This window comes from Paenibacillus oceani (assembly GCF_014705615.1).
Classification (GTDB): Bacteria; Bacillota; Bacilli; order Paenibacillales; family NBRC-103111; genus Paenibacillus_AB; species Paenibacillus_AB oceani.
In genome coordinates, this window is the sequence record NZ_JACXJA010000007.1 from 115,343 (window position 1) to 230,685 (window position 115,343).

Consider the following 115,343-nt stretch of genomic DNA (forward strand, 5'->3'; position numbering starts at 1 on the left):
TGGATGACGTACGAGCCGGGATCGACATTCAAAATCATTACGCTGGCGGCCGCTTTGGAAGAGAAAAAAGTGGATTTGAAAAACGAGCATTTCTACGATCCGGGCTTTATCGAAGTGGGAGGCGCCAGACTCCGCTGCTGGAAGCGGGGCGGACACGGCAGCCAGTCGTTTCTGCAAGTGGTCGAGAATTCGTGCAACCCGGGCTTTGTGGTGATGGGACAGCGGCTCGGCAAAGAATCGCTGTTTGATTATATCCGCCGCTTCGGCTTCGGGCAGAAGACCGGCATCGATATCGGCGGAGAAGAAAACGGCATTTTGTTCAAGCTGTCCCGGGTCGGCCCCGTCGAGCTTGCGACGACTTCGTTCGGCCAAGGCGTCTCGGTTACCCCGATTCAGCAAATTACCGCCGTGTCGGCCGCGATTAACGGCGGCAAGCTGTTCAAGCCGCACGTGGCCAAAGCGTGGTACAATCCGGAAACCGGCGAGAAAGTGAATAGCGTAGAACCCGAACTGGTCCGTCAGGTGATCTCCGAGTCGACCTCGAAGCAGGTGCGCGAAGCGCTGGAAAGCGTAGTGGCCAAAGGAACGGGACGGCCGGCGTTTGTAGACGGCTACCGGGTCGGCGGCAAAACGGGTACGGCGCAAAAAGTCATTAACGGCCGCTATTCGCCGGATGAGCATATCGTCTCGTTTATCGGCTTTGCGCCGGCGGACGATCCGAAGATCGTGATCTATGTGGCGGTCGACGATCCGGCTGGCATTCAGTTCGGCGGTCTCGTCGCCGCTCCGATCGTCAAAAACGTAATGAGCGATGCGCTGCGTTACATGGGCGTTGAGCCCCGCAAAGACCAGATCGAGCGGGAATACCGGTACGGCGAGACGAAGCTGGTGGAAGTACCGAATCTGATCGGACATTCGGTCAGCGATTTGTATGAGAATATGAATATGAACTTCCGGCTGGAGAAGTTCGGCAGCGGCGACGAAGTGATCAGCCAGGCTCCTAAGGCGGGCGACCGTGTGGAACAGGGCACTACGATTCGGATTTATATGGGAAATCACCCGGAATCGTGATTGCAAGGGGGAGGTTTTGGTCTATAATAGTTATGGCGATTCGTAGACATACAGAGTAGGCTCTGTATGTCTACGAATCGCCACATCGAAAACATAATCTCAGCGTTCAAAGCAACGTTTCATAGAAGAGCCATTCCTTTTTACTATAACGGCTTCAAGGGGGGACATTTATGCAGCTTCGGCAGTTCGCTTCTCTATTTGCCGCTTCCCGGCTGACGGGAGATGCGGATACGTTCGTAACCGGCATTCAGACCGACTCCCGTAAAGTGCGGCCGGGCGATTTGTTTCTGTGCATACCGGGCCTCGTCAGCGATGGACACGATTTTGCCGCCAAAGCCGCTGAGGCTGGTGCGGCCGCTCTGATCGTTGAGCGGGACGTCCCGGTCCAGCTTCCCAAACTGTTCGTCAAGGATGCGCGGTTCGCGATGGCGGTAGCGGCCAGCTTTTATTATGGCTATCCGAGCCGGGAGATGAAGCTGATCGGCGTTACCGGTACTAACGGAAAAACGACGACGACGACGCTCATCGAATCCATTTTGCGGGATAACGGCTATCCGACCGGTCTGATGGGAACGATCAGCATGAAGATCGGCGATGAATGGTTCGAGGCGGAGCGAACGACGCAGGAGGCGCTCGAGCTGCAGATGAATTTGCGGAAGATGCGGGACGCCGGAGCGCAATACGCGGTTATGGAAGTTTCGAGCCACGCGCTCGAGCTCGGACGCGTGAAGGGCTGCAAGTTCCGGACCGCCCTGTTTACGAACCTGACTCAGGACCATCTTGATTTTCATCAAACGATGGAGCAGTACCGGGCCGCCAAAGGACTGTTTTTCTCGCGGCTCGGCAACGAGTTCACCGCGAATCCGGACGACGCCGTGTATGCGGTGCTGAATGCCGACGACGATGCCTCCGATTATTTGGCATCGCAAACAAGCGCGCAGGTGATCCGTTACGGGTTCGGCAAAGATGCCGACGTCCGGGCGACCGACATTAAGATGTCGCCGAAAGGCACGCGATTTACCGTATCGGCGTTCGGGGAAACGGCGGAAATTCAGATGAGACTGGTAGGCAAATTCAACGTATACAATGCGCTTGGGGCCATTTCATCAACTTTGCTGGAGCAGATTCCACTTTCAAGCATAGCGAATAGTCTGGATAGGGTGAGCGTCGTCCCCGGGCGGATGGAGACGGTGGAAGGGGATCACGAGTTTCTCGTTATCGTCGATTACGCGCATACGCCGGACGGCCTGGAAAATGCGCTTGCAACGATCCGCGAGTTTTGCGAAGGCCGGATTCTTACCGTATTCGGCTGCGGAGGAGACCGCGACAAGACGAAGCGCCCTGCGATGGGCCGTGTAGCAGCCCGCTACAGCGACTATGTGTTCGTCACTTCCGACAATCCGCGTTCCGAGCCGCCGGAGTCGATATTGGCCGATATTGAACCGGGCATAACGGCGGCGGGGCTCAGCCAGGACCGTTACGAACTTCTGGCCGACCGACGCGAAGCGATATATAAAGCAGTTGAAATGGCAAGCCCGAACGATGTAGTATTAATTGCGGGAAAAGGGCATGAATCATACCAGATCGTGGGCGGCGTCCAGCATCATTTCGACGACCGGCTTGTCGCCCAGGAAGCGATAAGGGGTAGATCGAAGTGATCATTCGTACGTTCGGCGAAATCGCCCGTATGGTAGCCGGGAAGGCGGTACACGGCGAAGGGTCGGCCGTCATCCGAGGCGTATCCAAAGATACGAGGACGATTCAGGCCGGCAATTTGTATGTTCCGATAATCGGAGAGAGGTTCGACGGGCATGAATACGCAAAAGAAGCTTACGCCAAAGGGGCTGCTGCCACATTGTGGCAGCGGGACCGCGGCGAGCCTCCCGAAGGCGTTCCGGCGATTCTCGTCGACGATGCGCTGGCGGCGCTGCAGCAGCTTGCTTCGCAGTACCGCGAGCAGTTGCCTGTCCGGATCACGGGCATCACCGGCAGCAACGGCAAGACGACGACCAAAGATATGATTGCGGCCGTACTGGCCGTCAAATATAACGTTCATAAGACGGAAGGCAATTTGAACGGTGATATCGGATTGCCGCTGATGATTTTGCAGATGGATGAGCGAACGGAACTTGCCGTATTGGAGATGGGAATGCGCGGCTTTCACGAGATCGAGCTGCTGACGCACATCGCCAAGCCGGAAGCGGCGGTCATTACGATGATCGGCGAGGCGCATATGGAGTACCTCGGTTCGAGGGAAGGGATCGCGAAGGCGAAGCTGGAGATTTTAAGCGGCTTGAAGCAAGACGGGGTGTTCGCCTATTTGGGCGACGAGCCTCTGCTGGACCGGCTGCTGCCGCATGTCCGCAAGCCTGCGTCCATGAACGTCGTCCGGTTCGGCGCAAGCGCAGGGAATGACCTGAGACCCACCGGGATCGAGATCGACGGAGACGGAACGAGGTTTACCGTGAACGGCGCGGAGGAGCCTGTCTTTTCTATTCCTCTGCTCGGCAAACATAATGTGGTCAACGCCATGGCCGCCGTAGCGATCGGACGTTACTTCGGGCTGACCGACGCCGAGATCGCGGCCGGGCTGTCGTCCATGAAGCCGACCGGCATGCGGATCGAACGGCTGACGGGCGTATCGGGAGTGACGGTGCTGAATGACGCGTACAATTCGAGCCCGGCTTCGACGCTGGCCTCTCTCGAGCTGCTCCGCGACTTGACGGGCTTCGGCCGGAAACTGGTCGTGCTCGGCGATATGCTGGAGCTCGGGGAGCACGATGTGCGATACCACACGGAGATCGGAGCGACGCTGTCGTCCGAACATTTCGATTGCGTGTTGACGTACGGTCCGTTATCCAAACATATGGCGGATGCGGCGGCTCCCTTTTTCCCGGAAGGCAAGGTTCGCTGGTTCGGGGACAAGGACCAGCTTGCAACTGTACTTGCGGGTTATGCGAAGCCGGACGATATTGTGCTGGTGAAAGGATCGAGAGGAATGCGGCTGGAAGAAGTCGTCCATCGCCTCATAGAACAGCAGCTGTAGAAGGGAGGGGGAACCGACTGTCATGGATATACGTGTTATCTTGTTTACAATGGGCGCCGCATTTGTGCTCGCGCTTATTCTCGGGCCCATCTGCATCCCGATCCTGCGGCGGCTCAAGTTCGGCCAGCAGATTCGCACCGACGGTCCGCAAGGGCATCTGAAAAAAGCGGGAACCCCGACCATGGGCGGAACGATCATCTTGCTCGCATTATCGATTGCCTTTTTACGGTTTTCCGACAAAACAGCGGAAGCGGTTATCCTGATTGTCGCCACGTTAGGATATGGCTTGATCGGCTTTTTGGACGATTATATCAAAATCTTGTTTAAACGCTCGCTCGGACTTACCGCAAGGCAGAAATTGTTCGGACAGTTGTTTTTCTCCGGCGTCGTATGTTACCTTTTATATCGGAGCGGGCACAGCACCGAACTGACGGTACCGTTCACCAATTTCTCGTTCGAGCTCGGCTGGTGGCTGTATGTGCCTTTTGCCGTTATCATGATGCTGGGCATGTCGAATGCGGTGAATTTTACGGATGGGCTGGACGGTCTGCTGGCCGGGACGAGCGCGATCGCTTTCGGCGCTTATACGATTATCGCCATGGTCACCTCCGAGATGGAAACCGCCTTTTTCTCGGCCGCTATGGTTGGCGCAGTGCTTGGCTTTCTCGTCTTCAACGCGCATCCGGCCAAAGTGTTTATGGGCGACACCGGTTCTCTCGGAATCGGCGGCGGGCTCGCCGCCGCGGCGATGCTGACGAAGTCGGAGCTGCTGATCCTGATCATCGGCGCTGTATTCGTGATCGAGATGCTGTCCGTCGTCATCCAGGTCATTTCCTTTAAGACGCGCGGCAAACGCGTGTTCAAGATGAGTCCGATCCATCACCACTACGAGCTCGTAGGATGGTCGGAATGGCGCATTGTTCTTACGTTCTGGCTGGCCGGTCTCGCTTGTGCGGCACTTGCGCTGTTTACTTTATAAAGGTGGGTTGCAAACCTATGAATCATCCCGAGTTTTACCGGGGCCGGGAAGTCGTCATCCTCGGCCTCGCGCGCAGCGGAGTGACGGTGGCAAAGCTGTTTCACGAACACGGCGCCGCCGTGAAGGTTAACGATATGAAGGAACGCTCTTTATGCCCTGAGGCCGACGAACTGACGGCTCTGGGTATTTCTGTTCTATGCGGGGGTCATCCGGATACGCTGATTCATCCGGGCGTGGCGCTCGTCGTCAAAAATCCGGGCATTCCGTACTCCATTCCTCCTATTAAGGAAGCGGAGCGTCTCGGCATCGAAGTGGTCACCGAGGTCGAGGTGGCGAACTATACGTGCGAAGCGCCGATTATCGGGATTACCGGGTCGAACGGCAAGACGACCACGACGACCTGGATCGGACTTATGCTGGAAAATGCCGGCCTGAAGCCGATCATCGCCGGGAATATCGGGATCGCCTTATGCGAGGCGGCTCTGGAGGCAACTCCGGACAACCGGATGGTCGTGGAGCTGAGCAGCTTTCAATTAAAGGGGACGGTGTCGTTCCGTCCGCGCATCGCTTGTCTGCTCAACCTGTGCGAGACCCATCTCGATTATCATGGAACGATGGACGATTATATCGAATCGAAGGCGAAGCTGTTTGCGAACCAACTGCCGGAAGACGTAGCGGTAGTCAATTTTGACGACCCGGAATGCAGACGAATCGCGGGCACCGTCCGTGCTCAGCTTGTCCCGTTTTCTATGAAGGAGCGGCTCCATCGCGGTGTATTTGTCGATCCACCGCTCGCCTCGCCGGAGGAAGCGCTCACGGAACGTCATCGGATCGTATACCGCGATGCCGCCGGTCAGGAAACTGTCGTGCTGCCGGTTAAGGAACTTGGACTTCCCGGCAAACACAACGCCGAGAACGCTCTGGCCGCTGTCGCAGTAGCCATGTCGGCGGGAGCCGGACTCGAGCCGGTCGTGAAGGCGCTCCGGGAGTTTCGGGGCGTTGAGCACCGTCTGGAATTCGTAACCGAGCGCGAAGGGATCGGGTACTACAACAATTCGAAAGCGACCAACTCGCTGGCTACGATCAGGGCGCTGGAATCTTTCGAGCAGCCGATTGTGCTGATCGCCGGCGGACAGGACCGGAAGCTGGACTTCCGCGACCTGCTGCCGCTGCTGCGCGAGAAGGTGAAAGCGGTCGTTTCGCTGGGAGAGACTCGCGATATCTTCGCCAGGCTGGCGGAGGAGGCAGGGATTAGCGCCGTAAAATCGGTCGATACTGGGAACAGTGCAGCCGATACGCTCGACGAGGCGGTCCACACGGCGCGGTCAATGGCCGCACCGGGAGATATCGTGCTGCTCTCGCCGGCCTGCGCCAGTTGGGATATGTTCGAGTCTTACGAGATTCGGGGACGCATGTTTAAAGAGTCGGTGCATAAGTTGTAGAGAGGGCTTGTTTACATCGACCGTTCGCCGGGGGGGGCGTGCTGGTGCGGCTGCGATAGTGCAAACTTGTATGAGAGATGTGATTGAAAGTCCAGGCTTGAAGGATAGGCTTCGCCCGCTTGTTGAAATGGTGTCCTTTTGGAATGGATGGTAGGGAAGGACACCCTTTCAAAGGCGGGACGTAAACTCTTCGCTCTATCCTTGCAATCCTTCGGTATTCCAGTTTCGCATACAAGTTTGAATGTTACTTGCAGCCCGCAACGGCACCGCCTCCCGCAGTTCCGGCGGAGAGAGTCGCTGCAAACAAGCCCAAGAGTGGGGAAGGAAGTAGAGAGGGCGTGTGCTTAGGAGAGTTATAGAGCATAACTCCAATAAGCCGATTCATGGTTTGTGAAGCGCCGGTTTCTACGTATTCTCCCCCGTCTATGGAGGTATGCGGCGATGTCTAAAGTGCGTTCGTTTCCCGATCCGTGGATTCTCATATCCACACTGCTTATTTTGACGATCGGCGTTGTGATGGTGTACAGCGCCAGCGCGGTTTTGGCTTTTCACGACTATGGGGACTATTATTACTATTTGAAGCGCCAGCTGATTTTTGCCGTTCTGGGCATAGCCGCGATGTTTGTTACGATGAACCTCGACTACTGGGTATGGAAAAAGTATGCGAAAGTCGGCCTCATCGTCTGTTTCGCGCTGCTCGTTATCGTCCTTATTCCCGGAATCGGGGTTGTCCGTGGCGGGGCGCGCAGCTGGCTCGGCATCGGCTCTCTGGGGATTCAGCCGTCCGAGTTTATGAAGCTGGGCATGATCGTATTTCTGGCGAAATGGCTGTCCGAGGACCAGTCGAAAATAACCGAGTTTACGCGCGGGCTTGTGCCGCCTCTCGGCATTATGGGGCTTGCTTTCGGGATGATTATGCTGCAGCCCGATCTCGGAACGGGCGTCGTTCTTGTCGGTGCGTCGCTGCTTATCATTTTCACCGCAGGTGCCCGGATCTCGCACTTATCGTACCTCGCTCTGGTTGGGGTGGCCGGGTTTGTCGGGCTGATCGCTGCGGCGCCTTACCGGCTCAAGCGGATCACCGCTTTCCTCGATCCTTGGCAGGACCCGCTCGGAGCGGGGTATCAGTCGATTCAGTCTTTATACGCGATTGGCCCCGGAGGGCTGGCCGGACTCGGGCTCGGCATGAGCCGGCAAAAGTACAGCTATTTGCCCGAGCCGCAGACGGACTTTATTTTCTCGATCATCGCCGAAGAATTGGGCTTTATCGGCGGTGCCACGATCCTGCTGCTGTTCGCGCTGCTCGTCTGGAGAGGGATGCGGACGGCGATTACCGCTCCCGATTCGTACGGCAGCCTGCTGGCTGTCGGGATCGTCGGGATGATCGCAGTCCAGGTTATTATTAATATCGGCGTCGTTATCGGCATGTTTCCGGTAACCGGAATTACGCTGCCGCTCATCAGCGCAGGAGGCTCGTCACTGACGCTTATGCTGACCGCCATCGGCGTGCTGTTGAATATTTCCCGCTATGCGAGGTGACATCCATGAAATCGATCGTCTTCACCGGCGGAGGCTCGGCGGGCCATGTAACGCCTAATCTGGCGCTTATATCCAGACTGCGCGAGAGCGGCTGGAATGTGAATTACATCGGCTCGGCGGACGGCATCGAGAAAACCATTATCGAGGAAGCCCGCATTCCGTTCCATCCGATCTCGTCGGGAAAGCTTCGCCGTTACTTCGATCTGAAAAATTTCAAAGATCCATTTAAAGTGATCAAGGGCGTCTTCGACGCTTACCGGACTATACGCAAGCTGAAGCCGGACGCCGTCTTTTCCAAAGGCGGCTTCGTGTCCGTTCCGGTTGTCGTGGCGGGCTGGATGAACCGGATTCCCGTCATCATCCATGAGTCGGATATGACGCCGGGGCTGGCCAACAAGCTGTCCGTTCCATTCGCTTCGCACATCTGCGTCACGTTCCCCGAGACGCTGCGCCATATGCCCGGAGGCAAGGCGGAGTGCACGGGGCTGCCGATCCGCGACGAGGTGAAGCGCGGCAGCAAGGCGAAGGGACTCTCACTCTGTGATTTTCACAGCCGGAAGCCGGTATTGTTCATTATGGGCGGCTCTCTCGGGGCGAGAGCGATCAACGAGGCGGTCCGGAGCGGACTCAGCCGGCTGCTCGAGACGTTTCAGATCGTACATCTGTGCGGCAAAGGCCATGCGGACCCGCAGCTGAACGGCGTCCGCGGCTACCGGCAATTCGAATACGTGACGACCGAGCTGCCCGATCTGCTGGCCATGGCCGACGTTGTCGTATCCCGTTCGGGCTCGACGTCCATCTTCGAATTTTTGTCGCTGCGCAAACCGATGCTGCTTGTTCCGCTGTCCAAAAACGCTTCCCGGGGCGACCAGATCCTCAACGCGGAATCGTTCCGCAGCCAAGGCTTCTCCGATGTGCTGGAGGAGGAGCAGCTAACGTCCGATACGCTGCTGGACGGCTTGCTTCGTCTCTATGAGCAGCGGGAAACCTACATCAACCGGATGAACGCGTATTCCAATCAGGACAGCGTCATGCAAATCATCGCCCTGATCGAGCGGCTGTCCGAGGCCCGGAGCTGACCGCGATGCTTGCTCCGCAGCCGCGCCCCGCTTATCCGCGCCCGCACAGATGGGCGTTTGTCACACATCCGGCCCTCTTACATACTATACACTATAACCGTGACAGACACCGGGATACCGCTATATGCACGATGCGGAAACATAACCGTATTTTCTCGAAGTGTTCGGACCTTAGGGCGTACCCGCGTCTGCAGACGTTCGACGTTCGTTCAGGCAGGTCCCAAGGCGTTCCCGTGAAGGAGGTTCACCCATGCTGCAGGTAATCCAAGATTTGCAGGCTGCACAAGTAGGCGAAGTGATGCAAAACGAACCGCTCGCTGACTACACGACCTGGAAGATCGGCGGTCCCGCCGACGTTCTGGTCGTACCGAACGGCAAAGAGGAGCTGGCTGAGACGATGCGCATCCTGCATCGGCACGGCGAATCGTTTATGACGATCGGCCGCGGCTCCAATATGCTCGTATCCGACAAAGGCGTACGCGGCTTCGTGATCAAGCTCGGCAAAGGTCTCGACCAGATCCGGTTCGATGATCAGGTTGTTACGGCCGGCGGAGCTGTGTCACTCATCCCCTTGTGCGTTAAGGTCGGCAGAGAAGGACTTACCGGGCTGGAATTCGCAGGGGGCATTCCAGGCACTGTGGGCGGAGCCGTCTACATGAACGCCGGGGCTCACGGTTCGGATATGTCACGTATTCTCAAAGAAGCCGAAATTGTACTGGAAACCGGAGAGACGATACGCCTGCGTAACGATGAGATGGAGTTTGGATACCGGCATTCGCTGCTCCACAGGCGGCCCGGGATCGTGACGGAAGCCGTCCTGGAACTAAAGCACGGAGACCGGAAAGAAATTTCCGCCGCTATGGCATCCAACAAAGCCCGCCGCATTCATACCCAGCCGCTGACGCTTGCGACGGCCGGGAGCACGTTCCGCAATCCGGAGGGGACGTTTGCCGCGAAGCTGATTGAGGAGGCCGGGCTGAAAGGCTACCGTGTAGGCGGGGCGGAAGTGTCACCGCAACATGCCAACTTCATCATCAACACCGGAGGCGCGACGGCGAATGATGTATTGCAACTGATGGACCATATACGAAGCACTGTACTCGGAAAGTTCGGCGTCACCCTAGTGCCGGAAGTATGGATCGCAGGGGAAAAGTAACGCTGGTTATTCCGGTTCCCGGCTTGCAAGGCAGGCTTTCGGGAGGGTATAACATTGGAGAAGCTGGTTATCGAAGGCGGGAAGCCCTTGTCCGGCAATGTCCGGATTCACGGCGCCAAAAACGCTGCGCTGCCGATCCTCGCGGCATGTACGATGGCGGAAGGCGTTCACCGGATCGGAAACGTGCCGGATCTGCTCGATATTCATGTCATGCTGGACATTTTGCGCGCACTCGGCTGCAAGGCGGAGCTGAAGGACGATGTCGTTTCGCTGGAAACGTCTTCGGCCCAGTCGTCGCATATTCCCGAGGAATTAATGCGCCAGATGCGGTCATCGATCTTTTTGATGGGGCCGCTGCTCAGCAGGTTCGGCCATGTGCAAGTGTATCAGCCGGGAGGCTGCGCCATCGGGGAACGCAAGATCGACTTGCATCTGAAGGGCCTGCAGGCGCTTGGAGCGAAAATCGAAGAGTCGGGAAATACGATCAAGTGCAGCGTAGACCGGCTTAGAGGAACCGATATTACGCTCGATTTCCCAAGCGTCGGGGCGACGGAAAACATCATGATGGCTGCGGCTTTGGCGGAAGGCGTTACGACGATTTCCAATGCGGCGCGCGAGCCGGAGATTCAAGATCTGCAAAACTTTTTGAACGCCATGGGAGCCAAAATGATCGGTGCCGGCACGGACACGATAACGATCGAAGGAGTGGAGCGGCTTACGCCCCGGGCTTACCGGGTCATTCCGGACCGGATCGTAACGGGCACGCTGATGGTCGCAGCTGCGGCAACGCGGGGCAGTGTCACTTTGGAGAACGTGTGTCCGGCTCACCTGACTTCGGTCATTCACGTCCTTAAGCGCGCGGGTGTTCAAATCGTCGCTAGCGATGATATAATACACGTAAGCAATTCTTCCAGACCGCGAGCCGTCGAACGAATCGTAACTTCGCCTCACCCGTCGTTCCCTACTGATCTTCAGGCGCAGTTGATGGTGCTCCTGGCGCTTGCCGACGGAATCAGCGTCGTTAAGGAGACGGTGTTCGAAGGCCGCTTCAAGCACGTCGACGAGCTTTCCCGCATGGGCGCCGATGTGCGGGTCGATCTGAACAGCGCTTTTATTCGCGGGGTACCGCGATTGTATGGGGCGACGGTCGAAGCGACCGACTTGCGCGCCGGAGCCGCGCTCGTGATTGCCGGCCTGGCGGCGGCTGGCACGACCATCGTCGAGCAGATTCATCATATCGACCGCGGATACGACCAGATCGAGATCATGTTCAGCAGGCTCGGAGCGAAGATCGAACGTTTCAGCCCTGTACGTCATTTGAAAGTTCCATAAGCCGTTTGCGGCATCGCCAGAAGCTCCCCTTCTCCTACAGGAAGGGGATGAACGGCGTTTTAACGTTTTTGCGCGTTACGATCGGAGGTTTTCGATTTGCAGGAAAGAATGCCCGTACTGCGGGAAGAGAAGCGGAGGCCCCGCAGCAGCCGGAAGCTGATCGTTTTTTTGGTGCTGCTGTTTATCTCGCTGTTGGCCGTGCTGTTTTTCCGTTCGTCTCTCAGCAAGATCGCCCAGATCGAGATTACCGGCAATTTGGCCCTGACGACCGAAGAAATCGGACAAGTGCTCAGCATATCGGTCGGAGACAACTTTTTTCCGTTCCGTTCGGCTAGCGTCGAAGCTCGCGTGCGCCAGCTGCAGGCCGTCGAGAACGTGGCCGTGAGCAAAAAGTTTCCGGGGCTGGTGCGAGTGGCAGTCGAGGAATATCCTCGCGTCGCTTTCCAGATCAATTCGTCGGGCGGTAAAGACATGCTGCTGTCCAACGGCCTGGCCATTCCCGTGAACGACCCCGGTGTCGTGGTGGACAAGCCGATCTTGTCCGGTTGGAGCGACAGCGACCCGTGGAAGGCGAAGCTGACGGAGACGCTCCGGCGTTTATCGGACAAGACGCTCGCCGAAATATCCGAAATCAAGCCTTCCCCTACCAAAACCTACGAAGATAAAATTAAAATGTACACCCGCTCCCAATTCGAAGTTTATACGACGATCACCTACTTGCCGGACAAAATCCAATACCTCGACGAGATGATCGAGCAGGTGGCGGAGAAGGACGTATCTTCCGGCGTGTTCGAACTTTTGGAAGCCAATACCCATATTCCGTTCGACATGTACTACACCCAGCCGCAGGACCCCGCCAAAGAGGCGGACAAGAAAAGCGGTTCCGCGTCAAATACGACAAAAAACGATACCAAAGATCCCCAGAAAAAAGGAAACTGAACCGAATACTATGTCAGGGGGCGAACAGTCGCCTCCTCTTTTCCGTTTGGTTAAGGGTACGTTACATATTTACCTGTATCTGGATGGCGTTCCGGCGGCTTGATTGCATCTAAAAAAGAACTACTCTTTCCTATTAAAAAATGGTAGAATTGTAGTTATGGGATCTACCAGCCACTCGATTTTTCACTCTTAAATTGGAAATAATTGATACGCCCGAATCCTCATAAAAAATTGTTGAAAAAAGAGGGAAACTATAAACCGTGTGGAATATGTACAAAGGTGTTTTTTGCGACACCGACATTTATCTGAATTGCTGGGAGGTGCCACGGGTTGAGCAGCAATGACATCATTGTGAGTTTGGACATTGGTACGTCCAAAGTGCGAGCGATTATCGGCGAAATGAACAACGGCGCCATTAATATAATCGGAGTTGGATCTGCCGACTCGGAGGGTATTCGTAAGGGTGCTATCGTGGACATCGATCAGACCGTCCATTCGATACGGAGCGCAATTGATCATGCAGAGCGTATGGTAGGGATTCAAATTTCGGAAGTGTATGTCGGCATAGCCGGTAATCATATCGCTTTACAGTCGAGTCACGGGGTAGTAGCCGTGTCGAACGAAGACCGGGAGATTGGCGAGGAAGATATCGAGCGGGTGCTGCAAGCCGCAAAGGTTATCGCGCTTCCTCCGGAGCGGGAAATTATTGGCGTTGTGCCGAATCAGTACGTAGTTGACGGTTTGGAGGGAATTCAAGACCCCAGAGGGATGATAGGCGTCCGGCTCGAAGTCGAAGCGACGATTATAACCGGCACGAAGACATCCATACATAATTTGCTTCGCTGCGTAGAGAAATCGGGACTGCGCGTTTCCGGCATCGTCCTCATGTCTCTGGCTTCGGGTCAGCTCTGCTTGTCCAAGGACGAGAAGACGGTGGGGACGCTGCTGGTCGACATCGGCGCAGGTGCTACGACGATAGCGGTGTACGAGGAAGGCAGCCTTATCGCCACGTCCACCTTGCCGATCGGCGGAGAATATATTACAAACGATATCTCGATCGGACTTCGGACACAACTCGACATTGCCGAGAAGATTAAGCTCAAGTTTGGCTGCGCCATCATCGACGACGCGGCAGCGGACCAAATTTTCAAGGTGAACCGGATGGGCAGCAACGTGGACAAAGAATATTCCCAGGTTGACTTGGCCCATATTATCGAACCCCGGGTTCAAGAGATTTTTCAGTTGATTCGTGCCGAGGCTCATCGTCTCGGTTATGGGGAAGCGCCGGGAGGTTACGTACTGACCGGCGGTGCCGTGTCGATGCCGGGTGTGCTGGAGATCGCACAGATGGAGCTCGAGAACTCGGTCCGCATGGCGGTGCCCGATTTTATCGGGGTTCGCGATCCGGCTTACATGAGCGGAGTCGGCATCATTCATTACGTTTCCAAGTTCGCGCGCCAGCGTCCGAGCACGGCAACCGTCAAGAAGCTTCCGGCCGTGAGCAAAAAATCGTCGTCTGCCAAAGAAGGGAAGCCCGGGCTGTTCGAACGGATTAAAAATTATTTGAGCGAATTTATTTAAACTCTCGCGGCAAACGAACACAAGCAATTGAGGGAGGATAACACTTGTATGTTTGAAATCGATTTGGGTAACGAATCGCTTGCGCAGATCAAGGTAATCGGCGTAGGCGGCGGCGGGAGCAATGCAGTAAACCGGATGATCGAATTCGGCCTGAAGGGCGTAGAATTTATAACGGCCAATACGGATGCTCAAGCTTTGCAGACGGCGAAGTCCGATACAAAGGTGCAGCTTGGCGAGAAGCTGACTCGCGGTCTTGGTGCAGGCGCCAATCCGGATGTAGGCAAAAAAGCGGCTGAGGAATCCCGTGAGGTTCTTGTAAATGCGCTTCGCGGCGCAGATATGGTGTTCGTAACTGCCGGAATGGGCGGAGGAACCGGTACTGGTGCCGCTCCGGTTATTGCTGAGATTGCCAAAGAATGCGGAGCACTGACCGTAGGCGTTGTTACGCGTCCGTTTACGTTCGAAGGACGCAAACGTTCCGCACAAGCCGAGCAAGGCATTAATGCTTTGAAGGAAAAGGTAGATACGCTGATTGTCATTCCAAATGACCGGCTGCTCGAAATTATCGATAAAAAGACACCGATGCTGGAAGCGTTCCGCGAAGCGGACAACGTCCTCCGTCAAGGGGTCAAAGGGATCTCGGATTTGATCGCTGTTCCCGGTATGATCAACCTAGACTTTGCTGATGTCAAAACGATTATGACCGAACGCGGCTCTGCGCTGATGGGAATCGGCGTCGCTACCGGAGAAAATCGCGCTGCCGAAGCGGCAAAAAAGGCTATTATGAGCCCGCTTCTTGAAACATCGATCGACGGTGCGCACGGCGTTCTGATGAACATTACCGGCGGAGTGAACTTGAGCTTGTATGAAGTAAACGAAGCGGCGGATATTGTCGCCTCGGCATCCGACCCTGAGGTCAACATGATTTTCGGTGCAAGCATCGACGAAAAGCTGACGGACGAGATTATGGTAACCGTTATTGCCACCGGGTTCGAGCATAAGCCGGCGCAGATTCCACAGCAGCCGCAGCGGCGCCCAGGTCTTGGTGGAAGTGCGGAACAGCCGGCTGACAAATCGCAAGGAGGCCTTCGTCCGTTTGGAAGCGGCCAGCCTGCGGGCGACCAGCTCGACATTCCAACCTTTTTGCGCAACCGCGGGAAGAACAATCCTTCCGGCCGTTAATCACAGCAGAGCCAGAGCACCTCATTCGCATACGATTCCCGTAAATACCCGGCCCGGCCTATATGGTCGGGTTTTTTGAGTTGACTATCCAGGATGTTAAAGTTCCTCACTACGGTAAAGGGGAGAAGGAGCTCCTTCCTTGTCGGGTAAGCAAGTATCACAAGTACGTTCATCACGGTTGGGTGGCCGTTTGGACTTTCTGCTCGGTTTCAAGAGGGGAAGGAACCAAATAGGGTCGGTTTGTACCCTTTATTTTGTCCTAAGCCTACTTGGATGGGGAAATAAGAGCGGTTCAGAGCTCCTAATATTCTCGAAAAAGGCGCAGACTCCACCAGTTGGCTGAAATAAGGGGGCAAACCGCCTCTATCCGTTCTAGTTTGTCGAAAAGATCGAAAATAGGAGGTGACAAAGTGACAAAGACTCCTATCTTGTTCGTGCAGCTATATTTCAAGCTGCGCGGACCTCGAATATGAAAACGAGTGTCCTTACCAAGTGTCGTTACCACCTTGGGAGTACATGTGCCGGGATGAGTAATCCTGTGTTAAGTTGCAGAACAGTTCCCGATGATTTCTGAAATCTCGCTGCCTATTCCCATACCCTCGGTAAAAAACACCATATTCCGCCATTCTTTCCTTGCCGCTGTGCAGGAAATTCGTTTTCTTGCGCGATTGGTCGTTTGATTATGTTGTTTTATAGTGTTATTTATTTTGTTTATGCGATAAAAGGGAGAAAACCTGCTCAAAAAATTTCGCCAAAAAAAGACGCTTCGTCATGACAAGTTTAGACAGACTTTGAAATATGCTTACTATATACTGATTTCATGAATGGCAGATTCAACTGGAACCAGCCGCAGCTGCCCGGAGCGTACAGGCCTCCGGCGCTTCGATGCGGTGTTTCGTCGTCTTTGCAGCAGGCAGGGGGGAACCGATGGTCGTTTATTTGGATCTGATCTTCCTTGTCAATTTCCTCATCGATGGTGCGATTCTGCTCGCAGCGGCCCGGATTCGTCATATACGGCCGAGCTGGTGGAGAATTGCGGCATCGAGCGCGTTTGGCGCCTCGTACGTTGTGATGATGATGGTGCCCTCCTTATCTTTTATGTTTACGATCGTTTTGAAATGCTTATTTTCGTCGGCCATGATCGTAATCGCTTTCGGTTTCGGCGGACTGCAGACGTTTTTGCGGAATATGGGCGCTTTTTATGTGGTTAGTTTCGCTGTAGCGGGCGGGATGTTCGGCATTTATTATTTCCTCCAGTCGCCGGGGGAAGTGATGAACGGCATTCTTGTCACCCGCTCGGGCGGGCTTGCCCACCGGGTCAATATCGGTTTCTTGTTCGTGGCACTTACGTTTATTCCGTTGTTGTGGCTGTTCCGGGCAGTATTTTTCGGCGCCAAGCGCAGGCGGGAGATGACGCAATATTTGGCGAAAGTCAAAATCCGCATCGACGACTACGAATCGGTATGCACCGGATTGATCGATACGGGCAACCAGCTGTACGACCCGTTGACGCGCACGCCGGTTATGGTTATTGAAGCCACTCAGTGGAGCGATATGCTGCCCGAGTCGTGGATGGCCCGTATTCGTCAGTCGGAGGTGGACCAGCTTGTTGCGGGGATCGGGTCCGATTCGTTCGTCTGGCAGGATCGGCTCCGCCTTATTCCGTACCGGGGGGTGAACCGTGGAACGCAGTTTATGCTAGCTTTGAAGCCTGACAAGGTGGTGATTGTCCATAACGAAACGGAAATCGTAAACGAGCGGGTGCTTGTCGGCCTTGATGGCGGGAAGCTGTGCGCCGACGGATCGTACCAGGCAATCATCCACCCTACATTGGTGCAAATGGAAGCGTAGCGTTTACGTGTACGTAGAGAGAGGCTGGTTTTAAAATAAGGCGCACCCCCGAAACGATTGCGAGTAAGCCGGCTTTTCTATAAAAAGCCCGGAAGATGCTTACGAAGCTGGCTTTTCGTAGAAAAGCCCTTAACTTACAATTAAGCTTTTCACTGAAAAGCCTTCAGGAGGTATCCCATGCTGCTAAAGTGGAAACTGATCATGCAAGTGCTCTATTACCGTCTGTTGTTCCTCCTCGGTCTGAAGAGCGACGAGATTTATTACATAGGAGGCAGCGAAGCGCTGCCGCCACCGCTGACAAGAGAAGAAGAGGAGTATTTGCTAGGGAAGCTGCCATCCGGAGATGCGGCGATCCGGGCAATGCTCATCGAGCGTAATTTGCGATTGGTCGTGTACATAGCGAGGAAGTTCGAGAACACCGGGATCAATATCGAGGATCTCGTATCGATCGGCGCGATCGGGCTGATTAAAGCCGTGAACACGTTTGATCCGGAGAAAAAAATCAAGCTGGCTACTTACGCTTCCCGTTGTATCGAAAATGAGATTTTGATGTATTTGCGCCGGAACAGCAAAGTCCGGACGGAGGTTTCGTTTGACGAGCCGCTGAACATCGATTGGGACGGCAACGAGCTGCTGCTCTCCGACGTGTTGGGGACGGAGAACGATACGATTTACCGCAATATCGAGGAGCAGGTGGACCGGAAGCTGCTGCATAAAGCGCTCGAGAAGCTGACCGAGCGGGAACGGATCATTATGGAGCTGCGCTTCGGCCTGCAAGACGGGGAAGAGAAAACACAGAAGGATGTTGCCGATATGCTGGGCATCTCCCAATCCTACATCTCCCGGCTGGAGAAACGGATCATCAAGCGGCTGCGCAAGGAGTTCAATAAGATGGTATGAGGAGAAGCGCGAACAGGCTTCTCTTTTTTGTTTGGCTTCCGCCGATTTTTCTTGCGGTGATGAGGGGGCTTTTTGCTTTAGAGAGAGTAAGCTGTAAGCGATTTCCACACCCTTTTCAGGAACGTCAGTTCGCATTCGGAGGCGCATAAAAAAAACTTCCAGGGAGATAATTAACAGTAATGTTTCTCCTTGGGAGGTATTCACGTTGACCCGAAACAAAGTCGAGATCTGTGGTGTTGATACTTCAAAACTGCCTGTTCTGTCCAACGCGGAAATGCGGGAATTGTTCGTACAGCTTCAGACGAGAAACGAACGAGCAGCAAGAGAGAAATTGGTTAACGGCAATCTACGATTGGTCTTAAGCGTTATTCAGCGCTTCAATAACCGTGGGGAATTCGTTGACGACTTGTTTCAAGTCGGCTGCATAGGTCTTATGAAGGCGATCGATAATTTCGATTTGAGTCAAAACGTCAAGTTCTCCACATACGCCGTACCGATGATCATCGGGGAGATCCGGCGTTACCTGCGGGACAACAACCCGATCCGCGTATCCCGCTCGCTTCGCGATATCGCCTACAAAGCGCTGCAGGTACGGGACCAACTGACTAATTCCAATTCGCGGGAGCCGACCGTATACGAAATATCCGAAGCGTTAAATGTTCCGAAGGAAGATGTCGTGTTCGCTCTTGATGCGATTCAGGATCCCGTTTCTTTATTCGAGCCGATTTATCATGACGGCGGAGACCCGATCTATGTGATGGACCAGATAAGCGACGAAAGGAACAAAGACGTGTCGTGGATCGAAGGAATCGCCCTTAGGGAAGCGATGCGCAAACTGAACGATCGTGAGAAAATGATCTTGTCGATGCGTTTTTTCGAAGGAAAAACCCAGATGGAAGTGGCCGACGAAATCGGCATCTCTCAGGCGCAAGTGTCCCGGCTTGAAAAGTCGGCAATTTCACAAATGCAGAAGCACGTTAAAACCTGATCCGATCCGAAACTAGTTTGTACCGAAAGAACGGACTACACGCGTTATCCCCGTTCAAGCACTACTATACAAGCGACAAACCTCCAAGCCCATTGGTATTGACCGCAGTACGGGGCTGGAGGTTTTTTTAACTTTAAACATGGATGAGGGGGAACCGAGTAAGAGTGGTTTGCACCCCTTTTTTTGACCGAAAGCCCGCTTGGACACGGAATAAGAGCGGTTTGAAGCTTCTAATATCCGCGAAACGGGTACAGACCCCTTCGGCGGGCGGAAATAGGGGGTGCAAACCGCCTCTATTTGTCTCTGTCCCCCCAATATGCCGAAAATAAGGGGTGCCAGAGACTCTTATTTTGTGAGCTAGCTCCCGATTTAGACAGATGCGCATCAAACTTCAGCGACGCCGAACATGTGCTCTTCGCAAATACGGGTTACGTGCTGCATCTGAAGTCGAGTTCTGGTTGTATCCCTAATTCTTCCTCTAGATGAACATGACTTCAATGAGCGGCTTCAGCGAAGGTACCCATTTCCTCCCGCGGACAAACGTTTGGGCTTGAACGTCAGAAGATCGCCCGTACGCCGTTTCCTGGCGGTTTCTCTTACCGGTTTTACGATTTTTAACATAATCGTACGCACGAACTACCGCTTGCACGGCTGCTTTTCCGGTCAGGACCGTTCCTTCGCTTTCGGCCAATAGACAGGCCCTGGCATATTTACCTCACTTTTTCAGCTTGTCAGCACGGAGGAGCAGGACATTTTGCCCGTATGTCACATATACTGGTATAGAGCCCAGTCGTGTCGATCCTGATCTTGCGTGTAACCGCATCGTGCGGAGAATTTGACAGGTTCGGCGGCCGGCAGCTCCCATCCTCTGCGATTCGTGGTGATTGGACTTGAAAATATCGGACTTCCAATCGAAAGACGTCATCAATATCGTCGACGGCAAAAAGCTCGGTCAAATTAGCGATCTCGAGCTCGATTTGCGGCAGGGCCGGATCGAGTCCATCGTCGTGCCGAATCAGAGCAAGTTTTTTGGTTTCCTCGGCGGGGGGACGGATGTGGTCATACCGTGGCGGAACATAGTAAAAATCGGGATGGACGTCGTGCTCGTCAAACTGGATGATGCGAGAGCCTACCGGGTCGAAGGCGATAACGAGTTCCAGGACGACCAGCGGTCGTACCGGTCTTAGAACGGACGAGAACGCGGAAGCACGCCTTCCTGGCGGTGCCGGCTGGCTTGTCGGCTCTGCCGGACGGCGTCGTCCGGATATGATATACTGGATGCCGAGAGGAGAGGACAAGCGTTGCCATTGGAACCTTTTCAATTGACCCGTAAACCGGGAGAACCGGCGTACGTTACGATAGAACGATGGGAGCGGGAGCATCCCGGCATTAGCGCGGGGATGACGACCCGGATCGGAGGCGTAAGCGGCCCGCCTTACGGAACGCTGAACTGCGCTCTGCATATCCAGGACGAGCCGGTTGACGTGATCGAGAACCGGAGACGGCTTGGCGAGACGTTAGGCTGGCCGTTTGAAGCCTGGACCTGCGGAGAACAGGTGCACGACCGGCAGGTGGCCGTCGTGACGCTGGCCAACAGGGGGAAGGGCCGTGAATCCCGCGAAGATGCGTTTGCGCATACCGATGCGATCGTTACCAACGAGCCGGGAATATGGCTCACTTCCTTTTATGCCGACTGCGTTCCGCTTTATTTTTTCGATCCGGTGCGACAGGCAGTCGGCCTCGCGCATGCCGGTTGGAAAGGCACGGTGCTGCGCATTGCAAGCGAGACGATCCGGACGATGTCCGAAGCATACGGCACCGATCCGTCCGACGTGATGACTGCAATCGGACCATCCATCGGCATGTGCTGTTATGAAGTGGACGATGCGGTTATAGCGAGGATCGATTCCTGTCTGGACGAGATCGGCGCAGAGCCTGGTGTCCATTCATACGTATACCGTCCCGGAGCGGAGTACGGGAAGTGGATGCTGAGCTTGCAAGAAATGAACAGACAAATTATGATAAAAGCAGGAATATTGCCGACGCATATCGAAATATGTGGGATGTGTACCGGCTGCCGCACGGATCTGTTCTTTTCCCACCGGAAGGAGAACGGGGCGACGGGTCGTATGGCATCTTGGATCGGACTAAGAAGCGCGAGTCAGCGGTAACGGAAAGGATTGGACAAGTTGGGCATGCTGGAACGAATTCGCCAAGTGGATGCGCGCATCACGCAGTCGTGTGAACGAAGCGGGCGCGACCGCAAGGACGTTAATGTAATTGCTGTTACGAAGTATGTATCGATTGACACAACGCGGGAAGCGGTCCAATGCGGACTGAAGCACCTCGGCGAGAACCGCTGGCAGGATGCCCAGGCGAAGTGGGAAGCTATCGGCTCCGAGGCGGCGTGGCATTTCATCGGTCATCTGCAGACGAATAAAGTAAAAGACGTGATCGGAAAGTTCGCTGCCATACATTCACTCGACCGGCTGTCTCTGGCCAAAGAGGTGGACAAGCATGCCGCGAAGCTCGGAACGGTCGCCGACTGCTTTTTGCAGGTGAACGTATCCGGCGAACAGTCGAAGTACGGCTTGGCGCCGGAGCAGCTGATCCCGTTCGCCGAGCAGTTGTCCGGCTACCCGAATATCCGTGTGATCGGTCTGATGACGATGGCGCCGTTCGAGGCCGAAGCGGAAGAGACCAGGCCGGTGTTCCGGGGACTGCGCGAGCTGCGGGACCGGCTCAATTCGCAAGGAACGCTCGGGTACCCGGTGCCGCACTTGTCGATGGGGATGTCCAACGATTTCGAGGTGGCGATTGAGGAAGGGGCGACCTGGATTCGGCTGGGAACGGTTTTGGTCGGAAAGGAAGGATAAGCTCCGCTGCCGCCAATTCCATAACGAGGACGGCTCCGTACGAATCGTACGAATGAAATCGTTCATAAAGGAGGACAATCGTAATGGGAGTTATGAATCGATTTTTGAATTTCGTCGGCTTGCAGGATGAAGAGGAAGTTGTCGTGGATCGCGACCAGAACCGGGTAAACGACGAGATGGAAGATGCTGAAACCGTTCCTTCCGACATGCGTAAAAGTAATAAGGGAAATATCGTCAGCATCCATTCCCAGCGCAACGTCCGGGTCGTGCTGACCGAGCCGCGCTCCTACGAGGAGACGCAGGAGATCGCCGATCAGTTGCGTTCGCGCCGGCCTGTTGTCGTCAATTTGCAGCGGGTCCGGACGGATCAGGCGATCCGCATCGTCGATTTTTTGAGCGGCACCGTATACGCTTTGAATGGGGGAATTTCGAAGATCGGTCCGAATATATTTTTGTGCACTCCGGATTCGGTTGAAATTCAAGGCGCTATTTCGGAAATGCTGCATGATCAAGAGTGAAATTTGTAGATTGAGGTGAAAGTATTGAGCCCGGGAACGATCGAATCCATTATAGGGTATATTGGACAGCTGGGAACGGTGTATACGTATTTGATTATCGCGTACATTTTGCTTTCCTGGCTGCCCAACGCCCGCGACAGCTTTATCGGTGAAATATTGGGGAAGCTCGTTGAGCCTTATTTGACGCCATTTCGCCGGTTCATACCGCCCATCGGCGGAATGATCGACATCTCTCCGATCGTAGCCCTGATTGCGCTTCGGTTTGTCATTGCGGGATTGCAGGCCGTCGTTAGTTATTTACTTAACATGTTCAGTTGAGGTGACTCGAGATGTCCTCGGAAGTACGCGCGCATTTTCACCCCGATGAATACCGCTTCGTCGACAAAGCGCAGGATTGGATTCAGCGTGCAGCCGAACAGCACATCGTGAAGCGTACCGATTTCTTGGATCCGAGGCAGTCGTTCATCATCGAGTCGTTAGCGAATCGGAATGGCGGCGTCTCGGTCGTCTTTGACGGAGGTTACGAGGGGGCCGAACGCAAGCGGGCCTTGATTGGACCGGACTATCGCCGCAGCGAACCGGGTGAGGCCGGTGTCGGATTGTTGTCCATCACGTCCGGGGACGCGAAGTTTTCCCGGCTTCAGCATAGCGATTTTCTCGGCTCGCTGCTCGGCTTAGGCATTAAACGCGACAAGATCGGCGATATTCATGTCGGAGACAACAGCTGCCATTGCCTGGTGGCTGACGAAATTATCGATTTCGTGAATTCGAATTTGCAATACGTGAACCGGGTATTCGTCTCCACGGAGACGCTCCCGCTGGATCGTATTCAAGTCGCAGCGCAAACGCTGGAGGAAATGAATTTGACCGTCGCTTCGCTTCGTCTGGACGGAATCGTTAGCGACGTCTACCGTCTGAGCCGCGCCAAGGTGATGGACCCGATCAAGGCCGGACGCTGCAAGGTAAACTGGAAACCGGAAGCGGACCCTTCCAAAGCCTTAAAGGAAGGCGATGTCGTCTCCTTCCAGGGATTCGGCAGATTTAGGCTCGTAACGGTAGAAGGCGAAACGAAAAAGGGCAGAATTCGGCTGAAAATTGGCAAATTCGTGTAAGAGATTGCAGGATTTCCGCTGTTCCCGTCGAAATTTATAACGGGATAAGACAGCGTTTTCCGCCGTCATCATTTACAGGAGGTGCGCCAATGCCTTTAACGCCATTGGACATACATAACAAGGAGTTCGCCAAACGTCTTCGCGGATATGACGAGGACCAGGTCAACGAGTTTCTTGATCAGATTATTAAAGATTATGAATTGTATATACGTGAAAATAAGGAACTACAAAGCCAGATAGCGGCGCTTCAGGAGCGGCTCGATCATTTCTCCAATATCGAGGAGACGCTCAGCAAGACGATTATCGTCGCCCAGGAGGCGGCGGACGAAGTCCGGAGCAACTCCAAGAAGGAAGCCCAGCTGATCTTGAAGGAAGCGGAGAAAAACGCGGACCGGATCATCAACGAATCGTTAACGAAGTCGCGCAAAGTCGCCCTCGAGATTGAAGAACTGAAGAAGCAGGCGTCGATTTACCGGACCCGGTTCAGAACGCTTGTCGAAGCGCAGCTCGAGCTGCTTGGCAATGACCAATGGGATTCGCTGGATTCGGGCGATGACCGCAAATAAATCAGCGTACCTGTCTGGATGGGCTTCAGTTGACTCCCGTTTGCTGACTCGGGTATAATGATGGACGACAGACCGCTATGCAGCGGTTGTTTTTCTGAAGCAGCCCAAAGCGATGACCGGGACAAGTACATTCGGAGAGATGGAGTCAAGCGAGCCGGGGAAGGTGCAAGCCCGGTATCCAGCCGAGTCGAATATCCCCCGGGAGCGTCTCTCGAACGCCGGCGAATGAGCGGTTACTAAAGAGAACGGGAGATCCCGTTACAGATCGTCGAGTGAGCATGTCCGAGAGGAATGCCGTATTCATTACGGCCGAATCCGTATGCTTATGAGGGTGGTACCGCGAGAATAACCTCTCGTCCCTTTGTGGACGAGAGGTTTTAAGTTTGTTCAGACGATAAAAGGAGTGTACGAAAGATGGATTACGGCAAAACGTTAAATTTGCTGCAGACCGAGTTTCCGATGAGAGGCAATTTGCCCCAGGCCGAGCCGAATATGCAGAAGTGGTGGGAAGAGATCGACATTTACGCGAAGGTGCGCGAGCACCGGCAAGGAAGTCCCAAGTTTATTTTGCATGACGGGCCTCCGTATGCGAACGGGGACATCCATATCGGCCATGCCTTGAACAAAGTATTGAAGGACTTCATCGTCCGGTACAAATCGATGCGGGGGTTCGACGCCCCGTACGTTCCCGGCTGGGATACGCACGGATTGCCGATCGAGCAGGCGATTGCCAATAGCGGCAAGGTCGATCGCAAAAAGATGAGCGTGCTCGAATTCCGCGACTATTGCAAACAGTACGCGCTGAATTGGGTCGAGAAGCAGAAAGGGCAATTCAAACGGCTTGGCATCCGCGGAGACTGGAACGATCCTTACATTACGCTGAAGCCGGAGTACGAGGCCCAGCAAATCCGGGTTTTCGGCGATATGGTCAAGAAAGGGTATATTTACAAAGGACTGAAGCCGGTGTACTGGTCGCCCTCCTCGGAGAGCGCTCTGGCGGAAGCGGAGATCGAATACCGCGAGAAGACGTCCGCCTCGATCTATGTTGCCTTTGATGTGAAGGATGGCAAAGGCAAGCTTCCTGAAGGATCATCGATCGTGATCTGGACGACTACGCCATGGACGCTGCCCGCCAATCTTGGCATCAGCCTGCATCCGGAATTCGATTATGTACTGGTGGAAGCGGACGGTAAATTACTCGTTTTGGCGGAAGGGCTGCTGGAGGCGGTTTCCAAAGAAATCGGCTGGAGCCAAGTCACGACGAAGGCGACGTTTAAAGGTGCGGAGCTGGAGTATGTAACGTGCCGTCATCCGTTCTACGACCGGGAGTCGGTTGTCATTCTCGGCGAGCATGTCACGCTGGAAGCGGGTACGGGATGCGTTCATACGGCGCCGGGTCACGGGGAAGACGACTTTACGGTCGGGCAGAAATACAATCTCGGCGTATTGTGCCCGGTCGACGATCAAGGCAAGATGACTTCGGAGGCTCCCGGCTTCGAAGGGGTATTTTACGATAAAGCGAACAAGCTGATCACCGAGAAACTGGAACAGTCCGGCCATCTGCTCAAGCTGGATTTCATCAAGCACCAGTACGCCCACGACTGGCGGACCAAAAAACCGGTCATCTACCGGGCGACCGAGCAATGGTTCGCTTCGATCGATAAGTTCCGCGGGGAGATGCTGGAGGAGATCAAGCGGGTCGACTGGACGCCGGAGTGGGGCGAAGTTCGCCTGCACAACATGATCGCCGAGCGCGGAGACTGGTGTATATCGCGTCAGCGGGTATGGGGCGTGCCGATTCCGATCGTTTATTGCAGAAGCTGCAACCATCCGCTCGTGAACGATGCGACGATCGAGAAGGTGGCGGGCATCATCGAACGGGAAGGCTCGAATGCCTGGTTCGCTTTGGATGCCCACGAACTGCTGCCGGAAGGAACCCGTTGTCCGGAATGCGGACACGGCGAGTTCCGCAAGGAAACCGATATTATGGACGTCTGGTTCGATTCCGGCTCCAGTCACGCTGCTGTGCTGGGAACGCGTCCGGAGCTGCAATGGCCGGCCGATCTGTATCTGGAAGGCTCCGACCAGTACCGGGGATGGTTCAACTCGTCTCTGATTACAGGTGTGGCGGTCCGCGGTCAATCGCCTTACAAAGGAATTTTGAGTCACGGATTCACGCTGGACGGAGAAGGCCGCAAAATGTCCAAGTCGATCGGAAATACGATTGACCCGAGTCAAGTATGCGGCAAGCTGGGCGCCGATATTTTGCGGCTGTGGGTCGCTTCGGTTGACTATCAGGCGGACCACCGGATTTCGGACAACATTTTAACGCAAATCTCCGAGGGGTACCGCAAAATCCGCAATACGCTCCGCTTCCTGCTGGGCAACTTGTCCGATTACCAGCCTGCGAGCGATCGCGTATCGTATGCGGAGATGAACGAGCTTGACCGATTTGCGGTGATCCGCTTGAACCGGATGACGGAGCGGGTGCTGAAAGCTTACGAAAACTATGAGTTCCATGTCGTGTATCAGGCGGTACACCATTTCTGCGCGGTCGAGATGAGCGCCTTCTATCTGGATATCGTCAAAGACCGGCTGTACGTAAGCAGCCCGGACGACGCAGCCCGCAAAGCGTGCCAAACCGTATTATACGAGGCGCTTACGGCAATAACTAAACTGATTGCGCCCATACTGCCGCATACGGCCGACGAAGTGTGGAGATATACCCCGGAGACGGCGGCGGTCAGCGTCCAGCTTGCCGATATGCCGGACGTGCAGACGTCCGTATATGACGCGGAGCTGGAGAACAAATGGGAACAGTTTATGGAAGTTCGCGACGAGGTGCTGAAGGCGCTGGAAGTCGCAAGGAAGGACAAAGTGATCGGCAATTCGCTCGGAGCGCATATCCGACTGTATCCGGATGCGGAGACCGCGAAGCTGCTCGGACGTCTGACCGGTCTGGATCAGCTGTTTATCGTATCGGCGGTAAGCGTGGAGGAGACGGGAGCACCGGTGCCGGACACGGCGATGAAGCTGAAAGGACTTGCCGTAGCGGTTGAAGTAGCATCCGGTGAAAAGTGCGAACGCTGCTGGGTAGTCAGTCCCGAGGTGGGTACGGATAAAGAGCATCCGTCGCTGTGCGGCCGCTGCGCGCCGATCGTAAAATCGATGTAATGACCCGTCATGGAGAGCCGGCCCGCCGGTTCTCCATGAACGTTATTCGAGTCTATTTCCAAAAAGGGGGGCCTTGCGTGACGGAGAAGAAGCCGGATGAAACTACGCTGGACAGTGTGAATGAAAGATTGAAGAAAATCGCCGATCAGATGGAAAAAGTTCAAATCGCGGACTATGTGGCGTTGCTGAATCGCCCGAGACGGCTCATCTTCATTAATTTGTACACCGGAATTGCCCGCGGCGTCGGAATCGCCATCGGTTTTACCGTGTTCGCAGCGCTGATCGTCTACTTCCTTCGCATGCTCGGAGCGTTAAACCTTCCGATCATCGGCGATTTTATCGCCGATATCGTCAAGATCGTACAGATACAGCTGGAAGGGCGCGCTTATTAAAATGGGGGAGGGACGGGACAGTGGGAGTAGAACGCCAGATCGGCTAATGGAGTCCAGATTCCAGATCGTTGTACGGATCGGGCTCCAGCAGCGGATCGCCCTCCCGGTTGTCCATATAGTCCCGATACTGCCGATTGCGGATAACCGATACTTGCTCGCCGTACAGATCCGTGGCGATAAAGCTTTCGAAAGATTCGACGAAGCCGTCATTCTCATCGGATTCGGTATACAGCTGATCGTAGTTCCAAACCTCGCGATCCTCGGCCATGGCGGGAGAGTCCGAATTGCCCCAGCTTTCGACGATCTGCCATGCATCTTCTCCGTCAAATCCGTTTTGTCCGGGCAGCTCGTCCAGGCTCGTACGGCCAAAAGGGGGTTCGAGCAGACGTTCTTCCACAGGACGACGCTGGGAGATATCGCGGTCAGGGACATGGTCGATGCAATACTCGGTAGTCGGCATCGCTTCCAGCCGTTCATACGATATGGATTTCCCGCATACCGCACAAACGCCGTAGGCGCCTTCGCTCATCCTCTCCAGCGCATCGTTAATGTCGGCGAGATGGTGTTCCTCGTGCTCGTTCAGCGCAATGTCTTTCCCGCGCTCAAATAGCTCCGATCCGAGATCGGCGGGATGATTGTCATAGGCGGACAGCTCGCCGGTTGTCGCCGAAAGCGGATCGGCGGCGCCAAAATGGTCGTTTTGCTTCAGGCGTTGCTCCAGCTCGTATTTTTCCCGTATGAGTACGTCGCGCAGCGTCTCTCGTTGTTCGCTTGTTAGTCGGTTCACCGGTTGTCGTTCTCCTTCCGTAAGGCAATGTCTGAATCGGAGCGATACGTATATCGTTAGCCATCGATGCGGAAATAAAACAACCATAATTTATGATTGCGAGAGCCGGATAATGGCGGTTCGCTTCATTGGACGCGCATGCGGCCGCTATGCTACAATGCGAGGTATCGGAACCTAAAGTCGCAGGGAGGACTGCACGTTGATTTATTATATTTATGCGCTTATCGTATTTGTGATCGACCAAGTTACGAAGCGGCTAGTTGTGGTGAATATGAAAGAAGGAGACTCGATCCCGGTGATCGGCGAGTTTTTTCAGCTGACTTCGCATCGGAACCGGGGAGCGGCATTCGGCATTTTGCAAGAGCAGCGCTGGTTTTTTATTGTCGTTACAACGGTTATCCTGATCGGGCTGATCTGGTATTTGCAGAAGCTTCGCAAAAACGGCGACAAGAAACTGTTGAAAGTCGCGCTGGGATTACTGCTTGGCGGAGCGCTCGGCAATTTTATAGACCGGCTGTTGTTCGGAGAAGTTGTGGACTTTATGCATTTCACTTTCCGGTTTTCGCTGTTCGGCTGGGACGTCGACTATCAATTTGCCATATTTAACGGGGCCGATTCTGCGATCGTAATCGGGGTAGCGCTTATTTTCCTCGATTCTATTCTGGAATGGCGTAAAGAAAGAAGAGGTCTTACTCATGAACAAGGACAAGTATAAGGAACACGATTCGTCAGCGCAGCAAGTCCTGCCGTTCGAAACAAATTCGGAAGAATTGGATACCGAGGGTCTGCAGGAATGGATCGTCGAAGCGAAGGACTCCGGCGAGCGGATCGACAAATATGTGACCGAATCGTGCGGCGAGGATATCTCGCGTTCGCAAATCCAGCTGTGGATCAAAAATGGGGATGTCGTCGTAAACGGCAAAGCGGTAAAGCCGAACTACAAGCTCGCCGAGGGGGATAACGTCCGGTTGATCGTTCCCGATCCGGTCGAGGTGAGCATCGTTCCCGAACCGATTCAGCTCGATATCATCTATGAAGATTCCGACGTCATTGTAGTCAACAAACCTCGCGGCATGGTTGTCCATCCGGCACCCGGACATTACTCGGGAACGCTCGTGAATGCGCTCCTGCACCACTGCACCGATCTGTCGGGTATTAACGGCATGCTGCGCCCCGGTATCGTACACCGGATCGACAAGGATACTTCCGGTCTGATCATGGCCGCCAAAAACGACAAGGCGCATCTGTCGCTGGCCGCCCAATTGAAAGAACACAGTGTTACGAGAAAATATATCGCCGTCGTGCACGGCAACGTGACCCACGATCAGGGAACGATCGAAGCCCCGATCGGCCGATCTTCGGAAGACCGCAAGATGTATACCGTTACGGACAAAAACAGCAAGCATGCGGTCACCCACTTTATCGTGCTTGACCGGATCGCCGATTATACGCTGATGCAGCTGAAGCTGGAAACCGGACGGACGCATCAGATTCGCGTTCATATGAAGTATATCGGCCACCCGCTCGTAGGCGACCCGATGTACGGACGCAACAAAGGAAATCCGATCGACGGACAGGCTCTTCATGCGGGTGTGCTCGGATTTGTTCATCCGACGACGGGGGAGCATCTCGAGTTCGAGGTCGGCCTTCCCGACGATATGACCCATTTGTTGGACGTTCTCAAAACGTTATAATCCGTACTCATGTAATGGGGAGGAACATTTGTGGAGCATCTGGTCAATTCCGCGGTTCACAATATTCAAATCTCGGGCATACGCAAAATTTCGAATCTGGTGGCCGCTTACAAGGACGTCGTCACGCTGACCATCGGCCAGCCGGACTTCCCGACGCCCGCCCATATTATAGAAGCCGGCAAGCGGGCGCTCGATCAAAATAAAACACTGTATACTCCCAATCCGGGGCTGCCGGAGCTGCGTCAAGCGGCTTCGGCTTTTGTCAACCGCAAATACGGGCTCGATTACGATCCGGATCAGGAAATTATCGTGACGGCCGGAGCAAGCCAGGCGCTCGATATTACGCTTCGGACGATAGTCGGCCCGGGCAGCGAGGTCATTATCCCCGGCCCGATCTATCCCGGCTATGAGCCGATTATCCGGCTGTGTGGCGGAACGCCGGTATACGTGGATACCCGCAAGACCGGGTTCAAGCTGACGGCAGATCTGCTGAAGCCGATGCTGACCGAACGGACGCGCGCCGTCGTTCTCTGTTATCCGTCCAACCCGACGGGGCGGGTGATGGCCGAGGAGGAGCTGAAGGCCGTCGCCGATCTGCTGCGCGGCAAACCGATTTTCATCATCTCGGATGAAATATACAGCGAGCTGATTTACGATGCACCTCACCGTTCAATCGCTTCGCTGCCCGGGATGAAGGAGCAGACGATCGTAATCAACGGCTTGTCGAAATCGCATTCGATGACCGGCTGGCGGATCGGATTTACGTTTGCTCCCGCCGACATCTCGAAGCATATGGTCAAGGTGCACCAATACAATGTGACGTGTGCCAGCTCGATCAGCCAATATGCGGCGGTAGAAGCGCTAACGGCCGGGATCGACGATGCGGAGCCGATGAAGCGGCAATACAAGCTCCGTCGGGATTTCGTATACGACCGGCTGCAGCGGATGGGGCTTGAATCGGAGAAGCCGGAAGGCGCGTTTTATTTGTTCCCGTCGATTCGCCGCTTCGGATTAAGCTCCATGGAATTTACGATGAAGCTGCTGGACGAGGAGCGGGTGGCGGTCGTTCCCGGCGACGCTTTCTCGGAATACGGGGAAGGTTACATCCGGATTTCGTATGCGTACTCGATGGATCTTCTGGAGAAGGCGATGGACAAGCTGGAATCGTTTGTTGAACGGCTCGACTAAATTTTTTTTTGAATCCGTTCATTTTCCTGCAACAATTTTCCGGAAACGCTCGTTAATAGAGTCGGAAAACAATTCTTGGAAAGAAGGGAAAATGAACGATGAACATGACGATGAAGAAGAAATGGCTGATTACAGGGGTAGCCGCCCTCGCATTAACGACGGCACTGTACGCTCAAAGCCTGCCGCGCTTCGGCCCGGGCGAAGTATACGCCGCCGAGCAGTCCTCCGGCGTCAAAAACGTGATTACAGTCAACGGTCAAGGCGAAATGACGGTCGCTCCGGACGTCGCTTACATCAACCTCGGTATCCGCACCGAAGCGGAAACGGCGAAAGATGCCCAAGCGGCCAACGCGGAAGCATACACGAAGCTGCGGGAAGTATTGTTCGACAAGTACAAGCTGCCGGCGAAAGACGTGCAAACGTCCGGCTTCAGCGTAAGACCGGAGTATTCGTACTCCGATCGCGGAGAAGCGAAAGTAAAAGGATACAGCGCCACTCAAATGCTTCAGGTGACGTACCGTGACCTCGACAATCTGGGAACGTTCCTCGATGCGGTATCCGCGGCCGGGGCGAATCAGATCGAAGGCGTCCGCTTCAGCACGGAGAAGGGCCAGGAATATGAGCTGCAGGTCATCGAGAAAGCGATGGACAACGCGAAGGCGAAAGCGCAAGCAATCGCTAAATACGCCGGCAAAGAGCTGAAAGGGATCGTAGCCGTGAATCAAGGCGGCGGAGTCGCCATCCCTTCGGAATACCGCAACATCGAGATGTCCAAAGCGATGATGGATTCCGCAGCCGGGTCTCCGACCAGCATTTCGACCGGTGAGCTGAAAGTAACGACAAATGTGACGGTTCAGTACGAATTCTAAAAGCAGATCGAGTACAGCCTTTGCCCTTGACGGGTGAAGGCTTTTTTTGCGTTCGCCCGTTTGATGCCGTTGACCGGGTTCCCCGGTTTTCTGATCGTGAGCCGAATTGCGGGAATTCCGGGCCGGGGATAGGCATACACTCGATTAGATTGTATACTTAGAGCCAGAACGGACATGAGAAGAGATCTGATCATCCGAATACCCGCATGGATTTAAGGGAGGCGCTGGAAATGGAGAACAAGCAGGAGCAATCTTACGAAAATCATCGCAGGTTATATCCGCTGCAGCATTTTGTGCTGATGCCGCTTGGGCTTGTTACGTTTTTGGCCGCAATCGGCTTCGCCATCGCAGACGCGGTATCCGGCGAGCTCGACTGGAAGACGGTCGTCCTGTTTTCCTTGGTGTTGCAGTCGGTTATAACCGGCATTCTTACCCGCAGAAACAGTCTCGTCGTGCAGGATCGCGTCATCAGAGCCGAGGAAGGGCTGCGTCATCTCGCCCTGACCGGCAAGCCGTTAAGCGGCAAGCTGACGATCCGCCAAATCATCGCCTTGCGCTTCGCATCCGACGAAGAGTTTCCTCAACTGGCGGCCCAAGCAGCCGAATCCGGCCTATCGCCAGCGGATATCAAAAAATCGGTCAAGCAGTGGCGAGCGGATCATCATCGGGTATAGTCCTCAAGCAAAAGAGCGGTTAACCCGGACGGTTAGCCGCTCTTTTGCTGCGTATACCCATAGTCATCTTGATATTCCCGGTTTACCGGTCATTGCGGTGCAGGAACGCTTTCACCGCGAAAATCGGCAATACGAGCTGCCGCCGCCAGCGGGAAGGGTTGGAGAGCAGCCGGTACAACCATTCGATGTTCAGCTTGATCCAGAAGTCCGGCGCCCGCTTCACTTTGCCCGCGAGAATGTCGAGGCTGCCGCCCACGCCCATAACGAGCTTGACGTTCAGCTTCGGCTTGTTGCGGTAGATCCAGCGTTCCGCATGGGGAGCGCCCATCGCCACGATCAGAAAATCGGGGCTTGCCGCAGCGATTTCTTCCACGATGGCGGGTTCCCGGTCCGCTCCGAAGAAGCCGTTATGGCGTCCGGCAATCTTCACGTTCGGGTAACGGGCGGCGATCGCTTCGACCGCCTTGCGGTTCGTATCCTCGTCCGTACCGAGGAAGTAAAACGACCAACGGTCCCGGTTGCCCTGCTCAAGCAGGCGCAGCAGCATATCATAGCCGGTTACGCGTCCGGGGACGGGTTCGCCTTTCCACTTGGCAGCTTTCACGATGCCGATGCCGTCAGGCGTGATAATGCCCGCTTCATGTAAAATTTTCATCAGAGACGGATCTTTCGAGGCGGACATCACAATTTCCGGATTCGCGGTCACGACATGATACATGCAGCGTTCGGAACGATTCGCCAATTCCGTAAAATGCCGGATCGTCTCATCCAGGTCCATCTTCGAGAACGGCACGCCCATGATCGTCACGCGATCCTTTCTCGGGTCCGCTGCGGACGCCGTCCGGCTGTTGCCTCCACTCATGCCCTATCCCCTCCTGAACGCAATCGGCCCGATTTCCAGCGGAAATAATCGGTCACCGTATGAATAGCGACGGGTATCGCCTGCTCGCTCGGTTCAAGCTTGGCGTGATGCAGACCGTAGGGCGTATCGACGCCGAGCCAGAACATAAAGCCGGGGATGCTCTCGAGGAAATAGCCGAAATCCTCCCCGGTCATCGCTTCCGAACATTCGATCAGACGGGCGTGACCGGACTTCCCGAGCCATTCCATAAATTCCCGGGTGATTTCCTCTTCATTGTACACTTGACGGTAATTCGACCCGTAATCGATATGTGCCGTACATTCGAAGGAAGCTTCCGTTCCGCGAACGAGCGCTTCGATCCGCTGCTTGACGAGCTGCATCGTGTCTGCGGACAAGGTGCGGATCGTCCCTTCCAGCCGGGCTTTTTCCGCGATGATGTTTTGCTTCGTGCCGCCTTCGATTTTACCGACCGTTACGACGGCCGAATCGAGCGGATTAACGTTGCGGGAGACGATCGATTGGAGCTGAACGAGCAGGTGGGCGGCCGCGACGACCATGTCGTTCGCCCGGTGCGGGTAAGCCGCATGTCCGCCTTTTCCTATCAAATCGATGAACAGCTCCGATGTATTGGCGAACAGGATGCCCGGTCTTGTCGCAATCGTACCGGCCGGGTATTCCGGCGCGATATGCAGCGCGACGATCTGCTCAGGCAGCCAGCCGCGAAGCTCCTCGCTCTCCAGCATCGGCTTGGCTCCGCCAGGGCCTTCCTCGGCGGGCTGGAAAATAACGATCAGATCGTCCGCCATCTCCTGTTCGACGAAATGGGTGAGCACCCCGAGCCCGATCGCCATATGCATGTCGTGCCCGCAGGCGTGCATATATCCCGGATGCTCCGAGCGGAACGCGTAAGAGGTGTCCTCCTCGATCGGCAGCCCGTCCATATCGGCGCGGTAGCCAAATGTGAACTGCGGGTCCGTTCCTTTGACTTTGACGAGAATGCCTGTCCGCCATGTGCGCACCTCGATCCGGTGCTGCGGCAGCTCCCCGATCCGATCCAGCAGGAAGCGCTGGGTTTTAAATTCGGCATAACCGGGCTCCGGGATGCGATGGAGCTGCCGGCGTATGTCTACAAACGTTTGGATCTCCGTACGCATAAGTCCTCCTTAATATTGGAAGCCAGGGGAGGCCCCTGGCTTGTGGTGTGAGAACCGATGATGCAGCTTACAGCTGGCGCAGTTCCTGCATAATTTCCGTCTTCGACTTCGTCTGGTCGTCGACCTTCTTGATCACCCGGGCCGGAGTGCCGGCTACGACCGTATAAGCTTCGACGTCTTGCGTAACGACCGCTCCCGCAGCCACGACGGCTCCTTGGCCGACGCGGACGCCTTCGAGGATGACGGCGTTGGCGCCGATAAGGACGTCGTCTTCGATGACGACCGGCTGTGCCGAAGGCGGCTCGATTACGCCGGCTACGACGGCGCCTGCCCCGATATGGCACATTTTACCGATCTGTACGCGGCCGCCGACGACTACGTTCATATCGATCATCGTGCCGTCGCCGATCGAAGCGCCGATGTTGATGGTGGAGTTCATCATAATAACGGCGTTGTCGCCGATCGTCACTTTATCGCGGATAATGGCGCCTGGTTCGATGCGGGCATTGATGCCTTTCAGATCGAGCAGGGGGATCGCCGAGTTGCGGCGGTCGTTTTCGATTTCGAAATCTTCGATATACGATTTGTTCGTTTCAAGCGCCTCGGCGATTGCCGGCCACTCTCCGAAGAGCACTCCGCTTCCGCCCGAGATAAAGGCTCGGACGCCGGAGCCGAAGCTTGCTTGCTCGAGCGTGCCTTTCACATATACTTTTACCGGCGTTTTTTTGACGCTGTTTTTTATAAAGTTAATAACTTCCATCGTGTTCATTTCAGACATGTAAGTGTATTCTCCTTTTCGGCTTGGGAATAACGTCTAAACCTTTTATAGCATAAAAGGAGGGGCGCAATCAATGATGGCGGGCCGCAACGATTCGTCATATTTCCAAACTGAATTGTCGATTGACATCATATGTCGAACGTGAGATAATCGTTTGGAACCAAATAGTGCCTTTAAGCTGGTCCTGTGAGGCTGGCAAGGTGGTCGACGAGAAAGTCGCGATATCGTAACGGACGTGCCGGTTGCGAACATGGTCATACGCGCTCTGGGTGGTTGTGCCTTGAGAACGCGAATGGCTGTTTCGTGCCCCAGCGATGCGGTCGAATCGAACTCCTTGCCCTAGGGCAAGGAGTTTTTTTGCGGGCGGACTCCGTCATCTCCAGAAGCGGTATCGGCACATGGAAAGCCCCGGACGGATCGGGGAGTAATCGGGAGGTAGCAGGCCATGAATCCGGATAAGCTGGTTATAATGGACGATACGGCGATACGCCGCGCCTTGACGCGCATTGCACACGAGATACTGGAAAAAAATAAAGGCGTGGACGACAGCATTATGGTCGGCATTCGCACACGGGGGATCTATATCGCCAACCGGATCGCAGAACGGATTCGCGACATCGAAGGAATCCCGATGCCGGTAGGCGAGCTGGACATCACCTCGTATCGTGACGACCGCGTGCGGCTGAATTCGGTAATGGCCGCTTCGTCGGTGCAAGCGCCGGATATCCAGGACAAGCGAATTATTTTATGCGACGACGTGCTGTACACGGGCAGGACGGTAAGAGCGGCGATGGACGCCCTGATCGACCTGGGGCGCCCGAGATCGATTCAACTGGCTGTTCTGGTCGACCGCGGACACCGGGAGCTGCCGATCCGCCCGGACTACGTAGGCAAAAACGTACCGACCTCCAAGCTGGAGCAGATCGAAGTGAAGATGAACGAAGTGGACCGGATCGACGAAGTCGTCATCATTCAGCAAAGGGGATAACGATTCATGACGAGAACGAACGTAGCTGGCGACAGACACCTGCTTGGACTGAAATCCCTCGGAAAAGAAGAGATTGTAAGCATCCTGGACCGGGCCGCGTACTGGGAAAGCCACACCCACAAACTATCGCCGGTGCTGGAAGGCAAGTTCGTCGCCAACATGTTTTTCGAGAACAGCACGCGCACGCGGTTCTCGTTCGAGGTGGCGGAGAAGCGGCTGGGCGCGCAGGTGCTGAACTTCGCGGCGGCGGCATCCAGCGTGGAGAAAGGCGAATCGATCTACGATACGGTACGGACGCTTGAATCGATGGGAATCGACGCCGGGGTAATCCGGATGAAGCCGATCGGCCTGCTGGCCGAACTGGCCGAGAAGATCAAAGTTCCACTGATCAATGCGGGGGACGGCAATAACGAGCATCCGACGCAGGCGCTGCTCGACTTATATACGATCCGCAAGACGTTCGGCGAATTCAAAGGACTAACGGTGGCCATCATCGGCGATATTATGCACAGCAGGGTTGCACGCTCGAATTTGTGGGGACTGCAGAAGATGGGCGCGACTGTGAAGTTTTGCGCGCCGGACAACATGCAGGCGCCCGAGCTGAGCGAATTCGCCGGCTACGTGACGATGGAAGAAGCGCTGCAGGCCGACGTCGTGATGATGCTTCGCGTACAGCTGGAGCGCCATGACAAAGGATTTATCCGCTCGGCCGAAGACTACCGCGCTCATTACGGGCTGACGGTGGAGCGCGCAGGGATGATGAAGCCTCATGCGATTATCATGCATCCGGCTCCGATCAATCGCGGAGTCGAAATTGACGACGAACTGGTCGAATGCGACAAATCGAAAATTTTTACGCAAATGAGCCACGGGGTGCCGATCCGCATGGCGGTCGTCGAACGGGCGCTGAGCTAACGATAACGAGACGGTCGGCTGCCGGAGCATGACGATCCGGCGGCCGATCCGCAACTACCGATCAGGAGGCGAACCATGGGAACTTGGATCATTAACGGACGCGTGCCGGTACGAGGACAAAACGAGCTGGCCACCCGGCATTTGTTTATCGAAGACGGCAAGATCGCGGCTATCGGCAGCGATGTCCCGGATACGAACGGCCACGAAGTGATTGACGCAAAAGGCAAGCTGGTATCGGCAGGTTTCATCGACATGCATGTGCACTTGCGCGAACCCGGCTTCGAATATAAGGAAACGATCGCGACCGGCACCCGCTCGGCTGCACGCGGCGGGTATACGACGATCGCCTGCATGCCGAATACGAGACCGGTCATCGATAAGGTAGAGACGGTTAAGTATGTGTTGGACAAGGCCGAGAAGGAAGGGATCGTCCGGGTGCTGCCTTACGGCTGCATATCCAAAAACCAGCTCGGTCGCGAACTGACCGATTTCGCAGCTCTGAAGGAAGCGGGAGTCGTCGGCTTTACGGACGACGGGGTAGGCGTGCAAAGCGCCCAGATGATGAAGGACGCGATGGCGCTGGCCGCTTCGATGAATATGCCGGTCATCGCACACTGCGAGGATAACACGCTGGTCGAGGGCGGAGCGGTATCCGAAGGCGAATTCGCCCGCAAGCACGGGTTGAAAGGAATCCCGAACGAATCCGAAGCGATTCATGTCGGACGCGACATTTTGCTCGCGGAAGCGACGGGCGTTCACTACCACGTCTGTCACGTCAGCGCCGAGCAGTCGGTAAGGCTGATCCGGCACGGCAAGCAGTTCGGCATCAAGGTCACTTCGGAAGTATGTCCGCATCACCTGCTGTTGTCCGACGAGGATATTCCGGGAGTGGACGACGCCAACTGGAAAATGAATCCGCCGCTTCGCACGCCGAAAGACGTAGAGGCGGTTATCGCAGGGCTTGAGGACGGTACGATCGACATTATCGTAACTGACCATGCGCCGCACAGCGAAGAAGAGAAAGCCCGCGGCTTGCAGATGGCGCCGTTCGGCATCGTCGGTTTCGAGACCGCGTTCCCGCTGCTGTATACGAAATTTGTCCGCACCGGACGCTGGACGCTGGAATTTTTGCTGGACCGGATGACGTCGAAGCCTGCGGAACTGTTCGGACTGCCTTGGGGCGTGCTCGAGGTGGGACGCGAAGCCGATCTGACGCTGATCGATCTGGACGCCGAGAAGGCGGTAGAGCCATCGGAATTTCTCAGCAAGGGGCGCAACACCCCGTTCACCGGCTGGAAGCTGTACGGCTGGCCGTCGCTTACGATGGTGGGCGGCAAAACCGTTTGGAGCGAATAACTTCCTTATATATAGAGCAAGGTGCAACTAGAAGCAGAAATCATCATGGCATAACGACGAGCAGCACATCGATTGGAGGATGAAAGGATGCAAGCAAGACTATTGTTGGAAGACGGCACGCTTTTCACAGGCAAAGGGTTTGGCAGCGAAGGCGAGTCGGTTGGCGAAGTCGTATTTAACACCGGAATTACCGGTTATCAGGAAGTATTGTCCGATCCGTCCTACTGCGGACAAATCGTAACGATGACGTATCCGCTCATCGGCAACTACGGGATTGCGCGGGACGACTTCGAGTCGATCCGCCCGTTCATCCACGGGTTCGTCGTGCGCGAGCATGAAGAGGTGCCGTCCAACTGGCGCGCCCAATATACAATCGACAGTCTGCTGAAAGAATACGGCGTTGTCGGAATCAGCGGCATCGACACGCGGATGCTGACACGGCTGATCCGTCATCACGGGGTTATGAAAGGGTTGATCACCACGTCGAACCGCCCTGTCGAAGAGCTGATGGAGCAGTTGAAGGCGACTCCGCTTATTACGGACCAAGTATCCCGCGTCTCCACCAAGACGGTATTCGGCTGCCCGGGTACGAAGGAGCGTATCGTGCTCGTCGACTTCGGCGCCAAAAGCGGCATCATCCGCGACTTGACGAAACGCGGCTGCGACGTCGTCGTCGTCCCTCAGGACGCGACCGCCGATCAGATCCGCCGACTGGCGCCGGACGGCATCCTGTTGTCCAACGGCCCCGGGGACCCGAAAGACGTCCCGCATGCGGTCAAAATGATCGCCGAGCTGCTCGGGGAATTCCCGATCTTCGGCATCTGCCTCGGACATCAGCTGTTCGCTCTCGCTTGCGGCGCGGATTCGGAGAAGCTGAAGTTCGGTCATCGCGGAGGCAACCACCCGGTTAAAGATCTGATCTCGAACCGCTGCTACATCACTTCGCAAAACCACGGCTACACGGTTAAAGACGATTCGATCGCAGGCACCGACCTGATCGTGACTCATATCAACAACAACGACAAGACGATCGAAGGCTTGAAACATAAAACGCATCCCGCGTTTTCGGTGCAATATCATCCGGAAGCCGCTCCGGGACCGTTCGACTCGAGCTACCTGTTCGACGACTTCATCACGATGATTCACAGCTTCAAGGAGCAAAATCCGCGCTCCCCGCGTCAAGCCGAAATCGTGGCTGCACGCGGTGCCGGATCGGACCTCCAGCGGAAAGGGGAACTCGCATATGCCAAAAAATAATGCACTCAAAAAGATACTCGTGATCGGCTCCGGTCCGATCGTCATCGGTCAAGCGGCCGAATTCGACTATGCGGGAACGCAAGCTTGCCAAGCCCTGAAAGAAGAAGGCATGGAAGTTGTCCTGATCAACAGCAACCCGGCCACGATCATGACCGATACGAATATGGCCGACAAAGTATACATCGAACCGATCACGCTGGAGTTCGTATCGCAGATCATCCGCCAGGAAAAACCGGACGGCTTGCTGCCGACGTTGGGCGGACAAACCGGTCTTAACATGGCCGTAGCGCTCGCGAAAGCAGGCGTGCTGGAGAAAGAAAACGTCAAGCTGCTCGGTACGCAGCTGACCGCGATCGAGAAAGCCGAAGACCGCGACCTGTTCCGCGACCTGATGCGCGAGCTGGAGCAACCGGTACCGGCGAGCGTCATCGTAACGACGGTTCCGCAAGCGGTCGACTTCGCTAATGAGATCGGCTATCCGATCATCGTTCGTCCGGCCTATACGCTGGGCGGCACGGGCGGCGGGATATGCAACACGGAAGAAGAACTGGTCGATATCGTATCGTCCGGTATCCGCTACAGCCCGATCGGCCAATGTCTGGTCGAGCGCAGCATCGCCGGCATGAAGGAAGTCGAATACGAAGTGATGCGCGATGCGAATGACAACTGTATCGTCGTATGTAACATGGAAAACTTCGATCCGGTCGGCGTTCATACCGGAGACAGCATCGTCGTAGCCCCGAGCCAGACGCTGTCGGACCGCGAATATCAGATGCTGCGTTCCGCATCGCTCAAAATCATTCGTGCGCTCAATATCGAGGGCGGCTGTAACGTCCAATTCGCGCTTGATCCGCACAGCTTCCAATATTATGTGATCGAGGTCAATCCGCGCGTAAGTCGCTCTTCGGCGCTCGCTTCCAAAGCAACGGGTTATCCGATTGCGAAGATGGCAGCCAAAATTGCGATCGGTTATACACTGGACGAACTGGTCAACCCGGTTACCGGACAAACCTACGCCTGCTTCGAGCCTACGCTTGATTATATCGTATCGAAAATTCCGCGCTGGCCGTTCGATAAATTTACGAGCGCCAACCGCAAGCTCGGCACACAGATGAAAGCGACCGGGGAAGTCATGGCGATCGGCCGGACGTTCGAAGAGTCGATTCATAAAGCGATCCGTTCGCTGGAGATCGGCACGCACCGCCTGTTCCTGAAAGGCACCGATCTGCTCGACGTCGATACGCTCGAGACCCGTCTGCGCAAGCCGGACGACGAGCGCCTGTTCCTGATCGCGGAAGCGTACCGCCGCGGCTATACCTTGCAGCAGATTCAAGATTTGACCAGCATCGACTGGTGGTTCCTCGGCAAGCTGGAGGGAATGATCCAGTTCGAATCGAAGCTGGCGGGCGAGCTGACAAGCGAGCTGCTGCTGGAAGCGAAGCGCAAAGGATTTACCGACCGGGCGATCGCCGAAGTGCGCACGCTGGCCGGAGCGGACTCCTTTACGAAGGAAGCCGACGTTCGCACTTACCGTCTGCAGTCAAACATCAAGCCGGTATACAAAATGGTCGACACGTGCGCGGCGGAGTTCGAAGCGACGACACCGTACTACTACTCGACTTACGAAACCGAAGACGAAGTGCTGGAGACGAGCAAGGAGAAAGTCATCGTCCTCGGCTCCGGACCGATCCGGATCGGACAAGGTATTGAGTTCGACTACTCGACCGTTCACGCGGTATGGGCGATCCAGGCGGCCGGTTACGAAGCGGTTATTATTAACAACAACCCGGAGACGGTATCGACCGACTTCAATACGTCCGACCGTCTGTACTTCGAGCCGCTGTTCTTCGAGGACGTCATGAACGTCATCGAGCGCGAGAATCCGATCGGCGTAATCGTCCAATTCGGCGGCCAGACGGCGATCAACCTGGCGGCTCCGCTGTCCAAAGCGGGCGTCCGCATCCTCGGAAGCAGCCTGGAAAGCATCGACGCAGCCGAAGACCGCAAGAAGTTCGAAGCGCTGCTGCGCGAGCTGAACATCGCCCAGCCTCCGGGAGGCACGGTCACTTCGGTTGACCAAGCGGTCGGTACGGCTTCGCAATTCGGCTACCCGGTTCTCGTTCGTCCGTCCTACGTACTGGGCGGCCGCGCGATGGAGATCGTCTACTCCGACGCCGAACTGCTCAGCTACATGGAATACGCGGTGAAGATCAATCCGGAGCATCCGGTTCTGATCGATCGTTATATGCTCGGCAAAGAAGTCGAGGTCGACGCGATCTGCGATAAAGAAACGGTGCTAATCCCGGGCATCATGGAGCATGTCGAGCGCGCAGGCGTTCACTCCGGCGACTCGATCTCGGTATATCCGCCGCAGTCGATCTCCGAAGAGCTCAAGCAGAAAATCGTCGATATTACGGTAAAAATCGCACGGGCTCTTGAAGTTGTCGGTCTCGTCAACATCCAGTTCGTCATCTTCCAGGACGAAGTGTACGTTATCGAGGTGAACCCGCGTTCGTCCCGTACGGTACCGTTCTTGAGCAAAGTTACGAATATCCCGATGGCCAACGTGGCGACCCGCGTCATCATGGGCCAGAAGCTTGCCGACATGGGTTACGAAACCGGTCTGTGGCCGGAAGACGACCACGTGTCCGTCAAAGTGCCGGTGTTCTCGTTCGCCAAGCTGCGCCGCGTAGAACCGACGCTCGGTCCGGAGATGAAGTCGACGGGCGAAGTGATGGGCCGCGATCTCAATTTCGCCAAGGCGTTGTATAAAGGATTTATCGGCTCCGGTATGAAAATTCCGCCGACCGGCGCGTTGATCGCGACGATCGCGGATAAAGATAAAGAAGAAGCGATTGAGCTGTTCCGCGGATTTTTCGAGCTCGGCTACAAAATCGTCGCTACCGGCGGCACGGCAGACGCGCTCGAAAAAGCGGGCTTGCGCGTAGAACGCGTCAACAAGCTGAGCGAAGGCTCGCCGAACATTCTGGACCTGATCCGCAACGGCGAAGCTCACTTTGTGGTCAATACGCTGACCAAGGGCAAGACGCCGGAGCGTGACGGCTTCCGGATCCGCCGCGAGGCGGTCGAGAACGGCGTCGTCTGTATGACATCGCTGGATACGGTACGGGCGCTGCTGCACGTGCTGAACACGATCAACTTCTCGTCGCGGGCGATGCCAAACGTGCAGCTATCCGCTTCGAAGTAAGCGGATAGCGGATAGCCGGCAGCCGGTGCCGGGAAGAAGGACGTATCCCGCCGCCGCAACCGAATAGAACGAACAGGAGGCCGGTTTCCCGACTATGCAATGGAGTCGGAGACCGGCTCTCATATGATCTTATCCCCGTTAAGGAGGGCTTCGAACTTGAAATCGAACAGGAATCCGGCAGAACGGATTATCGTCGCACTCGATTACCCCGATGCGGCGGGAGCCGAATCGCTGCTTCGCCAGCTGGAAGGCATTCCTTGCTATATGAAGGTGGGCATGGAGCTGTTTTACGCGGCTGGACCGCAATTCGTGCTCCGTCTGAAGGAAGCGGGCTACAACGTATTTCTCGACCTGAAGCTGCACGATATTCCGAATACGGTCAAGGGCGGATCGGCCAGTGTGACGCGCCTCGGCGTCGATATGTTCAACGTGCACGCTGCGGGAGGCGCTGCGATGATGGAAGCGGCGCGGGAAGGCGTGGAGCAGGCAATGTCCGGCCGTCCCGGAGCGGCGAAGCCGATTCTGATCGGAGTCACCCAGCTCACCAGCACGAGCCAGCAGGTGCTGAATGACGAGATCGGCATCGCCGGTCCGATCGAGGAAGCGGTGCTCCGGTATGCGTCGCTGGCCAAGCAGTCCGGGCTCGACGGCGTAGTCGCTTCGCCGCTTGAAGTGACCCGCATCAAGGAACGCTGCGGCGCTTCGTTCGCCACCGTGACCCCCGGCATTCGTCCGGCGGGCGCCGCGATCGGAGACCAATCGCGCGTCATGACGCCGCAAGACGCCTTCGCGCAAGGTACCGACTATATTGTCATCGGCCGTCCGATTACGGGAGCAGCATACCCGCGCCAGGCGCTTGAACAAATTATCGAATCGATAACGGGATAAGGAGAAGATAAATATGGCACTGCGTTACTTGGATGAACAAATCGCGGAAGCGCTGCTTGAGATCGGCGCGGTCAGCTTGCGGCCGAAACAGCCTTTTACATGGACGTCCGGGATTAAATCCCCGATCTACTGCGACAATCGGATCACCATCTCCGATCCGTCGGTACGCGATCTGATCGCGCTCGGCTTCGCGGAGAAAATCCGTGAAATGTACCCGGATGCGGAAGTGCTCGCAGGCATCGCGACGGGCGGCATTCCACATGCGGCATTTGTAGCCCAGAAGCTGAACCTGCCGATGATCTACGTGCGCGACAAGGCGAAAGGCCACGGCAAAGAAAACGTCATCGAAGGCTCGCTGAAGCCGGGCCAAAAAGTAGTGATGATCGAGGATCTGATCTCCACCGGAGGCAGCTCGGTCAAAGCTTCGCTGGCCGTACGCGAGGCCGGCGCGGAAGTGCTCGGCGTGATCGCGATCTTCAGCTATCAGTTGGAGAAAGCCGCCGAGAACTTCGGCAAGCCCGGATTTGCGTTCGACTCGCTGTCGAACTTTACGGCGCTCAGCAAAGTGGCGCTCAAGCTCGGTAAAATCGAGCAGGACGATATGGAGCTGCTGCAATCGTGGAGGACCAATCCGGAATCGTTCGGCGTGTAAATCGATCAAGCCCCTCCTTGCTGCCAATAGCGGGAGGGGCTTTTTGTACGCTGCGCGCCTGGCGTGCCTTGCAGCCACCACCGGCTGAATTCGGCTGCCGCCGGAATTTCAGGAAGAACCGGAGTCGGACGCTTCCGGTTTCCAAGCATCGATGCGGAACAGCTTGCGGGGTCTTCCTTTCGCACCGGGAGCTTCCTCCCCGACGATCCGGGCCAATCCGCTGCGCTCCAGCTCGGCCAGGAGCCGGTTCGCATTGCGCTGCGTCATGTCCAGCCAGGAAGCCAAGTCGGCTGCGCTGACAGACCGTTTGCCCGTCCGGGTCTGCACGGAGACGATCCGGTTGAACATAGTGGCCGAGACGCCGGCCCGCTTCAATTGCTCGATCACATCCAGGTCGCCGGACCGGTAATGATACGAGAGCGACTCCTGATTCGGAAACGATTCCTGGATTGCTCCCGCTTCGTCGGCGACGACGAGACCGCCATTCGCATTCATTTCCGTGCGGGACAGCGCCAGTACGGCGTTTTGCTCCGCGCCGAATGCAGTGAGTCCGTACCCGATACCGAAGTGAACCGTACCGCCGGTAAGCAGCCGGATTTTCTCGAACAGAAGGGTAGGGGGGAACGACGTATTCCGCTCGATGGCTCCCCGTGTGGAGAACATGCTGAAGGTCGTCCCTCCCGATGGGAGAAGCGCCCCGGAGATATGCTCGGTAAATTGGAGCAGCAATTCCTGCAGCTTCAGGCTGAGCCGGTACGTTTCATAAGCGCTTGTATGTTCATTCAGCACGTTGCGCACATGCAAGAGAAGCACGGCAATCTGGGATTGCCGGAAATGGTTCGTCTCTCCGAGCTGGGAGGCCAGGCGCAAAGTCTCGCGGATGGACATGACGGTCGGGACGATCCGGTAGACGGCGACCCCGCGCTTGCGCAATTCTTCGCAGACGTGTCCGCGATGGGTAATGCATACTTCCACTTGTCCGGAACGATAGAGCGCTTCGTGGAACTGAACAAGCTCGGCGGAGGGAACGTATCCGCTATTCGGATGAATGACCGGGACGCTGCCCTGCAGCTGAAGCTCGTCCAGCGTTTCCGCGACTTCCGCTTGCGTCAGCGTATCAATGCTGAACCGTAACGGGATGCCTCCTTCGCGTACGGCGGCGAACAACGCTTTCATAAGCGCGGAACCGCTGGAGCGGATCATCAGCATATGGGGCTCGGGTACATAAGCGCGGCCGAACTCGTATGCAATCCGTCCGGTAAATAGCCAGATGTCGATATCGCTCCGATGCTCCTTCACGATATCCGCAATTTCCTCGACATCCTCATAGATGTACGGGATCAGGGTGATCCGGCCCTCCCATTCCCGGCCGACACGCTCCACAAGAGCGATCGTATCCGAAGGCCCGACCAGGCCAATAACAATGTTCATAAGTACCTCCGCAAGGTGTGGAATGCAGCAACATCACGCTTCGCTAGTTCAAGCTCATCATCCTATTATGGAGGGCGGAGCCTGCAAAAAGCAATCCGCTCCGGTTTTCCCGCCCAACTTTCCTGTCCAACTTTCCGTCCAAATGTCCAAAGAAACATCCTTTTTTCCGCTTCCATCTTTATATAATTATCGATTGACACAGGTGCGAAAGCAATGGTAGTCTTTATATGGAATATATATAGACAATTTCTTTAAATGAACGTATTTCTGTTTCTGTACGATGAGACGGCGGTAGTTTGAATGTAACCGTATCCTTGAACGGGGAGGATGACATGGATAGCTTCCAAAAGGAACAATGGCACGCCGATATGATTGCCTGGCGAAGAAACCTCCACGCCCACCCCGAACCGGGCTGGCTCGAATACCGGACAGCGGCGTTCGTGGCCGCACAGCTGGCCTCGCTTGGGCTGGAGGTGACCGCCGGCCGCGGCGCGTGCTCGTCGAAGGCGCGTATGGGCGTGCCTGATGCGGAGACGATTCGCGCTCACGAAGAGTTAGCTTTGAAGGAAGGCGTCGATCCCGATTGGCTCGGGCGAATGAAAGGGGGCCATACGGCAGTCGTCGGCGTGCTTCGCGGCGCCAAGCCGGGGCCGGTCATCGCCCTCAGATTCGATCTGGACTGCGTCGAGGTCGGGGAGGATGAAGGCTCGGAACATCTGCCGAGAAGGCTGGGCTTTGCTTCCCGCCGGCCGGGGCTTATGCATGCATGCGGTCATGACGGGCATCTTGCGATCGGGCTTGGGGTGGCGGCGAAGCTTGCCGCAAGCGCGAACGAGCTGGCCGGGGAAGTGCGGCTGCTCTTCCAGCCTGCGGAAGAGGGCTGCCGCGGCGCGCAGTCGATGGTGGAGTCCGGCTGGCTCGACAGCGTCGATTATTTGTTCTGCGGACATATCGGCCTCAAGAGCAAAACACTCGGCGAGATCGTCGGTTCGGTCAGCGGCTTCCTGTCCACGACGAAAATCGATGCCGTATTTCGCGGCAGAGCCGCGCATGCCGGAGAGTCCCCGGAGCAGGGGAACAACGCGCTGCTCGCAGCCTGTGCCGCGGCGCTGCATCTGCACGGCATCAGCCGCCACGGAGGCGGGGCGACCCGGGTGAATGTGGGGAGGCTCGAAGGAGGTGCCGGACGCAACGTCGTCCCCGGGGAAGCGAGCCTGAAGCTCGAGCTTCGCGGGGAGACGGAGGAGCTGAACGCGTATATGGCTGGAGAGACGAGCCGCATTTTGGCTGCGGCGGCGGCGCTGTACGATGTAACCTGCGATTGGGTTACGGTCGGCCGCGGAACGAGCGCGGAAGGCGACGTTTCGCTTATCCCGCTGATCGAGAAGGAGTGCGCCGCTTTAGAGGCGGTCGGCTCTTTTATCGGTACGCTGCCGTTCGGCGCTTCGGAGGATGCAACATTTATGCTGAGGAAGGTCCAGGAGCAGGGAGGGCGCGGCGTCTATATGCTGTTCGGGAGCCCATTGGCCGCAGGGCACCATCATCCTTCGTTCGATTTCGACGAGCGGGTGCTCGGGATCGCCGCCGAACTGCTGGTCCGTCTCGTACTTGCCTGCCCCTACTGGCCGGCGGAAGATCAATCTGGTACTTTCAATTAGGAAGGACTGAATCGGCTTGACCCGAATGACGATTGCCGCTACTGGCGACAGCTTTATTACAAGACGTCTGCCGGTCGGGGACGAGACGCTTCCCGGCTTGGCCGAGCTGCTCGGCCAGTCCGACATCCGGTTTACGAACCTGGAAGTGACGGTGCACCGGATGGAAGGGTTCCCGTCTGCACAAAGCGGCGGCACATGGGCTGCCGCCGACCCGGCCGTGCTGGACGATTTGCAGCGATACGGCTTTAATGCGCTTGCCTGGGCGAACAACCATACGCTGGATTACTCCTACGGCGGGCTGGAGGCGACGAAACGGTACTTGGACCGGTACGACTGGGTGCATGCGGGTGTCGGGCGCAATCTGGCCGAAGCGGGCGGCATCCGGTACATGGAATTTCAAGGGGGAAGGGCGGCGCTGATCGCGGCTACCTCGACCTTTCACGAATCATGGCGCGCCGGAGAGCAGCGCTCGGACGGAATCGGCAGACCGGGAGTCAACCCGCTCCGCTATGTGACCACCTACCGCCTGTCGGAGGAGCAAATGAATCAATTGAAAGCGATTGCAACCGAGACCGGCATTAACCACGAACACGACATGCTGGCCAAGGAAGGCTTCGCGGTCCGCGATCCGGACATGATGCTGTTCGGCGGGCACCGTTTTACCGTCTGTGAGCCGAGGGGAGCTGCGACCAAGCCGCACCAGGCCGACCTGTCCCGGATACTTGAAGCCGTCCGGCATGCGAGGCGTCAAGCCGACTACGCGATCGTCAGCATTCACTCCCATGAGATGAAGGGCAAGCGCAAAGATGCTCCGGCCGATTTCCTCCAAGAGTTTGCCAGACGTTGTATCGACGAAGGGGCGCATGCCGTGATCGGCCACGGGCCGCATATTATACGCGGGGTGGAACTGTACAAAAACAAGCCGATTTTATACAGCTTGGGCAATTTTATTTTCCAGAACGATTCGGTCGAATGGCTGCCTTCCGATTATTATGAGAAATACGGTCTTGGTCATTCGCATCATACGGCTGATGCGCTCGATGCGCGCAGCGCCGGCGATACGCGCGGATTGGGCGCCAACCCCGACGTCTGGTCGTCCGTTGTCGCGTCGCTCGTCTTCGAAGGCGGCGAATTGCTGGGTATGGACTTCCATCCGATCTCCCTCGGGTACGGAACGCCCCGATACCGCCGGGGCTGGCCGAAGCTGACCGGCGATACGGGCATCTTGCGCAAGCTGCAAAGCTTGAGCCGGGAGTTCGGGACCGAACTGCATATCGTAGGAACGCAGGCGAGCTGGAGAGCCGACCGGGTATAACGATCGATGAAACGGAGGAATTTCAAATGTTGTTATGCGGAATGAGCGAGCTGGATATTACCCCTCCTCTCGGCAGCTCTATCCCGGGCTATACGGAGGAACGAAAATCCGTGGGAATCCGGGACCCTCTCTACGCCAAAGCATGGGTCGTCGAGTCGGATGAGACGGTGCTGGCGTTTATTGCTGTCGATGCGCTGTACATTCCGGCTCGCGAGGCGAACCGGATTCGCGAAAGGCTGCTAACGTATACGGGAATCCCGGTTGAGCGAACGATGGTATCCGCGACGCATACGCATACGGGCCCGCCTGTGCGCATCGGGCTGGACGGGAGCCTCAGCGAGGAATATTTGGCTTATATGGCCGACAGGGCGGCCGATGCCGCGATTGTCGCTTATAACGGACGGAAGCCTGCCCGTATAGGCTGGGGGACGGGGCAGGTGGGCGATGTATCGTTTAATCGGCGCTATTGGATGAAAAACGGGCAATTGCGGACGAATCCGGGCCGATTGAATCCGGATATCGACCGGCCGGCCGGGCCGATCGATCCCGAGCTGTCGGTTGTACGCGTCGACAGTCTGGACGGACAGCCGATGGGCATCCTGACGAGCTTCGCCTGTCATACGGATACGACCGGGGGAAGCGTCTACAGCGGCGATTACCCGGCCATCCTGTCGGCGGCGGTGAAGAAGTCGCTGGGCGAGCATGTCGTCAGCTTATTTCTGCTCGGGGCGTGCGGGGATATTAATCATACCGATCCGGGCAAGCCGATGCCGGCGGAGCGGAACTTCCCGCAGATCATCGGCCAACGTCTCGCCGGGGAGGCGCTCCGGGTACGCGAGTGTATCGAGACATCCACGGACGCTGAAGCCGGCGCCGTCCGTGCCTTTATCCCGATGAAGCTACGCGAGGCGAGCCAGCGGGAAATCGAGCACGCCCGGAGCGTGCTGAGGGACAATCGGGCCGTCGGGGCGGAGCGCTTTTTCGCTGAACAAGTTTTGAAAGTGGCGGAGCTGCCCGGAGGAGAAGCGTTGCTGGAAGTTCAGGCCATCCATCTGGGCGATCTGGCGTTCGTCGGTTTGCCGGGAGAGCTGTTCATGGAGCTGGGGCTTGCCGTCAAGATGGCTTCCCCGTACGCGTCTACGATCGTGAATACGCTGTGCAGCGGCTCGATTTACGGCTATGTTTGTACGGAAGCCGCCTACGAGCAAGGCGGGTACGAGCCGAGACTGAAAGTATTCAACCGGATCGCCCCGGGGACGGGGGAACGTCTGACGCAGTGCGCATCCGCGCTCCTGGAGCAATTGGCGCGAGCGGAATAGAAGCGTCAGAGACGTTCATCGTGCATATCCATGAAAACCTGGCTGCTGGTCAGGTTTTTTTGTGCATTAAGCAGGTTTAGGTTCGATAAGGGGTTAAGCGATAAAACGATAAGCGAACCGAGACATATTGAACTAAGAAAAGCTGCCTTTTGCGCAGGGTCATTCGTCGTAGAAAGGGCTTCGTTTAGAAGCTTTTCTTTTATCACGCCATAATGATAAACTTCTTCACCGTACTAAAGCAGACAAGGGACCATCTTTCTTGTCGGGTCAGCAAGTGGCGCAAGCCGCTTTACATAAGCGGCCCTTTGGACATTCTACTTCGCTTCAAGCGGGAAAGGAGGAGCTGAATAAGGGTGGTTTGGAGTCGTTATTTTGTCCAAAATCTGCTTGGATAGGGAAATAAGAGCGGTTTGGATCTGTTAAACTAGCGAAAAGGGTACAGATGAGGCGAGTGGGCCGAAATAAGGGGTACAAACCGCCTCTATTCGTTTTTGTCCCGGGAAAAGGCCGAAAATAGGAGGTGCCAAAGACTCCTATTCTGTTACTCAGCCCGTACGTAGGTCGTTTCAGCGAGGCTAGACATGATCGGTTCACCAGAATGGAGGGTAACATGCTTCAGTTGGAGTCAGATTGTTCCCTGTAAAACCTCATCAGCGAGCGGCTGGAGGATCGAAGGTAGCTATTCCCTCCAACACGCTAACGTGTGGGTTTGCACGTCACAGGACTGTCCGGACGTTTTGGCTTGACGGTTTTTCTTAAAAGGAAAATTGTACTTGGAATGAAGATCCCCCAAAAACGGTGGATAATATAGCCCGGCAGGAAAGCGGAACTGGAATAACGCAAATAAAAACCGGCCAATTGGGAGACCACCCGGCTGATCTACATACAAAGGAACTCTTGCTTGCGCGCCTCATCATATTCGCTATTTACAGATCATTCGTCTAGTGGTATTTTTTATATATAATATATAATACATAAAAACCGACTACATCATAAAGCGAGGGAAATCGTATGCGAACGTTGAAAAGGGCCGTTCATCTGGACTTCCACACGATGCCGAACGTGAAGGATTTCGCCGCACATTTCGATGCCGGGCAGTTTGCACGTACCTTGAAGGAAGCGCGGGTCGAGTTTATTAACGTATTCGCCAAATGCAATCTGGGCTTCGCTTATTACCGGACCGATATCGGCATTCCGTATCCGTACATGAAAGGCGATATGCTGGGCGAGATCGTGGAGGAATGCCACAAGGAAGGAATCGGCGTAGCTGCGTATTTCAACATCGGCATCGACCACGAGATGGCGAGAAAACGCCGGGACTGGTGTGTTTTGAACAAGGACGGCCAAGTGATATCGGGAGACCGTACGGGTAACTTTTTCCGCCTGATGTGTCTGAATTCCGGCTACAAGGACTACATGCTCGGTATGATCCGCGAGGTGGTGGAGCGGTATCCGGTGGACGGGGTGTTTCTCGACTGTCTGGTGACGAATCCGTGTTACGGAAACGAGTGCCAGGAAGAACTGCAGACTTGCGGTAAAGATCCGCTCGATCATCATGAGGTGGACTTGTTCACGAGGCAAAAGGTGAACGATTTCTGCTGGGAGGTCAAAAAGATTACCGGCGACGAGCTGCTCCTGCTGCCGAACGGGCTGGGCCATATCCACTGCGACGGATTGGGCTCGCATATTGAGATCGAATGTTTGCCGGGAGCATGGGGGTACGACTACTTTGCGGCCCAGGCCGCCTACTCCCGGACGCTCGGCAAGCAAGTGCTGTACATGACGGGACGGTTCCACGCCAGTTGGGGGGATTTCGGAGGGCTGAAGACGAAAGCGTCACTCGAATACGATTGCTGGGATGCGATCATGAACGGGATCACGACCTCGGTCGGCGATCATATGCATCCCCGTGATGGGCTGGATAGTTCGGTGTACCGGAGAATCGGCGAAGTGTACCGCGATATCGAAGCTTACGAGCCATGGACGGAAGGAGCTGCGGCAGCAGCCGAGATTGCCGTCGTGCTACCTCCGGGAAGCGATCTCGGAGCGAACAATCCGAGGTTTCCGAAAGGTCAGCAGGTGCTGTATGCGGCGGCCCGGATGCTGGGCGAGTTGAAGTACGGGTTCAATATCGTAGAGGAACGCGGCGACTTCTCCTCCTACTCTGTTATAATCCTCCCGGACGAGGTGACGGTAACTCCAACGTTGAAGGAGAAGCTGGAGCGGCATCTGGCTGCCGGTGGAAGCGTCATCAGCACCGGTTTTTCCGGCCTGAATCCGGAACGGACGCAGTTCGCCCTTGAGCAATGGAATATGGAGTATGTCGGCCCGGACCCGCGCAATGCGTCGTACTTCAACATGATTGAGCCTTCGGAACGGTTCGATTCGGAGTTTCCATATGCCGTATACAAGCAGGGGATACAGTTGAGAGGGAAACCGGGGACCGTCCGGCTCGCCGCCGATGTGGATGCATATTCCAACAAGATGTGGGACGGCTTTCACGGCTATTATTATACACCTCCGGCGGCAGCTTCCGGTCTGGACGCAGCCGTTCAGTCCGGCCGGATCGTGCAGATCGGGTTCCAGCTTTTCGGGGGATACGGTGAGAACGCTTATCCGGAGTATAAATATTTGCTCAGGCATTGTCTGAAGAAGCTGCTGCCCGATCCCTTGATCAAACATGAAGGCATCCCGTCGACTGCGCGGGTAACCGTCACCCGCAAAGAGCGGTTGGACATCCTGCATGTCAAAGCGACATATCCCGAGCTGCGGGGAAGATACAACGTCATCGAGGAGCATAATCGTTTGCACGACGGCATCGTATATGTAAAGGGGACGGATGTGAAAGCGGTGTACACCGCTCCTGACCGGACACCGGTTCCATTCGATATTGTCGACGGGTATGCGAAAATCCGACTGCCTGCCGTTAACGGCTATTTGATGACCGTGATCGAACGCAGCGCGAGCATGTAGCGGGAAAGCGAACCTCGCCACCGCCCAAGAAGCACGGTGTCCCAGAAATGCTCACATGGCAGGGAGCGTCCCCTTAGCCGAGCGAAAGGACCTCCAATTTCACGGTAACGTGGAGATTGAGGTCCTTTTTCCGGAGGTGAGTTGGTCCCAAGTGCGGCTCCACAAATCGCCAAACGGACTTAGGCGGCAGCCCCCTTAGATGTGTGCGGCCCCTTACTATGTGGGAGAGAGGGAGCGGTGCCATTGTTCCAGCCGCTCGTTGATGGATGACATCGAAGATGTGGAATAACGCATGATGGCAAATCGGATGATCAGCCTCTACATGGAATCACACATCCATGAGGGTTTATGGGAACAATCCGACTCCGCATGAACCACGTTACCCTCATTTTGGTGATCCGTTCATGCTTAGCTTTGCTGAAACGAAATTCGTACAAGCTGAAAATAAAATAGGAGTCTTTTGCACCTCCTATTTTCGGCCTTTTCGAAAAACCCCAACGAATAGAGGCGGTTTGCACCCCCTATTTCAACCAAGTGGGCTGGTCTGCACGCTTATCACGGATAATAGCAGTCCCAAACCGCTCTTAAGTCCCCAACCAAACGGGTTTTGGACAAAATAACGGCTCCAAACCACCCTTATCCAGTTCCTTCCCCACTGCGAGCGAGGCGGGAAGACGAATGGCCACGGAGCAGGGCAGAAGCGAACGCAACTAAGCGGGGCAGAAAGCCGAACAGCCGCGAAGCAGGGCAAAAGTGGAACGTCACATAGCAGGGTAGAAAGCCGAACGCCCACAAAGCAAAACTCAAAGTATGTAACCTTGCGGCATTTGCTGGTCCGATCGATAAGTAAGAAGCCCTGCGCTGCTTTCGTGCGTTGAAGAAAGAATGTAACCATTCTACTTCATCCCAAAAAAGCCTTGCCGGTCGGTGGCGACCGCCAAGGCTCTTTTCTCGATCCCCCGCCACAGGACGGCGGAATTCCGCTTATCTAAAATCCGGCGGCGTCCGGCGGGCGACACCGGTCAAGATCGCCGCTTCCACGACCGCGCGCCTGACGCGGACGACGACCTCCTCGTTGAAGATGCCGGGGATGATGTACTGCTCGTTGCGCTCGCCCTCGGATATGACAGAGGCGATGGCGCGGGCTGCGGCGAGCTTCATCGGCTCGTTGATGAACGTCGCCCGGCAGTCCAGCGCGCCCCGAAACATGCCGGGGAAGACGAGCACGTTGTTGATCTGGTTCGGGTAATCGCTCCGGCCGGTTGCGAACACCCGCACATGCGGCAGCGCTTCTTCGGGAGCGATCTCCGGGTTCGGATTCGCCATAGCGAAGACGATATTGTTCGGCGCCATCCGCTGGACGTCTTCCGCGTTCAGCAGCCCGGCGCGCGATACGCCGATAAAGACGTCGGCGCCGGTCAGCAGTTCCTTCAGGCTGCCCGGGGTCTCTTCCACCTGCGGCTGCTCGGCGAGCCAGTTCCACATCGGGTTCGGGTAGCTGCCGCCGCGCACGATCGCGCCGTCGCGATCGACCGGGACAAGCTGCTTCACGCCGGCGGCCAGCAGCATTTTGCAGATCGATACACCGGCGGCTCCGATGCCGTTGACGACGACCCGGATATGCTCCATCCGTTTGCCTACAACTTTCAGCGCGTTGATCAGTCCGGCGACGACGACGACGGCCGTTCCGTGCTGGTCGTCATGAAACACCGGAATGTCCAGCTCTTCCGCCAGCCGGGTCTCGATCTCGAAGCAGCGCGGCGAACTGATGTCCTCCAGATTGATTCCTCCGAAGATCGGACTGATCGCTTTGATCGTGCGGATAATTTCCTCGGTATCCGTCGTGTCGAGGCAGATCGGGAAGGCGTCTACATCGGCAAGCTGCTTGAACAGCATCGCTTTTCCTTCCATAACCGGAGCCGCCGCATAAGGACCGATGTCCCCAAGACCGAGGACGGCCGTCCCGTCGGTGATCACGGCTACCGTATTGCGCTTGATCGTGAGCGAGTACGCTTTTTGCGGATTTTCGTGAATGGAAGTACATACCCGCGCTACGCCGGGGGTGTACACCCGCGACAAATCGTCGCGGTTTTTGACCGGAAGCTTGGGCTGAACCGATATTTTTCCTCCCAGGTGGGCAAGAAAGGTGCGATCCGATACGTTCACGACCTCGACACCCTTAAGCGACTTCAATCCTTCGACGACCCGGGCTTCGGCCGTATCGGAGACGTCGATCGTAATATCCCGGACCGACCGATCGCTGCCGGGACGAATGACGTCGATTGACGTAATGTCGCCCTTGGCCAGACTGATCGCCGAAGCGACCTCACCGAAATTGATTTCGCTATGATTCAATTCAACGCGGACAATGATACTATTGTAGGCCATTATCGGATGTTCCCTTCTCATTTAGGAGTATCATATCAGGTTCGACTAGAAGCTGGATATCGCTTGGGTAATCTCTCTGGCGCCTTTCTGCAGCAAGTTGCGGGTGATCTGGGCATCGTAATGGTTGGAAGCGCTGGAACGGAACGCGCCGAGATTAAGGACGATCTCTCCCCTCGAATTAAAGATCGGACAGCCGAGTCCGGCGATACCGTACGTATACTCCTCAAAGCTTTCCGAGATGCCTTCTTCGCGGATTTGCCGCAGGTTGTCGAGGTACACATTCAGATCGGTGATCGAATTGTCCGTATACCGTGGCAGCTTGCCGTCGACAACGACCTCCTCGATAATGCTCAAGGCGGAATGAACCGACGGTATGAAAGATCGTCGTTCGATATTCGTGGAGGGTTGCCTGTTCACCTATTCGCATACATTCTTTCGTCTAAGAGAGCAAGGTAAAGGTTCGTCCGCGGATGCTCCCCAATTAGAAGGATACATCATCTATTCCGTAAACGACAACTATATTTGATAGAGATTATGAATCAAGGAGCCTTTACGTTGCAGAATTCTGCCTAAAAATACCTATGTCCAGAAAACTATTATACCATCAAACCTGGCATCGACTTGTACGTAAAAGTCATCCACGTAGTACCTTTATGGGGAGGCCGTTGACAAGCAAGGTGAAGCCGTATAAATTTCAAATGGGGCCTTTTGCCCCGGCTTGTATAGCACAGTTTCCTTCTCCGCTGTATCGTTCGGAAGGGATGTCGAAATGGGAGTACGGCATGTATGGCGTCTGTCAGCTTGGGGATTTCCTGTATATGGAAGGTGTTGCCTCCAAATCGGGCCGGATAGAAGACGATGTCCAATGTGATTGCGGCCGGAACGGCCTTTCAGAAGTGAAGGACGACCCAAATCCGGGAGAGATGGAGAACATACGGCGCAAATCCGGTAATCGGGGAAGTACTGACCAGGCAAGTGCGAAGCCAGGGCCGATTCAGGGAATTTGCCGCTATTTCGGGAAAGTGGGGATACGATGAAACATCACTTATATATGAACGGCCAGTGGAAAGAAGCGCCCCGGTATACGCCGCTGTACTCGCCTTATTCCGGCGAGCTTGTGGCGGAAGTAGGGCAGGCGGGGGAAGCGGAGATCGAGGAGGCGATCCGTGCAGCCGAGGCGGCCGCTCCGGTGATGGCGGCGATGCCGGCGCACGAGCGGGCGGCGATCCTTGACCGGGTCGTCGCCATTCTCGAACGGCGGCAGGAGGAGCTGGTGCGCATTCTGGCGCTGGAAGCGGCCAAGCCGGTCAAGACGGGACGCGGCGAAATCATGCGGACGATCCAGACCTACAAGTTCGCCGCGATGGAAGCCAGACGCATCCATGGCGAGACCGTTCCGCTGGACGCCGCACCGGGCGGAGAAGGGCGGATCGCTTTTACGATGCGTCGGCCGATCGGCGTCGTAGGGGCGATTACGCCGTTTAACTTCCCGTTTAACCTGGTTGCCCATAAGGTGGGCCCGGCGATTGCGGCGGGAAATACGGTGGTGCTGAAGCCTGCCGGGCAGACGCCGCTTTCTTCGCTAGTGCTCGGCGATATTTTTGCCGAAGCGGGACTGCCTGCGGGAGCGCTTAACATTATTCCGGGGCCGGGAGCGGTAGTCGGGGAGAAGCTGGTGAGGGACAGCCGGGTCAAGGCGATTACGTTTACCGGCAGTCCGGCGGTGGGCATCGCGATGAGAAACAAGGCCGGATTGAAACGGATGACGCTGGAGCTGGGCTCCAACTCCGCGCTCGTCATCGATCGGACTTGCGACATGACGCCGGAGCTGATCCAGCGCTGCGTGCTCGGCGCTTTTTCCTTCAGCGGGCAAGTCTGCATCTCGATCCAGCGCATCCTGGTCCATGAGGAGAAGGCCGAGGCGTTTGTGCAGCAATTTAAAGCGCAAACCGAGAAGCTGGTCGTCGGCGATCCGCTGGATGAGGCGACGGACGTGTCGGCGCTGATCAGCGAGAAGGAAGTTCGCCGAATGGAGGAATGGGTCGGCAGCGCGGTCGCCCAAGGAGCGGTAGCCGTTACTGGCGGCAAAGCGGTCCATCCGCGGCTGTATCCGCCGACGATCCTGACAGGGGTTCCGACGACCGAGCCGGTATCATGTCAGGAAGTATTCGGTCCGATCGTCACGGTCGGGTCGTTCTCGACGCTGGACGAAGCGATCCGGGAAGTGAACAATTCCCGTTACGGACTTCAGGCCGGCATCTATACGAACGATATCCATGCGGCGATGCAGGCGGCGGTCGAGATGGACGTAGGCGGGGTTATGATCAACGACTTTCCGACCTTCCGCGTCGACAACATGCCGTACGGCGGAGTCAAGGAAAGCGGCTTCGGCCGCGAGGGCATCAAGTATGCGGTAGAAGAAATGACCGAGCTGAAGCTGATCTCGATCAAGCTGAAGCCGTAATAGGCAGGATGCTGCCTCGATAACCGTCCGGGAATGAAGTGCCCCCCGCTAGTTAGATCGCATCTAACCGCAGGAGGTGCGTTCAAGTTCCGGGCGGTTTTTTGCCGCTTGCTGCTTGTGGTGTTAGGCGCGCTGGAGAACGGCCGGCTGGAGAGGAAGACGGGGGAGCGGTTTGCTTTGCAGGACGCAGCCAGCGGCCATTCGCGGAGTAGGAAGCAGAGGCAGCACGGGCCAAGCGTTGCTCCGCGTCGAAGATTAGTGCTATAATGATCAACTTAAAGGAGCAGATGCAACCCCACTACGTGTTAACAGGAGGAATCCGAATGGGATACGTCGAAGAACTTCGTTCCGCGGTCGGCCACCGGCCATTGATTCTTGTTGGAGCGGTGACTCTTGTGCTGGATGATCAAGACCGCCTCCTTCTCGAACAGCGTCGTCATCCGTACGGAAGATGGGCGCTGCCCGGCGGACTGATGGAGCTGGGAGAGTCGGCCGAGCAAACCGCGATTCGCGAAGTCCGGGAAGAGACGGGACTTACGATCGGCGATTTGCAGCTGGTGGACGTCTTCTCGGGCCCCGAGCAATTTATAACCGCTCCGAACGGAGATCAGTTCTATGCCGTCACCGTAGCGTATTTCACCCGGAATGTAAGCGGACAGCTGCAGATCGATTACGCTGAATCACTTGATTTCCAATATTTTGAATGGGCCGATCTGCCGGACGACATCGTGAAGAGCCACAGGAAGATTATCGACCGTTATTTGTCTCAGCAAGATCGCAGAATGGAGCACAGGTAGCCGGATACGGATCGCTTTACTTGGATATTCCGCTTGCTTCACGAGCTACGTTAGAATCGATGATTCCATACATGAACATGGTGCTAAGTTAACAAAAAGGGACTGCCCGACGGTCATCTGCGATGGCTGCTTGGGCAGTCTCTGTTTATTACGAGGTGCAGGCGGAAGGGCTACCCGACTTATTGCCGTCTGCCCGGCGTGGTAATATTTAATGTAGTCATATATTATTACAACAAGACTCCCTTTTTTTAGTAAAATGGAACAATCAATGTGCCTGGGATGTACAGGCAACCGGCGAAGGCTACCGGAAGTATGTTGAACGAAATGTATTTCACGTTTGCGGTATGAAACATACATCCTTTATATCCAAAGATGACGGCGACGCTGAGGCGGCGGAAGGGTACTGCGCCGTTCAAAAAGCAAACAATGAAAGGGTCGACGGGTTAAAGTAAGACGAGCTAATCAGAAGCGATCAGAAAGAAGGTGCCCCGATTGTCACATTCAGAACGCGTCTACAACGTCGTGACGGCTGGCCTCTACGTGCTTGCCCGCGGTTTGTTTCCGTTTCAAGCCGGTCCGGACCGGTCCGGACAAGTGCTCGGCGTCGTCAGGCTCGGCGGTCATCGGGAGGAGGGCGAGACAGGCTGGGAGTGCGCATCGAGAGAAGCGTGGGAGGAGGCGTCGATGCGGGTGAATCCGGTCGCTCCGCCCGCTACTTATTGGCTCGACTACGGCGAGAGCGACCGGTTGTCCCCCGGTCCGTGGGAGGAAGACGGCATAGCGCCGATTCTTGTCTCAAGAAGGGAGGATGGAAGCATTACGCCGATTTATTTGGCCACTTCCACGGATTCGCCGGTTCCCGCTGCGGAGACCAAGGCGCTGCTCCTGCTCCGCCCGGAAGAGATTCGGCGTATGGTGACAACTTCGATTACGTTGAGACAGTATTTGGAGGCGGGGGGACAAGCGGTGTCGAAGGCAGAACTGCCGCTCGATTTTATTTTGCAGCCGTTCCCGCATTTGCGTTTGCTTCACGTTTTGCTGCAGATGCATCCGGAACTCGCTCGGCTTGCGCCTCCCGCCAAGCAGGTATAAAAGAATGGAAATCGTGTCAGAAAATGATTCACACGGGAACGTGTGTTTGGTATACTGCTAAGTAGATGCGAAAATCGCAATAGACCAGACTCCGGTCTCCTGCTGCACGCGGGACGGCGGGAGGGAAGGAAGGTATACATGGTTACGGACCAGCTTACGGAAATAGACGAGGTGATCGCTTATATTCATAAGCATCTGGATGATCCGCTGCCTCTCTCCCGGTTAGCCGGCCATATTAGCTACAGTCCCTATCATTTTACCCGGCTGTTTAAGGAAAGGGTCGGGCTGCCGCCGCTTTATTACGTCTCTTCTCTACGGCTTCAGAAAGCGAAAGATTTATTGCTGCATACGAATATGAGCATTCGCGATATCGGCCTGGAGATCGGCCAGCAAAGCCTTGGTACGTTCACTACCCGATTTACCGAACGGGTAGGCGTGTCCCCGTCCCAATTCCGGAATTCGCGGCTGCAGGCGGACGATCAGTTTCGCGCTTTGCGCAAGCTTGGCGATTGGGAACCGGAGCAGCGGTATTTGAATCACCTTAATACGGTAAGAGGCACCATCTGTGCGGAGATTCCTTTCGACGGCGTCATTCTGATCGGCCTGTTCGCCAAACCGATTCCGGAAGGATTGCCCCTGTACGGGACGCTCCTTCCGTCCGTCGGCGATTTTTGCTTTACCGGCGTCAGGCCGGGCACCTATTATTTGATGGCGACTTCGCTCTCGTGGGGGATGCAGGCGATGGATATTTTGCTGCCGCACGCTACTTTACGGACCCGGACGAAAGAGCCGATCGTAGTCGGCCCCGGATCATATATCCCGCATCTGCAAGTTACGTTATATCCCCCGCGGGCGGACGATCCGCCGATTCTCATCTCTTTATCGCTGCTGATGAACAACTTCATGAATAGGATGACGAGCGGCGTTACCCGGTAAGGTGCGGCGCATTTGGTTCTGCTTGTAGTTTATATGATCCGCTGCCGCATCTGCTGCAGGAAACCGCCGCAAAGCTCCAGTTGCCGTTCGGCGAAAGACCAGTCTCCATGCCCCTCCAGCGCCAATGCCGCATTGCAAAGCGTCGACACCAGAATACGCGCGCGCAATATGAATCCGAACGATTCCCGGTCTGCTGCAATCTCCGGACGGTTCAGCACGGCTTGCAGAAACGGCTCCTCCCACCCCCGGAACAACGCCAAATTTGCGACAAACGAAGCATAGTCCCAATATCGCGGCATCCGGCTAACGTCCTCGAAATCCGTCCAGCGCCAGCCGTCCGGGCCCGGAAGCAGGTTGCGCGCATGGGAGTCGCCGTGGGCGGGGACAAGCTCCTCCGGCCGGAACCGGCGCATCCGCTCGTCGACGCTCCGGTACGTTTCCAGTGCCCGGCTGATTCGCGGATTGTCGTGTACGGGCATCGCTTGGATGATTTGATGCGATTTGTCCCAGACGCCAAGAACGGGAAGCTCCTCGTGAAACGAGGCCATTGCCGACGTCAGGTCGCCGATAAGCCCGATCGCCCGGTCCGGGGCAAATAGCGGCAGAACCGCTTCAAGCGGATAATTCCGCTATGCTTGTTCTTTCCGCCCGAAATGCCGCTTCGTCTGCCGGAAATCTGGTATGATGCGGAGTGGAATCGTTCCATTCGGGAACGGATACGGAAAAACGGGAGGGTTATAATCATGACTGCATCGAATTGGAGCACGGCTGTACAAACCGTTAAGGGTGTCTTATCGGCGACACTCGCCTGTCCTCAGACGGATCTCGACCGTGAGAGCGTATCGGTGCACGAAGCGAAAAGTCTGGAAGGAAGGCTCCGGTTTCCGCTTCGCGAAAAATCGCTAACGCTCGTAACGATGGGGAAAGGCGTCGTCATTTCGTGCTGTGCAGACCGGATGGATTGGGCGAGGCGGGAGCTAGGGGGTCTCGTGCCCGGGCAAATTTTCACGGCGCGGACGGCCGCTTTACTGGAGGAGCTTGTCGCACCGGATCGTCAGTTTATGGCGGGACCGGATCAGAAGTATGTATGCTCTGCCGATCATTTCCGGGCGTTTATGGTTCCGTCTGGAGTCAGCGTCTCCACTTACCGCGGCGACCAAGTGTCCGGCTTGTACGGCTACACCCGGTTTAAGCACGCTTTGTCGTTTCGGGCCGACAGCCTGCGGCCGGATATGATGGCGGCGGTAGCGGTTTGCGACGGGACTGTCGTCGGCATTGCCGGAGCATCGGCGGATAGCGAGACGATGTGGCAGATCGGCGTCGATGTGCTGCCGGAGTACCAAGGAAAAGGGATCGGCAAGGCGATCGTCGGCACGTTAACGTTATCGATCTTGCGGGAGGGCATTACGCCATATTATTCGACGATTACAAGCAATCTGCAGTCGAGACAGCTGGCCGCCAGTTTGGGCTATTGGCCGGCTTGGGTCGAGATGTACGCCAGAGACAACTCGTAGTCCAGCGAGACCTGGGCCCGGACTTGTTTGTGGCGGGAGGTGCTGCCGCTCGGCAGCGGGGCACCTGTCTGGGCATCTGGGCCGGAATAGGTTCCTTCACCAGGCACGATACCCGAGTGGCCGATTAACTTGAAACGATTCCCTCTCAGCGAACATTTTTTGGAACCGCCCCGTCAACTCCCTTTTAAGCTTATTTCCTTTTCTCCATGGCATGTCTCTTGATACCGTGTGATGATTAGAGTGCCTCTTACACAGCTCCTTTCCTGCTGCGAAACACTCCTTTCCCACATCCCCATCCAAATATCGATAAATCACAAATGTAACGTCTATTATCGAATAGACCCCCTCTTGGAACCCGGTGTATATTGGTTGTGATCTTCAAACAAGGATGTACCAGGGCATAGACAGGGGGATGCATATGAAACGCGAAATGCATGCAGACGTCGCGATCATCGGCGGCGGTCTGGGTGGTTTTGCAGCTGCGCTGGCAGCAGCAAGAACAGGCAAGCGCGTCGTATTAACCGAAGAAACGGATTGGATCGGCGGCCAAGTGACGAGTCAGGGAGTACCGCCCGACGAACACCGATGGATCGAGGAGACCGGTTGTACGAGAAGCTACCGGCAGTTCCGGGACGGCGTGCGCCACTACTATCGCAGTCACTTTCCGCTGAGCGATCTGGGGAAGAAGGCGGATATTTTTAATCCGGGCAACGCGCTCGTCAGTAAAGTAAGCGGCGATCCGAGGACCGCGCTGGCCGTCCTGCTCGAAATGGCGGCTCCATACACGCATAGCGGCAGACTGGTCATTGTGCTTAAGCACGTACCGGAATCGGTGGAGACGGAAGGGGATACGGTTCGCGCCGTCACGATGCGAAGTCTCGAATCCGGGGATCGCCTGGTTCTCTCGGCACCGTATGTGCTCGACGCGACGGAATGCGGCGATCTGCTGCCGATGGCCGGGGTCGAATATGTAACGGGAGCGGAGTCCCGGGAGCAGACCGGGGAGCCGCGCGCTTTGGAGGGAGCGGCGAATCCGTCGGAGATGCAAGCGATCACGCATTGTTTCGCTATGGACTATATCGAAGGCGAAGACCACACGATCGACAAGCCGCGGGATTATGCGTTCTGGAGAGAGTTCAGTCCGGATTATTGGCCGGGGCGGATGCTGAGCTGGATCGGTCCCCATCCGGTCACGCATGAAGCGAGACAATACGTGCTGTTTCCGGAAAACGACTTGTTCCCGCTGTTTGATTACCGCCGGATCGCCGACAAATCCAATTTCGCGCCAGGTACGTTTGAAAGCGATGTCACGATCGTAAACTGGCCGCAAAACGATTACGTGCTTGGACCGGTTATCGACGTAAGCGAGGAAGAGAAAGCCCGCCATCTGGACGGGGCGAAGCAGATCAGTTTATCGCTCCTCTACTGGATGCAGACGGAGGCGCCTCGTCTTGACGGTAAAATCGGCTATCCCGGACTCCGGCTGCGCAAAGATATTTTCGGTACGGAGGACGGTCTGGCCAAATCCGTTTACATTCGCGAATCGCGCCGGATTCAAGCGGAGTTTACGATACTTGAGCAGCATGTGACGAAAGAGTTCCATCCGGACGGCAAGGCGGAACGGTTCCTTGATTCGGTAGGCATCGGTTATTACGCGATCGATCTGCATCCGAGCACGGCGAACCGCAATTATATTCATTTCTCGCCGCTTCCGTTTCAGATTCCGCTTGGCAGCTTAATCCCGGTCCGGGTCAACAACCTGCTGCCGGCTAACAAAAACATCGGAACGACTCATATTACGAACGGCTGCTACCGGCTTCATCCGGTCGAATGGAATATCGGCGAAGCGGCCGGGCTGCTCGCTTCCTTTTGCCTCGACAAAGGCGTACAGCCGCGCTCCGTCTATAAAGACCCTGGCCTGCTGGAGCAATATCAGCAGTTGCTGACCGGACAGGGCATCGAGCTGATCTGGAACCTGTAAGCTTACACTTGTAGAGAAAAGGGGACTTGAGAATGAACGTTAATTTGAAAAAAGGGTTGGTCTTTGTATCTCTTAGCGTACTTCTCGCAGCATGTGGCGGACAGAACGGAGCAACAGGCGGAACAAGCGCAGGGAGCGAGACTCCGCCGGCCGGCAATCCGGCCGAGGCGCCGGAGAAGCTGAAGGACCCGGTTACGATCAACTTTTTCTATAACGGATATTCCGGATCGCTGATGGACGAGTGGAAGGCGAAGGTGAAGGACAAGTACAACATCATCTTGAACCCGTACTTGAACGAAAACATCGACAACCTGATCGCCTCCGGCGTGAAGCTCGACTTGATCGCTTATTCGGCGGGCGGGCTGTTTAAGGCGATGGACCTGCAACTGACTTCCGATATGAGCGACCTGATTGCCAAGTACAAGTTCGATATGAGCCGGCTGGCGCCGGGCGTGCTCGATTCCGTAAGAATGTATACGGACAAAAACGATATTTCGGTTATGCCGTACGAGTTAAACAATAACGTCGTCATTTACAACAAAACGATCTTTAACAAGTTCGGCGTTCCGTTTCCGAAGGACGGCATGACTTGGGAAGAACTGAACGAGCTGGTCAAAAAGGTATCGCGTGTCGACAGCGGCATTCAGTACAGAGGATTCGCCTACAGCGGATTGAATCTGATCTACAAAAATCAGATGGGACTGCCTTTCGTCGATCCTGCATCGAACAAATCGCTGGTCAATACCGATGCGTGGAAAAAATGGCTGAGTACGATGGCCGGATTATACCAGGTGTCAAACAACGACCTGGTCAACGCCAAGGAAGATCAGCTGTTTTTCAAGGAACAATCGCTGGCCATGCGGGGAGGGCCGAGTCCGCTGGAGCTGCTGCCGCCGGCGATCGAGAGCGGTTTGGAATGGGATGCGATTACGAATCCCCGTTTCGCCGGGATGGAGAATGTCGGGTCGCAGATGAACGCGCCGTTCCTCGCGATTCCTCCGAACAGCCCTCACCGGGACGAGGCGTTTAAAGTAATCATGTTTTTCCTCTCGGATGAGATGCAGGCGGAGAACGCGCGGGCGGGCCGGGTACCTGTTCTCAAAACGGACAGCGTCGTGAAGGAATTCGGCACGAAGCTGCCGTTCCTGAACGGGACGAATTATGCAAAAGCCGTGTTCGCCGATACCATCGGCAAGCCGATCCGGGTTACCAAATACGACGGCACTGTCAGATCCCAGCTCTCCGCAGCGATCGTGGATGTCGCCACAGGCAAGTCTGATGTGAATACGGCACTTCGAACCGTTGAGGAGAATGCGAACAAGGCCATCGAAGCGGCGATGAAAAAGTAAGGAAGACAGACAACGAATGAAGGAGCCGGGACGACTCGTTCCGGCCTCTTTCGCGTTACGTTGTGTATCGGATTGGCCGAGCTGCGCTCACGGACGGTTGACATTCCATGGAAAAGACTCCGTTCAGCTCCGGTCGAAGCTTTTTTCTTTTCCAACATCTTGGGCTTAAACGAAGGACGGTGGCTATGATGAACGTTAGAAAAATTGCCGTTATTACGGCGGAAAAAAACGATTTTACAAACATGCTGCAGCTTCAGAAGGCGAACCTCGCTTTTTTCGCCCCTGATGACAATCCGAATCTGGATGAATACGACGCGGTCGCCGTGCTGGGCGGGGTGTCGGAAGAGCCTCTGCTTCTGCGGGCCCGGACAAGAAATGCGGTGGAGAAGCAGATCAAGGCGGGGAAGAGGGTGTTCGCCGAATATGTGGGCAGCATCGGCCACGTTTATAACGCCCCTCCGGTCAGCAGCCGGTACGAGCGGCTGGCGGTATGCGCGGACGGGGTTATCGACGGACTGGAGGCGGGCGAGCTTATTGAGGATCAGTGCAATATGCGTCTGAAGCCGCACAGCATCGCCTGCTCGCACGGCTTGCCTATTCTGCAATATGTAAAGCTTCATGCTCATGACCGGGTAGAGATGACGCCGGAGCTGACCAAGCCGGTATCCGACCGTGGGCTTTGGTTCGATACGCCCGACAATCTGCTCGTCTGCTCGCTGCGCCTCGCTAATTTCGCGAAAGCGAGATTTGCGCCGAGACGTTCCGCGCTCAAGCTGATCGGGTTCATCCTGGAGTGGCTGTTGGACGGGCCAGCCGATCTGAGCGGCGCCACAGCCGCTTATTCGGTGGGAGCGGAGCGGCCGGAAGCTCCGCTTGCCGAACAGATTAGAGACAGCGCAGATCGCGCCGTTCGCTGGTTCGAGCGGTCCGGAGTCGTCTATGACGAAGGCGTCACCGGTGCTCTGGAAGGACCGGGAACGGAAATATATCCGGACGGCACCCAGCGGATGAGCACGATTCGGCGGGTCGATTGTATCGGAGAGATCGCGCTGCCTTATTATTTGAACCATTTGCTGACCTCTGACCGGCGCAGCCTGGATATCGCGGACAATCTGCAGCGAGTCGTATACGGCGAGTTCCAGTGCAAAGATCGGGACGAGCCGTGGTACGGCATGATTCGTTGGACGGAAGAGGCATGGGGCGTCTGTTACCAGGACGATGTGGCGCGCGCCATCCTGCCGCAGCTGCTCAAATGTCTGTACTCCGGTACGACCGAGCATTTGGACGATATTGCCGAGGCGCTGCTGTTCCTTGTCCGTACGACCGGGGCCGACGGGACGAGAGTGTACCGGACCGATAATATCGGACTTACGCCGGAGAAGATGGAGCAGCTTCGGTCGGAGCCGGGCCGTATGCCGAGCGCGCATTACAACGGCTTTTATTATGCCGCTCTGCTGCTCGCCTACCGGTTGACCGGCATCGGAGAATTCCGTATGACCGCGATCCAGGGGATGGAGACCATGATGGCCCTATATCCGGATACGAAACGGGAGCAGAGCCAGACGCAAGAATATTGCCGGCTGATTCTGCCGCTCAGCTGGCTGTACTGGGAGACGGGGGAGGAACGTCATCGGGAATGGCTGTACCGGGTTGCGGGCGATCTGCAAAAGTTCCGGCATCCGACCGGGGCTTATCTGGAATGGGACGAAGGGTACCGCGCCGCCATGCGGCACGAGATCGGGCAAGGCGAAAGCTCGCTGATTTCGCGCAACGGCGATCCGGTCATCGATCTGTTATACTCGAACAATTGGCTGCCGATCGGATTTATTCAGGCGTATTTCGTTACAAAAGATCCTTATTTCAAGCAGCTGTGGGAAGAGATCGCCGGGTTTCTTGTGTCTGCTCAACTCCGCAGCGACAACCCGGTCCTTGACGGAGCGTGGACGCGGGCGTTCGACGCGGAGAGAGCGGAAGTGTTCGGCTCTCCGGCGGATGCGGGCTGGGGACCGTGGTCGATCGAATCCGGCTGGACGGTGGCCGAGATTTCCGCCGGGCTGCTGATGGGACTACTGGAGGAACGGCTGCTGCCTCATTATGAACAAGGTTCGGCCCGATAAATGATAATCTGCGGGAAGGACGGTCGTCGTGGGACAGCGCGGGAATCGAAGCCGTTGCATTTTGCAGGATCGTTCTTTATGATGAAGGGTAGGAAGGGCTGGAGCCTTTCCGGCAGGATCGGGGAAAGGGGAGTCTTCATGGCACTTGACCGCTCGCTAATCAACCAGTCTCCTTCGATGAATGATGCCGTATGCAGATGGTTCGAAGAATTCCCGATTTATTTGCGCCACGATTTTTTAAGCGCGCATAACTTCAGTATGCACACCCAGCCCGGCATCGAGCTTAATTTGACGCTGGAAGGCCAAGGCACATTCGTAGTTGATAAAAATATATTGAGGCAGTCGCCCGGCCAACTGCTCGTTTTTTCGGGTAAAATGCCGCATCAAGTGTTTATCGATCCGTCCGATCTATATACGAGAATGGTCGTTCTGATCGACGACCGGAGCTTGTCTTCCTTAATGCCCGGCCGCGACTTCGACTGGCTGTCCGATGTGAGCTGCCAGCAGATCAGACTGCAGCCAGATACGTATATGACGATGAAACACCTGCTCTTCATGATGCATAAGGAGATGCGGGAGCGCAAAATCGGCTGGCAGCAGATGATCGTCTCCGGCTTGATGAATTTGACTGTACTGGTTCGACGTTGTCTGGAGGCCGGGCAAACGCTGCAAGGCAGTCCGGGGAAGCGGAAGCCCGGGCGGCGGGCCGGAGAAAATCCGATCTCGCAGCTGTGCCAATATATCGAACAGCATCTCGATGGAGATTTGTCGCTCAAGACGATGGCCGACCATTTTCAGCTTAGTCCGGATCATCTGATTCGAACGTTCAAGAAAGAAAAAGGGATGACCTATCACCAATATGTGCTTCTCCAGCGCGTATTCGAGAGCAAACGGCTGCTCTTGCAGCAAAGCGAGATGTCTCTGACCGACATCGCTTATTCGGTCGGGTTCGCCTCCTCGTCCCAATTCAGCAAAACATTCAAAAACATTACCGGGCAAACGCCGAGCGCATTCCAGCAGCAGGTGCAGACGAATATCCCGTAAGTCCGGCCGCGTGCGGGGATCATCGTCCGTTCAAGCCGCACTATTATAGAAGGACAATCCCTCAGAAGGCAGATGAGCAGGCTATGCAGCCGCGCTTCCCTTTTGAGGGATTATTTACTATGATGATGGAGGAGACACCTTTTAGAGGTGTTGTGTCGGGTACAAGGAGTCGATTAGATGAAGAACAGCCAGTTAAAGCCGGAAGTTCGGGCCTACTTGGACCGGATCGGCTACGACGGCCCTGCGGACGGCAGCGCCGAATGTCTCGCCCGCTTGCAGGAATGCCATCTACACACAGTGCCTTACGAGAACTTCGATATTTTGAACCGGGTGCCGATCTCGCTTCAAATTGAGGCGATCCACGACAAGATCGTAACGCGCAGACGTGGAGGTTATTGCTTCGAACTGAACGCTTTGTTCGGCTGGCTGCTGCGGGAGCTCGGATATTCCGTCACCGATCTGTTCGCCCGCTTCTGGCGGGACGAGCCGAACCCGCCTCCGAAGCGCCGGCATCAGGTGCTGCTCGTGACGGTTGAGGACGCATCGTATTTGTGCGATGTTGGCGTCGGGGGGATCGTTCCCCGCAGACCGATCCGGATGGAGGAAGGGCTGGAACAGGTGCAAGGCGACGAATGTTACCGGATGGAGACGGACGACGATTTCGGCTGGGTGCTGTGCGAGCGGAAGCGTGGGGCGTGGGGCCGCATTTACTCGTTCAGCGAGGAACCGCAGCTGGCCAGAGATTTTGTGATGGCGTCGTATTGGTGCGAGAACAGCCCGGATTCGATCTTCATCCAAAGCCCGATGGTCGCGATCCGTACGGCGGAAGGACGCAATACGATCGCCGGAGGCGAGTTCCGCATCTTCACCGCAGAAGGCGTACGCACGCTCGTTCCGCAGACAGATGAGGCTTACAAGGAAGCTTTGCGCACTTATTTCGGTATCGATCTGGGGTAGCAGGGAAGCGGGGAAGCGGCCTGGAACGGCAAGCTTTGCCAAACGAAGAGGCTTTCGGATTCGGTTCCGGGAGCCTCTAATCGTTATGGCCGGAATAAGCGATCGGTCGTACAGCTTCCCGCAGTTGTCTGTTCCAGACACAACACAGACAGGGTTTACCGGGCGATGTCCTGCAGTCCGGCCATCCCCTCGTCATAACGCTCCATCCATTGACGGAAAGGACAGGCGTCGTCCCAGTAAACGGTGCCGCTCGCTTTGTGGTATCCCCAGACGAGTAAACGTTCATGAATCAGATGAACACGGAAACGGTTTGTCCATCCGCGATCCGGCGTGTCCCGAACGCTCCGGCTGTCCCAGTATCCGGTCATAAATTGCCCGGCAAGCTCCGGAGCGTCCCTGTCAATGTACATCGCATACGCACGAGGCAGATCGGCAATGCCGTCCCCCATGCCGCAAGCAGTAAAATCAAAAGCTCCCGACACTTCCCAGTCCCCGCCGCGCTGCTCGAACAGGACATTGTCCAGCTTGTAATCCCCCATCACAAAGCAAGGCTTCCATCCGGAATCGAAAGCGCCGCTTGATGCGGCAAGTACGCGTTCAACCCAATCGCGATCCTCCGGGGTGATGACCGAATACTTTTTGGCGTCCTCGAGCCAAAAGCGGATTTTCGTATACAACCATTGCCGATAAGGGTTGTCGTTCACCGGGAAACTGTCAACGTACCGGTCGCGCACCGGACCGAACAGCCAATCCCGATACAGCTGCTCCAAAGGAACGATGCCATTCTCGTGCGGCACATACAGGCCCGGCCGGTCAGCGGTGAATTGCTGCATCCGGGCTAGATTGCGGCCAAACGCCCTCGCAATGCTCCGCTCGTCATCCGCGCTCAGCCGGTTCCTCATCTCCTCGGTATCGATATGAACGCCGCCTAGCCGGGGCATAATCGCATAACTCCATCCGAACAAATCGGTCGACAAGTCGAGATGGTACGGGGCCGGAACCGGCACACCGGTATAGGCGTGCAGATGGTCAATAATAAACTGTTCTAACTGAAGCTGCCCCGGGTTCGGATCGCCTCTCATCACATATTCGCCCTCGGTTGAAGAGAGGAATATCGTCTGTCCCAAGCTGCCTCGAGCGGTCTTCTCGGCTTTCTGGAAGCGTCCCAGCTGTAACCGGTCCAAAGCCGCCTGAAATTGCCGGTCGGAAATCGTTCCTAATCGTTCGCCGTAATGGAAGCTGTTCATGGATACCTCCAGATATAGGAATATATGTTCTCATTATAAGGAATATGGCCGGAGTAGACAATAGGGTTTGGGCTGGCAGCTTAACCGTCCGCCCTATTTTCCCCCGCTTTCTCGATCGGATCGTATATAATGGGGAAGTCAGGTGACGAGGGCGATGGTGGCTGTCATACTAGCCGGCAGCGAAAGCTCGCTTTGCAGTAAAGGAGAGAGTGGCTGATGTCAGGTAACGTGTACAAATATACGCTTTGTTTCATTCAGCGCTGCGACGAGATTTTGATGTTGAACCGGCGCAGCAAGCCGGAGATGGGCGTATGGAACGGAGTCGGAGGCAAGCTGGAGAAGGACGAACGCCCCGAGCTTGGCATCATCCGGGAAATCGCGGAGGAGACGGGAATTCGGCTGGAGCGGGAGCAGGTTGTGCTGGCGGGCAGAATTACTTGGGTTACGCCGACGATGAAGTCGGGCATGTACGTCTTTCTGGCGCGTGTGGGCGACGACTTGGACTATCCAACCCCTCGGGTGACGGAAGAAGGCATCCTGGACTGGAAGCCGGTCGCCTGGATTTTGGAACCGCTGAACAAAGGCATATCGCATAAGATCCAGCATTTTCTCCCGCCGATGCTGGAGGGTGCCGTGTACGACCATATTTATGATTATGATTCCGGGGACAACGATATCGGCTACACTCGTTTGCCCTTGGGGGAATCGGCCGGAGGGCCGGTGCGGGCAATGTAATCAGACCGGCCAACCTCCGGCATCATCGACTGTATGGAATGGACCCGGGATGCCGTTATATCACCAAAGGGTGAATGCGTAATAAAGAGGGCTGGCCGGGGCAGGCTGCTCTTTGCTTTTTTGCCGAATCCGGAAACGATTGTGCTTAATTTACGTATAAAGGTAAACAACTAGCAACAGGAAGGTGAAAAATATGAGCGATATGGGACCGTCGTTTGGCGGAGGAATGTCTTCCTTTATGTTCTCCGTCGTGCCGATCTTGGTTATCGTCGTATTTGCGATCGTGATCGTTCGGATGGTGATGAGCGGGGCTCGTTATGTAAAAAACGCGAGCACGCCGCAGGAGTCTGTATGCGCCAAAGTCGTCGCCAAACGGATGGACGTCCGACATTATACGAATCAGCACAACCACGGCAGCGGAGCGATCCACACGTCCAATTCGTCCCGTACGTACTACTACATTACACTCGAGTTCGATAACGGCGATCGCAAGGAGTATCTGGACGTCAAAAACTTGTACGGTCTCGTCGTCGAAGGGGACACGGGATATGCAGCGGTGCAAGGGGAATGGATCGTTGCGTTTGAGCGCAGCGCTGGCTGAGGGCTGATTCGGAAGCTGGCGACAAAATCATCAAAGCGGCTGAAGATCAGAGTTAGTGACACTCGGATCTCCGGAACGGCCGCGTCATATGGATTCCGCAACGGGTTCGTCCTGAGCTGGAGCCCGGAAGGGCGAAGCCGGATCACCCGGCGAGCTGCTGGCGGTTACCGGAGCGGGAGCCCGGCGGAATCAACGGAATTAAAAGGAGGAACCTTTTACGAGGGGCCTTCTTTTTTTGTTTTTTAAAATAATTGTCGTTTAGCGATAAGATTTCGACCTGCTCAATACATTACTTAATAGAGGGCAAGATTATGTTTAAACAGCCTTCGACCGGATGAGGAGGGGGAAGATGAATTTTGACCAGCTTTACGACAGTATCGTACATAACAAAGCCGAAGATGAGATCGTTATCCGGTTCAGAACCAATTGGCTGCCGGGTGTCGTTATGCATCTGGCTTCCTACGAAGCGATCAAGTGCGAACGTTCCCTCGGTGCAAGCGATTACGAGGAGATCGAGGATAAAGTGTTCGAGATCGTGCTGCATAAAGCGGCTGAGACGAAGCGAGGCGCCGCGTTTCGCGCCTGGGTCTGTCAGGTGATCGTTTATGTGAGCAAAAACCAGCTTCGCAGGATCAGCCCGATTCTGGTCGATTTTACGCCAGGCGGAGGCTTGAGAAGCCAAAGGTATGAGAAGCAGTTGGCCGACCGGAACGAGGAATTGAAGGATCAGATCGAGGAGGCGCTCGAGATGCTGCCTCCCAATCAGCGCAAGGCGATCATTCTCCGGTATTGGCGGGGGTACTCGTCCAAGGAGACGGCCGAGCGGCTTGCCTGCAGCAGCAATCAGGTCGATCAATGGGTGCATAAGGCGAAGAAAACGCTGGCCGAATCGCTGGCGCAATACCGCGGAGTCCGCAAGGCGGACCGGGAAGTCAAGCCGTCTAGCGGCAGCGGGATACGCGAGAGCGGCACTCGGTATACGGCGGCAGGCGGGCCGGACGGATTCGGGCCGGATGAGCTGGAGCCTTTCGAGCCGGATGCCGTCCTGCTGTTCCGTTTTGCGATGGAGGATGAGCGGGGGACGCCGGAGCAATGGAACGAGCAGCTGCGTCTGGATGAGAAAATAGACGGACCGCTGCTGGCCGGGAAGTTTGACGCATGGAGATGGGAGCGGCGGACACTGATCCATTTGCTGCGATGTCTGGGCTTGCCCTGGCAGGAGGCGGCGGAGGTGCTGCTCAGACAGCCTTTTCATGCGGCTTGTGCACGAGCGCTTTTTGACGATCGGCCGGCCAGCGGCGGCAGCGGAGATAAGACGCCGATATGAACAGGAAAGGAAGGGTTGCCTTGTACGCCATCTACTACCGGAGCAAGCGGCTGACCAAACCGGGGACCGAATATGAAGCGAGAATGGATTTGCTGAGGTTAAATAGTCTCTTTTTGCATCTGGAAATAAGGGAAATCAAGGAGCGACGGGGCCGCGCTTCTCCGGAGCGCAAATAACCGGAGAACTGGCCTGTTGGATGTTGCGGCATACGGCACCGTCCGTCCTGCAGTCCGCGTGAAGGCGAAGCTGCAGGATGACGGGGATGTTTGTAGTACGCCGGCTTGGCTTAGCTTAGCCTCTCCACCCGGACTCCGTCGGGAACGTCCAGCTCCGCTTTGCCGTCCGCATAGCTGAATCGGACTGTCCCGGAAGGAATCCGGAACTGCAAGCTGATTTTGTCCAGGGAGGCCGGGACCCGGGGAGCGAACGTCAGCGATGCCCAGCCCGGCGAGGCCGGCTTGATGCCCGCTATTTCTTCGATGAGCAGCGGGATCGGGGCGCTGGCCCAAGGGTGGCAGAGACTCGTGTTCCGCTTCAAATCTTTGGACCATACTTCGAAGCAGGTGGTCGCGCCTTCCTTCACCATCGTGCTCCACGAATGCAGATCGTCCGAGGTAATCAGCTCGTATACGAGTTCATGCTCCCCTGCGGCAGCGAGCGCCTGCAGAACAAAGTAGGCTATATAAACGCCGCAGCTCAGGCGCTTCTCCCGGATCAGGCCGACGACGGCATGGCGGTCGCGTTCTTCCGTCAGCCGGAACAGCAGCGGCAGCGCATTGGCATGCAGCGAGGAATGGAGCGAGCCTTCCGCATCGGTGAACAAGTTCGTCTCCGTATTCAGAAAAGCTTGCCGGAACGCGTTCTTGAAGGAACTTCGGAGCCCGCTCTCCGGGTCCGGCTCGTTCAACAGCTGCCGGATCTCGTTCATGGCGAGCATCGCTCCGTAATACCAGGCGTTGACGACGTTGTGGCAGCCTTCTCCGACAGGTTCGAGCGGGAAGTCGTAGCCGTCGCGCATATTGGTCGGCCAGTCGACCAGATTCGGCTTGTCTGTTACATTTGCGAGCAGACCGTCTTCCCGCTTGTACTTGTCGTAATACCGCATCAGCCGTTCCGCCACGGGAAGCATCTCCCGCAGGAAATCCGTATCACCGCTGAGCATCGTATAACGCAGCAGTTGCAGAGGCCATTGCAGGGAATAGTCGACGAACTCCTGCATGAAATGCCCCGGAGCTACTGCCATAAAGCCGGTACAAGTGCGGGAGGACAATAAGGCGAAATCGATCAGCGACTTGCGGAACAGGCGAAGATCGCCAGTCAAGTAGGCATGAGCATGCGTGATGATCGTATTGTCGCCCAAGTATTGGCCCTTCTCCCGGGAAGGACAATCGACGTAGTTTTCCTGGGAGCCGTATTTCACGCCTTCGCGGCAAATGTCCCAGATCCGGTCAAGCAACGGATCGGACGACTCGAACCGGCTGGCCTCCTCGTCGAACGGATAGTGGCGGACGATGACGCCGAAGCTGTCCGGGTCCGCCTGAACTCCCGCCTCCGGCAAAACCTCGACGTAACGGAAAGCTTTGTAATCGTAAAACTCGAGCTCGTCCTCATCGCTGCCGGACAACGTCCATACTTCGCGATACGTGCAATTGCACCGCATCTTGTAGCGGACGCTCCCGTCGTCCTCCAGCTCCTCGCCGCACCGGATCTCGATCGTTTGTCCGGGGGCGCCGCGCGCCTTCATCCGGAACTGGCCGGTCCGCTCTCCGCCAAAATCGAGCAGGAAGCCGCCGGGGTTCTCCGGCAAAGCGACGATCTGCACCGGCTGGATCTCATATACGCTAACCGTCGGGGTAGGCTGTGCAAATAACCGGTGATCGTCGGACCCATGCTCGGCCGGAGTCCGCCAGCCGGAGTCGTCATAGCCGGGCTCCCGCCAGCCGGTAAGCTTCAGCCGGTTGTCGATATGTTCCAGATACTGCGTGTCATAACCTACGATTCCGCCGCTCGCATATTCGCGGGCCGTCTCGATCTTCCACGTCCGGTCCGTCTTCACGACCGTTCGCCCCTGAACGTCGAGCTCGGCGATCAGCCCTTGGCGGTAGTCTCCGCTGTTGAACGCCCGGCAGATCAGTCCCTGATAATAGACGTGGACAGCGATTACGTTGCCCCCCTTATGCAAAAAAGGAGCGAGGTCGTACCGGTTGTAATAGTAATGATAATGATTCCCTTGCGCAGGGCCTTGACCGACAAACGTCCCGTTCACATACAGCTTGTAACAGTCGTCGGCGGTAATGTGAAGCACGGCGTTTTCGTACGAGTCGTCGAGTACGAACTTGGTTCGGGCGAGCATATGCCGGTTTTTCAGGTCGTCCCGGTGTTTCGGGCCTTGGCTGGGCTCCAGTTGCTTGCGGTATACGTCGATCGGCTTTAGGCCGGCGAAATCTTCGTCCATAATCCAGTGGGCAGACCATCGTTTGTCCATTTTTTTGCACTCCTTTTCGGGTTGTAAACAGCTGTCCATCTGCAGGGCGACAGCTCTGTATGCGGAGAGTGTACAACAGATAAGGGCTCCGATCTTGTAACTTTTGCCGTAAAACAGGGGGGATCTGACGCGCCGGGCCTCTTGCCAGAAGGAGCGGCGTATTTTACTATTGCTTCAGAAGGACGAGTTCTGCGGAAGAAGGAGCCTGATATGCTCGTTTACTCGAAGGAACGTTATTTGGAGAGCGACGAATTTGCTTTTGCGGCTTTTCCTTACTCGACGATGCCGGACCGGCCGTTTACGCCTCATGTGCATGAGTTTGTTGAGCTTGTCTACGTGGACAGCGGCTGCGGCGAGCATCTGTACAAAGGAAACCGGTTTCCGGTATCCAAGGGAGATCTGTTCGTCATTCCGCCTTACGCCGAGCATGATTATCGCGTGATCGGAGACGCTCCGCTGGACGTGTACAACATTTTGTTTTTGCCGTCTTTTCTCGTATCGGAGTTGAAGGTGCTGTCGCAGGTGACGCCGTTTGTGCAGTTTTTTTATGTGGAGCCGTTTATGAAGCAAAATCCGGATTTCGAGTCTCATCTGAAGCTGTCCCGTTCGGAGGCGGAGGAGGTGAAGCAGCGTCTCGACCGGATTGTCCGGGAATTTCGCGACAAACCGCTTGGTTACCGGATTACGGTGAAGGCGTTGCTGATCGAGCTGCTCGTCTGGCTGAGCCGGCGGTACGAGCCGGTAACGGCGGAGCCGCCGTTTCAGACCCGGGACTCGGAAGCGATCCGGAAGCTGTGCGAGTTTCTCGATACGCACTATGCCGAGCCGCTTCAACTGGAGCAGGTGTGCCGGATGTGCGGCATGAGCCAATCGGCTTTTACGGCCAAATTCAAGGAGGTTACGGGCAAGACGTTTACCGGGTACCGCAACGAGCTGCGCATCCAATCGGCTTTGGAGCTGCTTCGGGGCACGGACGAGAAAGTCATTCATATCGCGGAACGGGTAGGCATTGGGGATAGCAGTTATTTCAACAAGCTGTTCAAGGAACAGATCGGAATTTCCCCGCGGGATTACCGCCGGTTGACCCGGACTTGACGGGATACGGACAAAGGGTGCCGGAATGAGGCGCACTTTGTTCTTTTTATTTAGGAAATGATGAACCTTGCCGTAGCTGAGGATACGTTTTGCCGTATGGAGAGGAGCGGATAATCCGGGATCGGCTGGTTTTTCCTCGTGTAGAGGAAGTCCAACTTCCGTTATTCCCGAAAGGTACGTACATATCTATGAGATAAAGGAACTTTCATTTCCTTTCTTTTGGCGTTTTGGAGTGGAGTAGGCTGTTTCGTCGAAAGTAACGGAACCACTTCTTCCGCTAAACGTCTTTTTCCTGCGGCGAATAACAGATACCGGAAGTAGTTCTTCCGGAAGAAGCTTCACAGGCTGGATGGGAAGTCGAAGCTGCCGATGGGGTTTCGACGCAGGCTGCGTATCAGCAATCGAGCGTGAAGGGTGACAGCCGTCACTCCGGCTTGCCGGGCGCCGCTCCTCTTTCCCGGTAGTGCTGGGGCGACACGCCTTCCATCTTTTTGAAGATGCGGCTGAAATAAAAGGGCTCCTGGTAGCCGACCTCCATGGAGATTTCCTTGACGGTTTTATCGGTTTGATGCAGCAAATGTTTGGCGCGCTGCACGCGCAACTGCTGGACGTAATGATGGATCGTCGAACCCGTATACTTGCGGAATACTTGGCACAAATATTCATACTTTCTTTCCATCGCCCGCTCCAGCTGATCCTTGCTCACTTCGCGCTCATACGAGTTGTTCAGCATATTGACCAGTTTGCGGAACGTAATATATGAGATCGGAAACGAAGTGTCGAGGTGGCTGGACTCCAGAAATCCGGAGGCGATCCGGTGAAGCATGTCCGACAGCAGCAGCGTGGCCTGATACCGGAAGTATCCTTCAGGTCGGTTCATCGTGTCCAGAAGTTTCTCGAACAGGCCGAGCAGCGTATAGCGGCCCCGGTTGCTGAACTGGCGGGGAATGATCAGCAGATCCTCGTGGCTCACCTTCACGGTCCTTAATTCCGTCCGCTCGGCATGCACGATATTAAGTTCGGAGGCGCGATTTAGAACGAATTCGTTCATGCCGGGCTCGCAGGAGAACTGCACCCAGAAAAACTTGCCCGAACCTTCGCAAGGACTCCATCCGCCATGCGGCTCCCACGGCTTCAGCAAGTACGAATCTCCCATCTGCAGCGTCATCCGGCTGTCTCCCGCCTGTAAATGCACCGTCCCCTCCGCCACAACGATCAGCTCGTAATAAGGGTTATAGTGCATATTGTTGAAGAAGGAAGTGCTGCGGTTCGTATCGAGATAATCGGCCCATCTGACGTCGAGCGTCGATAAACGGGACATGGAATAGTAGAGAGTCATGACTTCCTCCGATGATTTTTCATGACAAAACCTTAATCCTGTTCATGGATGCGGCGGGCGGCCGTTCCTATAATGAAATCAGGCTACATGCATTATACCATGACGGATAAGCGGCTGGAGGAGAAGATATGGGAATCAGTATTTTGAATGAGCGGGACTATTACCGGATCGTGTACGGCGGATGGCTGGGCAAAAATATCGGCGGAACGCTGGGCGCGCCGGTAGAAGGCAGGAAGGAGCTGCTGGATCTGACCTTTTATCCGAAGCTTCCGGACGGCCCGCTCGAGAACGACGATCTGGACCTGCAGCTCGTCTGGCTGCACGCTTTGGAGCAGTACGGTCCGTCCTTGACCGCACGGGAGCTCGGGAAGGAATGGGCGGAGCACGTATTTTTCCCGTTCGACGAATACGGGTATGCGCTTGCCAACTTGCGCCGGGGGCTGCAAGCTCCGATAGCGGGCTGGTTCAACAATCCGTTTACGAACTGTATGGGTTCGCCGATCCGCTCCGAGATCTGGGCGATGGCTGCGCCGGGCGCACCGGAGATTGCGGCATATTACGCGTATCAGGACGCCATCGTGGACCATGCCGGGGGTGAGGGCGTATATGGGGAAATGTTTTTCGCGGCGCTGGAAAGCGCGATCTTCGTCGAGAAGGACAGAGACCGGCTGATCGAAATCGGCATGAAGCACATTCCGGAAAGTTGCCGGACCGCCAAAGCGATGCGGGATTTGATCCGCTGGCACAAGGAAGGCTGCAGCTGGACGGAAGCGCGCGAGCTGATTCTGAAGCATCACGGAAACGATAATTTTACCGATGCTCCGCAAAATATCGCGTTTACGATTCTCGGCTGGCTGTACGGCGACAACTTTGAGGACGCGCTTCTCAAATCGGTCAACTGCGGCTATGATACGGACTGCACGGCGGCGACGCTCGGCGCGATTCTCGGTATGCTGCTCGGACCGGAACAACTGCCGGAAAGATGGGTCAAGCCTGTAGGCGACCGGGTCGTGGTGAGCCCTCCGATCAAAGGGTTTCCGGCTCCGGCCAATCTGGACGAATTGACCCGCCGCACGATCCGGATGGGCAAGCAAGTGCTCGCGGCCTGGGATTCGGATATCATCGTGCATCCGGATCTGCCGACCTCCTGGAGCCGGAAGGAAGCGGCAGTAGATCCGCTGATTGCATTATCGGAAAGCCCGGTATCGTCGAACAGGTATCAGCTTCCCGAAGGGTCTGTGCGTAATCCGGATCTGGAACTGGTTATCGAGTATGGGCAGACGGGCCCCGCGATCGGCACGAATCAGACGAAATCCGTTTTTTTCGAGTTGGTCAACTGTTCCCGGGTCGCCGTTGAAGGGACGGTCTCCCTGGAGCTGCCGGACGGATGGACCGCTTCCGAAGCTCGGCCGGTCGTGCTGGAGCCGGGGCAATCGTACCGCTGGGAAGCGGAAATTCGCGCTAACGAGTTGGTAAACTCGTATAACGGCCTGGCGCTTCTATGGACCAGAAACCATGACGTGTCCGTATGGTCCGAACAACGGGTAGCGTTCTCCCTCGTCGGAGCTGCGAAGTGGACGGTATGGGGACCTGACGGGCAGCAGCTCAAGGACGTCTGGTTTAGCGGAAACAGACTGGACTGGGAGAAGGCGCTCGGAGCCGAGATGGAGGGTGTGTACCGGGCCAGTACGACGATGCATGTTCCGACGGAGAGACCGTTCCGTCTTATAGCCGCAGCCAATTGCCCGGTTCGGATGAAGCTGGACGGACAGCTTGTCGTCGACTGCGGCGATACGCTGCCGCTGATGCCGGCTTTCCATAGAGCTCCCCCCAGACAAACGGCCGAATTGACGATCGGGGAAGGTTATCATGAAGTGGAAGTGGAAGTCGTAAAGGGTGAAAATCCGCTCGAAGTATACGTCCTGCCCGTATCCGTAAGGAAGACGTCTTCTCCAGGCCCGTGCTACTTTTTCACGGACGTAACTTGGGGGCTCCGTTGAGAGTCGACGCACATCAGCATTACTGGGAGCCGCAGCGGGGCGATTACGGCTGGCTGACCCCCGGGCTGGACGCGATGTACCGGGACTTTTTGCCGGATCAGCTAGAGCCGTTGCTCGGCAAGTACAGGATGGACGGTTCCGTTGCGGTGCAGGCCGCGCCTACTGTGGAAGAGACGAAGCATCTTCTGGCACTGAGCGATACGTACCCTTCGATTCTGGGGGTCGTCGGCTGGCTTGATCTCGAGTCGCCCGGTTTCGCTGAAGCTTTGGCGCGGCAGCGCGAGCATCCGAAGTTTGTCGGCATCCGGCCGATGATTCAGGATTTGCCGATGACTGGCTGCTGGGCGAGTCGGTTGCGGGTTCCATGCGGATTTTGGAGCGGCAGCGGTTTCCGGTCGATCTCCAGCTTCGCCCGCGCCTGCTCGACAGTGCGGTTAAGCTGATGGAGCGAGTCCCGGAGCTTCCCGCCGTTATCGATCATCTGGCGAAGCCGGATTGGGGGCAATCCCCGGTCCGGTGGCAGGAGGCGATCCGGCGGCTGGCGGAGTACCCGAATGTGATGTGCAAACTATCCGGAATGGTGCCGGAGAGCAGAGTACGGTGGGATGCCGAGGCGTGGAAGCCGTACGTGACATATGTATTGGACGTGTTCGGCCCGGATCGGGTGATGTACGGAAGCGATTGGCCGGTTTGTCTCTGGTCGGCTGACTACGATCGGGTGTACGAATCGTTGGCCGGGCTGCTTCCTGCCGGACCGGAGGATTCGAGGTGGACCGGCTTGTGGGGAGAAAATGCGGCGCGGTTTTACGGTTTGAGATGAACGGAACGGACTTCGGCGTATTGCCGTTTTTCTTCCATAACTAAAGAACCTTCGTTTCCTGCAATCGATCGCGGGAGGGCGAAGGTTCTTTTTATTTTGGGCCAAAGAAAGGGAGTGGAGCAGGGAGGGGAATCGTAATGGAACCAATTGGTGCAAGCGAGACTGCCCGTTTCCTCAGACGCGCCGGCGTACGGGGATGCCGAAAAACCGTCTGGGGGAAATCCCACTCCCGGACGGTTATTACAGGGGTTAAGAGTAGCGCGCAGCAATGCCGAAATGCGTTTTGCACGAGTCTATGCCGCGTTCACACACGCCGGGAGCCGCTCATGGGCACGGGCCGACCGGATAAGGGTGGATTGTACCTTGTATTTTGTCCGAAACCCGCTTGGTCGGGGAGATAGGAGCGGTTCGTAGCTGCTAAATCGGCGAAAAGCTTATAGCCCCCGCTAATTAGTTGAAATAAGGGGGCAAACCGCCTTTATTTGTCTCTTCCTTCCAGTTGGGCGAGAATAAAGGTTGCCAAAGGCTCTTATTCCTTGCAGTGCCGCTCCCGCAAACACGTCTTTAGCGAAGCGAAACGTTCATATCCGAGGGGAAGCTGTTTGCACCGGGGGATTGGACTTGAACAAGGTCGGGTGTGGAAGCTTTTCTTAAAAGGCCGAAACCAAAAGCGGTTGTATACGTTGTATACGGATATGCCAGCCGTCCTGTCGATATATGCGTCAAAGTCCCGCCGGGCCTAAGATCAGTGGCAATCGGGGGCGTCGTTGTATACGATTCCGTCTCCGGTCAATACGATTAGGGGCTGAGGCACGTACGGCTTCGCCTCTACGACGGAAATCCGGTCCTTTTGTCCGTATACGGCCACCACGACCGCTACGATGGCGATCGCCGAGAAGGAAATCCATTTCTTTTTGTTCATCTTCGCCAAACTCCTTCCGTCAGCAATGAAGTTAAAAGTAGTATACCTTATTTCACACCAGAATACTAGGGATTATTCGGGGAGAGGTTTGCAATTCCAGAACGTGCAAAGGTTTCCTGCCTCGCCAAAACCATTCGTCCGCTGCGTTCGTGAATGGGCCCGATTTTTTGAGGGCCCATTATGAAAAATTTTGCAAACCATGTAACTTTTTTTGTCGATGCGACGTCTATAGTTTGTATGAACGAACTATGAACGCGAAAGAGATAGGAGGAGAATCGGGGGATGGCTTGGCTTCCGCGTTTTGCCGCGAAAAAAAAGAAGGAAACGGCGCCGGCTGCAGCATCCGGTGAACGGCCCGCGACATCGGCTGTTGCGGTGGAGACCGCGTCGGCTGCCGAGACGGCTTACCGGGACGGAACAGCGGCGGCCGGTCTGCCGGTCAGGGGAGAGCCGGCAGCGAATGAGCTGATTCTGTCCGTCAACCATGTCGAGCGTTCATTTCCGGTAGGCGGTCAACAGCTTCACGTCCTGAAAGGAATCGATATGGAACTGAGGCGCGGCCAATTGGTTATGCTTCGCGGACGTTCGGGCTCGGGCAAGACGACGCTGATGAATATGATCGGCGGCCTCGATCAGCCGAACAAGGGCGAGATTTATTTTATGGGACACCCGTTCCATCAGTGGAATGACGATAAGCGGACCGAAGTAAGACGCAAGCAGATCGGGTTCATCTTCCAGGCTTATGCGCTGATGCCGCTGTTGTCCGCATGGGAAAACGTCGAGCTGTCAATGAGGATGGCCGGTATTCCGCGTTCGATGTGGAAGCCGCGAGTCGAGCATTGTCTGGAACTTGTCGGACTTGGCAAAAGGATGCACCACCGCCCGTTCGAATTGTCCGGCGGCGAGCAGCAGAGGGTGGCTATCGCCAAATCGATCGCACACCGTCCAACGCTGCTGCTGGCGGACGAACCGACTGCGGAACTCGATTCGCAGATGGGCGCGCAGATCATGTCGGTTTTTCGCGAAATCATCGAGACCGAGCAGGTGACGATCTGCATGACTACACACGACCCTACGATTTTGGAGGTAGCCGACCATGTCTATCAGATGGTTGACGGGAAATTCGTCACTACATAAACGCAGCAAAACGATACTTACAGTTGTATTGGCCGTATCCATGATAGCCGCCAGCGGCTGCTCGCTGCTTCCGAAAGAAGAGGAAGAGGAAGTGCTTCCGGCGATTACTCCGCCGAAGATTTCCGCGAAGCCGGAACACACGGTCAAGACGACGACTCTCGAAACGAAAGTGAGAGGCGCCGGTCGGCTGATGTCCACCAAGGAGGAAATCTTGTATTTCACCGAGGACAACAAACGGATTAAGGAAATGTATGTCAAATCCGGAGATGCGGTCACGGCAGGCCAACTGATCGCGGAGCTTGACGTCAGCACGCTGGAAAGCGAGCTTCGTACGCTGAGACTGCAGCAGCGCAGCGAGGAGCTGGCGATGATCGAGAAGCTTCGCAAAAGCGACGGCGACCAATCGGCAACCGAGCTGGAGCAGGCCAAGATCCAGTTCGAGCTCAAAAAGGAAAAGCTGACTGAGCTGGAAACATCGATCGCCAAGGCGAAGCTGAGCGCTCCTTTCGGCGGGACAATCGTCTCCGTGCCAGTCAAAAAAGGCGACAGCGTCAAGGCGTACGACGATATTGCCGTCGTGGCCGACCTGAACGAGCTGACCGTCGTGGCCGACCTGAGCGCCGACGACCTGAAAAAAGTAGCGGTCGGAATGGAAGTGCTGGTCGATATTAACATGGCTGGTCAGCATAAGGGTAAGGTGAAGCAGCTGCCCGCTCCTAAGCAGGATAACAACAACAACCCGGGCGGGCAGAAGAAGCAAGACACGATCGACAACTATCTGGTCGTGGAGCTCGATGCGTTCCCTCAAGGACTCAACCGCGGAACGCCGCTAAGCGTGCAGGTCATCACCCAGCGGAAAGAAAACGCAGTCGTCATTCCGGCTTCCGCGCTTCGCAGCTATTCCGGCCGCAACTATGTGCAAGTGGTCGACGATAAGGGGAAGCGGGAGGTAGACGTAGAGATCGGCCAGCAGACGTCGACCGAAGTGGAGATCCTTAAAGGCCTGCAGCCGGGGCAAAAAGTGGTGGGGAGATAACGTCTATGCCTATGCTCCGGTTTTTGTATCGTAAAATGTGGAATAACCGCTGGATGACGCTCAGTACACTGCTCGGGCTTATTGTGGCGGTAGCGTTCACGACCAGTATCCCGATGTACTCGGACGGCTCGCTCAAGCGGGTCGTAGCGAATACGCTGCTGGACAATACGGACGGACTGCCTCCGGGCTCGACGCTGATCCGTTATCAGGCGGTAGGGGCGGATAAAGCCGATCTGGAATCGCTTGGTGACGTTGACGCCTACATTCGCGACGAGATTCCGAAGCAGATCGGATTTCCGTTTACGACTTATGCACGTTCTTATTCGATTCGGGGTTCGCAGATCACGCCGGTCGATCCGACCAAGACGGACCCGAGCAAGCGCCGCCAGATGACGATCGTCACATACGGCGGCTTGGCCGACCATATCGAGATGTCGAACGGCAGCCCGTTCTCCGATCAAGTCAAGAACGGGGTCATCGAGGCGGTTGTTTTCGAAGAAGCGATGTACCGGAACGATTTCAGAGTCGGAGACGAGTTCAATTATCCGATTACCGGCGGGCAAGGCATCGCACCGCTTAAGGTGAAGGTTGTCGGCACGTTCAAGCCGAAGCAGGAGGAAGATCCTTACTGGTACCAGGGCTTCGAGGGACTGCTTAACAGCCTGATCGTCAGTGACGAAGTGTTCCAGAACGAACTGCTCCAGCAGAAAAAAATACCGCTTAATCTTGCGAACTGGTATTACGCGTTCGACTTGCGCGAAATCAAAACAAGTCAGCTGTCCGATCTGTCCCGGATTCTGGACCGACTGGACATTACGCTGTACCAGAAGCTGAAGGATACGAGAGTGGACTTCTCGTTCCAGGATATGCTTACCGAGTTCAAGCGGCAAAGCCTGCAAATGCAAATGACGCTGTTCACGCTCGCTGCGCCGATGATTGCGATGGTCTTTTATTATATCGTTATGAATGCGCGCCAGTCGCTGGACCGCCAGCGGAGCGACATCGCCGTACTGCGAAGCCGCGGGGGAAGCACCCGCCAGATCATTTGGGTATATTTGCTGGAAGGGCTTCTGCTCGGCGCTATCGCTCTCCTTATCGGACCGGTTATCGGCTGGATGATGGCGAAGAGCATCGGCTCGTCGAACGGATTTCTTATGTTTGTCGACCGGAAGGCGGTTCCGGTAGGTGTGACGACGGAAGCGCTAATGTATGGGGGAGCGGCGGTGCTGCTGGCCATACTTGCGAGCGTAATTCCGGCGGTTTCCTTCGCCCGGTCGTCCATCGTCAGCTACAAGCAGCAGTTGGCCCGTTCGGACCGCAAGCCGTTCTGGCAGAAATGGTTTTTGGATGTGCTGCTTATTCTGCTGGCCGGTTACGGGTATTATTCGTTTCAGAATTATCAGGTGTTGTCGGCCAAAACCGGCTTGACGAACGATCAGCTTCAGGTGCATCCGCTGCTGTTTTTCGTTCCGGCGCTTACGATATTCGCGCTGGGCCTGTTTTTCCTGAGATTGTTTCCGTGGCTGCTGCGGCTGTTTAACTGGCTCGGCAAAACGTTTTTGCCCGTACCGATCTATTTGACGCTTACGCAGCTGTCCCGTTCGTCCAAATCGTATTATCCGCTTATGCTGCTGCTTATTTTGACTCTGGGCCTGGGGGTATACAACTCCTCTGCAGCACGGACGATCGATCTGAACTCCACCGAGCGCACGTTATACCAGTACGGCACCGATGTCGTGCTTCAGCCCGTATGGGAAGCGTACTCGGAAGCACCGCCGCCGTCGCCGGAACAAGGTCAAGGAGGCCAAGGCGGCCAGGGGGGACAAGGCGGTCAAGGTGGCCAAGGAGGCGGAAACCCGGGAGGTAATCCCGGCGGCGAACCGCAAAACTCGAAGATGCTGTACCTCGAACCGCCGTTTGAAATTTTCCGCACGCTGGAAGGCGTGGAACATGCGGCGAGAGTGCTGCAAACGAAAGGAAACGTCGTCGTTTCCGGCAAATCGCTTGGCGCCGGTACCGTCATGGGTATCGACAACGTGGACTTCGCGGAAGTGGCCTGGTTCCGCAACGATTTGTTCCCGGCGCATCCGCGGCAATATTTGCAACTGCTCGGCTCTTACGAGCATGCGGTGATCATCCCGGAATCGTTCGCCAAGAAACATCAGGTGAAGCCGGGCGACCTGATCTCGATCGCGATTCAGCAGCAGATGGTCGAGTTTGTCATTGTCGGCACGCTGCCGTATTGGCCGTCGCTGTATCCGGATCAATCGCCGTTTTTCATCGCCAATCTGGATTACATATTCGATCAGGCGCCTCTCGTACCTTATGACGTCTGGCTGAAAATGAAGCCCGGAGCGCTGCTCGCTCCGATTATCGAGACGCTGCAAGAGAAAAATATTCCATTGGTCAGCTACAAGGACGTACGAAGAGAGCTGATCACCCAAAGCAAACATCCGTCGCGCGGCGGCGTATTCGGCATACTGAGCCTCGGATTCCTCGTATCGGTTCTCGTATCGCTGATCGGATATGTGCTGTATTGGTTCTTTAATCTGTCGAGCAGGGTCGTTCAGTTCGGCGTCTTGCGGGCAATGGGATTGTCGCGCAAGCAGTTGACCGGCATGCTGCTGCTCGAACAGGTGTTTACCGCCGGATTGTCGATTGTGCTGGGCTTCGTGATCGGCAGGCTGACGAGTATTCTGTTCCTGCCGTTCCTGCAGACGACGGAAAATGCCAAAACGCAAGTTCCGCCGTTCCGGGTCGTGTTCGAAGCCAGAGACATGTATCAGCTTTACGCCGTCGTCGGATTTATGCTGATTACAGGCGCAACGCTGCTGCTGCTTCATATTCGCCGGCTGAGAGTGCATCAGGCGGTTAAGCTGGGGGAGGAGCGGTAACCGATGATTACTTGCGAAGGGTTAGTCAAAATTTTCAAAACCGACGAGATCGAGGTCGTCGCACTGCAAGGCTTGAACATTTCGGTAGAAGCCGGCGAGATGATGGCGATTATCGGCAACAGCGGAAGCGGAAAGTCGACGATGCTGAACATTCTGGGCGGACTCGACCGCCCTTCCGCGGGCCAGGTCCGGGTCGGCGAATGGGATCTGCTGAAGATTACCGACGAACAGCTGGTAGAGTACAAGCGCAAGACGGTAGGCTTCATCTGGCAAAATAACGCTCGGAACCTGCTTCCCTACTTGACCGCGCTGGAAAACGTGGAAATGCCGATGATGCTGAACGGCAAGGTGGATCGCGCCTACGCCAAGCAGTTGCTGGACTGGGTCGGGCTGAAAGAGCGGATGAACAACAAGTTGTACCAGCTCTCCGGCGGGGAGCAGCAACGGGTCGCGATCGCCATCTCGCTGTCGAACCGGCCTTCGCTGCTGCTGGCCGACGAACCTACCGGTTCGGTGGATACGCAAACGTCGGACCTGATCATGGATATTTTCCGCAGGCTGAACAAGGAGATCGGCATCACGATCGTGATCGTCACCCACGATCTGTCGCTTGCCAGCAAGGTGGACCGGGTCGTGGCGATCCGCGACGGCCTTACGAGCACCGAATTCGTCAAGCGGAACGAAAATCTCGATTTCGATGCAGGGGCCGGCGCTCATCTCAAAGGAATCCGTGCGGGGCACGAGGAGTATGTCGTGCTTGATCGCGCGGGGCGTCTGCAAATTCCTAAAGAATACTTGCAAGCTCTGCAAATCACGAACAAAGCGTCGATGGAATTCGACGGCAAGACGATTACGATTAAAGCGCCGAAACAATTAGGGGGAGAAGCGAATGAATCAATCTAAACCGCGATGGCTTAAAACGTTGACCGGCCTTACGGCAATTGCGACCTTGACCGTGCCGGTACTGGCAGCATGCAACAAAGGGGAAGGACCGGGAGATAAGGGCGAGCAGGTGCTGCGTATCGCGACTCCGTATTACGGCGAGGAAGATGAATACTTCCGCCAGCAGTTTACCGAAATTTTCGAATACAATAATCCGAACATCAAGGTCGAGATCGTGTCTGCGATCAATCAGGACCAGTATCGTTACGGACCGAGACCGGAAGGGGAAAAGCCGGAAGATCCGAACGAGAAAATGAAAGAGCTGATGAACAGCGATAACCCGCCTGACGTCGTTATGCTTAACTTTGAGCAGCTTCCCGATCTGATCAGCAACAACATGCTGAAGCAGCTCGACGCGGACATTACGAAGGATAAATTCGACTTGTCGGACGTAGTGCCGGCTGTCATCGACGGGATCAAGTCCGCAGGCGAAGGCAAGATTTACGCGCTTGCGCCGACGTTCTCCTCTCAAGTGCTGCTGTACAACAAGAAACCGTTTGACGATGCGGGTGTAGGGTACCCGAAAGACGGCATGACCTGGGATGAGATGTTCGATCTGGCGCGCCGGGTATCGAAAGGCGAAGATGAAAACCGCGTCTACGGATTTTCTTTTAACCAATACAATTACGGCTCCAAGGAAAACTTGTTCCATGAGATGAGGACGTATACGGCGCCGCTTCAATTGCGTACGTTCTCGGATAACGCTGAGAGCATGACGGTGGATTCCGACCAGTGGGAAAAAGTATGGTCGACGATGATCAGCCTCAGCAAGGAGAAAATATTCCCCGAGCCGATCGATTACAGCAAGATGGATGCGGCCAGACGGGCGCAGATGGCAAGCGGCGAGTACAATCCGTTCCAAAACAATACGTTCATGAACGGCAAGCTCGCGATGACGCTTGGCCATACGTACAATATAAACGAACTGATCCGCAGCAACAAAAATGCGGCCAACATTAAAGGGTATACGCCTATCGATTGGGATATCGTCTCGATGCCTTCGCATCCGGAGTTTAAAGACGTCGGCGGCAACGTGTACCTGAACGGTCTGATGGGTATTAACGCCAAGGCTCAAAACTCGGCGGCGGCGTGGAAGTTCATTAAATTCATCAATGGCGAAGACTGGGCAAGACTGAAGTCCAAAAGCGTCAATCAGCTCGTATCCCGCGCGAAGTACATTCAGCCTCGCGACGGCATGCAATATAACATCAAAGCGTTCTACACCATGAAGCCGGTACCGGTTCAGGACGAGATGAGCGAGTTGTATCGTGAATTCCAATATATCGGCCAAGTTAACGATATGGGCCGGGAATACTTCAAGAAAGCGATTGAAGGTACCGTTACTGTCCGTGAAGCTCTGAAAGAATGGCAAACGGCCGGAGATGCGGCGTTGAAGCAGATGAAGGATAATCCTAACGCTCCGATCAACATCATGCCCGGCGGCGGCTCGATGATGATGCCGGCGTACTAATCGATGAAGGATGCCGGATCGCCGACAGAGGCGGTCCGGTTTTCGCATTTTCCGACAAATTCCGGGAAGTCCATGCTATAATGAACCTATGTCTGACATCGAAGGGGAGATTTCAATGCGGAAACGGGTCCACAGCAAGGATGTAAAGGAAGCTGCACTGCGCAAGCTGCAGGAGCGCGGTGTACAGCTTGAAGATATCGCTCATATCGTCTATGAGATGCAATCTCCCTATAATGCGGGTTTGAAGCTGCAGTTGTGCCTGGAAAGCGTTCGGGCGGTGCTCGAGAAGCGCGAGATTCAGCATGCGATATTGGTGGGAATCGAGCTCGACCAGCTGGCCGAGAAGCAGATGCTATCCGAACCGCTGCAGTCGATCGTCGAGACGGACGAAGGGTTGTTCGGCTGTGACGAGACGCTGGCGCTTGGCTCGGTATTCGGCTACGGGAGTATCGCGGTTACGACGTTCGGTCATTTGGACAAGCATAAGGTCGGAGTGATCAAGCGGCTCGATACGAAAAGCGGGAACGGCGTCCATACGTTCCTGGACGATCTGGTGGCGAGCATCGCGGCTTCCGCGGCCAGCCGGATCGCTCACCGGATGCGCGACGAGGAGGAGCGCCTGGAGGCGGTCGATAACCCTGCGGTGCTTCGGGGAGAGCATGCGGGCTGAATAAACGGTATTGAACCTCTCACGCAGAGATGCGGGGAGGTTTTTTTGCGGTCTTTTTCGTTTATAGCGGGGGCGTAAGCGTTAGGGCAAATAGCGTGCTTCTGAAACTTTTTGCATAGAATCGTACCGATCCCGGTAAAAAAATGGGGGAGATGGGATATGCTAATGAGAGAACAAAATCAAAGAAAGGATCGGTCGGAATTGAAGATGCAATGGGTGTACTGGGTCAAGCTGTATGAAAGCAAATTCCAGGCGGGCTGTCTGGCAAAACGGATGGAAGAGGATTGGTGGATCTATGGCTACGAATGCCCGCAGTCGGTGGAAGTGTTCAGGTCCAGGAAAGGCCGGTTCGGCGTCCGGTATCAGCTGTAGGGAACAAAGGAAACTTACGTTCCGTATCAATAAGTGAAAAAAATATTGACATCCACTCTTCATATGGTGTATATTTATTTTTGTCGCTGTCGCGAACAGGACAGCATTTCCAAACGACGCGGGGTGGAGCAGCCCGGTAGCTCGTCGGGCTCATAACCCGAAGGCCGCAGGTTCAAATCCTGCCCCCGCAATAATCTTTTCCGCTCATTGGGGCCCTTAGCTCAGTTGGTTAGAGCGGTCGGCTCATAACCGATTGGTCGGGGGTTCGAGTCCCTCAGGGCCCACCAGAAATAGAATGCGGCAATCATAGATTGATAGGAACGTCCATACATACATGCCGGGGTGGCGGAATGGCAGACGCACAGGACTTAAAATCCTGCGGGGGCAACCCCGTACGAGTTCGAGTCTCGTCCTCGGCATAAACCTACAATCCAAAAACACAAAACGCTTAGTTAAAGACAGCGGGAGTTGATCCCCGTCGATAACTCGGCGTTTTTTTGTATAGGCGAACCAGGTTCGACCTGGTTTTTGAGTGTAAACTCCAAGAGAACAGACTGCTTCCGGGATGTGTCCATGATGATCATTGAAAGTCTTGTCGACCGCAAAAACCAGGCGCCGTTAACGGTGCTGCTTAAACTGAAAAAGGGCGACCCGGTCGATTTGCGTTTGGAGGACGGTTCCTGGAAGGCATATGCGCACGGCGCCTATCTGGGGGCGATCCCCGATTCCTATGAAATAAACGGGAGCCGTTATCAGCATGCGGTCATAACTAAGATGGAGCGGACCGTTACGATAAATTTCTCGCTGCGATGTGTAACGGTTCAAGAACTGCAAGCGCATGCGGAGAAGCAACGTGTGGAGACGGAACATTACAAGAAGAAGTATATTCAATATCAAAAAGAAAAAGAGTCGGACAAGTATAGACCGGGCACCTCCAGCGGCGTTAGTCTGTACGATAAAGAGCTGGATAAAGAGTTAACTTGGGATTATGACCCCGAGCCGTGACTTTGTCAAGCATCGTTGCAAAGCAGTGTATATGTGAAAGTAGTTGCATAGCAGTTGATCTGTAACGTCAGGAAAAGAGAGCTCAGCGGTTAACCGACTGCCAGGGGCTCTCTATGGTTATCAATGATCTGGCAGCATCGATTGCTAGAACGGATATCCAAATAATGGGCCGGATTGTGGGGCTGTACTAAAGAAATAGTGGAATGCAGGGCGGACGCACAGGATTTTAAGTCCTGCGGGGGCAAGCCCGTACGCCCTCGGAAAGTAAAAAAGAACTCCGGCCAAGAGCGTCCGCTCTGCCGAAGTTCCCGGGTGAAGCTTATCTTACAACGCGTCGGAAGACGAAGTCGATCCGGCGGCCGGCTGCAACACCGGCTTATAGGTTGAGGCGACGTAGGTGTCGATTTTGGCCTCGCTGATTACTTGCGGATACATTTTATCCGGATCGGGCTGATGAAGCTCGTAGGAGATCAACGCTTGGCCGTCAAGGGTGAACTCGATGTTCGATACCGAGATTCCGTATCCGGGATGCGGTCGGTTGCTCCAGGTTAAGGTTACTTTGTTCACATCGTCGTTTACTTTCGTAACCGACAGCGATACGTCCGGATCTACCGCTGGAACGGGCTTGATCGGTTCGTGCTTTTTGGCGAACAAGATCGCCTGGTTCAGCAGACGGGCGGCTTCGCTGCGCGTAATTTCGTGTTTCGGATAAAAATATCCGTCGTCAAGCTCGGTAATTTTGCCGAGCAGCAGATGCTGGATGCTGTTCATGTAGGCTTTGGTTACGTCCGCTTCATCCTTCAGGATGACGTACATTTTAATGAACGCATAATCATTTTTGGCGGTCAACGCATGGAACAGCAGATCGGCATACTGTTCTTTCGTCAAGTTTTGCAGCGGATCGACGTCCCTCGGAATAGGCAGGCCGTTATGATGCGCATAGATGAACGATTCTGCGTACCAGGCGTCGTTAGGAACGTTGGTGAAATAATCGCTTGCTTCCGGTTTCTTAATAAACCGGATATGATCGATATTCAAATCAAAAGCTTTAACCAGCATCGCAACGCCTTGCGCCATTGTGACTTTGCCTTTGGGGGCGAAATGCTCGGCCGATATGCCGCTGACGATGCCGGCTTTCTGAAGCGCGGCGATATCCGCCTCGTTAGGATCACCTTGTACGTCGGAGAAGGCATAAGCGGAGCCGCCCAGCATCATCAGCAGGGCGAGCAGTGCGGAGATTAGGACGGTTGCCCGTTTTTTCATTTCATTCACCTCTTCTTCTGATGTTATCGTGCAATCGATCGATCAACCTTCTAAACGGAAAACGCTGGAGAAATGTTGCAAAGTTAATCCACTTTTTTTGAGAATGCGAGTATCGCTAGAAACCGAACAAACGCCAGAAGCGGAAGCGATACTCCGCAATCTGGCGTTTGTTGGTTGGATTATTCGTTCAAGCCGGCACGGCCGGTGCTTGTAGCGAGAGACGAATCGGCCGGTGAAAAGGCGATCAGAGTTACCGGCTGTCCGGTTTCCTGCTTCAATTTTTGTTCCAGCTGAACGATCTCTTGGATAAGAGCGGGTTTGCCGTTTAAATCGGTGTATTCGTATTCGTTGCGAGTGGACAAGTGTCACTGCTCCTTTCCGCGCAAAAGCCATCATTTCCATCCTTCCAAACCTAATCTTAGACTGTCCCGAAAAATTGCTTTCTATACCCGGCATATTCTGTATTGGCAGACAAGCCCGTTTTTGTTAGAATGCGTGTAAGGCCCCGGATCGGGGTCTGTTTGTCCATATGAGGGAGGAGATGAAGCGATGATACAATTATCAGTGCCGATCGTCAAACCCGTCGCGGCAGCACGGTATGGAGGTGATGGCTGCCATGAGCCATAGTGATGCCAAAGGAACAAGAGACGCTTTAATCGGGCAGCTCGTTTATTTTGACGAGCAAGTGTCTTCTTTCTTAGATGAATACAGCGATTCCGCCCGTCAGGACCGGGTCAAGCTTCGCAAGTTGATCGAGCGTTACCAGCGTAAGCTGCAGGATGTTACGTCCAGAAACGACGATCGTCTCGACGAATCGCTTCGATCGGTTGTGCTGATCGGCAGCAGCGTCAAAATCGAATTTCCGGAAGACTCCATCGTGGAAACGTATACACTCGCTTTTCCTGAGCATATCGATCCGGACCAAAACCGGATCTCGTTTTTGTCGCCGCTCGGGATCAGCCTGTTGTTGGGAAGTATCGCCGATACGGTAACCGTTGAAGGGCCGGGAGGGAATTATGTCGTTCATGTTCAGGAAGTGAATTTCGCGGAAAACGCCGTGTATGCAATGCCATAAAGCTGGAAGAAACGCCGGGTCGGACGTCGGACGATCCGGCTTTTTGCATAGTGGCGGACGATTGACTTCATCTGGAGCTTCCTCTATAATATAAGAACAAACGTTCTTATTCGGAGGGTTCGCGATGTGTAAAGTTCCTGTTGAGTGTATGGCTGTCGATAGTTCAACGGCTGCCCGGTCATCCGCAAGACGGATGCCTGACCTGGACGATCGGCAGTATGAAGAGAACATTCGATCGCTTGCGGTCGCTTTATTTACAGAGAGCGAAGCGATCGTCACGGTATGGGGAGACGAGGAGGAGCAGACCATTCAAGGACGGATCACCAAGCTGGATAAGGAACGCAAAAGAATCAAAATCGAGAACGAATGGGAATACAGCTGGATCGACTTCGCCGATGTGGCAGGCATACGTCTTCTCTTAGATTGAAGCGAAACTCCCGGATATGGTATGCTGCTTCAGAGCGGGCTTTTCTAACAACCTATCGAGTAATGGAGCAGAGCGGTATGAATAACACTATCGACAAGCAATGGGTATCGCGTAAAGTGCAAAGTTTGATTGCGATATCCGAAGAACTGATTTCTTTCCTGCAAACGAAGCAAGGTGAGGACGGGACGATCCGGATCACGCTTAAAGATTTGGCTGCGGAGCTGAAAACATCCGTGCCGTCCGCGACTGAGCGGCTCGATCGGCTGATCGATTTCGGCCTGGTCCGGCGTATCGATTCCCGTTCGTATCAGATGGTGCATACGAACTTGGCGCAGACGCCTTTAACGAAGATTGAAGAATTGATGCAGGTCGTATCGGATGTGCCAAGCTCCAGCTATAAGCAGCAGGCGGAGGCGCTGGGCATATCGGTGGAAGAGCTCGAGATCGTATACGGATATTTTGTTCTTCTCCTGAAGTAGCTGCCGAGTCAAAGGAAGATCCGGACCGGCACCCATGCACCAATAACGGGAATATCCCGGATGTGCTTCATCCAGAAAGCTCCGCCGGCAACGCCGCAACCCAAGGTATGACATGATCCGTCCGCTCCTATCATATACTGCTATCACCCTGGGCTAGAGGTGAGAGGATATGGAGCGTAACGGTTCTGCGGTCAGAGGTTTGTTGTTCGCCGCGCTGCTTGTGGCACCGGTCTGGGGCGTGCTGATCTGGTTATGCAGCCGATAACCGGGATCGGGCCGTCTTATGCAGCCGGATTATTTTAAAAAAACAGAATCGAAGGTTGACATGATAGGCGATCCTTGGTATTATAGTTTTTGTCGCTAATGAATACGACCTGTTAGCTCAGCTGGGAGAGCACTATCTTGACAGGGTAGGGGTCAGTGGTTCGAGCCCACTACAGGTCATACCAGGAAAGCCTTGAGATATCAAGGCTTTTTTCTATTTTCTATTAGCCGGAACGGACCCGATAAGAGTTGTTTGTAGCCTTTATTTTGCGCATAACCCGCTATGGACGGGGAAATAGCAGCGGTTTGGAGCTCTTAAAATTGGCCATAGGGGTGCAGACCCCGTCAACGGCTTGAAATAAGAGCTGCAAACCGCCTTTATTCGCTTCCATCTATCAAAAAGTCGAGAGACTCTTATGGCGCTCGACCAACCGCCCTCCTGCAGCAAAACGCCGCACGCTGAAAGCAACGTGCGACGCAATGAGATTCACTTCTTCCTTTGCAGAACCCCAACAGACGGCTTCTTACAAATGCCGCGTCAATCGGACACGGTCGGACCGTCCTCATCTGCATGTTGCTGCTCCACGTATTGACTCTGATCGCTGCCGTAAATAAAATCGACGGAATAGTCGATACCGGGCTGATCCGAGCCGGAAGCGGAAGACAGGCTAGCGGCTGCTTCGCGGTGATCGGCTGCTTGTTCCTCGTTGTACATGGAAATCCCCCTCTCGGTATTAACGGGAGTTTGCACCAGGAGGGCGGTATTTATGCAGTGCGGATTATTTTTGCCGATCCGGACCGCGCTTGCTTTTTACTTTTGATAACGGACGATTCTCCGGTACATGGACCGGTTCTTCAGCTTCAAGAACAGCGACTTGGCCGGGTGAAAGTTCGCCTCGATGATCCATACCCGCCCTTTGTTATCGATCCCCACATCCAGGCCGACCGTGCGAATCCGGTAATAGTTGTGAAGCTGCCGGGCGGCCTTCAGCCCGATCGACTCGACCCGGTGCTCAATCTCGCTAACCGACCGGCCTTGAACGTCGGACCGCCGGATCGCATCGGAGAGAGGCACGACTTTGCCTTTGCTGCGAGCGGTATTCGTGATGATGTACCCGGCCCCGGCGATTTTCGCCAGCTGCCCTGTCAGCACCCATTCCGAGCTGCCCCGCTTGCGCTGCACCATGACGCGTGCGTCGAACGGACGTCCGTTCACCTTCGCCAATCTGATCTTCTTTTGCACAATGTAGGAGGCGCCTTTTGTTATGCGCTTGATATACGCATAAGTTTCGCTTAACCCGGTTATCCTCTTTTTGCTTGTGCCGTGATGGAGCTTGTAAGATTGGCCTCCCTGGGAGACGACCGACATGACTCCGATTCCGCCCGAGCCGGAGAAGGGCTTGACGATCACTTTGCCGTATCGGCTGATCAGTTTCTGAAAATGGCTTTTGGTCATCGAATACGTTGACGGAAGGGCGGATGCCAACTCCGAAGACTTTTTCAATACCCGGTATTTCGCCAGTTTATTTCGGCTGTAGCGCATTCCAGTTCACTTCCCCTGTCTCATTAAATAAAGGGTGATCCTCGTAGCGGGTAATCCGGTTATCCGGATCGACGAAGACGACCCGAGGGACCAGCTTGCGGATCTCCTCTTCGTCATACAAGCCGAGACTTAACACAATGACCAGATCGCCGGGCTGGAACAAATGGGCGGGCGGTCCGTTCAGACAGATTTTCCCCGAGCCTTCTGTGCCGGGAATCGCATACGTTTTCCAGCGCGTAGCGTTGCGGAGACTGGTGACCTGGACCATCTCGTAGGGATGGATATTCGCCGCTTGCATCAGGTGAGAGTCGATCGTAATGCTTCCTACATAGTCCAGACTGGCTTCAGTGACGGTTGCCCGGTGAATTTTTCCTTTGCACATCAATCTCTTCATGCCGTAATGATCCTTTCTCTTCTCGACGAGTAGTCATTCTTGCGGTCGATCTCAACATCAGACTATGCACATCTGCACAGGAACGTTTGGGAATCGGTGAATTTGGCGCAGGAATAGGCGTCAACCCTCGAACTTTCGTACAGGGGTTCATACGTTGTAAGGAAGCTTGAGAACGGGGGGATGCTGCGATGAGATTCGGTTTGGTTTGCGGAACATGCGGGAAACAGAAGCCGTTCGACTTACAAGGGATGAAATGCGGCTGCGGCGGTACTTTGTCGGTGGAGTACGATCTCGAACGGGTCGGCCGGACGCTGACCAAGGAAAGCTTGCAAAGCCGCGTAACGTCCATGTGGAGGTACGAGGAGTTGCTGCCTGTCACGAGCATGGCCCATATCGTAACGCTTGGGGAAGGGTGGACCCCGCTGATCCGGTTGTATCCGCTGGAGCGGCAGCTGCCGCTCCGCAAGCTGTGGGTCAAGAGGGAAGAGCAAAATCCGACCGGAAGCTTTAAGGCGCGGGGCTTCTCGGCGGCCATCTCGGTGGCCAGGGAGCACGGTGTCCGGAAAGTGGCCGTTAATTCCAACGGCAACGCCGCTTCGGCTCTAGCCGCCTACGCCGGCTATGCGGGCATGGAAGCTTATGTGTTCCTGCCGAAGGATTGTCCGGGGCTGATCGCAGCGGAATGTTCGCTGTATGGCGCGTTTACTTGTCTCGTAGACGGATTCATTCACGATGCGGGCCGCATTATTCAGGACGGCGGTCGGGAACAAGGCTGGCACCATGTCGGCACGCTGAAAGAGCCCGGCAGGGCGGAAGGTAAAAAAACGATGGGGCTGGAGCTCGCGGAACAGCTCGGCTGGAAGCTCCCCAGCGTGATCGTGTACCCCACTGGCGGCGGATCGGGGCTGATCGGCATGTGGAACGCGTTCATGCAGTTGAAGCGGCTCGGATTGCTGATGGGCGACTTGCCGAGGATGGTCAGCGTGCAGGAACAAGGCTGCCAGCCGGTAATCGATAATATGGAACGTGGCGGACCGTTCGTGCCGATCACGTCCGGTGTTAGTTCTAATCCGACAGGGATGCGCGTTCCCGAGCCTCCGGATGGTGAGCTGATCGTCCGGGTGCTGCGAGAGTCGGGCGGCACCGCTGTAGCCGTATCCCCGGAAGAGATCCGCTGCGCGCAGGCGGAGATGGGCAAGTCGGGCATATCGTCTTCGCCCGAGGGGGCGGCTGCGTGGGCGGGGTTCCTTCGACTACTGGACCGGAACTGGCTGCGTCCAAGCGATGAAGTCGTCCTGTTTAATACGTCGCACGCGATGAAATACACGCCGAGTCAGCCGGATCGATTGCCGGTCGTCAAGACGTATGAAGAATGGAAACGCCGGCGGGCCTAGGAGGTCTGCCGGCCTGCGATTGTGATATAATAGCGTCAGCACGAAAACATAGATTACGCTAGCCTGTGCCGGAGGATCAGATGAAACGATACAGTGAGATGAATCAGGAAGAACTACAGGAGCAGATCAAGCTGCTGAAACGGGAGCGGCGGCGGGCGGAGTTTCCGAGCCAGGCGGAGATGCTGGAGCGGAAAATCTGGATGGTCAAAGCGTACTTGCTGTCCCCCGAGTCGTTTCCTCCCGGACAGTATGAGGTGGAAGGGCACTCGGAACCTTTTGAGCTCCGTTATGTGAACGGGGTGATGGCTTGGGGCAAGATGGGGGATGAGGACGAAGCGAGCTTCTTGCTCTCCATGCTGAAGCCGAAGGAAGCGAGCAGCACGGCTGCGGAGAAACCGTCTTGAACGCGGCTCGTCCTCACCCGGATTCCCGCCATGGACGGGAAAGACGGCCGGATGACGTTGTCCGATCGCTGCAGGCGACACCGCTTTGCGGCAACTCTCCGGCCTGCTAATCCGCCCCGCACATCGAACCGAACAGTCGGTCGCAGCGGTCGATCAGCTCGATATCGAGCTGTGTAATGCCGCCTTCGCTCCAGGTTGTGACGCTTAGTGTTACGACTTTATACTCAATCGTGATCATCGGATGATGGTTCAGAGCTTCGGCGATCATCGCGGTTTGCTGTACGAATTCGATGCCTTTCATAAATTGCGGAAACCGGTATTTTTTGATAAGCCACTTGACGTCTTTGCGTGTCCAGCCAGTGCGGGTCGCCAGCAGCTCCTGAATGTGCTCGTCGGTTAATCTGCTCATAATAGCAGCACCACTCTCCAAATCTAGTTCTCGTTTATCGGACGGTGTGAACCGGAGGACGCGCCGTCCTTCCTCTTATTATACACGAACATGAAGGCAGGGAATGTCGGGATGTTTAAATTTAATGCACAATTGATGTTTGAAGCCGAGATTCGTCCATTCCAGGCGTTTGCCGAACGTAGGGGGCCCTTTGTGGACATCTATATGCGGCTCGAGCCGGAAGGGCAGAGCTGGCCGGACGATTTGACCGAGCCGGGGGCTCTGGTCATTTGCGACGAGACCGGAAATCCGATCGACTATGTCGTGCAAAGCGAAGGGTGCGACTGCGAATACCGGTTCACAGAGAGCGAGAAGGAACAGCTCCGGCGGTATATCGCAGAGCAGAGGCTGATCGAAAAATGCCAGATAGAATGAAAAAAGAGAGGGAACCTGTCCCTCTCTTCGTCGTTATTAAGCTTCAACAATCAATTTGGCTTTCATGTTTGCGTGGCCTGCACCGCAAGGAACGCTGCATACGATCTCGTATGTACCCGGTTTGTCGAACGTAACTTCCTTGGACGTATCTTTGCCTTGCAGCGTAACTCCAAGTCCGTTAATTTCGATGCCGTGAACGCCTTCCGAGTTTTTCAATACGACTTTCATCGTTTCGCCTTGTTTCACTTTGTATTCCGCTTGATCGAACTTGAAGTTGCTGGCCGTTATTTTTAACTGCGGCGTACCCGATTCGGCTGCAACATCTTCCTCGCTCTTCTCCGGCGTTGCGCTGATCATCAGGAAAATCAGACCGAAGGCGCAAGCTCCGAAAAACAGAGCGGACATGACCCATTTATACATGTGTGGTCCTCCTCGAACAAAATGTCACTTCAAGATTATACGCTATTTCGGAATTCAAATCCATTCGCCCTTTCCTTCACTTTATGACAAAACGTTGAACAAATCGGTACATCCTTCATTGTTGCCTGTTCATCCGGACATCAAACGGCGGCGTTCGCACCTTTCCATTGCTGTCGGCTGCGCAAATTTCCGCAACAATCATAGAAGTAGGCGCACGACCAATTTGACGCCCATGGGTGTTTAACCGTGTTCCGGGTAGGTGCTTCCCCATAGACTAATGTAGATTGCAGGACACAAGGGAGGTGCAATAATGGAATATATGCCAAAGCAGACCGGGTTCAAACCGATGCCAGCTCCGATGCCGGTCGCCCCGATTTCGGCAGGACCGATGCCCATGCCCATGCCCATGCCGATGCCGGCTCCGATGCCGATCGCCAAGCCTTCGTATGAACACGTTTCGGTCAGCTACGTGCAAGCCCCTGTTTGCGAACCGAAGAAAACTCACGGCTGCGCCAGCTCGGCCGGTATCATATTGGTACTGTTCATCCTTCTTGTCATCATCAGCCGCGGTAAATGTTAAGCGAAATGAAGCGGCGGATGGAAGCCGGGGCTTGCTGCTCCGGCTTTGTCCTTTCTACATGCCGGAACGAACCGATCCGGCACGAAACGATACGGGTGGTGAAGGTTGGGAATGGAGAAGCCGCAAGGCACACATCGTAAACGCTCCGATATTCATCCGAAGATGAGCCCGCTTTTGCGTAAAGCGGTTTCCGGTATGATCCGCCGGAACGAGGGCCGTTCCGCGAGCGGCAAGCTGCGCGTCATCATCGAATTCGACCGCAAGCCTTCGCTGCGGATGGTCGATTCCTTACGGCGCAGCGTCGTGACTCACGCCCACCGGTTCGAGCCGTTGCGGAGAATGTCGCGGGTATACGCGCTGTCGGCGATCGTATCGGTCGCATGCCTGCGCAGGCTGTGCCGCCATCCGAACGTGCTTCGCATTCATTTGGACAGCAAGCTGAAGATCAGCTTAAATGTCGCTACGCCTTCCGTGGGTGCCACAGCGCTGCAACGACGCGGAATTGGCGGGAAAGGAATCGCCATTGCGATTATCGATACCGGAGCTTACCCGCATCCGGATCTGACCCGGCCGGTCAACCGGATCGTAGCCTTCAAAGATTTCGTGGGACTCCGGACCCGCACTTACGACGACAACGGTCACGGAACGCATGTGGCGGGCGATGCGGCCGGCAACGGGTTCAGCTCCCGTGGCAAATACCGCGGAGCGGCCGATCAGGCCAAGCTCGTTATTTTGAAGGCGTTCGACAAGTTCGGGGATGCGAACAGTTCGGACGTCATCGCGGCCGTCGACTGGGTATTGCGCCACCGTAAAAAATACAATATTCGCGTCGTGAACATGTCGTTCGGCTCGCCGGGCGTAACCCGGTGCTCCGACGATCCGATATGCCGGGCGGCCGAGCGGGCATGGAGAGCCGGACTCGTCGTCGTGACGGCCGGAGGCAATTCGGGACCCGATCCCCGAACGATCGAATCCCCGGGGATCAGCCCGCTGCTGCTAACCGTCGGAGCGGTTAATGACCGCCGTACGATCCGACAGGCGGACGATACGGTTGCGCTGTTCTCCAGCCGCGGTCCAGCCGCCGGCAACCGGATCAAGCCCGACTTGACCGCTCCGGGCGTTAACATCATCTCGCTGCGGGCTCCGGGATCGACCCTCGACCGGAACAATCCGTCTGCGCGGGTGGGCAACCTGTATTTCAGACTGTCCGGTTCGAGCATGTCCACGCCGATCGTAAGCGGCGGCGCCGCCCAACTGCTTCAGCGGTATCCCGCTTTGAAGCCGGAGGGGGTGAAGCGGCTGTTGAAGGCCGGAGCGTTCAAGCTGAGGAAAAGTCCGAATGCGGTCGGCAGCGGGGTGCTGAACGTCGGATTCATTGCAAAACCGCTATTGCCAGTCGTCAGAAGCCGTGGTAAGATATAGCATTATTACGGAAGGGCCTCTAGGGATCCGCGGCGGCTGGAGAACAGCTTGCCGGCGAACCGAGCGAGGCCGGGCGCAGGCCATAACCGATCGCGCTACACCGCAGGGATAAAAGACCCGTGGCAAGTTCCGGCTCATGATACGATGAGCGGACTGCAACGGGTCTTTTGTGCTTTAATCGGATGAAGAGCGTACCAACAACGTTAAGGAGGGAGAGCGGCTGTGAAAGCAATCCGGGTGCAAGGACTGACGAAGCGGTTTAGTCAAAAGCGGAAGAAAGCAGGATTAAGGGGCAGTATGCGGGCGCTGTTTAAACCGGAATATACGGAGAAGACAGCCGTTAGCCCGATCGACTTCGAGGTGGAGAAGGGGGAGTTTTTGGCATTTCTCGGCCCGAACGGCGCAGGCAAATCGACCACAATCAAGATGCTGGCGGGCATTCTCCACCCGACGGCCGGTTTTGCCGAGGTGCTCGGATTGTGTCCGTGGAAGGAACGGAAGAAGCTGGCTTACCGGATCGGTTCCGTATTCGGGCAAAAATCGCAGCTGTGGTATCATCTGCCGCCCGCGGATACGTTCGAACTGATGAGACGGATTTACGAGCTGGAGGAGAGCGATTATAAGAAACGGCGCTCGGAGCTGATCGAACGGTTCGAGCTGGGACCGTATATCGATATCCCGGTGCGGAAGCTGTCGCTCGGCGAACGGATGCGCTGCGAGATTGCCTCGGCTTTGCTTCACCGGCCCAGTGTCGTTTTTCTCGACGAACCGACGATTGGCCTCGATGTCGTGGTCAAGCAGCGAATCCGTGAGATGTTGCGCGAAATGAACGAAACGGAGCGGATGACCGTATTTCTCACGTCGCACGACTCCGGAGATATCGAGCAGCTGTGCAGCAGAGCGATCGTTATCAATCACGGGCAAATTGTGCTGGACGATAAAGTGTCCAGCCTGAAGCGCCTGTATTTGACCCGCAAGACGATCGATCTCGTGCTGCGGGAAGAAGCCGAGCCTTTCCCGTATCCGGGCGTAGAGCAGCTGCTGCGATCCGGCAGACGGCTGAAGCTGTCGGTCGATACGTCGCGGACGTCGATCGAGGAGGTGCTGGCGCAGCTCGTCGGGCGCTACCGGCTCGACGACGTGACGATCGAAGATCCGCCGATGGAAGAAGTCATCTCGCATATATACGCAAGCCATACGCAAAGGGGGGCGCTGCCGTGATTGTAGTCCGGAAAGCGGCGAAGTACGCGGCCTACGCCCGAATGACGGTGCGGAATCATCTCGCGTACGTGCTGGATTTTCTGATGCGTTCCCTGTTTCTGCTCGTTATTCTTTACATCTTTTTTCAACTGTGGTCGGTCACCTTCGAGGGCGTAGGGGAGAGCCGCATCAACGGTTATTCGTTCGAGCAGATGATCTGGTATCTGGTTGTCGCGGAATCGATCATATTGGCTTCGCCGAAGTTGAACGCGAAGGTGGAGGCTGAAGTGAAAAACGGCGACATCGGTTACCAGCTGATCCGGCCGGCCAGCTATCTGCTTATGCATTACGGCAGCTACATGGGAGAAGCGGCGGTCCGGGTTGTCGTCAATTTACTGCTCGGTTCGTCTCTGGCCACGATCTGGTTCGGCTGGAGCTGGCCCGGCTGGAACGTGCCGATGATGCTGGCGGTTATGATCGGGGCTTTTACGGTCAATTTCCTGATGGCGATGCTGATCGCGTTATGCGCGTTCTGGGTGGAGGAGACGCGGGGGCTTGACTTTGTCTACAATAAATTGCTGTTTACGGTAGGAGGCATGCTGCTGCCGCTGGAGATGTTCCCCGATACGTTGAGGAGCGTCAGCGAATGGCTGCCGTTCCAGACGATCGCTTATTTCGCGGCGAAGACGGCGGTGCTGCCCGATGCGAAGGAGCTGGTCCGGATGATCGCGATCCAGTGGGGCTGGGTCGTCCTGCTGGCAGCTGGAGCGGGGCTCGTCTACCGGAAAGGAGTGCGGAAGCTGAATGTCAACGGCGGCTAATTTGTTGAAGTTTGTGTGGGCGTGCTGGAAGCTTAATTTATCCGGAGCGATGGAATACCGGATGAGCTTTTTTTTGACGGCGGGCATGATGGTGGTGAACAACGTAGTCTGGATTTTTTATTGGGGCGTTTATTTTACCAAATTTCCGGTCGTCAACGGCTGGGAGCTGCAGGACGTCATGATGATGTGGGCGGTCAGCGCCGGAGGTTTCGGGTTGTCCGCTGTGTTGTTCGGCAACAGCTATGCGATGTCCACGCTTATTGCGAACGGCCAGCTGGATACGTATTTGACCCAGCCCAAGCCGGTGCTGCTTCACGTTCTGATCAGCCGGATGTCCGTCTCCGCTATCGGCGACGTTGTCTTCGGCTTGCTGCTGTATGCGTTGTTCGGCGACCATACGCTTGCGGGATTGCTGAAATTCGGCTTCGGCCTCGCTCTTGCGACGACGATCTTCATCTTTTTTAATGTAATCGCCCAGTCGCTCGCCTTTTACATAGGCAACGCCGAAGGAATCGGGCAGCAGGTGTTTATCGGCTTCGTCACCTTTTCCACCTACCCGACGGATATATTCCGGGGGCTGGGAAGGCTCGTTTTATTCACGGTGATTCCTGCAGGCTTCATCAGCTATTTGCCGATCGGTTTGCTCCGGGAAGTGAAATGGACGTTTCTGGCCGGAGCGACCGGCATGGCGCTGCTGGTCACCGCCGTCGGCGTGTTTGTTTTCTACCGGGGATTGAGACGGTACTCCTCGGGTAATATGATGTCGATGCGTGGCTGAAGCGAGCCCTCTAACTTGCCCCCATGGCAGTTCGATCCGGGCGATCCCGATCTGGTATAATCGGTTCTAGACTCCAACAAGCTGCTGCAGAAAGAGGATGACCATGATCGAGACAATAACGGTACAAAATAAGGATCAGCTGGAGAGGTGCCTGAACTTACGCAGGGAAGTGTTCGTCAAGGAGCAGTCGGTTCCCGAGGAGCTCGAGGTGGATCAGTGGGATGTGCTCGGAAAGGAATGCCGGCATATTCTGATCCTGTCGGACGGGGAAGCGGCGGCGACGGCGAGGCTGATCCGCTACGACGCACAGACGGCCAAGATGCAGCGGGTGGCGGTCCGAAGCGCCTTGCGGGGGCAAGGCTACGGACGTATCGTGATGGAGGCTCTGGAGGAGTTGGCCCGCGAGCTCGGTTTTTCCCGCTCGCTGCTGGATGCTCAAGTAACGGCGCGTCCCTTTTACGAACGGCTCGGATACGAGGCGGTGTCCGAGGAACTGTTTTACGATGCAGGTATTCTTCATGTGAGGATGATAAAAACGATCGTCTAGACGGCCGGTCGCCAAGCAAGGCAGACAACAAAGGCGCTCCGTTGAACGGGGCGCCTTGTTGTGGAGCAGCGGAATATTCAAGTTTCATTCCGTGCTAAAGCGGTACATACGGCCGGCTTCCCTGAGGGCATGCGAACTAGGCGAACTAAGCATCCTGGCAAAGCTCCTCGGAGCCGGCTCTACTAGTCCGTCTCCGAAGGGACCGCCGTGCGGTTCGCTTCCGGCACGCCCGGCAACGGCAGCGAGATCCGGAACGTCGTACCTTTGCCCAGATCGCTTTCCACCTCGATCAATCCTCCGTGATCTTGGACGATTTTATGGCAGATCGATAACCCCAGCCCGGTTCCCGTATCTTTGGACGTATAAAATGGCTGGAAAATCTGGTCCAGCTCGTCCGGCGCAATCCCGGTCCCCGTATCCTTCACTTCCACGACGGCAAAGGCTCCCGACTGCATAAGCGCGATCGTCACTTGTCCTTGCTCGTGCATCGATTCGATCGCGTTTTTGATCAGGTTGAGCATCAGCTGGACGAGCTTGTCCGGGTCCATCCAAATCTGGATGGACGGGTGTGACGCTTCGTATACTAGCCGGTGTCCGAGACGGGTCGTTTCCGATTCGGTCAGCGAAATCACTCTTTGAATGCAAGTATGGACGGGCTGCAGAACGAAATGAGTGGCACTTGGCTTGGAAAATCGCAAAAACTCTGCCGTAAGCTCGGACATTCGATCAATTTCTTCCATAATCATGTTATACCAGGGCTCAATGTTGTACCCGTTTGAACGGGAAATTTGCAAAAAGCCCTTAATGGTCGTTAGCGGATTGCGGATTTCATGCGCCATCCCGGAAGCGAGCTCGCCGACGATTCGCAGCCGCTCGGAACGGGCGATGATCACTTCTCTCTTCATCCAGATGTCCTGCTTCATCGCAATCATGTTTTTCTCCGCTTTGGCGAGAAGCTGCTCGCGGGTCGTACCGTCGTCTGGAGATGAGGAAAACCCGTATGAGAGCTGCAGGCCCGTCAGCTTCGAAATTTCGGATTCGATAAACCGGCGTACCGATTCGAGCTCCGCCGCTCCGGCGCTTCCGAATACAACGGCCAGACGGCCGTCCCCGTAACGTGTAATAACCGCTTTGTCCGAGAAAGAAACGCTCAGCAGACCGGCGATTTGATTGGGCAGCCGAGCCCTTTCGGGATCGGGCTGGGACTGCTCCAGCATGTTGGTTTCGTTGCAATCGATCAATGCCGTCAGGACCGGAGAAGGCTCGCGCAGCAGGCCGTCCATATGCCGATGAAACACGTCGTATATTACAAGTCCGGCGAGCGGCTCGCGATGAGGCGGCTTGCCGGGGGTGGCGACGCGTTTATGTTTGTCCGCGATGTGGGCGATTACTGAACTGATGATGAACAACCCGGAACAAACGGCAATGAGTACGCCAAACAGCATAACATTACCTCCGTCTTAATGTTAAGAGGTATACCAACACAACAATACCATTCCGCTCCGGCTATTGGTACACGGACATTCTATAGATTTCCTCAAGAAACGTTAAAGTTCTAATAAAATAGCAGGATTCGGGAATGTTACATAAGGATTGGCAAATCAAAAAAAGGAGGCGGAGGAAATGAACTCCAATTCGAATAACGAAAGAGAAACATTCGTAGCCGTGCAAAAAAACGGGGACGGAGACATTACGGCCTTCCAAACGTCGACCGGACGTACGCTGAACTACGAGCAGGCTTTGGCGGAAGTGCAGGGCGGCCAGATCGCCGGCGTCAACGCATTTAAAGGGAGAGACGGCGAGACGTATATCCGGGGAGACGCCGACGGCGATCCGACCAACAACCTCGACAATCTCCCTACGTTCTGACAAATTTTTCGTTCACCACAGCATGAAAAAACCGGGCTCTAGGCCCGGTTTTTTGGCGTTTCCTTATTCCTATTCGTTCAGATGACGGCATCGGTCGGGAACGAATACGTCTTGCGCTGAAGGATAAACTTCATCAACCCGGTATGACTGACGTACGACTCCATATCGTCTCCGTAATGCATCAGCCATACTTTCTTCTGAATATCGGGGGGCAGCGTCATCAGTTCGGCGAGCGTGGCGTGTACCAGGCCGTGTCCTTCCAACTGGCAGTCGTGCAGCAGATACGTACAGCCCCGTTCGTGAACGGAGCGGATCAGCTCGGGATCGAACACCGTATCTCCGCTGTAAAACAGCTGATTGTTCAGAATAGCGGCGTAGCTCGGCATATTCCGGAAATGCGTGGTCGGCAAAATCTCAATCGTAAAGCCCGCATGGATCAGATGCGGAACCCTGCTTCTCAGCGGAATCACGTCAAAAAACTGGTCGAGCGACTGGTCTTCCTCCGCACCGTACTGCAGACCGCCCTTCAAGGAATGCTCCCACAACGGGCCGATCAGCTGTTCTTCGATGAAGAGTGCCGGTTTTTTCTTGTATTGAAACTTCAATCGCAGCATAAGCTCTTCGAAGCCGCCGATATGATCGGCGTGCAGATGAGTGACGAACACGCCGTCGATCCTGTCAAGCGGGGCGTTCAGCTCATGCATCGCAAGCGGTGCCGTAATGCCGAAGTCGATCATGAGCGTATACCCGTTGCACGTGACGAGCGCATTGTTGTTGTAATATTTTTTGGCAAAGGCCGAGCCCGTCCCGATCATCTGGATATCGATGCGCATATAGTTTCTGCTTCCTCCTTCGGCTGGTTCGAATAAACGTTGCATGCGCACGTCATTTGAGGACATATTGCTTCAAATGTATCATTTTTCCTGTCAAATGGAAAGGAGTTGATCACCGATTTTCGACAAATTTTTCAGTATGCCTGCGGCTTCCCCGCTCCGCAAATAAACGTACCCCGGTACAGAGGCGGAGTCTTGTTCGTCCTCTTCCGCATAGTATACAAGGCGATCAGGCAACGGGTCGACAAGCGCGCGGGAGGAAAAACGATGGCGGGGAAAAAAGTGAAAAAACAAGCGTCCTCGGGAAGGACGCAGGCTCATTACAAATTCGTAACTTCAGACGTATGCGCGGTGTGCAAGCATCAGTGCGCGCGAGGCATCCGGTATATGGAACGGATGAAGCAGCCTGGCGCAGTCGGCAGAGGCGTTCCTTGCGTGCTCACCCGTTATTTCAAGTGACCGTAATCCGTTCGGGACACGGATGTACGTTTATGCCGCTGCCTCCCAGGCCGTTGACAGTCCAGGGCCAAGGCAAGCGGTTATCTGGCGGCGAGCGGATCGTTTCTTGCGGTCCAATCGCCGCCTTCGTATGTGCGGGAGGGTCCAACGGCACAGACGACAAATCGGATCTGCGGCCGTTCCTGTTCCTTTTGATATCCCGGGATGCCGCGGAAGCGGTTCCATGGTATCATAATCGTATGGAAAATCGAGGAACGGAGGGTGAACCGTGGGCAAAACGAAACATTCCGGCCCGATGAAACTGGATACGAGGCTGAAGCCGTCGCTGTGGGTAAGCCCTGCGCCGCTTGGTCTCGGCAAAGTGAAGCCGCACCACATTTGGGATACGTTGAAAGCGGTTTACGACAATCGCGATAATCTCCCGTACGCCTACCGTATTCTGACACAAGGGGTATGCGACGGATGCGCGCTGGGCGTATCCGGGCTGCGGGACCGGACGTTGACCGGCCCGCATCTGTGCACGACCCGGCTGAACGTGCTCCGGCTGAATACGATGCCGGCCATCGAGCCCCGCTGGCTCGAGGATGTCTCGAAGTTGAGGGAGATGGACAGCGCCGAGCTTCGCAAGCTGGGCCGTATCCCGTATCCGATGATCCGGAGGAAAGGGGAAAACCGGTTTACTCGCCTCACCTGGGATGAAGCGCTGGAGCGGATCGCGGCCAAAATACGCAGCATCGACCCGAAGCAGCTCGCGATGTATTGGACCGCGCGGGGCATTACGAACGAAGTGTATTACACGGCTTCGAAGGTGGCGCGGTTCCTCGGCACGAACAATATCGACAACGCGTCGCGTATATGCCACTCACCGAGCAAGACCGCCCTGAAGCGGTCGCTCGGCATCAGCGCCTCAAGCTGCAGCTACAAAGACTGGATCGGCACCGACGTTCTCGTGTTCTGGGGCTCCGTTGCCGCGAACAACCAGCCGGTGTCGACGAAATATATGTACGCCGCCAAGAAAGCCGGCACCCGGATTATCGTGGTGAATCCGTACCGGGAGCCTGCGATGGAGAACTATTGGATTCCGTCGATTCCGGAGAGCGCCCTGTTCGGGACGAAAATCGTCGACGAGTTCGTCCAGGTACATATCGGGGGAGATATCGCTTTGATGAACGGGGTGATGAAATATTGGTTCGAGCTGGAGAAGGACCGCCCCGGAAGCGCCATCGACCGGAAATATGTGCACGAGCATACGACGGGATACGAAGAGCTTCGCAAGCATGCCGCTTCATTAAGCTGGCCTGCACTGGAGAAAAGCTCCGGGCTGACCAGACAGCAGATCGGCGAGTTTGCGCAGACACTGGCGTCGGCCCAAACCGGCGTGTTCGTCTGGAGCATGGGCTTAACCCAGCACCGGTTCGGTACGGACAACGTATCGCAGATCGCCAACCTGGCGATGCTCCGCGGTTTTATCGGCAGGGAGCGGTGCGGGTTGATGCCGATTCGCGGGCATAGCGGGGTACAGGGCGCCGGAGAGATGGGCGCCGAGCCGATGTCCTTGCCGGGAGGAGGGCCGATCGACGAGGAGAGCCGGGATCGTTTCGGGAAGCTGTGGGGGTTCCCGATTCCCGCCTGGTCCGGGGATATCGTCGGCTTGTCGCTGGAGAATGCGCTATTGCCGGATGGTCACGAGCGGCGTACCCGCGTCTTTTATACGAGCGGCGGGAATTTCCTCGAGACGATGCCGAAGCCGGAGTTCATCCGCTCCTGTCTGGAACGTATGGAGCTTCGGGTTCATCAGGATATTATTCTGAACACATCGACGCTTGCGGACGCCCGCGAGGAAGTGATCGTCCTGCCGGCGATGACGCGTTACGAGCAGCCCGGAGGCGGCACGTCGACGAGCACGGAGCGGATGGTTTATTACAGCCCGGAGATCGAAGGCCCGCGAATCGGGGAAGCCCGGGCGGAATGGGACATTCTCGTCGATTTGGCGGGGAGGGTCAAACCCGAGCACAAAGCGAAAATCGCCTTCCGCTCCGTACAGCACATTCGCGAAGAGATCGCGGAGGCCGTTCTGTATTACGACGGGATTCAGCGTCTGTCCAAGGCGGGGGATGTTTTCCAATGGGGCGGCGTATGGCTCTGCGAAGACGGAATCAGTCCTACGCCGGACGGCAAGGGACGGCTCCTGCCGATCCAGCTGCCGGAGCTGCGCAAGCCGGAAGGTCATTTGTATGTCACGACCCGCAGAGGCAAGCAGTTCAATTCGATGGTGTACAGCCGCATCGATCCGTTTAATGCGGCCAGACGCGACGACGTGCTGCTGCACGCATCGGATGCCGGGGAGCTGGGGATCGCCGAGGGCGAAGCGATCGTGGTTTATAACCGGAACGGTACGATGTACGGCCGGGCCAAATTCGCCGAGATCAAGCCGGGCAATGTCGAGGTGTTTTGGCCGGAAGGCAATGTGCTGTTTCCGGTCGGCGTCTATGAACCTCATGCCGGAATTCCGGAATACAACGGCGCGGTTATTATCGAGAAGGCGGAGACGTTTTTCGCTTTCAAAGACACCCGGTATGCCGAACGGCGAATCGCCGAGCTGGAGATCGGAACGGAGTAGCAGGCTCCCCCATAAGATCCGTAATCGGCCGGATGCTTCGGGCGAACGGTTCTAATGATAGAGATGGAGCGGCCCGGTGAAGTTTTCGCCGGGCTTTTTCTTTTGGCCCAAAAACCGGATAAGCCGTTGGGACTATTGGTCATGCAGGACTTTAGTCTAATTATTTGTCGAAGATCGATGAATTTCATGCAGGAATTGGAAAGATCACGTGGAATATATTGGAGTTACGATTAGAATGTGCTGAGGTTATGGACCATGAATCTACTTATGAAGCCGCTCGTTCGTTTGATGGGGCGAATGAAATATAAACAAAAGCTGTATTTGATGGCGCTTGCAGTTATCGTTCCGTTCAGCCTGCTGGCGGTGTATTGGATTCAGGATATCGAGGACGACTCCCGCCGGCTGCGAATCGGTCGGGAAAGTCTGCTCGTTCATGATGCGCTCGTGCAATTGTACGGCGACATACAGAGCCATAGAGATTTTACCGGACGCGTCTCAGCCGATCCAGCAGCTGTACAGGAGAAGCGCAAGGAGCTGCAGGCGGGGATCGATACGAAGCTGGCTGCTCTGGGACACGTGCTTCGCCAAACGAATGCTCCGGATAGCGTGACCGAGGACTGGCGAGTCGTCTCCGCCTACTGGAACGAATCCACGCGTGCGGAAACGGCCGTGAGTCCGGCGGAAGCCGTCTCCGTCCACTCGAAGGCGCTAAGCGCGATCTACGCGATGATGATCCGCACCGCCGAACGATCGGGACTCGGTCATAGCGCGGAACCGGCGACGGAACGGCTGGCGGAAGCGGCTCTGACGAAGCTGCCGGTCGTCATCAGCCAGGCGGATGATCTGCGTACGGCCGCAGCCCTCGAGCCGTCTCTCGGCGCTGAAGGCTTAAGTTCGCAGGTCAAGCAGCCGGCCGAAGAAACCGTCTCGAAATTGCTCCAATTGCGTGAAGGCACCCTTAGGCAGATTCCCGAGCCGCAAACGCAGCAGCGGTTGAACCAGGCTTTGGAAAGCGCTGTATCTGCATTTGCCGTGTTATCCGCCAAGCGGCCGGCCCTTGCTTTCGAAGCAGGCTTGACTCGTTTGGACAAGGAGCAGCTCGACTCCCTCTCCCGAGAGGCGGTTAAGAAAGTATATGACGTATACGCGGAATATTCGAGGCTGCTTGACGATACGTTGAAGCAGCGCGCTGCCCGTCTGAAATCCGGCAAAATCGTCGTCGTTCTGTTTGTCATAGCCGGCCAGCTGGCATCGATTCTGCTGTTCGCGGCCATCTACAAATCGGTTATCGGGTCGGTGGCCGAACTGAAGCGCGTATCGCGAAGGATCGCCTCCGGGGATTTATCGGCACGGGTCCGTCTGCATGCCCGCGACGAATTGCGCGAGGTGGAGACGGCGTTTAACAGAGTCATCGATTCCTTCGACCAGACGATGTCCGAAAGAAAGCTGGAAGAGGAGCAGATGCGGCACAAGGCATACTACGACGCGCTGACCGGACTGCCGAACCGGTTCCTGCTGCAGGACCGGCTCCGCACGGCGATCTCCCACGCGAGCAGGCAAGGGGGGATGCTGGCGGTTCTGTTTATCGATCTGGACGGATTCAAGCATATTAACGATACGCTCGGACACCGGACAGGTGATATGCTGCTTCATGCGATCGCCGGACGGCTCCGCTCGCGACTCAGGGAAAGCGATACGGTGTCCCGGGTGGGCGGGGACGAATTTATTATCTTGCTGCCTGACCTGTCAGAACGGCAAGTCGCGGCTTACGTGGCGCGCAAGCTTGTAGACGAGATGTCCAAGGCGTTCGTATTCGAAGGGCAGGAATTGTTCGTATCGGCGAGCGTCGGCATTAGCCTGTACCCGGGCGACGGAACCGATTCCGACACGCTGCTCCAGAAGGCGGACTCGGCGATGTACCGGGTCAAATCGAGCGGCAAAAACAATGTCCAGCTGATCGACAACGAAGACAAGGGCGGCGTGCAGCAGAAGCTGAATCTGGAGAACGAGCTGCGGATCGCGCTGGACAAAGGCCAGTTCCATGTCGTCTATCAACCGATAGTCGGAGCGGAGAGCGGGACGCTGGCGGGGATTGAAGCTTTGCTGCGCTGGAACCATCCGAGACGCGGGCTTCTGTACCCGGCGGACTTTATGGAGGTGGCCCAGCAGAGCGGACTGATTGTCCGGATGGACGAATATACCCTTGCGGCCGCATGTCGGCAGATGAAGGGTTGGAAGGACGGGCTCGGATGGAACGTTCCGGTATCGGTGAACTTGTGCCTGCATCCGGAGTGGCGGGGCCGGCTGGCGGACAAAGTGTCGGAGCTGCTTGCCGCGAGCGGGCTCCATGCCGATCAGCTCGTGGTGGAATTTACGGAAAACCGGGTGTTTCAAAACCTGGACGAGACGCTGCACATCCTAAAGAGCTTGCGTTTGCTCGGCGTACGCATTTTGCTGGACGATTTCGGAACCGGATTTTCGTCGTTCACGCATTTGAAGAAGCTGCCGATCGACGGGCTCAAAATAGACCGCACGTTTGTAAAAGACATTCCGCACGGACTGAAAGACTCGGCGATCACCGCTTCGACGGTAACGCTTGCCAAGCAGCTTCATATGCGTGTAGTTGCAGAAGGAGTGGAGACGGAGGAGCAGCTCCAATATTTAAAGCAGATCGGTTGCGGTGAAATTCAAGGGTATATCGTATCCAAGCCGGAAACGGCGGGTGTGATTGCAAGCCGTTTTCGGTAATGCCGGTCTGCCAGGCAGCTCGGCGAATGATAGAATTGGAAACAGCAGGGAAGTGTGACGCTGAAAAAGAACCGCAGCATATTGGAAACCGGGCTGCAGGATCTTTAGCGGCTGTACCGCATGACTTTGACAATTAATTGGTCCAGCTGTTGGCTTATTTCCAGTACTTGAGGATGTCCGAAGTTGAATTCATATATTTTTGCCGTGCGCAGAAGTTGTTTTTTTAACAGGTCGATTTCGACTTGAAGGCCCGTCAGATGATTCATGATGATTCCGCTTCCTCTTTCTGATGTATATTTCTGTATCAGTTTACATGATTTTTATTGATCGTGTAACACCATTCCGTGCAGGTTTATTTTTGTTTACAAACTACTTGGGATTCATGTAAAATATAATATTTACCAATTCATAGAAAGCTCTATCAATCATCCATATAATAGAACAAACAAACGATTCTTGCGGCTGATTCTAATAAGACCGGCAAACTTTTGTGACGGTTTCCCGCAACTTTTTGCAGACGTGCGAGTATAACGATTCAGAACAACACGTTTGAT

104 protein-coding genes, 4 tRNA genes and 1 other annotated feature (1 of these 109 cut by a window edge) are annotated in these 115,343 nt (G+C 55.6%); of the genes, 86 read left to right on the forward strand and 22 right to left on the reverse strand.

Going from position 1 to position 115,343, the window contains the following annotated elements; genetic code table 11:
* The 24 genes from IDH45_RS07450 to IDH45_RS07565 all read left to right on the forward strand — a co-directional run.
* A protein-coding gene (locus IDH45_RS07450) for a stage V sporulation protein D (protein WP_190926152.1) crosses the window boundary here: on the forward strand, positions 1–1,071 show its 3' portion. 858 nt of this gene lie to the left of the window's left edge; the window shows 1,071 of its 1,929 coding nt (coding positions 859–1,929); the start codon falls outside the window, past its left edge; the stop codon is at positions 1,069–1,071.
* Positions 1,072–1,241: 170 nt separating this feature from the next.
* Entirely contained in the window at positions 1,242–2,729 is a 1,488-nt protein-coding gene (locus IDH45_RS07455) for a UDP-N-acetylmuramoyl-L-alanyl-D-glutamate--2,6-diaminopimelate ligase (protein WP_190926153.1), read from the forward strand.
* Entirely contained in the window at positions 2,726–4,117 is a 1,392-nt protein-coding gene (locus IDH45_RS07460; RefSeq protein ID WP_190926154.1) for a UDP-N-acetylmuramoyl-tripeptide--D-alanyl-D-alanine ligase, read from the forward strand. The genes IDH45_RS07455 and IDH45_RS07460 overlap by 4 nt, the downstream gene beginning before the upstream one ends.
* A 22-nt stretch (positions 4,118–4,139) precedes the next feature.
* On the forward strand, positions 4,140–5,096 hold the full coding sequence (mraY, locus tag IDH45_RS07465; RefSeq protein ID WP_190926156.1) for a phospho-N-acetylmuramoyl-pentapeptide-transferase: 957 nt from the start codon (positions 4,140–4,142) through the stop codon (positions 5,094–5,096).
* Between the two features lie 17 nt (positions 5,097–5,113).
* Positions 5,114–6,538 (forward strand): UDP-N-acetylmuramoyl-L-alanine--D-glutamate ligase, encoded by a 1,425-nt coding sequence (gene murD, locus IDH45_RS07470; RefSeq protein ID WP_190926160.1) that lies wholly within the window; start codon positions 5,114–5,116, stop codon positions 6,536–6,538.
* A gap of 441 nt (positions 6,539–6,979) precedes the next feature.
* The gene (gene spoVE, locus IDH45_RS07475; RefSeq protein WP_190926161.1) at positions 6,980–8,077 is read left to right on the forward strand and encodes a stage V sporulation protein E; all 1,098 of its coding nucleotides are present in this window, start codon (positions 6,980–6,982) and stop codon (positions 8,075–8,077) included.
* A gap of 5 nt (positions 8,078–8,082) precedes the next feature.
* The gene (locus tag IDH45_RS07480; RefSeq protein ID WP_190926162.1) at positions 8,083–9,156 is read left to right on the forward strand and encodes an undecaprenyldiphospho-muramoylpentapeptide beta-N-acetylglucosaminyltransferase; all 1,074 of its coding nucleotides are present in this window, start codon (positions 8,083–8,085) and stop codon (positions 9,154–9,156) included.
* A 250-nt stretch (positions 9,157–9,406) separates the two neighbouring features.
* Complete coding sequence (gene murB / locus IDH45_RS07485) at positions 9,407–10,312, forward strand: UDP-N-acetylmuramate dehydrogenase (protein ID WP_190926163.1); 906 nt, start codon at positions 9,407–9,409, stop codon at positions 10,310–10,312.
* A 54-nt stretch (positions 10,313–10,366) separates the two neighbouring features.
* The gene (gene murA, locus IDH45_RS07490; RefSeq protein WP_190926165.1) at positions 10,367–11,644 is read left to right on the forward strand and encodes a UDP-N-acetylglucosamine 1-carboxyvinyltransferase; all 1,278 of its coding nucleotides are present in this window, start codon (positions 10,367–10,369) and stop codon (positions 11,642–11,644) included.
* Positions 11,645–11,740: 96 nt separating this feature from the next.
* Positions 11,741–12,583, forward strand: a complete 843-nt coding sequence (locus IDH45_RS07495; protein ID WP_190926167.1) for a cell division protein FtsQ/DivIB — start codon at positions 11,741–11,743, stop codon at positions 12,581–12,583.
* 330 nt (positions 12,584–12,913) lie between these two features.
* Positions 12,914–14,164 (forward strand): cell division protein FtsA, encoded by a 1,251-nt coding sequence (gene ftsA / locus IDH45_RS07500; RefSeq protein WP_190926169.1) that lies wholly within the window; start codon positions 12,914–12,916, stop codon positions 14,162–14,164.
* Between the two features lie 48 nt (positions 14,165–14,212).
* Complete coding sequence (ftsZ, locus tag IDH45_RS07505; protein ID WP_190926172.1) at positions 14,213–15,346, forward strand: cell division protein FtsZ; 1,134 nt, start codon at positions 14,213–14,215, stop codon at positions 15,344–15,346.
* Between the two features lie 927 nt (positions 15,347–16,273).
* Complete coding sequence (spoIIGA, locus tag IDH45_RS07510; RefSeq protein WP_190926174.1) at positions 16,274–17,197, forward strand: sigma-E processing peptidase SpoIIGA; 924 nt, start codon at positions 16,274–16,276, stop codon at positions 17,195–17,197.
* Positions 17,198–17,374: 177 nt separating this feature from the next.
* Positions 17,375–18,097 carry an RNA polymerase sporulation sigma factor SigE gene (sigE, locus tag IDH45_RS07515; RefSeq protein WP_190926176.1) on the forward strand — a complete coding sequence of 241 codons (723 nt, stop codon included), beginning with the start codon at positions 17,375–17,377 and terminating at the stop codon, positions 18,095–18,097.
* A 205-nt stretch (positions 18,098–18,302) separates the two neighbouring features.
* Complete coding sequence (sigG, locus tag IDH45_RS07520) at positions 18,303–19,085, forward strand: RNA polymerase sporulation sigma factor SigG (protein WP_190926178.1); 783 nt, start codon at positions 18,303–18,305, stop codon at positions 19,083–19,085.
* A gap of 890 nt (positions 19,086–19,975) precedes the next feature.
* On the forward strand, positions 19,976–20,272 hold the full coding sequence (locus IDH45_RS07525; RefSeq protein WP_190926180.1) for a YlmC/YmxH family sporulation protein: 297 nt from the start codon (positions 19,976–19,978) through the stop codon (positions 20,270–20,272).
* 114 nt (positions 20,273–20,386) lie between these two features.
* Complete coding sequence (gene pgeF / locus IDH45_RS07530; RefSeq protein WP_223836454.1) at positions 20,387–21,256, forward strand: peptidoglycan editing factor PgeF; 870 nt, start codon at positions 20,387–20,389, stop codon at positions 21,254–21,256.
* 18 nt (positions 21,257–21,274) lie between these two features.
* Complete coding sequence (locus IDH45_RS07535) at positions 21,275–21,961, forward strand: YggS family pyridoxal phosphate-dependent enzyme (RefSeq protein WP_397326996.1); 687 nt, start codon at positions 21,275–21,277, stop codon at positions 21,959–21,961.
* Between the two features lie 83 nt (positions 21,962–22,044).
* Positions 22,045–22,479 (forward strand): cell division protein SepF, encoded by a 435-nt coding sequence (locus tag IDH45_RS07540; protein ID WP_190926184.1) that lies wholly within the window; start codon positions 22,045–22,047, stop codon positions 22,477–22,479.
* Positions 22,480–22,503: 24 nt separating this feature from the next.
* A complete protein-coding gene (locus IDH45_RS07545; protein WP_223836455.1) occupies positions 22,504–22,797 on the forward strand; it encodes a YggT family protein in 294 nt (97 codons plus the stop codon).
* Between the two features lie 11 nt (positions 22,798–22,808).
* Positions 22,809–23,591, forward strand: coding sequence for a YlmH family RNA-binding protein (locus IDH45_RS07550; RefSeq protein WP_190926185.1), 783 nt, complete (start codon positions 22,809–22,811; stop codon positions 23,589–23,591).
* Between the two features lie 89 nt (positions 23,592–23,680).
* Positions 23,681–24,157, forward strand: a complete 477-nt coding sequence (locus IDH45_RS07555) for a DivIVA domain-containing protein (protein WP_190926187.1) — start codon at positions 23,681–23,683, stop codon at positions 24,155–24,157.
* 103 nt (positions 24,158–24,260) lie between these two features.
* Positions 24,261–24,521, forward strand: a binding site (T-box leader).
* A gap of 50 nt (positions 24,522–24,571) precedes the next feature.
* The gene (gene ileS / locus IDH45_RS07560) at positions 24,572–27,331 is read left to right on the forward strand and encodes an isoleucine--tRNA ligase (protein WP_190926189.1); all 2,760 of its coding nucleotides are present in this window, start codon (positions 24,572–24,574) and stop codon (positions 27,329–27,331) included.
* A gap of 77 nt (positions 27,332–27,408) precedes the next feature.
* Positions 27,409–27,723, forward strand: coding sequence for a DUF5665 domain-containing protein (locus IDH45_RS07565; protein WP_190926191.1), 315 nt, complete (start codon positions 27,409–27,411; stop codon positions 27,721–27,723).
* 43 nt (positions 27,724–27,766) lie between these two features.
* On the opposite strand, the gene IDH45_RS07570 is transcribed toward IDH45_RS07565, so the two are convergent.
* Positions 27,767–28,510, reverse strand: a complete 744-nt coding sequence (locus IDH45_RS07570) for a TraR/DksA C4-type zinc finger protein (RefSeq protein ID WP_190926193.1) — start codon at positions 28,508–28,510, stop codon at positions 27,767–27,769.
* Positions 28,511–28,709: 199 nt separating this feature from the next.
* On the opposite strand from IDH45_RS07570, the gene lspA reads away from it, so the two are divergent.
* The 5 genes from lspA (at position 28,710) to IDH45_RS07595 (ending at position 32,935) form a co-directional block, all read left to right on the forward strand.
* Positions 28,710–29,225, forward strand: a complete 516-nt coding sequence (gene lspA, locus IDH45_RS07575; protein ID WP_190926195.1) for a signal peptidase II — start codon at positions 28,710–28,712, stop codon at positions 29,223–29,225.
* Positions 29,206–30,204 (forward strand): RluA family pseudouridine synthase, encoded by a 999-nt coding sequence (locus IDH45_RS07580; protein WP_190926197.1) that lies wholly within the window; start codon positions 29,206–29,208, stop codon positions 30,202–30,204. Before lspA ends, IDH45_RS07580 begins: the two co-directional genes overlap by 20 nt.
* Before the next feature lie 30 nt (positions 30,205–30,234).
* Positions 30,235–31,392 (forward strand): aminotransferase A, encoded by a 1,158-nt coding sequence (locus IDH45_RS07585; protein WP_190926199.1) that lies wholly within the window; start codon positions 30,235–30,237, stop codon positions 31,390–31,392.
* 98 nt (positions 31,393–31,490) lie between these two features.
* Entirely contained in the window at positions 31,491–32,261 is a 771-nt protein-coding gene (locus IDH45_RS07590; RefSeq protein ID WP_190926201.1) for an SIMPL domain-containing protein, read from the forward strand.
* A gap of 230 nt (positions 32,262–32,491) precedes the next feature.
* Positions 32,492–32,935 carry a DUF6526 family protein gene (locus IDH45_RS07595; RefSeq protein ID WP_190926203.1) on the forward strand — a complete coding sequence of 148 codons (444 nt, stop codon included), beginning with the start codon at positions 32,492–32,494 and terminating at the stop codon, positions 32,933–32,935.
* Positions 32,936–33,017: 82 nt separating this feature from the next.
* Here the strand turns inward: IDH45_RS07595 and IDH45_RS07600 are convergent, their stop codons facing one another.
* The 3 genes from IDH45_RS07600 to dapD form a co-directional block, all read right to left on the reverse strand.
* Positions 33,018–33,797 carry a WecB/TagA/CpsF family glycosyltransferase gene (locus IDH45_RS07600; RefSeq protein WP_190926205.1) on the reverse strand — a complete coding sequence of 260 codons (780 nt, stop codon included), beginning with the start codon at positions 33,795–33,797 and terminating at the stop codon, positions 33,018–33,020.
* A complete protein-coding gene (locus IDH45_RS07605; RefSeq protein WP_190926207.1) occupies positions 33,794–34,951 on the reverse strand; it encodes an N-acetyldiaminopimelate deacetylase in 1,158 nt (385 codons plus the stop codon). The genes IDH45_RS07600 and IDH45_RS07605 overlap by 4 nt, the downstream gene beginning before the upstream one ends.
* A 67-nt stretch (positions 34,952–35,018) precedes the next feature.
* Positions 35,019–35,729, reverse strand: a complete 711-nt coding sequence (gene dapD / locus IDH45_RS07610) for a 2,3,4,5-tetrahydropyridine-2,6-dicarboxylate N-acetyltransferase (protein WP_190926209.1) — start codon at positions 35,727–35,729, stop codon at positions 35,019–35,021.
* A gap of 445 nt (positions 35,730–36,174) precedes the next feature.
* Between dapD and pyrR the strand changes: the two genes are divergently transcribed.
* The 7 genes from pyrR (at position 36,175) to pyrE (ending at position 44,993) form a co-directional block, all read left to right on the forward strand.
* Positions 36,175–36,717 carry a bifunctional pyr operon transcriptional regulator/uracil phosphoribosyltransferase PyrR gene (gene pyrR, locus IDH45_RS07615; protein ID WP_190926211.1) on the forward strand — a complete coding sequence of 181 codons (543 nt, stop codon included), beginning with the start codon at positions 36,175–36,177 and terminating at the stop codon, positions 36,715–36,717.
* A 6-nt stretch (positions 36,718–36,723) separates the two neighbouring features.
* Positions 36,724–37,632 (forward strand): aspartate carbamoyltransferase catalytic subunit, encoded by a 909-nt coding sequence (locus tag IDH45_RS07620; RefSeq protein WP_190926213.1) that lies wholly within the window; start codon positions 36,724–36,726, stop codon positions 37,630–37,632.
* A 75-nt stretch (positions 37,633–37,707) separates the two neighbouring features.
* A complete protein-coding gene (locus IDH45_RS07625) occupies positions 37,708–38,988 on the forward strand; it encodes a dihydroorotase (protein WP_190926215.1) in 1,281 nt (426 codons plus the stop codon).
* 87 nt (positions 38,989–39,075) lie between these two features.
* Positions 39,076–40,245 carry a glutamine-hydrolyzing carbamoyl-phosphate synthase small subunit gene (carA, locus tag IDH45_RS07630; RefSeq protein WP_190926217.1) on the forward strand — a complete coding sequence of 390 codons (1,170 nt, stop codon included), beginning with the start codon at positions 39,076–39,078 and terminating at the stop codon, positions 40,243–40,245.
* Entirely contained in the window at positions 40,232–43,453 is a 3,222-nt protein-coding gene (gene carB / locus IDH45_RS07635; protein ID WP_190926219.1) for a carbamoyl-phosphate synthase large subunit, read from the forward strand. The genes carA and carB overlap by 14 nt, the downstream gene beginning before the upstream one ends.
* A gap of 156 nt (positions 43,454–43,609) precedes the next feature.
* Entirely contained in the window at positions 43,610–44,341 is a 732-nt protein-coding gene (gene pyrF / locus IDH45_RS07640) for an orotidine-5'-phosphate decarboxylase (RefSeq protein WP_223836456.1), read from the forward strand.
* Positions 44,342–44,354: 13 nt separating this feature from the next.
* A complete protein-coding gene (gene pyrE, locus IDH45_RS07645) occupies positions 44,355–44,993 on the forward strand; it encodes an orotate phosphoribosyltransferase (RefSeq protein ID WP_317891166.1) in 639 nt (212 codons plus the stop codon).
* Between the two features lie 108 nt (positions 44,994–45,101).
* Here the strand turns inward: pyrE and IDH45_RS07650 are convergent, their stop codons facing one another.
* Positions 45,102–46,424, reverse strand: coding sequence for a helix-turn-helix domain-containing protein (locus tag IDH45_RS07650; RefSeq protein WP_190926223.1), 1,323 nt, complete (start codon positions 46,422–46,424; stop codon positions 45,102–45,104).
* Between the two features lie 332 nt (positions 46,425–46,756).
* Here IDH45_RS07650 and IDH45_RS07655 point away from each other — a divergent pair, with 332 nt between their 5' ends.
* From IDH45_RS07655 to IDH45_RS07670, 4 genes are all read left to right on the forward strand, one after another.
* Positions 46,757–48,082, forward strand: a complete 1,326-nt coding sequence (locus IDH45_RS07655; RefSeq protein WP_190926225.1) for an amidohydrolase — start codon at positions 46,757–46,759, stop codon at positions 48,080–48,082.
* A gap of 25 nt (positions 48,083–48,107) precedes the next feature.
* Positions 48,108–49,397, forward strand: coding sequence for a CapA family protein (locus IDH45_RS07660; protein ID WP_190926507.1), 1,290 nt, complete (start codon positions 48,108–48,110; stop codon positions 49,395–49,397).
* A gap of 26 nt (positions 49,398–49,423) precedes the next feature.
* Positions 49,424–50,716 (forward strand): neutral/alkaline non-lysosomal ceramidase N-terminal domain-containing protein, encoded by a 1,293-nt coding sequence (locus IDH45_RS07665; RefSeq protein ID WP_190926227.1) that lies wholly within the window; start codon positions 49,424–49,426, stop codon positions 50,714–50,716.
* A gap of 1,011 nt (positions 50,717–51,727) precedes the next feature.
* Entirely contained in the window at positions 51,728–53,689 is a 1,962-nt protein-coding gene (locus IDH45_RS07670) for an alpha-amylase family protein (protein WP_190926229.1), read from the forward strand.
* A gap of 984 nt (positions 53,690–54,673) precedes the next feature.
* Here the strand turns inward: IDH45_RS07670 and IDH45_RS07675 are convergent.
* Both IDH45_RS07675 and IDH45_RS07680 read right to left on the reverse strand, forming a co-directional pair.
* On the reverse strand, positions 54,674–56,077 hold the full coding sequence (locus IDH45_RS07675) for an NAD-dependent malic enzyme (RefSeq protein WP_190926231.1): 1,404 nt from the start codon (positions 56,075–56,077) through the stop codon (positions 54,674–54,676).
* Positions 56,078–56,122: 45 nt separating this feature from the next.
* Positions 56,123–56,494 carry an IclR family transcriptional regulator domain-containing protein gene (locus tag IDH45_RS07680; RefSeq protein WP_190926232.1) on the reverse strand — a complete coding sequence of 124 codons (372 nt, stop codon included), beginning with the start codon at positions 56,492–56,494 and terminating at the stop codon, positions 56,123–56,125.
* A gap of 616 nt (positions 56,495–57,110) precedes the next feature.
* Between IDH45_RS07680 and IDH45_RS07685 the strand changes: the two genes are divergently transcribed.
* The 4 genes from IDH45_RS07685 to IDH45_RS07700 all read left to right on the forward strand — a co-directional run bounded on the left by IDH45_RS07685 (position 57,111) and on the right by IDH45_RS07700 (position 61,366).
* Positions 57,111–58,541 (forward strand): aldehyde dehydrogenase family protein, encoded by a 1,431-nt coding sequence (locus tag IDH45_RS07685; protein ID WP_190926234.1) that lies wholly within the window; start codon positions 57,111–57,113, stop codon positions 58,539–58,541.
* Between the two features lie 323 nt (positions 58,542–58,864).
* Positions 58,865–59,338: an NUDIX hydrolase gene (locus tag IDH45_RS07690; RefSeq protein ID WP_190926236.1), complete on the forward strand. Its 474-nt coding sequence runs from the start codon at positions 58,865–58,867 to the stop codon at positions 59,336–59,338.
* 492 nt (positions 59,339–59,830) lie between these two features.
* A complete protein-coding gene (locus IDH45_RS07695) occupies positions 59,831–60,430 on the forward strand; it encodes an NUDIX domain-containing protein (RefSeq protein ID WP_190926238.1) in 600 nt (199 codons plus the stop codon).
* A gap of 138 nt (positions 60,431–60,568) precedes the next feature.
* Positions 60,569–61,366: a helix-turn-helix domain-containing protein gene (locus tag IDH45_RS07700; RefSeq protein ID WP_190926240.1), complete on the forward strand. Its 798-nt coding sequence runs from the start codon at positions 60,569–60,571 to the stop codon at positions 61,364–61,366.
* 29 nt (positions 61,367–61,395) lie between these two features.
* Here the strand turns inward: IDH45_RS07700 and IDH45_RS07705 are convergent, their stop codons facing one another.
* Positions 61,396–61,914, reverse strand: coding sequence for a phosphotransferase family protein (locus IDH45_RS07705; protein WP_190926242.1), 519 nt, complete (start codon positions 61,912–61,914; stop codon positions 61,396–61,398).
* 195 nt (positions 61,915–62,109) lie between these two features.
* On the opposite strand from IDH45_RS07705, the gene IDH45_RS07710 reads away from it, so the two are divergent.
* The 6 genes from IDH45_RS07710 to IDH45_RS07735 all read left to right on the forward strand — a co-directional run bounded on the left by IDH45_RS07710 (position 62,110) and on the right by IDH45_RS07735 (position 70,328).
* Positions 62,110–62,880 (forward strand): GNAT family N-acetyltransferase, encoded by a 771-nt coding sequence (locus tag IDH45_RS07710; RefSeq protein WP_190926244.1) that lies wholly within the window; start codon positions 62,110–62,112, stop codon positions 62,878–62,880.
* A 418-nt stretch (positions 62,881–63,298) separates the two neighbouring features.
* Positions 63,299–64,861 carry an FAD-dependent oxidoreductase gene (locus tag IDH45_RS07715; protein ID WP_190926245.1) on the forward strand — a complete coding sequence of 521 codons (1,563 nt, stop codon included), beginning with the start codon at positions 63,299–63,301 and terminating at the stop codon, positions 64,859–64,861.
* 32 nt (positions 64,862–64,893) lie between these two features.
* A complete protein-coding gene (locus IDH45_RS07720) occupies positions 64,894–66,210 on the forward strand; it encodes an ABC transporter substrate-binding protein (RefSeq protein ID WP_190926247.1) in 1,317 nt (438 codons plus the stop codon).
* Positions 66,211–66,398: 188 nt separating this feature from the next.
* Positions 66,399–68,327, forward strand: a complete 1,929-nt coding sequence (locus IDH45_RS07725) for a hypothetical protein (RefSeq protein WP_223836457.1) — start codon at positions 66,399–66,401, stop codon at positions 68,325–68,327.
* 138 nt (positions 68,328–68,465) lie between these two features.
* Positions 68,466–69,371, forward strand: coding sequence for an AraC family transcriptional regulator (locus IDH45_RS07730; protein WP_190926250.1), 906 nt, complete (start codon positions 68,466–68,468; stop codon positions 69,369–69,371).
* A gap of 177 nt (positions 69,372–69,548) precedes the next feature.
* Positions 69,549–70,328, forward strand: a complete 780-nt coding sequence (locus IDH45_RS07735; RefSeq protein ID WP_190926251.1) for an arylamine N-acetyltransferase family protein — start codon at positions 69,549–69,551, stop codon at positions 70,326–70,328.
* Between the two features lie 155 nt (positions 70,329–70,483).
* Here the strand turns inward: IDH45_RS07735 and IDH45_RS07740 are convergent, their stop codons facing one another.
* The gene (locus IDH45_RS07740; RefSeq protein ID WP_190926252.1) at positions 70,484–71,575 is read right to left on the reverse strand and encodes a phosphotransferase family protein; all 1,092 of its coding nucleotides are present in this window, start codon (positions 71,573–71,575) and stop codon (positions 70,484–70,486) included.
* 216 nt (positions 71,576–71,791) lie between these two features.
* Between IDH45_RS07740 and IDH45_RS07745 the strand changes: the two genes are divergently transcribed.
* The 4 genes from IDH45_RS07745 (at position 71,792) to IDH45_RS07760 (ending at position 74,414) form a co-directional block, all read left to right on the forward strand.
* Complete coding sequence (locus IDH45_RS07745) at positions 71,792–72,310, forward strand: NUDIX hydrolase (protein ID WP_223836458.1); 519 nt, start codon at positions 71,792–71,794, stop codon at positions 72,308–72,310.
* Between the two features lie 193 nt (positions 72,311–72,503).
* Positions 72,504–72,911 carry a DUF2500 domain-containing protein gene (locus IDH45_RS07750; protein ID WP_190926253.1) on the forward strand — a complete coding sequence of 136 codons (408 nt, stop codon included), beginning with the start codon at positions 72,504–72,506 and terminating at the stop codon, positions 72,909–72,911.
* A 349-nt stretch (positions 72,912–73,260) separates the two neighbouring features.
* On the forward strand, positions 73,261–74,238 hold the full coding sequence (locus tag IDH45_RS07755; protein WP_190926254.1) for an RNA polymerase sigma factor: 978 nt from the start codon (positions 73,261–73,263) through the stop codon (positions 74,236–74,238).
* A complete protein-coding gene (locus tag IDH45_RS07760) occupies positions 74,235–74,414 on the forward strand; it encodes a hypothetical protein (RefSeq protein WP_190926255.1) in 180 nt (59 codons plus the stop codon). The genes IDH45_RS07755 and IDH45_RS07760 overlap by 4 nt, the downstream gene beginning before the upstream one ends.
* 110 nt (positions 74,415–74,524) lie before the next feature.
* On the opposite strand, the gene IDH45_RS07765 is transcribed toward IDH45_RS07760, so the two are convergent.
* The gene (locus tag IDH45_RS07765; RefSeq protein ID WP_190926256.1) at positions 74,525–76,723 is read right to left on the reverse strand and encodes a family 78 glycoside hydrolase catalytic domain; all 2,199 of its coding nucleotides are present in this window, start codon (positions 76,721–76,723) and stop codon (positions 74,525–74,527) included.
* Positions 76,724–76,933: 210 nt separating this feature from the next.
* Between IDH45_RS07765 and IDH45_RS07770 the strand changes: the two genes are divergently transcribed.
* On the forward strand, positions 76,934–77,818 hold the full coding sequence (locus IDH45_RS07770; protein WP_190926257.1) for an AraC family transcriptional regulator: 885 nt from the start codon (positions 76,934–76,936) through the stop codon (positions 77,816–77,818).
* A gap of 424 nt (positions 77,819–78,242) precedes the next feature.
* On the opposite strand, the gene IDH45_RS07775 is transcribed toward IDH45_RS07770, so the two are convergent.
* Complete coding sequence (locus tag IDH45_RS07775; protein ID WP_190926259.1) at positions 78,243–79,157, reverse strand: helix-turn-helix domain-containing protein; 915 nt, start codon at positions 79,155–79,157, stop codon at positions 78,243–78,245.
* Positions 79,158–79,285: 128 nt separating this feature from the next.
* On the opposite strand from IDH45_RS07775, the gene IDH45_RS07780 reads away from it, so the two are divergent.
* Genes IDH45_RS07780 through IDH45_RS07790 form a run of 3 tightly spaced genes read left to right on the forward strand, consistent with a single transcriptional unit; the run spans position 79,286 to position 81,977 of the window.
* On the forward strand, positions 79,286–81,157 hold the full coding sequence (locus tag IDH45_RS07780) for an ADP-ribosylglycohydrolase family protein (RefSeq protein WP_190926261.1): 1,872 nt from the start codon (positions 79,286–79,288) through the stop codon (positions 81,155–81,157).
* Positions 81,154–81,600 (forward strand): amidohydrolase family protein, encoded by a 447-nt coding sequence (locus tag IDH45_RS07785; protein ID WP_190926263.1) that lies wholly within the window; start codon positions 81,154–81,156, stop codon positions 81,598–81,600. The genes IDH45_RS07780 and IDH45_RS07785 overlap by 4 nt, the downstream gene beginning before the upstream one ends.
* Positions 81,522–81,977 carry an amidohydrolase family protein gene (locus IDH45_RS07790; protein WP_190926265.1) on the forward strand — a complete coding sequence of 152 codons (456 nt, stop codon included), beginning with the start codon at positions 81,522–81,524 and terminating at the stop codon, positions 81,975–81,977. The genes IDH45_RS07785 and IDH45_RS07790 overlap by 79 nt, the downstream gene beginning before the upstream one ends.
* 745 nt (positions 81,978–82,722) lie before the next feature.
* Here IDH45_RS07790 and IDH45_RS07795 read toward each other — a convergent pair.
* Positions 82,723–82,899 carry a hypothetical protein gene (locus IDH45_RS07795; RefSeq protein WP_190926267.1) on the reverse strand — a complete coding sequence of 59 codons (177 nt, stop codon included), beginning with the start codon at positions 82,897–82,899 and terminating at the stop codon, positions 82,723–82,725.
* Positions 82,900–83,181: 282 nt separating this feature from the next.
* Between IDH45_RS07795 and IDH45_RS07800 the strand changes: the two genes are divergently transcribed.
* The 11 genes from IDH45_RS07800 (at position 83,182) to IDH45_RS07850 (ending at position 92,426) form a co-directional block, all read left to right on the forward strand.
* Positions 83,182–84,036: an ABC transporter ATP-binding protein gene (locus tag IDH45_RS07800; protein ID WP_190926269.1), complete on the forward strand. Its 855-nt coding sequence runs from the start codon at positions 83,182–83,184 to the stop codon at positions 84,034–84,036.
* Positions 83,996–85,072: an efflux RND transporter periplasmic adaptor subunit gene (locus IDH45_RS07805; RefSeq protein WP_190926271.1), complete on the forward strand. Its 1,077-nt coding sequence runs from the start codon at positions 83,996–83,998 to the stop codon at positions 85,070–85,072. The genes IDH45_RS07800 and IDH45_RS07805 overlap by 41 nt, the downstream gene beginning before the upstream one ends.
* Positions 85,073–85,077: 5 nt before the next feature.
* Positions 85,078–87,966, forward strand: a complete 2,889-nt coding sequence (locus tag IDH45_RS07810; RefSeq protein WP_190926272.1) for an ABC transporter permease — start codon at positions 85,078–85,080, stop codon at positions 87,964–87,966.
* A gap of 3 nt (positions 87,967–87,969) precedes the next feature.
* Positions 87,970–88,869 carry an ABC transporter ATP-binding protein gene (locus tag IDH45_RS07815; RefSeq protein WP_190926274.1) on the forward strand — a complete coding sequence of 300 codons (900 nt, stop codon included), beginning with the start codon at positions 87,970–87,972 and terminating at the stop codon, positions 88,867–88,869.
* The gene (locus IDH45_RS07820; RefSeq protein WP_190926276.1) at positions 88,856–90,379 is read left to right on the forward strand and encodes an ABC transporter substrate-binding protein; all 1,524 of its coding nucleotides are present in this window, start codon (positions 88,856–88,858) and stop codon (positions 90,377–90,379) included. Before IDH45_RS07815 ends, IDH45_RS07820 begins: the two co-directional genes overlap by 14 nt.
* Positions 90,380–90,494: 115 nt before the next feature.
* A complete protein-coding gene (locus IDH45_RS07825) occupies positions 90,495–91,049 on the forward strand; it encodes a phosphatidylglycerophosphatase A family protein (RefSeq protein WP_190926278.1) in 555 nt (184 codons plus the stop codon).
* Between the two features lie 165 nt (positions 91,050–91,214).
* Positions 91,215–91,421, forward strand: coding sequence for a hypothetical protein (locus IDH45_RS07830; protein ID WP_190926519.1), 207 nt, complete (start codon positions 91,215–91,217; stop codon positions 91,419–91,421).
* A 117-nt stretch (positions 91,422–91,538) separates the two neighbouring features.
* Positions 91,539–91,612 (forward strand) — tRNA-Met (locus IDH45_RS07835).
* 19 nt (positions 91,613–91,631) lie between these two features.
* A tRNA-Ile gene (locus IDH45_RS07840) sits at positions 91,632–91,708 on the forward strand.
* A gap of 49 nt (positions 91,709–91,757) precedes the next feature.
* A tRNA-Leu gene (locus tag IDH45_RS07845) sits at positions 91,758–91,840 on the forward strand.
* Between the two features lie 154 nt (positions 91,841–91,994).
* Positions 91,995–92,426 (forward strand): hypothetical protein, encoded by a 432-nt coding sequence (locus IDH45_RS07850; protein ID WP_190926280.1) that lies wholly within the window; start codon positions 91,995–91,997, stop codon positions 92,424–92,426.
* A 324-nt stretch (positions 92,427–92,750) separates the two neighbouring features.
* Here IDH45_RS07850 and IDH45_RS07855 read toward each other — a convergent pair whose 3' ends face one another.
* Both IDH45_RS07855 and IDH45_RS07860 read right to left on the reverse strand, forming a co-directional pair.
* Positions 92,751–93,689, reverse strand: coding sequence for an S-layer homology domain-containing protein (locus IDH45_RS07855; protein ID WP_190926282.1), 939 nt, complete (start codon positions 93,687–93,689; stop codon positions 92,751–92,753).
* Between the two features lie 179 nt (positions 93,690–93,868).
* Positions 93,869–94,051, reverse strand: coding sequence for a hypothetical protein (locus IDH45_RS07860; RefSeq protein WP_190926284.1), 183 nt, complete (start codon positions 94,049–94,051; stop codon positions 93,869–93,871).
* Positions 94,052–94,305: 254 nt separating this feature from the next.
* Between IDH45_RS07860 and IDH45_RS07865 the strand changes: the two genes are divergently transcribed.
* The 4 genes from IDH45_RS07865 (at position 94,306) to IDH45_RS07880 (ending at position 96,114) form a co-directional block, all read left to right on the forward strand.
* Positions 94,306–94,764: a GreA/GreB family elongation factor gene (locus tag IDH45_RS07865; protein ID WP_190926286.1), complete on the forward strand. Its 459-nt coding sequence runs from the start codon at positions 94,306–94,308 to the stop codon at positions 94,762–94,764.
* A gap of 124 nt (positions 94,765–94,888) precedes the next feature.
* Positions 94,889–95,191, forward strand: a complete 303-nt coding sequence (locus tag IDH45_RS07870) for a YolD-like family protein (RefSeq protein WP_190926288.1) — start codon at positions 94,889–94,891, stop codon at positions 95,189–95,191.
* A 77-nt stretch (positions 95,192–95,268) separates the two neighbouring features.
* A complete protein-coding gene (locus IDH45_RS07875; protein WP_190926290.1) occupies positions 95,269–95,670 on the forward strand; it encodes a hypothetical protein in 402 nt (133 codons plus the stop codon).
* 371 nt (positions 95,671–96,041) lie between these two features.
* A tRNA-Val gene (locus IDH45_RS07880) sits at positions 96,042–96,114 on the forward strand.
* 358 nt (positions 96,115–96,472) lie between these two features.
* Here IDH45_RS07880 and IDH45_RS07885 read toward each other — a convergent pair.
* The 3 genes from IDH45_RS07885 to panD form a co-directional block, all read right to left on the reverse strand.
* Positions 96,473–96,649, reverse strand: coding sequence for a hypothetical protein (locus IDH45_RS07885; protein ID WP_190926292.1), 177 nt, complete (start codon positions 96,647–96,649; stop codon positions 96,473–96,475).
* A 96-nt stretch (positions 96,650–96,745) separates the two neighbouring features.
* Positions 96,746–97,477: a YheC/YheD family protein gene (locus tag IDH45_RS07890; RefSeq protein ID WP_190926294.1), complete on the reverse strand. Its 732-nt coding sequence runs from the start codon at positions 97,475–97,477 to the stop codon at positions 96,746–96,748.
* Complete coding sequence (gene panD / locus IDH45_RS07895; protein ID WP_190926296.1) at positions 97,458–97,871, reverse strand: aspartate 1-decarboxylase; 414 nt, start codon at positions 97,869–97,871, stop codon at positions 97,458–97,460. The genes IDH45_RS07890 and panD overlap by 20 nt, the downstream gene beginning before the upstream one ends.
* A gap of 188 nt (positions 97,872–98,059) precedes the next feature.
* Between panD and IDH45_RS07900 the strand changes: the two genes are divergently transcribed.
* Both IDH45_RS07900 and IDH45_RS07905 read left to right on the forward strand, forming a co-directional pair.
* Positions 98,060–99,265 (forward strand): threonine synthase, encoded by a 1,206-nt coding sequence (locus IDH45_RS07900; RefSeq protein ID WP_190926297.1) that lies wholly within the window; start codon positions 98,060–98,062, stop codon positions 99,263–99,265.
* Positions 99,266–99,345: 80 nt separating this feature from the next.
* Positions 99,346–99,669 carry a DUF1811 family protein gene (locus IDH45_RS07905; RefSeq protein WP_190926299.1) on the forward strand — a complete coding sequence of 108 codons (324 nt, stop codon included), beginning with the start codon at positions 99,346–99,348 and terminating at the stop codon, positions 99,667–99,669.
* 106 nt (positions 99,670–99,775) lie between these two features.
* Here IDH45_RS07905 and IDH45_RS07910 read toward each other — a convergent pair whose 3' ends face one another.
* Positions 99,776–100,078 carry a 4a-hydroxytetrahydrobiopterin dehydratase gene (locus tag IDH45_RS07910; RefSeq protein WP_190926301.1) on the reverse strand — a complete coding sequence of 101 codons (303 nt, stop codon included), beginning with the start codon at positions 100,076–100,078 and terminating at the stop codon, positions 99,776–99,778.
* 192 nt (positions 100,079–100,270) lie between these two features.
* On the opposite strand from IDH45_RS07910, the gene IDH45_RS07915 reads away from it, so the two are divergent.
* Positions 100,271–100,492 carry a hypothetical protein gene (locus IDH45_RS07915; protein WP_190926303.1) on the forward strand — a complete coding sequence of 74 codons (222 nt, stop codon included), beginning with the start codon at positions 100,271–100,273 and terminating at the stop codon, positions 100,490–100,492.
* A 36-nt stretch (positions 100,493–100,528) separates the two neighbouring features.
* On the opposite strand, the gene IDH45_RS07920 is transcribed toward IDH45_RS07915, so the two are convergent.
* Positions 100,529–100,912 (reverse strand): cupredoxin domain-containing protein, encoded by a 384-nt coding sequence (locus IDH45_RS07920; protein WP_190926305.1) that lies wholly within the window; start codon positions 100,910–100,912, stop codon positions 100,529–100,531.
* 310 nt (positions 100,913–101,222) lie between these two features.
* Here IDH45_RS07920 and IDH45_RS07925 point away from each other — a divergent pair, with 310 nt between their 5' ends.
* The 6 genes from IDH45_RS07925 to IDH45_RS07950 all read left to right on the forward strand — a co-directional run bounded on the left by IDH45_RS07925 (position 101,223) and on the right by IDH45_RS07950 (position 106,260).
* Positions 101,223–101,492 (forward strand): hypothetical protein, encoded by a 270-nt coding sequence (locus IDH45_RS07925; RefSeq protein ID WP_190926307.1) that lies wholly within the window; start codon positions 101,223–101,225, stop codon positions 101,490–101,492.
* A gap of 111 nt (positions 101,493–101,603) precedes the next feature.
* Positions 101,604–102,914, forward strand: a complete 1,311-nt coding sequence (locus tag IDH45_RS07930; protein WP_190926309.1) for a S8 family peptidase — start codon at positions 101,604–101,606, stop codon at positions 102,912–102,914.
* Between the two features lie 222 nt (positions 102,915–103,136).
* On the forward strand, positions 103,137–104,135 hold the full coding sequence (locus IDH45_RS07935; RefSeq protein WP_190926311.1) for an ABC transporter ATP-binding protein: 999 nt from the start codon (positions 103,137–103,139) through the stop codon (positions 104,133–104,135).
* Positions 104,132–104,935, forward strand: a complete 804-nt coding sequence (locus tag IDH45_RS07940; protein WP_317891167.1) for an ABC transporter permease — start codon at positions 104,132–104,134, stop codon at positions 104,933–104,935. Before IDH45_RS07935 ends, IDH45_RS07940 begins: the two co-directional genes overlap by 4 nt.
* Entirely contained in the window at positions 104,919–105,713 is a 795-nt protein-coding gene (locus tag IDH45_RS07945; protein WP_190926313.1) for an ABC transporter permease, read from the forward strand. Before IDH45_RS07940 ends, IDH45_RS07945 begins: the two co-directional genes overlap by 17 nt.
* A 97-nt stretch (positions 105,714–105,810) precedes the next feature.
* Positions 105,811–106,260, forward strand: a complete 450-nt coding sequence (locus IDH45_RS07950) for a GNAT family N-acetyltransferase (protein ID WP_190926315.1) — start codon at positions 105,811–105,813, stop codon at positions 106,258–106,260.
* A 182-nt stretch (positions 106,261–106,442) separates the two neighbouring features.
* Here the strand turns inward: IDH45_RS07950 and IDH45_RS07955 are convergent, their stop codons facing one another.
* On the reverse strand, positions 106,443–107,705 hold the full coding sequence (locus tag IDH45_RS07955) for an ATP-binding protein (RefSeq protein ID WP_190926317.1): 1,263 nt from the start codon (positions 107,703–107,705) through the stop codon (positions 106,443–106,445).
* 178 nt (positions 107,706–107,883) lie between these two features.
* Between IDH45_RS07955 and IDH45_RS07960 the strand changes: the two genes are divergently transcribed.
* Positions 107,884–108,129, forward strand: coding sequence for a DUF3892 domain-containing protein (locus IDH45_RS07960; RefSeq protein WP_190926319.1), 246 nt, complete (start codon positions 107,884–107,886; stop codon positions 108,127–108,129).
* Between the two features lie 77 nt (positions 108,130–108,206).
* On the opposite strand, the gene IDH45_RS07965 is transcribed toward IDH45_RS07960, so the two are convergent.
* Entirely contained in the window at positions 108,207–108,962 is a 756-nt protein-coding gene (locus IDH45_RS07965; protein WP_190926321.1) for an MBL fold metallo-hydrolase, read from the reverse strand.
* A 267-nt stretch (positions 108,963–109,229) separates the two neighbouring features.
* Between IDH45_RS07965 and IDH45_RS07970 the strand changes: the two genes are divergently transcribed.
* The 3 genes from IDH45_RS07970 to IDH45_RS07980 all read left to right on the forward strand — a co-directional run bounded on the left by IDH45_RS07970 (position 109,230) and on the right by IDH45_RS07980 (position 114,789).
* Positions 109,230–109,421 (forward strand): hypothetical protein, encoded by a 192-nt coding sequence (locus tag IDH45_RS07970; RefSeq protein WP_190926323.1) that lies wholly within the window; start codon positions 109,230–109,232, stop codon positions 109,419–109,421.
* A gap of 268 nt (positions 109,422–109,689) precedes the next feature.
* Positions 109,690–112,041: an FdhF/YdeP family oxidoreductase gene (locus tag IDH45_RS07975; protein WP_190926325.1), complete on the forward strand. Its 2,352-nt coding sequence runs from the start codon at positions 109,690–109,692 to the stop codon at positions 112,039–112,041.
* Positions 112,042–112,296: 255 nt separating this feature from the next.
* A complete protein-coding gene (locus IDH45_RS07980) occupies positions 112,297–114,789 on the forward strand; it encodes a putative bifunctional diguanylate cyclase/phosphodiesterase (RefSeq protein WP_190926327.1) in 2,493 nt (830 codons plus the stop codon).
* Positions 114,790–114,893: 104 nt separating this feature from the next.
* Here the strand turns inward: IDH45_RS07980 and IDH45_RS07985 are convergent, their stop codons facing one another.
* Positions 114,894–115,055: an aspartyl-phosphate phosphatase Spo0E family protein gene (locus IDH45_RS07985; RefSeq protein ID WP_190926329.1), complete on the reverse strand. Its 162-nt coding sequence runs from the start codon at positions 115,053–115,055 to the stop codon at positions 114,894–114,896.
* Between the last annotated feature and the right edge of the window lie 288 nt (positions 115,056–115,343).

Coding starts and splice junctions, on each gene's coding strand:
- IDH45_RS07455 (WP_190926153.1), top strand. CDS start 1,242: ATGCAGCTTCGGCAGTTCGCTTCTCTATTTGCCGCTTCCCGGCTGACG.
- mraY (WP_190926156.1), top strand. CDS start 4,140: ATGGATATACGTGTTATCTTGTTTACAATGGGCGCCGCATTTGTGCTC.
- murD (WP_190926160.1), top strand. CDS start 5,114: ATGAATCATCCCGAGTTTTACCGGGGCCGGGAAGTCGTCATCCTCGGC.
- spoVE (WP_190926161.1), top strand. CDS start 6,980: ATGTCTAAAGTGCGTTCGTTTCCCGATCCGTGGATTCTCATATCCACA.
- IDH45_RS07480 (WP_190926162.1), top strand. CDS start 8,083: ATGAAATCGATCGTCTTCACCGGCGGAGGCTCGGCGGGCCATGTAACG.
- murB (WP_190926163.1), top strand. CDS start 9,407: ATGCTGCAGGTAATCCAAGATTTGCAGGCTGCACAAGTAGGCGAAGTG.
- ftsZ (WP_190926172.1), top strand. CDS start 14,213: ATGTTTGAAATCGATTTGGGTAACGAATCGCTTGCGCAGATCAAGGTA.
- spoIIGA (WP_190926174.1), top strand. CDS start 16,274: ATGGTCGTTTATTTGGATCTGATCTTCCTTGTCAATTTCCTCATCGAT.
- sigE (WP_190926176.1), top strand. CDS start 17,375: ATGCTGCTAAAGTGGAAACTGATCATGCAAGTGCTCTATTACCGTCTG.
- IDH45_RS07540 (WP_190926184.1), top strand. CDS start 22,045: ATGGGAGTTATGAATCGATTTTTGAATTTCGTCGGCTTGCAGGATGAA.
- IDH45_RS07550 (WP_190926185.1), top strand. CDS start 22,809: ATGTCCTCGGAAGTACGCGCGCATTTTCACCCCGATGAATACCGCTTC.
- IDH45_RS07555 (WP_190926187.1), top strand. CDS start 23,681: ATGCCTTTAACGCCATTGGACATACATAACAAGGAGTTCGCCAAACGT.
- ileS (WP_190926189.1), top strand. CDS start 24,572: ATGGATTACGGCAAAACGTTAAATTTGCTGCAGACCGAGTTTCCGATG.
- IDH45_RS07580 (WP_190926197.1), top strand. CDS start 29,206: ATGAACAAGGACAAGTATAAGGAACACGATTCGTCAGCGCAGCAAGTC.
- IDH45_RS07590 (WP_190926201.1), top strand. CDS start 31,491: ATGAACATGACGATGAAGAAGAAATGGCTGATTACAGGGGTAGCCGCC.
- IDH45_RS07595 (WP_190926203.1), top strand. CDS start 32,492: ATGGAGAACAAGCAGGAGCAATCTTACGAAAATCATCGCAGGTTATAT.
- IDH45_RS07600 (WP_190926205.1), bottom strand. CDS start 33,797: ATGAGTGGAGGCAACAGCCGGACGGCGTCCGCAGCGGACCCGAGAAAG.
- IDH45_RS07605 (WP_190926207.1), bottom strand. CDS start 34,951: ATGCGTACGGAGATCCAAACGTTTGTAGACATACGCCGGCAGCTCCAT.
- dapD (WP_190926209.1), bottom strand. CDS start 35,729: ATGTCTGAAATGAACACGATGGAAGTTATTAACTTTATAAAAAACAGC.
- pyrR (WP_190926211.1), top strand. CDS start 36,175: ATGAATCCGGATAAGCTGGTTATAATGGACGATACGGCGATACGCCGC.
- IDH45_RS07620 (WP_190926213.1), top strand. CDS start 36,724: ATGACGAGAACGAACGTAGCTGGCGACAGACACCTGCTTGGACTGAAA.
- IDH45_RS07625 (WP_190926215.1), top strand. CDS start 37,708: ATGGGAACTTGGATCATTAACGGACGCGTGCCGGTACGAGGACAAAAC.
- carA (WP_190926217.1), top strand. CDS start 39,076: ATGCAAGCAAGACTATTGTTGGAAGACGGCACGCTTTTCACAGGCAAA.
- carB (WP_190926219.1), top strand. CDS start 40,232: ATGCCAAAAAATAATGCACTCAAAAAGATACTCGTGATCGGCTCCGGT.
- pyrE (WP_317891166.1), top strand. CDS start 44,355: ATGGCACTGCGTTACTTGGATGAACAAATCGCGGAAGCGCTGCTTGAG.
- IDH45_RS07650 (WP_190926223.1), bottom strand. CDS start 46,424: ATGAACATTGTTATTGGCCTGGTCGGGCCTTCGGATACGATCGCTCTT.
- IDH45_RS07655 (WP_190926225.1), top strand. CDS start 46,757: ATGGATAGCTTCCAAAAGGAACAATGGCACGCCGATATGATTGCCTGG.
- IDH45_RS07660 (WP_190926507.1), top strand. CDS start 48,108: ATGACGATTGCCGCTACTGGCGACAGCTTTATTACAAGACGTCTGCCG.
- IDH45_RS07665 (WP_190926227.1), top strand. CDS start 49,424: ATGTTGTTATGCGGAATGAGCGAGCTGGATATTACCCCTCCTCTCGGC.
- IDH45_RS07670 (WP_190926229.1), top strand. CDS start 51,728: ATGCGAACGTTGAAAAGGGCCGTTCATCTGGACTTCCACACGATGCCG.
- IDH45_RS07675 (WP_190926231.1), bottom strand. CDS start 56,077: ATGGCCTACAATAGTATCATTGTCCGCGTTGAATTGAATCATAGCGAA.
- IDH45_RS07685 (WP_190926234.1), top strand. CDS start 57,111: ATGAAACATCACTTATATATGAACGGCCAGTGGAAAGAAGCGCCCCGG.
- IDH45_RS07690 (WP_190926236.1), top strand. CDS start 58,865: ATGGGATACGTCGAAGAACTTCGTTCCGCGGTCGGCCACCGGCCATTG.
- IDH45_RS07700 (WP_190926240.1), top strand. CDS start 60,569: ATGGTTACGGACCAGCTTACGGAAATAGACGAGGTGATCGCTTATATT.
- IDH45_RS07705 (WP_190926242.1), bottom strand. CDS start 61,914: ATGGCCTCGTTTCACGAGGAGCTTCCCGTTCTTGGCGTCTGGGACAAA.
- IDH45_RS07710 (WP_190926244.1), top strand. CDS start 62,110: ATGACTGCATCGAATTGGAGCACGGCTGTACAAACCGTTAAGGGTGTC.
- IDH45_RS07715 (WP_190926245.1), top strand. CDS start 63,299: ATGAAACGCGAAATGCATGCAGACGTCGCGATCATCGGCGGCGGTCTG.
- IDH45_RS07720 (WP_190926247.1), top strand. CDS start 64,894: ATGAACGTTAATTTGAAAAAAGGGTTGGTCTTTGTATCTCTTAGCGTA.
- IDH45_RS07725 (WP_223836457.1), top strand. CDS start 66,399: ATGAACGTTAGAAAAATTGCCGTTATTACGGCGGAAAAAAACGATTTT.
- IDH45_RS07730 (WP_190926250.1), top strand. CDS start 68,466: ATGGCACTTGACCGCTCGCTAATCAACCAGTCTCCTTCGATGAATGAT.
- IDH45_RS07735 (WP_190926251.1), top strand. CDS start 69,549: ATGAAGAACAGCCAGTTAAAGCCGGAAGTTCGGGCCTACTTGGACCGG.
- IDH45_RS07740 (WP_190926252.1), bottom strand. CDS start 71,575: ATGAACAGCTTCCATTACGGCGAACGATTAGGAACGATTTCCGACCGG.
- IDH45_RS07745 (WP_223836458.1), top strand. CDS start 71,792: ATGTCAGGTAACGTGTACAAATATACGCTTTGTTTCATTCAGCGCTGC.
- IDH45_RS07750 (WP_190926253.1), top strand. CDS start 72,504: ATGAGCGATATGGGACCGTCGTTTGGCGGAGGAATGTCTTCCTTTATG.
- IDH45_RS07755 (WP_190926254.1), top strand. CDS start 73,261: ATGAATTTTGACCAGCTTTACGACAGTATCGTACATAACAAAGCCGAA.
- IDH45_RS07760 (WP_190926255.1), top strand. CDS start 74,235: ATGAACAGGAAAGGAAGGGTTGCCTTGTACGCCATCTACTACCGGAGC.
- IDH45_RS07765 (WP_190926256.1), bottom strand. CDS start 76,723: ATGGACAAACGATGGTCTGCCCACTGGATTATGGACGAAGATTTCGCC.
- IDH45_RS07770 (WP_190926257.1), top strand. CDS start 76,934: ATGCTCGTTTACTCGAAGGAACGTTATTTGGAGAGCGACGAATTTGCT.
- IDH45_RS07775 (WP_190926259.1), bottom strand. CDS start 79,157: ATGACTCTCTACTATTCCATGTCCCGTTTATCGACGCTCGACGTCAGA.
- IDH45_RS07780 (WP_190926261.1), top strand. CDS start 79,286: ATGGGAATCAGTATTTTGAATGAGCGGGACTATTACCGGATCGTGTAC.
- IDH45_RS07790 (WP_190926265.1), top strand. CDS start 81,522: ATGCGGATTTTGGAGCGGCAGCGGTTTCCGGTCGATCTCCAGCTTCGC.
- IDH45_RS07795 (WP_190926267.1), bottom strand. CDS start 82,899: ATGAACAAAAAGAAATGGATTTCCTTCTCGGCGATCGCCATCGTAGCG.
- IDH45_RS07800 (WP_190926269.1), top strand. CDS start 83,182: ATGGCTTGGCTTCCGCGTTTTGCCGCGAAAAAAAAGAAGGAAACGGCG.
- IDH45_RS07805 (WP_190926271.1), top strand. CDS start 83,996: ATGTCTATCAGATGGTTGACGGGAAATTCGTCACTACATAAACGCAGC.
- IDH45_RS07810 (WP_190926272.1), top strand. CDS start 85,078: ATGCCTATGCTCCGGTTTTTGTATCGTAAAATGTGGAATAACCGCTGG.
- IDH45_RS07815 (WP_190926274.1), top strand. CDS start 87,970: ATGATTACTTGCGAAGGGTTAGTCAAAATTTTCAAAACCGACGAGATC.
- IDH45_RS07820 (WP_190926276.1), top strand. CDS start 88,856: ATGAATCAATCTAAACCGCGATGGCTTAAAACGTTGACCGGCCTTACG.
- IDH45_RS07825 (WP_190926278.1), top strand. CDS start 90,495: ATGCGGAAACGGGTCCACAGCAAGGATGTAAAGGAAGCTGCACTGCGC.
- IDH45_RS07830 (WP_190926519.1), top strand. CDS start 91,215: ATGAGAGAACAAAATCAAAGAAAGGATCGGTCGGAATTGAAGATGCAA.
- IDH45_RS07850 (WP_190926280.1), top strand. CDS start 91,995: ATGATGATCATTGAAAGTCTTGTCGACCGCAAAAACCAGGCGCCGTTA.
- IDH45_RS07855 (WP_190926282.1), bottom strand. CDS start 93,689: ATGAAAAAACGGGCAACCGTCCTAATCTCCGCACTGCTCGCCCTGCTG.
- IDH45_RS07865 (WP_190926286.1), top strand. CDS start 94,306: ATGAGCCATAGTGATGCCAAAGGAACAAGAGACGCTTTAATCGGGCAG.
- IDH45_RS07870 (WP_190926288.1), top strand. CDS start 94,889: ATGTGTAAAGTTCCTGTTGAGTGTATGGCTGTCGATAGTTCAACGGCT.
- IDH45_RS07875 (WP_190926290.1), top strand. CDS start 95,269: ATGAATAACACTATCGACAAGCAATGGGTATCGCGTAAAGTGCAAAGT.
- IDH45_RS07885 (WP_190926292.1), bottom strand. CDS start 96,649: ATGTACAACGAGGAACAAGCAGCCGATCACCGCGAAGCAGCCGCTAGC.
- IDH45_RS07890 (WP_190926294.1), bottom strand. CDS start 97,477: ATGCGCTACAGCCGAAATAAACTGGCGAAATACCGGGTATTGAAAAAG.
- panD (WP_190926296.1), bottom strand. CDS start 97,871: ATGAAGAGATTGATGTGCAAAGGAAAAATTCACCGGGCAACCGTCACT.
- IDH45_RS07900 (WP_190926297.1), top strand. CDS start 98,060: ATGAGATTCGGTTTGGTTTGCGGAACATGCGGGAAACAGAAGCCGTTC.
- IDH45_RS07905 (WP_190926299.1), top strand. CDS start 99,346: ATGAAACGATACAGTGAGATGAATCAGGAAGAACTACAGGAGCAGATC.
- IDH45_RS07910 (WP_190926301.1), bottom strand. CDS start 100,078: ATGAGCAGATTAACCGACGAGCACATTCAGGAGCTGCTGGCGACCCGC.
- IDH45_RS07920 (WP_190926305.1), bottom strand. CDS start 100,912: ATGTATAAATGGGTCATGTCCGCTCTGTTTTTCGGAGCTTGCGCCTTC.
- IDH45_RS07925 (WP_190926307.1), top strand. CDS start 101,223: ATGGAATATATGCCAAAGCAGACCGGGTTCAAACCGATGCCAGCTCCG.
- IDH45_RS07930 (WP_190926309.1), top strand. CDS start 101,604: ATGGAGAAGCCGCAAGGCACACATCGTAAACGCTCCGATATTCATCCG.
- IDH45_RS07945 (WP_190926313.1), top strand. CDS start 104,919: ATGTCAACGGCGGCTAATTTGTTGAAGTTTGTGTGGGCGTGCTGGAAG.
- IDH45_RS07950 (WP_190926315.1), top strand. CDS start 105,811: ATGACCATGATCGAGACAATAACGGTACAAAATAAGGATCAGCTGGAG.
- IDH45_RS07955 (WP_190926317.1), bottom strand. CDS start 107,705: ATGCTGTTTGGCGTACTCATTGCCGTTTGTTCCGGGTTGTTCATCATC.
- IDH45_RS07960 (WP_190926319.1), top strand. CDS start 107,884: ATGAACTCCAATTCGAATAACGAAAGAGAAACATTCGTAGCCGTGCAA.
- IDH45_RS07965 (WP_190926321.1), bottom strand. CDS start 108,962: ATGCGCATCGATATCCAGATGATCGGGACGGGCTCGGCCTTTGCCAAA.
- IDH45_RS07970 (WP_190926323.1), top strand. CDS start 109,230: ATGGCGGGGAAAAAAGTGAAAAAACAAGCGTCCTCGGGAAGGACGCAG.
- IDH45_RS07980 (WP_190926327.1), top strand. CDS start 112,297: ATGAATCTACTTATGAAGCCGCTCGTTCGTTTGATGGGGCGAATGAAA.
- IDH45_RS07985 (WP_190926329.1), bottom strand. CDS start 115,055: ATGAATCATCTGACGGGCCTTCAAGTCGAAATCGACCTGTTAAAAAAA.